The 81511-nt window shown below is 54.7% G+C and carries 61 protein-coding genes and 2 pseudogenes; 49 read left to right on the forward strand and 14 right to left on the reverse strand.

Annotated features, from left to right (window positions below; genetic code table 11):
* The first annotated feature begins 102 nt into the window (after positions 1-102).
* The 5 genes and pseudogenes from NKI68_RS22630 (at position 103) to NKI68_RS22645 (ending at position 5841) form a co-directional block, all read left to right on the forward strand.
* Positions 103-969: a ParA family protein gene (locus NKI68_RS22630; protein ID WP_254547358.1), complete on the forward strand. Its 867-nt coding sequence runs from the start codon at positions 103-105 to the stop codon at positions 967-969.
* A complete protein-coding gene (locus NKI68_RS22635; protein WP_254547359.1) occupies positions 962-1348 on the forward strand; it encodes a DUF8115 family protein in 387 nt (128 codons plus the stop codon). The genes NKI68_RS22630 and NKI68_RS22635 overlap by 8 nt, the downstream gene beginning before the upstream one ends.
* A 647-nt stretch (positions 1349-1995) precedes the next feature.
* Positions 1996-3693: a proline and serine-rich protein 1 family protein gene (locus NKI68_RS22640; protein ID WP_254547360.1), complete on the forward strand. Its 1698-nt coding sequence runs from the start codon at positions 1996-1998 to the stop codon at positions 3691-3693.
* A gap of 401 nt (positions 3694-4094) precedes the next feature.
* Positions 4095-4238: pseudogene (locus tag NKI68_RS23865) on the forward strand (transcription initiation factor IIB family protein); the annotation flags it as partial.
* A 115-nt stretch (positions 4239-4353) separates the two neighbouring features.
* The gene (locus NKI68_RS22645) at positions 4354-5841 is read left to right on the forward strand and encodes a hypothetical protein (protein WP_254547361.1); all 1488 of its coding nucleotides are present in this window, start codon (positions 4354-4356) and stop codon (positions 5839-5841) included.
* A 58-nt stretch (positions 5842-5899) separates the two neighbouring features.
* On the opposite strand, the gene NKI68_RS23870 is transcribed toward NKI68_RS22645, so the two are convergent.
* On the reverse strand, positions 5900-6280 hold the full coding sequence (locus NKI68_RS23870) for a DUF998 domain-containing protein (protein ID WP_368410991.1): 381 nt from the start codon (positions 6278-6280) through the stop codon (positions 5900-5902).
* 173 nt (positions 6281-6453) lie between these two features.
* On the opposite strand from NKI68_RS23870, the gene NKI68_RS22650 reads away from it, so the two are divergent.
* The 4 genes from NKI68_RS22650 to NKI68_RS22665 all read left to right on the forward strand — a co-directional run bounded on the left by NKI68_RS22650 (position 6454) and on the right by NKI68_RS22665 (position 9419).
* A complete protein-coding gene (locus NKI68_RS22650) occupies positions 6454-6990 on the forward strand; it encodes a DUF7437 domain-containing protein (RefSeq protein ID WP_254547362.1) in 537 nt (178 codons plus the stop codon).
* Entirely contained in the window at positions 6987-7514 is a 528-nt protein-coding gene (locus NKI68_RS22655) for a PIN domain-containing protein (RefSeq protein ID WP_254547363.1), read from the forward strand. The genes NKI68_RS22650 and NKI68_RS22655 overlap by 4 nt, the downstream gene beginning before the upstream one ends.
* 84 nt (positions 7515-7598) lie before the next feature.
* Positions 7599-8141: a DUF7342 family protein gene (locus NKI68_RS22660; RefSeq protein ID WP_254547364.1), complete on the forward strand. Its 543-nt coding sequence runs from the start codon at positions 7599-7601 to the stop codon at positions 8139-8141.
* A 3-nt stretch (positions 8142-8144) separates the two neighbouring features.
* Positions 8145-9419: a tyrosine-type recombinase/integrase gene (locus NKI68_RS22665; RefSeq protein ID WP_254547365.1), complete on the forward strand. Its 1275-nt coding sequence runs from the start codon at positions 8145-8147 to the stop codon at positions 9417-9419.
* 61 nt (positions 9420-9480) lie between these two features.
* Here the strand turns inward: NKI68_RS22665 and NKI68_RS22670 are convergent, their stop codons facing one another.
* From NKI68_RS22670 to NKI68_RS22685, 4 genes are read right to left on the reverse strand one after another with little or no spacing between them, the layout of a single operon-like run.
* A complete protein-coding gene (locus NKI68_RS22670; protein WP_254547366.1) occupies positions 9481-10137 on the reverse strand; it encodes a Cap15 family cyclic dinucleotide receptor domain-containing protein in 657 nt (218 codons plus the stop codon).
* A gap of 44 nt (positions 10138-10181) precedes the next feature.
* A complete protein-coding gene (locus tag NKI68_RS22675) occupies positions 10182-11090 on the reverse strand; it encodes a nucleotidyltransferase domain-containing protein (protein WP_254547367.1) in 909 nt (302 codons plus the stop codon).
* A 19-nt stretch (positions 11091-11109) separates the two neighbouring features.
* A complete protein-coding gene (locus NKI68_RS22680) occupies positions 11110-12423 on the reverse strand; it encodes a nucleotidyltransferase domain-containing protein (RefSeq protein WP_254547368.1) in 1314 nt (437 codons plus the stop codon).
* The gene (locus tag NKI68_RS22685; RefSeq protein ID WP_254547369.1) at positions 12416-13282 is read right to left on the reverse strand and encodes a hypothetical protein; all 867 of its coding nucleotides are present in this window, start codon (positions 13280-13282) and stop codon (positions 12416-12418) included. The genes NKI68_RS22680 and NKI68_RS22685 overlap by 8 nt, the downstream gene beginning before the upstream one ends.
* A gap of 191 nt (positions 13283-13473) precedes the next feature.
* On the opposite strand from NKI68_RS22685, the gene NKI68_RS22690 reads away from it, so the two are divergent.
* From NKI68_RS22690 to NKI68_RS22730, 9 genes are all read left to right on the forward strand, one after another.
* The gene (locus NKI68_RS22690; RefSeq protein ID WP_254547370.1) at positions 13474-14367 is read left to right on the forward strand and encodes an HFX_2341 family transcriptional regulator domain-containing protein; all 894 of its coding nucleotides are present in this window, start codon (positions 13474-13476) and stop codon (positions 14365-14367) included.
* A gap of 254 nt (positions 14368-14621) precedes the next feature.
* Positions 14622-16985: a GAF domain-containing protein gene (locus NKI68_RS22695; protein ID WP_254547371.1), complete on the forward strand. Its 2364-nt coding sequence runs from the start codon at positions 14622-14624 to the stop codon at positions 16983-16985.
* A gap of 90 nt (positions 16986-17075) precedes the next feature.
* Complete coding sequence (locus NKI68_RS22700) at positions 17076-17564, forward strand: hypothetical protein (protein ID WP_254547372.1); 489 nt, start codon at positions 17076-17078, stop codon at positions 17562-17564.
* A gap of 51 nt (positions 17565-17615) precedes the next feature.
* On the forward strand, positions 17616-19535 hold the full coding sequence (locus tag NKI68_RS22705) for a TrbL/VirB6 family protein (RefSeq protein ID WP_254547373.1): 1920 nt from the start codon (positions 17616-17618) through the stop codon (positions 19533-19535).
* Positions 19532-21094: an MFS transporter gene (locus NKI68_RS22710; RefSeq protein ID WP_254547374.1), complete on the forward strand. Its 1563-nt coding sequence runs from the start codon at positions 19532-19534 to the stop codon at positions 21092-21094. Before NKI68_RS22705 ends, NKI68_RS22710 begins: the two co-directional genes overlap by 4 nt.
* Positions 21087-22145 (forward strand): TraC-like domain-containing protein, encoded by a 1059-nt coding sequence (locus tag NKI68_RS22715; RefSeq protein ID WP_254547375.1) that lies wholly within the window; start codon positions 21087-21089, stop codon positions 22143-22145. Before NKI68_RS22710 ends, NKI68_RS22715 begins: the two co-directional genes overlap by 8 nt.
* Positions 22146-22147: 2 nt before the next feature.
* Positions 22148-24109, forward strand: coding sequence for a VirB4 family type IV secretion system protein (locus NKI68_RS22720; RefSeq protein ID WP_254547376.1), 1962 nt, complete (start codon positions 22148-22150; stop codon positions 24107-24109).
* Positions 24106-28503: a type IV secretory system conjugative DNA transfer family protein gene (locus NKI68_RS22725; protein ID WP_254547377.1), complete on the forward strand. Its 4398-nt coding sequence runs from the start codon at positions 24106-24108 to the stop codon at positions 28501-28503. Before NKI68_RS22720 ends, NKI68_RS22725 begins: the two co-directional genes overlap by 4 nt.
* 505 nt (positions 28504-29008) lie before the next feature.
* Positions 29009-30220, forward strand: coding sequence for a phage NrS-1 polymerase family protein (locus NKI68_RS22730; RefSeq protein WP_254547378.1), 1212 nt, complete (start codon positions 29009-29011; stop codon positions 30218-30220).
* Between the two features lie 109 nt (positions 30221-30329).
* Here NKI68_RS22730 and NKI68_RS22735 read toward each other — a convergent pair whose 3' ends face one another.
* Positions 30330-31523 (reverse strand): HNH endonuclease, encoded by a 1194-nt coding sequence (locus NKI68_RS22735; protein ID WP_254547379.1) that lies wholly within the window; start codon positions 31521-31523, stop codon positions 30330-30332.
* A 177-nt stretch (positions 31524-31700) separates the two neighbouring features.
* Here NKI68_RS22735 and NKI68_RS22740 point away from each other — a divergent pair, with 177 nt between their 5' ends.
* The 19 genes and pseudogenes from NKI68_RS22740 (at position 31701) to NKI68_RS22825 (ending at position 51337) form a co-directional block, all read left to right on the forward strand.
* Positions 31701-32900: a DUF6361 family protein gene (locus tag NKI68_RS22740; protein WP_254547380.1), complete on the forward strand. Its 1200-nt coding sequence runs from the start codon at positions 31701-31703 to the stop codon at positions 32898-32900.
* Entirely contained in the window at positions 32900-34768 is a 1869-nt protein-coding gene (locus NKI68_RS22745; protein WP_254547381.1) for a phospholipase D family protein, read from the forward strand. Before NKI68_RS22740 ends, NKI68_RS22745 begins: the two co-directional genes overlap by 1 nt.
* Positions 34765-37995 (forward strand): C-terminal helicase domain-containing protein, encoded by a 3231-nt coding sequence (locus NKI68_RS22750; RefSeq protein WP_254547382.1) that lies wholly within the window; start codon positions 34765-34767, stop codon positions 37993-37995. The genes NKI68_RS22745 and NKI68_RS22750 overlap by 4 nt, the downstream gene beginning before the upstream one ends.
* 371 nt (positions 37996-38366) lie before the next feature.
* Positions 38367-39635 (forward strand): hypothetical protein, encoded by a 1269-nt coding sequence (locus NKI68_RS22755; protein ID WP_254547383.1) that lies wholly within the window; start codon positions 38367-38369, stop codon positions 39633-39635.
* Entirely contained in the window at positions 39628-41055 is a 1428-nt protein-coding gene (locus NKI68_RS22760) for a hypothetical protein (RefSeq protein WP_254547384.1), read from the forward strand. Before NKI68_RS22755 ends, NKI68_RS22760 begins: the two co-directional genes overlap by 8 nt.
* Before the next feature lie 83 nt (positions 41056-41138).
* Positions 41139-41261, forward strand: a pseudogene (locus NKI68_RS24020) (transcription initiation factor IIB family protein); the annotation flags it as partial.
* Positions 41262-41823: 562 nt separating this feature from the next.
* Complete coding sequence (locus NKI68_RS22765; RefSeq protein WP_254547329.1) at positions 41824-42720, forward strand: DNA-binding protein; 897 nt, start codon at positions 41824-41826, stop codon at positions 42718-42720.
* 278 nt (positions 42721-42998) lie between these two features.
* Positions 42999-44060: a hypothetical protein gene (locus NKI68_RS22770; protein WP_254547330.1), complete on the forward strand. Its 1062-nt coding sequence runs from the start codon at positions 42999-43001 to the stop codon at positions 44058-44060.
* 206 nt (positions 44061-44266) lie between these two features.
* Positions 44267-45202, forward strand: a complete 936-nt coding sequence (locus tag NKI68_RS22775) for a transcription initiation factor IIB (RefSeq protein WP_254547331.1) — start codon at positions 44267-44269, stop codon at positions 45200-45202.
* A gap of 79 nt (positions 45203-45281) precedes the next feature.
* The gene (locus NKI68_RS22780; protein WP_254547385.1) at positions 45282-46166 is read left to right on the forward strand and encodes a biosurfactant protein 1; all 885 of its coding nucleotides are present in this window, start codon (positions 45282-45284) and stop codon (positions 46164-46166) included.
* A 565-nt stretch (positions 46167-46731) separates the two neighbouring features.
* Positions 46732-47679 (forward strand): hypothetical protein, encoded by a 948-nt coding sequence (locus NKI68_RS22785; protein WP_254547332.1) that lies wholly within the window; start codon positions 46732-46734, stop codon positions 47677-47679.
* Positions 47680-48073: 394 nt separating this feature from the next.
* Positions 48074-48496, forward strand: coding sequence for a DUF8025 family protein (locus NKI68_RS22790; RefSeq protein WP_254547333.1), 423 nt, complete (start codon positions 48074-48076; stop codon positions 48494-48496).
* 102 nt (positions 48497-48598) lie between these two features.
* Positions 48599-49090 (forward strand): DUF7995 family protein, encoded by a 492-nt coding sequence (locus NKI68_RS22795; protein ID WP_254547386.1) that lies wholly within the window; start codon positions 48599-48601, stop codon positions 49088-49090.
* Positions 49091-49093: 3 nt separating this feature from the next.
* Entirely contained in the window at positions 49094-49459 is a 366-nt protein-coding gene (locus NKI68_RS22800; RefSeq protein WP_254547334.1) for a DUF7568 family protein, read from the forward strand.
* A gap of 77 nt (positions 49460-49536) precedes the next feature.
* On the forward strand, positions 49537-49932 hold the full coding sequence (locus NKI68_RS22805; protein ID WP_254547335.1) for a DUF7567 family protein: 396 nt from the start codon (positions 49537-49539) through the stop codon (positions 49930-49932).
* Positions 49933-50010: 78 nt separating this feature from the next.
* A complete protein-coding gene (locus tag NKI68_RS22810; RefSeq protein ID WP_254547336.1) occupies positions 50011-50415 on the forward strand; it encodes a DUF6166 domain-containing protein in 405 nt (134 codons plus the stop codon).
* 17 nt (positions 50416-50432) lie between these two features.
* A complete protein-coding gene (locus NKI68_RS22815) occupies positions 50433-50711 on the forward strand; it encodes a DUF7389 domain-containing protein (RefSeq protein ID WP_254547337.1) in 279 nt (92 codons plus the stop codon).
* 50 nt (positions 50712-50761) lie between these two features.
* Positions 50762-50983 (forward strand): DUF8129 domain-containing protein, encoded by a 222-nt coding sequence (locus NKI68_RS22820; protein WP_254547338.1) that lies wholly within the window; start codon positions 50762-50764, stop codon positions 50981-50983.
* 54 nt (positions 50984-51037) lie between these two features.
* Positions 51038-51337 (forward strand): hypothetical protein, encoded by a 300-nt coding sequence (locus NKI68_RS22825; RefSeq protein WP_254547339.1) that lies wholly within the window; start codon positions 51038-51040, stop codon positions 51335-51337.
* A 255-nt stretch (positions 51338-51592) separates the two neighbouring features.
* Here the strand turns inward: NKI68_RS22825 and NKI68_RS22830 are convergent, their stop codons facing one another.
* Both NKI68_RS22830 and NKI68_RS22835 read right to left on the reverse strand, forming a co-directional pair.
* Complete coding sequence (locus tag NKI68_RS22830) at positions 51593-52189, reverse strand: transcriptional regulator (RefSeq protein WP_254547340.1); 597 nt, start codon at positions 52187-52189, stop codon at positions 51593-51595.
* Positions 52186-53556, reverse strand: coding sequence for a GIY-YIG nuclease family protein (locus NKI68_RS22835; protein ID WP_254547341.1), 1371 nt, complete (start codon positions 53554-53556; stop codon positions 52186-52188). The genes NKI68_RS22830 and NKI68_RS22835 overlap by 4 nt, the downstream gene beginning before the upstream one ends.
* A gap of 201 nt (positions 53557-53757) precedes the next feature.
* On the opposite strand from NKI68_RS22835, the gene NKI68_RS22840 reads away from it, so the two are divergent.
* The 8 genes from NKI68_RS22840 to pglX all read left to right on the forward strand — a co-directional run bounded on the left by NKI68_RS22840 (position 53758) and on the right by pglX (position 65276).
* The gene (locus NKI68_RS22840) at positions 53758-54105 is read left to right on the forward strand and encodes a DUF8013 domain-containing protein (protein WP_254547342.1); all 348 of its coding nucleotides are present in this window, start codon (positions 53758-53760) and stop codon (positions 54103-54105) included.
* 85 nt (positions 54106-54190) lie between these two features.
* On the forward strand, positions 54191-55117 hold the full coding sequence (locus NKI68_RS22845) for an ArdC-like ssDNA-binding domain-containing protein (protein ID WP_254547387.1): 927 nt from the start codon (positions 54191-54193) through the stop codon (positions 55115-55117).
* A 124-nt stretch (positions 55118-55241) separates the two neighbouring features.
* Positions 55242-55772: a hypothetical protein gene (locus tag NKI68_RS22850; protein ID WP_254547343.1), complete on the forward strand. Its 531-nt coding sequence runs from the start codon at positions 55242-55244 to the stop codon at positions 55770-55772.
* A 108-nt stretch (positions 55773-55880) separates the two neighbouring features.
* Positions 55881-56483 carry a BrxE family protein gene (locus tag NKI68_RS22855; protein ID WP_254547344.1) on the forward strand — a complete coding sequence of 201 codons (603 nt, stop codon included), beginning with the start codon at positions 55881-55883 and terminating at the stop codon, positions 56481-56483.
* The gene (locus NKI68_RS22860) at positions 56480-57277 is read left to right on the forward strand and encodes a BrxA family protein (protein WP_254547345.1); all 798 of its coding nucleotides are present in this window, start codon (positions 56480-56482) and stop codon (positions 57275-57277) included. The genes NKI68_RS22855 and NKI68_RS22860 overlap by 4 nt, the downstream gene beginning before the upstream one ends.
* A gap of 13 nt (positions 57278-57290) precedes the next feature.
* Positions 57291-57827, forward strand: a complete 537-nt coding sequence (locus NKI68_RS22865; RefSeq protein WP_254547346.1) for a BREX protein BrxB domain-containing protein — start codon at positions 57291-57293, stop codon at positions 57825-57827.
* On the forward strand, positions 57828-61448 hold the full coding sequence (gene brxC / locus NKI68_RS22870; protein WP_254547347.1) for a BREX system P-loop protein BrxC: 3621 nt from the start codon (positions 57828-57830) through the stop codon (positions 61446-61448). It abuts the gene before it with no gap.
* 138 nt (positions 61449-61586) lie between these two features.
* Complete coding sequence (gene pglX / locus NKI68_RS22875) at positions 61587-65276, forward strand: BREX-1 system adenine-specific DNA-methyltransferase PglX (protein ID WP_256562735.1); 3690 nt, start codon at positions 61587-61589, stop codon at positions 65274-65276.
* A gap of 30 nt (positions 65277-65306) precedes the next feature.
* Here pglX and NKI68_RS22880 read toward each other — a convergent pair whose 3' ends face one another.
* Complete coding sequence (locus NKI68_RS22880) at positions 65307-66191, reverse strand: IS1595 family transposase (RefSeq protein ID WP_254545389.1); 885 nt, start codon at positions 66189-66191, stop codon at positions 65307-65309.
* Positions 66192-66315: 124 nt separating this feature from the next.
* Positions 66316-66900 carry a TATA-box-binding protein gene (locus NKI68_RS22885; RefSeq protein ID WP_254547349.1) on the reverse strand — a complete coding sequence of 195 codons (585 nt, stop codon included), beginning with the start codon at positions 66898-66900 and terminating at the stop codon, positions 66316-66318.
* Positions 66901-67015: 115 nt separating this feature from the next.
* On the opposite strand from NKI68_RS22885, the gene NKI68_RS22890 reads away from it, so the two are divergent.
* Positions 67016-69448, forward strand: a complete 2433-nt coding sequence (locus tag NKI68_RS22890) for a PglZ domain-containing protein (RefSeq protein WP_254547350.1) — start codon at positions 67016-67018, stop codon at positions 69446-69448.
* A complete protein-coding gene (brxL, locus tag NKI68_RS22895) occupies positions 69448-71475 on the forward strand; it encodes a protease Lon-related BREX system protein BrxL (RefSeq protein ID WP_254547351.1) in 2028 nt (675 codons plus the stop codon). Before NKI68_RS22890 ends, brxL begins: the two co-directional genes overlap by 1 nt.
* A gap of 64 nt (positions 71476-71539) precedes the next feature.
* On the opposite strand, the gene NKI68_RS22900 is transcribed toward brxL, so the two are convergent.
* The 3 genes from NKI68_RS22900 to NKI68_RS22910 all read right to left on the reverse strand — a co-directional run bounded on the left by NKI68_RS22900 (position 71540) and on the right by NKI68_RS22910 (position 78658).
* Positions 71540-74401, reverse strand: coding sequence for a UvrD-helicase domain-containing protein (locus NKI68_RS22900; RefSeq protein ID WP_254547352.1), 2862 nt, complete (start codon positions 74399-74401; stop codon positions 71540-71542).
* A complete protein-coding gene (locus NKI68_RS22905) occupies positions 74398-76986 on the reverse strand; it encodes a PD-(D/E)XK nuclease family protein (RefSeq protein ID WP_254547353.1) in 2589 nt (862 codons plus the stop codon). The genes NKI68_RS22900 and NKI68_RS22905 overlap by 4 nt, the downstream gene beginning before the upstream one ends.
* A gap of 415 nt (positions 76987-77401) precedes the next feature.
* Positions 77402-78658, reverse strand: a complete 1257-nt coding sequence (locus NKI68_RS22910; RefSeq protein ID WP_254547354.1) for a Cdc6/Cdc18 family protein — start codon at positions 78656-78658, stop codon at positions 77402-77404.
* A 658-nt stretch (positions 78659-79316) separates the two neighbouring features.
* On the opposite strand from NKI68_RS22910, the gene NKI68_RS22915 reads away from it, so the two are divergent.
* The gene (locus NKI68_RS22915) at positions 79317-79835 is read left to right on the forward strand and encodes a DUF6788 family protein (RefSeq protein WP_254547355.1); all 519 of its coding nucleotides are present in this window, start codon (positions 79317-79319) and stop codon (positions 79833-79835) included.
* A gap of 171 nt (positions 79836-80006) precedes the next feature.
* On the opposite strand, the gene NKI68_RS22920 is transcribed toward NKI68_RS22915, so the two are convergent.
* The gene (locus NKI68_RS22920) at positions 80007-80495 is read right to left on the reverse strand and encodes a winged helix-turn-helix domain-containing protein (RefSeq protein ID WP_254547356.1); all 489 of its coding nucleotides are present in this window, start codon (positions 80493-80495) and stop codon (positions 80007-80009) included.
* A 115-nt stretch (positions 80496-80610) separates the two neighbouring features.
* Here NKI68_RS22920 and NKI68_RS22925 point away from each other — a divergent pair, with 115 nt between their 5' ends.
* Positions 80611-81411, forward strand: coding sequence for a DUF8170 family protein (locus NKI68_RS22925; RefSeq protein ID WP_254547357.1), 801 nt, complete (start codon positions 80611-80613; stop codon positions 81409-81411).
* Positions 81412-81511 lie beyond the last annotated feature (100 nt).

The raw sequence follows: 81511 nt of genomic DNA on the forward strand, positions 1-81511 counted from the left end.
TATGTTTTTCTATAGATATTCCTATATTTGAGATACTGCGTGTGTCTGACGTAGATTTAAGACTACAGCATCCACTATAGGAAACGCTATAGGTGACTTTCAGTGAGCGATACACTTCGCGCCGCCGCGTTTCTCGACAAAGGTGGCACAGGAAAAACCACGACTGTTGCGCATCTTGGCGTCGCGCTCAGTGAGCTAGAGCACCAGGTGCTCCTTCTCGATCTCGCGGGAAAGCAAGGTGATCTGGCAAAGCACTTCGGGGTCTGGTGTGAGTATCGAGAACGCATCGACACCGATGAGGCGTGGCCGAACATCAGCACGGTTTTTGACGACGCATGGGGGACCATCGCCGAGAAGCTTGGCGATGATGCTGTCGCAGATCTCGTCGTCGCGACCGACGAAGGCCCAGACCTCATTCCTGCCCATCCAGGTCTTGACACGCTAGACTCCGAACTCGGCAACATCGACGATGCACGCGAACGGTACAGTCGCTTGGAGCACTTCCTCGACGAGTACGTCGATCCACTCGGGTACGACGTCGTCCTCGTCGATCTCCCGGGAATGACGAATAATGTGTCGTATAACGGTCTCTGGGCCGCACGACACGTTATAACGCCTGTAGAAATGGGTCCGTTTGAAGCCGAGCAGGCCGATGCACTGCGCCGTGATTTAGGGAAGATTGCTGACAACTTCGCCGTCGACATCGACTTGGCACTGGTACTCCCGAACAAGGTTGACACCCGAACGAATCTCGCTGAAGAGTACCTTGCTGCATTCCAGTCTGAATACCCCGATGCGATTGCTCCAGACTACGTTCCATACTCGCAAGATATTCGCAACGCCGCTCAGCGCGGCATGACGGCATTCGCTCTCGAGGAGCCGTCGACGACTGCCCAGAGTGCGCGGGAGGCATATCTGGGCGCTGCGGAAACCCTTCTTGCTCGCTTAGGAGGCGGTGGCCATGTCTGAAGATGATGAACTTGCTGCCCTACGCGAACAGACGTCACATGGCGATCGCATCGATTCAGCGGCTGCCAAAGAAGAACAACGTGGACTCGTTGAGGATATCCTTGACGAACTGGAAGCCATTGAAGCCGGTGAACAGCAGAAAACAATTAGCGTCTGGGACGGTCACTTGGCCGCGTTTATCCGAGCGCTAGAAGCGAATCCAGACCGGATGGAGGACGTTGGCCACGCGCTTCAGCGCCAGCTTGATCTTGATGAGGGGGAAGTTGATCGGAGCGATATTTTGCGACTCGCGTTACGCCTTGGATTTCAGGAAGCAGCCCCGGATGAGTTCGAAGCGGTCAGAGAAGCCGCTCGGAAACAGGCGACAAAAGGACTCTAGATTAGCCTATAGGGTTCCCTATATGTAGTTTGTCCTCTCTTCACCCCGAAAATTAACGCTCTATTGGATATACTATAGCTCTTCCTATAGGACTTCACCTCCATCATGTAATGAGTGGTACTACTTTTTCGGAAAACTCTGGTCGCTGCATTCTTGCCAGCAACACGCTACTGTGTTTCACTCTCGTCTATAGCAATTTCTATAGAATTTCCTATTCAAATATCTATAGTCCAAATAGGCCGATGATTATCCTGCATATCGCTATGAGAATGAATCCCCGATGAACTCCGAATCGCTCTGACTGTCGGGCTCTCTTGTAGAGACAGATCTCGGATGAGCTGGATAGGAAGAACGAACCACGGGCTCTACGCTGTTTCGTGCTCTCAAGATAAATGCAAATAGAGGGACTCCGACTATCGACATTCCTATAGCATCACCTATTGTGATTTCTTTAGGTAATCCTATAGCTAGCCACTCTCTTAGCAACTACGCTACTAAGTCCCGTGAAAATGATGATGCGTACCTTTCATAACACGTTGGCTATGTGACGGCTGATCATCCCTTCTCACTGCTCCACCAAACATCGGTTAGCAATGACCCTGTTGTAGACAGATTAATACAGATGAATTGAATCTCTCAAACCGCGTATGCCCTGTTCCCAGTGCGGCCAGCTTCTCATCTTCGATTCCGATAACGGGAGACTCTATTGCGCTCGATGTGCTGGAGAGTTCGTCGAATGGGACAGCATTGTCGACGCGCAGGTATCGTATCTCTTGGAGGACCACTTCACCGATGAGGAACTCTACGATCTCGTTAGTGACTACAGTAAGCCGAATTTCTTGCTTACTCTAATGACTCGGCTGAACAGCATCGCCAACGTGTTCCAGAAAGAATCGTCGGACGGCTTCCCTGTGTCCGATATACAATACACAAGCTACCTGCTAAAGTCGTACTATACTCAGGAATTCGGCGGGGAGAAGCGCGTTAGCGACCCTGCTGATATTGATGGGGATTTGGGAGTACTTCTATCGGGATACGACACGGTGATTCATGAGTTAAAATGGCTTCGAGAGCAGCTCAAACTCGCTATACGAGAGGTTGACGCTCCAACCCTAGCGGAACAGTTCTTCAATACCCATCGCCTGGTAACCTCGGAATACGGGCTCTGCTTCAACCGCTGTTTTGAGAGCACGGTTGGAATGGTACCAGAGAGCTACGAGGATTTCTCTTTCGTCCAGGATAACCTGCGTGCGGGCCGAGACGCAGATATCGGCGACCCTGAGATATCCAAAGAGTTCGCTAAGAAGTGGTACCAGTTTATCATCCAGTTCCGACTCCTCGGATCACTAGACGAGTTCACTGATCGTACGTACAAGACGTTCCTTGACGACTCTGTAACGGTATTCCAGCTTGAGGAGTTCCTTGCTCGGCTGGATAGTCTGATACCACCGGAAGCACACGAGGGAATCAAAGAGACGGGGTATGTAGCGATGTTGGACCCTGCGCGGGTGAACCGAGCGGGGAAAGCCGCGTTCGGCTCTGTCTGGCCTGATGTTCGCGCGGACCTTGTTGTTCGGGAGGACGACGCAGAGGCCCACCCAATGTTGTTTGAACTCCGTGTGCTTCAGGAGGTGACACGGGACGGGTTCCGACGGTCTAGGGAACATCTCCTCCCGGCTATCTTCTACCCTCGCCTATACGCGCGACTTTTGAAATTTCAAATATTTCCCTTGCTGAAGAATGGAGAGGAGAAGGCGAGCCATCAACTCCTCGCTGAGGAGACGGCACGGCGGGGACCGATATACGAACGTAATTTCCATGAATACCTCTCAAAGTCTGATCTTCAGTGCTATCGGGGAGCGGAAATCACCCGCCGAGACAAGAACGAGATCGACCTAATCGTCGAGCGAGAGGGCGAACTCCTGTTCATCGAGATGAAATACATGATGCCCCCACCTGGAATGGGCCGTGCGAAGGGTATCCTAGAACTGGACGAGGAGTTCAATCGGCGCATCTTCAAAGAGGTCCCGGAGGGCTCCGCCCGAAAAGCGAGTGGCAAACCGTTCACCGAAAAGATAGCGGCATGGGAGGCTCTCGCATCCGGTTCGCGATTCACCTCTCTTGAACTAGAACATAATAAACGTGAAGAGCGCTATGTGCCGGAATCGTGGAACAGAATGGAGGTACGTCCCCTCGTTGTATCGAACGTCACCCCTACGTTCGTCGTGAAGGATGGCGTCCGTTTCCTGACTGATCTTGAGTTCTACCGATGGATCGAGCACGATAACGAGACGGGATTCTATCAGATCGAAGAGCCGGAGACGGAACGTTTCCTATCTGAGTAATCAGAGGGTGGCCACCCAAACAATTTCTATATCATTATGCAGTTTATAGTAGTCAATGTCAGGAGTACACGGCTCAAAACTAGTGAATTCAGCTGATACGCCCAGAATCAGTATTGCTCATGATTACACCAATAATCACGACCAATTTGAAGCACCCCGCCGCTGTCGGTCAAGCACAAACTCTGGCATCCCCTGATGACTTGCTTCTCGGTCGCTCCATTGAAGCCACCGCAGGGGTAACGTCTACACAGCCTGTCGATGCAACGGGCTCCCGCAGACGATCGGGGAGGTCATGACCGTTGCGTCAGTCGATGTCGACAGCGTCGAGAATGGTTACCCGGTACTCAATCGGGAGCTAGGGCTTCCAGCGAAGCCAATGCAGCCCAGCGCATTCGTGTCGGTTCGCGTCGACGCTAAACCTGCCAAAGGGGACTCGTCGCCGGACCCTTGAACTTGCCGAAGCCGGTGAGAACGTGGGCCTCTTGACGGGGATTCAACCTACCGGATTCGTAGCGGCTTGCATCTACCTGGCTGGCCAGGAGTGAGGGTATCCAGTCACGCAAGACCGAATCGCTGACGTCGTCGGGAATTCCACGGCGACCGTTCGGACCCATCGGGACGCTGTGGTCGAGGCGAATCTCGGACTGCATCGAATTTCCGATGTACCTTGGTCAGGCCGATGAAACGGTATTCCTAATTGACAGGCCTTTCAAACATGGTTCGAGCGATATGGCGCAGGTAATTCCCCCAGTTCTACAGGTCGTTATCGGGCTTTTTGGCCTGATCACGGCACTCATCGCGATCTATAAGTTCGTTATTCAGCGTCCGCGGGTCCTGCTCGAGGTCGAGGGTCGGGATAGCTTCCTCCGCGACGATGGGATACATAGCGGGCTGACGTTCAAGCTTGCCAACCGTGGCCTTCGCTACGCAGAGGACGTCTACATCGAGCTCAGGGCCGACGACTGGGGCTTCGGGGAGCAGCGTCGTCGACGGGAATGGACGGTTACCTCATCCGCCACTGATCCAGTAGATGAGGATGACACGGAATCCGCCGAAGGAGAGGGGTCAGATAACGAAGACAAGCCCGATGAAACGGATGAAGCCACGGATTCAGAACGGGCGGTCGACACAGTCCTGAACGTGCGCCACGACATCCAGACGTATTTCCTGGCGCCTGGGGAGATCGACCACATCTTCGTCGATGATCTGCTTTACAACGGCTCCGAATTTTCCATTTTTTACGGAGATGTTCACCTTGAGCAGTTCCGAACATACGAACTGGAATACGCCATCGGGTGTCGGACGTACGGGCCTCGACGGGGGAAGGTCGAGATCGAGGTCGGATATGACGATATCGAAATTCGCAACCGACGACCGCGCTTCTGGCGTTCGTGGGGGGCGACCGTTGCCAAGATCGGCGCCGGTTTGAAAACCGCCGGGATCGCCGTGCTCGACTCGACACTCGAGACCGACGTTCGCCGGTCCGAGGTCTCATTCCTCAGAACCGAGATCGAGACAACGTCTGACTCCCCAACGGAGATCCGGATGGCTCCCGTCGCGAATTTGTGCCTTCCCCCCCGACTCGACGGTCGGCGCTCGGTCGAGGCGAAGGCCACACTCTACGTCCAGTCGGAGTCGGCCGAGGAAATCATTGGGACCGTGACGTTCTCCGCGTTTTCCTTGCTACCCGGCGCACGCTGGGAGACGCGTCCGCCACGGCGCCAACACCGGACGAACCTGTTCGACTACAACATCGAGTACGGGGAAGGTTACTCCGCCCCGGCGCTCCCGGTGGTGCTGACGTGTTCCGAGGAGGTCGATGAACGACCCGAGCTTCGGGCCGAGTGGGAGGTCGATTCAAGGCCGCCACGAACGGGCGATCTACGGGGCTTGGAGGTCGCCGAATGCGAATACCGAGAGCGGGACCATGCTGCAGTCGGAGAGATTCGGAACGAGAACAGCGTCGACGTGACACTGTTTGCTATCGCGCACTTCTATACAGAGGACGACACGGTGCTGACGACACCGTACCAAGAGGTAACGATCGAGGCGGACGGCGAGGAAGGATTCCGTATCGGGACTGGACTGGTAGCTGAACAACGCGACCGGATCACGGATTGCACGGTCGTGCTGAGCAATGCACTGTGAAGTTTCTCACGAACGATATGACTTGCTGGAGTTCCCATGATGTGAGTGGCATCATCGATCAGTACAGGTGTGTCCCGCGAGCTAAGCCGAATATGAATGTAAGGACGCTCCAACTGAACACGACGAAGCTTGCCCTCTGAACGATAGCGTAGGGTGCATTGACGGCACCAATTCTGCTGATGTAGTCGGAGACGACGCTGTACCGCGGTGTGATCACTCTCAGTACGACCACCACAACCCAGAACAGTACCAATCCGCTGAGGTCTGCAAGCAATAGCAGTCGGAGTGTTGAATTATTCCTTATTGGAATGGGGACGCGCTGCCCAGCCTCCCCAGTTATTCTTTGACAGTACCAGTCTTGGTGTGAATGTCTGTCTGGATGTAATCGACGGGTAGGGTATCCAACGATGGTGTGTAACGGGTCAAGTTTTATCCACATGATACTATGTCCACGATTTCGCTAAAGGATTTACTATAGAATATTCTATAGACAGAGCGTAACTGGCAAATACCCCCTTTAGACTGGTTCTATGGCGCTTTCTTCCTGTTCGGGTGTTGGAAATGGCGGTCGGCGGAATTCTTATTACGAATTGTCCATAACTCATAATTGAGATGGCGCATTCACCACCACAACCGGGTCGGCCACCCATTCGGCAGCTCCAGACAGTCGTCGACCTCCTCGAGACGCCTGCACTTGCTCGGATTTATCTCTACACGTTCCAGAACGGCCCCGTGACTGTCGCCAATATCGTCGACGAGCTCGATATCCCTCAGGGTACTGCCTACGATTACGTCCAGAAGCTCGAAGCAGCTGGATTCGTCGAGAAAACCCGTGATCAACGTCCATTTGAGTATGATGCGGAGTCTATCTCGCTCACGCTCTCGACAAATGGAGAGACCCAGACGATTACGCCAGCACTTATCGCAGCCACTGCACGCCGTGGCGAAAACGAGGATATCGACGTTTACATCGAGCGCCACGGCCTTGATGGCCTTGCTGTAGCCCTCACGTATGCGTACGAGTACCTCGACGGCACGGTCAATAGCCGAATTGCGGCGCGTGAACTCGATCTCTCTCCGCTTGAAGCCGAAATCATCCTCCAAGCACTCGAACCAGTCGCCGAAGAATTCGCTGATACTGCTGCATGACGACCGTCTATGTCGCCGATACTGGCGTCTTCGTTCGGTGTGGTGGCCCGGACAAAGAGAAGTTTCAACGACTTCGTCGCGCACTCAAGCAAGCGGACGTCGCATTGCACATCCCACAGCGTGTCTACGAAGAACTCGGAGGCGATCCAGCTGCTGACGAGTACCCCTCCGGCAACATTCCCTATCCCGATGGGTTCGAGGAGGGGTGGATCGTCGTGGCCGAGGAACTCGACTACACCAATCCGCTCATTTCGACGGTGATGGACGAGGCCCGCCGATTTATCGCCAATGAAACCGACCGTAACGAGGATCTCATCGAGAAGGCGGACACGGCACTCGTTGGACTAGCTGCCCAGTTGATCGACACCGATCAAGCAGACTCGGTTGTTCTCCTAACGACTGACAAGCCAGCCGGGCGAGCTGCTGAAACACTCCTCCCAGAACATGGGTTCCGCGGCCGAATTGAATATCGATACGTTAGTGTGGACTATCTCAACGCGATTACTGCAGCAGAATTTCGATGACAGTATGTCTGGAGACGAAAAGAGGAATTCGAAATAGGACGAACTCCCTCAATCTATATTAAGACTCGATCTGGAGGACCATACATGAACAATCACGACGAAAAACCAGATACAAGACTCAAGGAGCGTCAGACAAGGGGTGAAGACCGCGTCCGGATGGTCGCCCGACAATTGTCCGAACCCCGTACCGCGAACTGGATCGCCTCGGAGGCGGGATGGTCACACGAACCAACCAAACGCGTCCTTGATCGCCTCGTCGACGATGCCATCCTCCGCCGAGTCGATAGCGGGCCCCACACTACGTACTATCCGGATTACCGCCAGCAAGCGATGCGAGAAGCGATACGTCTTCGTGACAGCAGTCGAACCGTCGAGGAGCTGACCGATCGACTTGTCGAGATGAACGCGCAGATTCGAGGTTGGAAAGACGAATTTGGAGTCGAGTCACCGAACCAGCTCCGTGCGACCCTTGCAGAGGAGGGTCTCGGTCCGGAGGAAGAGAATCGTCGACGTGAGGTTGCATGCGACTGGGAACATCTCCAGCGGCGCAGCCAGACCATCGGGTTTGCTATCCGCGAATGGGACTTCCTAGCACCTGAAACAGACCGCGCCGAGGCCAGTAACTGACCGATGTTCGATCCACATCCAGGTGGTAACCCGAACACCACACCTCGCGACCGTTCACTCGCCAGCTCATTCGATCGATACCTCCAAGATAAAGGGAAAGGCCGTGGCGGTGTGGGTGGTAACTACCGCCGGAACGCAGCTCGCGAACTCGAACGGTTCGCTGAGTGGGCCACCGGCGACCGCGGTCGAGACGACTGGACCGGCATCATCCCCAACGATGTCGACCGAGAGCCTGCCTTCGAGGACCTCGACGAGCAAGTGTTCCGTGAGTACGCTCGTTATCTCGCTGGCGATCGAGGACTCAAGCAGAACACCGTGCAAACTTACTACCGCTATATCTCTGCGTGGTGCGGGTGGTGCGTGAACGAGGGCTACTTGGACGCTCATTACGCCCAGCGGGCGAGCGCGACAGCGCCACTCCCCGAAGACGACGGTCGCAAGCCCGGCGATCAGCAGGCCTGGACGCCCGAGCAGCGTCACGCGCTGACGCGCTATGTCGACGAAGAAGCTCGTAACGCCATTGAGGCATTCACAACACTTCCCAATGATGCCGATCCACTTGATAGACAACGAGCGCGGTATACGGCCTTAAAAGCGGCACGAGACCGAGCGCTTGTATTCGTCCTTGCGTACACTGCTGTTCGAGTCGGGGAGCTTCTTCGGGATCCGAGCGACCCGCGTCGTCGTGGCGTCCGGTGGGAAGAGATTGACCTCGAGGACGGGAGTATGGATGTCTACCGGAAGAAACAGCAGTGGGACGCCGCGAGTCTTCCTGACCCGGTGATCTCACCATTACGCAGCTATTGGAAGCTCATGGACCCACCATTGGACCGATGGCCTGTGTTCCCAACGTTCGACCAGCGGACGCTCGCGACGCTTCTACGAGAGGAGCTAGCTGACAGGGGCCTTCGGCCGGATGCTATCGACGACCGCCGTGAGGAGTACGCTCGTGATCTTCTGCTGTTTCTTGAGGAGGACATTCGTCCGCCATCGCTAACGACTGATGGTGCGCGGTCCCTCCTACAGCGCCTCACAGCGGCTGCTGACATCGATATTGAGCATCCAAAGCACGACTACCTCGCACCGCACGGTGGGAGGCGTGGAATGGGTGAGGTCCTTGTTCGTGCATTCGGGTATACTGTCGCAGCTCGCTATCTCGACAATTCAGAAGAGATGGTCCGTGAACGATACTCGCATATCGAAGCCGGTGAACTGGGAGATGTCGCGACGGAGGCACTCGCAGAGGTTGATGGCGATTTCGATAATACTGGGCTTTGAGTATGCGTTATCGAAAAGTCGAGTACAGCTGAACCAACGAACAAGGTGTCATATTGTTTGTTCATTCAACTCGCTTAAACCACATCAGACCGTGATTATCGCGACCTGGACCAGTATAGTATATCCCCTCGAGGATATCCTTGTCTGGTGTCTCTTTTAGTTCGAGATCCGCTGTTCCGTGATGCATTTGCATTGTTTCGGGTGTATCTGGAGGAGGATTGTTTTCGTATTGATAATTCAAACTTGGCCACTTCCCCTCTGTTGTTAGAATCGTAGCTCCCTCACTATCCGACGACGATTGTTTAGTTTTGAGATGTATCCCGATTTTCCGCCATGTCTGTTCAACGGTGAGCGTCGCAGTCAATCGCGTGTACTCTTCCTCTGGATCATTTTCGGCGTGAACCGCATATTCTGGAATCTCTATGTCTCCGTCATAGAAGGTACCAATCCAACCTTCCCATTCACCGCTAAGATTCGGGGCTTTCACAAGACGGAGTCTACGTACAGGTGCTGTATCCCAAAGCCACGAATCGAAGAGTTTCAGCCCAATAGCGAACACGACACCCCATGAAGGCACACCGATCGCAACACCAATCGCGAGGTTTTGCGTCGCGAAAGAAACTGCAGCGCTCAGAAGACCGACGATGATGTAACAAATGACACCAATTCCACCAAGAATCTTCGGGCGAAGTTCGTTGTCAGTTGAGTACGTATGCATGTTTTCTTGTATAATATCTGATTATTTATCGGTATCCCTTTAGATTACCAATTTTCCCACAAATCGACAAGAGCGGCATAGAATTCAATGAATGCTTCTGGGGTCCATTGTGTCGTCTCAGTACCGAAGAGTGATTGAATTTCGTTTTGACACTGGTAATCGCTTAGCTCTAAATCGCTCTCAACAGGATAGAGTAGAATCGAAGTGAATCGATCTTGGAGATTGGCCGTGTATTCGCTGGCGGGAATATTGTAAAGCAAGCATTCGATGAAGTACGATGGAGCTGTACTCTTGTCTATTTCACCATCGTCAGCGAGTTTATTCCTCGCGTTCTTGAACATCCGAACAGTCGGCTTGAAACGGCCATCAGTTGAATCGTTCTTCGTCGCCCCATTGTCAATGTGCTGCTGAGGGAAATTGACGATCTCTGTACCATCTTGTGTCCAGAATACGATCCCCTCCTCATAGTCATCATCGCCGATATACTGATACCCTCTGTACTGCCGGTACTGCTGACAGACAACAACATCTGCTGGCAAGGGGAGTGACGAGGCTTCCACCTCCAAGCACTTCTCACCCTCTGTGATCGCGTTAGCTCCGTATTTTCCTTCAAGTACAGAAATCACGTCGCGACGGAACTCGCTCCAGCCGTACGAGGCAGAAGTCCGGTGCTCCAGATACCGCTCCCGCTCGGTCGTTTTGAGTCCTGAGAGGTCTCGTCGGTAGCTTTCGGTTAGCTTGACGAGGATGTCGACATCTCCGCTTCCATGTACGAGCGTTGTATTAGCATACGAACCTTGTAATTTCGTTATAAATTCACGATCATCCTGTTGGAGGATACAATCTGGGTCAGCGAGTGTTTCACGGATTTTCTCGTGAGTCTCTTTTGCAGATGTGATTGCGGCGCTTTCGTAGTTTGTCCACGTCTCAAGCTGGGATTCCGGAATCGGCATTATCGCGCTAAAAGCCTCCTTAGTAGTCGTACCAGTTCTGATACAGCCGGATCAGCTCGCGGATGAATCGCTTTGCCTTGCGCTCATCCCATTGCGTCGACTGTGAACCGAACAAGTCCTGCTGCCCGTTTTGGCAGGTAAACTGCTGCAGATTGATTTTGTTGTTATTGAGGTGATTCACAATGCTAACGTACCGCTCCTGGTGGTTCTCGGTGTAGGCTTTGTTCGGTACGTTGTAGAGCAAGCACTCAAGGAAGTATGACGGTACGTTATCCTTCGAGATCCGACCTTTCTTAATCAGGTACGTACGAGCGCGCTTGAACATCCGCACCGTCTCACGGTATCGACCATCCGTCTCGCGGTTTTTCTCGGCGCCGTTTCGATAATGGCGTTCAGGATAGTTTACGACTGCTCGGTTCGACGATGAGCGGAACCACATTGCCTCGGGGCCATTATCAGGCCGATAACGCTGGCTAACGACGATATCTGCATCAATACGCAGTGTCGAATCTCTGGCGTGTAGTTTGATTGCCTTGTCGTCAACTGTGACGGCATCGTGACCGTAGCGTTTTCGGAGGGCAGCAACCACGTCGGCCTTGAAGTCCTCAAATCCGTACTCGACCCGTGATCCATTCTTCGCAATGTTGTCGCCGTTTGCGAGCCAGCGGTCGCTATCAGCACGGTATGGCGACGTCAGCTGGATTACGATGTCGACGTCGCTGTCACCGTGGATGTTTGTGTGGTTCTTGTACGACCCTTGGAGGTATACGCGATATTCGACACCAGCGCGTTCAGTGAGCTCCTCGCTTGTGTTCAGAGTCCGACGAAGGCGGTCGCACGTTTCTTTCGGTGTACGCCTTGGTCCTGACTTTGACCACGACTTGAGTTTCGATCCTGGAATCCCTCGACCGGATGTATCGAGTGTGGTCTGGCCGCGAGCGAGTTCAAGTACACCCTCGATGACTGGACTGAGCAGCCCCGATTCGTTTTTGCCAGCATCGGGTAATTCCTCTTCCTCTGTGTTCTCATTAGCGTTCTCTTCATCCACCTCTTCTAAATGATCCTCTTCCACCTCGGTACCGCTTTCCTCAGTGTCAACATCTATGGAAGCGCCGTGGCCGACAGCGCCGGTCGGACTACCTCCACCACCGTGTTGATGATTTTGTCGTTCTGCCGGTGAGAATTCCTGATCGACGCCTCCTTCTTCCTCCTCTGGTGCTTCGACGTCGGTGATTTCCTGTTGATCATCATCGAGCAGCTCGTCCGGGAGACGGTGATCCGTCTCGTCTGTTTCGCTACCCGAGTCAAACGAGCTTCGATACGTGTTACCCATCTGCGTGCACCTCCGATGCTGTGAATTGTGACATAGTTTGCTGAGTATAGCCCGTCGAAAGCCGCTTCTGGACTCTATTTTGCAGTACTCGACAGCGACGACGTGTAGTAGTCAGCGAGGCGGTTCGAAACTCCGTTTTGCGCATCCAATACCGCTTTCCGATAGCTGCAATCACCGACCCCGGGAGAGCTGCGAGGTAGCGCGGTGAGAGAAGACCGATGAGGATGATACCCGATGGGTTGCAAATTGCATCAATTTGCCAAATCCATCGTTCCATTTCTTTGTGACGATTGCCGACATGGGGGCCAAAGAATTGCCCGACATATACCGCAATTACGCCATCACAGATGTGCTTTATTCCCTCGAAGGAATCTCGTATCTCTTCGGGATATACGGCCTTGAGTAACGGTACGATCGTCGTTCGTGTCCCTTTGAGTCGCTCGTAGAGGCATGAAACCCCCTTCCGATAGTTGTCGATGTTTTGTTCACGCTGTGCTGAGGCCATGTCCTCATCTCGGTACGTCGGTACGTCGAACGCGAAGTGCCAGTCGGGCTCGACAGTACGCACCGCATTCTCTTCCTGTGTCAGGTGAAGATCGTGCAGGAAGCTATCGTGAACGGTTGTCGTGGAAGCGAGAGGAATCTCCGGTGATAGGTACTCTTTGGCAGCAATCCCTGCGTCTGCCAATTTGAGTATGTCTGGAAAATCGAGCACAACTCCATTGGAAACAGATGGATCGCTGAAAATCTGTTCGTGTAAAGGGTCACGCTCAATGCGAGCGAGCATACCGGTTGGAACGGTTCTCTCACTCGCATGATGTCTGTACGTAGATCGGGAAGACTCGTCGGCCTCAGTCATGGTACACGTCGTCGGTGCTTGCGTTTTTCCGATGGCACCGGTTATGACTCTCTTTTGAGACTACATAAGCATTTCGCGCAAAACCACTCGTGATGCCCTCTACTAGCAATTTTCTTCACAAAGACGCTCTATTACTGAAATCAAATCAGCTATACTCTTCTATAACTAGTTCGATTCACAAGAGCAAATCCATGACAGACCACGTCCATTATATCCCGGTCGGGTTTGATTTCGAGCGGCTCATTCAACCCATCTCACAAGGAGCTGATCTCCCCGCTGATCGTGTTATTTTATTGCATTCTTCACCGAAGGATGACAACTCAGAGGCTGGTGAACTTGCGGAACGAATGGCAGCGCGTCTTGCTGAAGCATTCGATAAAATATTGGGTATTCCAACAACTCAAGAACAGGTTGATATTCAAGATATCTACGAATATGAGACGATGTTCGAATACGCCTATCTCTCGTTTTTAGAGGAGCTCGATGCGGGGAACCATGTTTATGTGAACATCTCATCGATGCCACGAACCGTTGCTTTTGCTTTCGCAACGGCTGCCAGTACGCTCGTTGCTGAGTCCTCTGAACTCCGGGAGCAACTCCATACGTACTACGTGGCGCCGCGACAGTACTTGGTGCTGGATCTTATTGAGGAACTTGAACGCGAGCATGATTTCTTGGAAGAGCGGCTGTCAGAACGTGGTGATTTAGAAATGGAAAAACGAGCTGAACGCCTTTCGGAACTTATGGACGAAGTTCGGAATTATGGCGTAACGCGAGGTGCGGAGCCGATGAATGGCAATCTTCACGTGGAATTTCCCGCACCACCTGTCGCTGATCTCCGTGAGTTCGAAGAACTAATTCTCGAGTTTCTGCATGCTCATGGTGCGACTGCGTCGACATCGAAGCTAGCGACGGAGTTAGCTTCGACTCTGGAGATCGAATATGACTCTTCGTTTCAAAGCCGAGTGCAGTACAATGTCCGGGAACTCGAATCAAAGGGCTACATCATTCGGACACCAGAAGGAAATCGGTATCGTACAGATCTTACGAAGATTGGAAAACTATGGGCTAACACTCATCTCTAACTCTCAGGCAAAACGAGATGGTTCATGAGCTCAGTCTTGTCCTTCTTTTCATAACTACTCTATTTGATCGTCGAGCATCTCTCTAGGATATGAGGGGGAACACGGCAGTCGACGATACTTTCTCTCTGGTCTTCGGGGCGTAGATTTATACATCAAGACGGGTGTATGTCACACAAACACACGGATGCAATGATTGTTCCGGAATTGACCACTTCGTAACACAATCTCGGCGCATTCAACCACTCCCTCAACACATGTCCCCGCCTGACGATCCCTCGTCGGAGCCTCACTACACGACGTCTGACCACCTCGAGACCCAAAATACCCTTCAGACGGCTTGGCAGACCCACCCCAACGGAAATACTAATACTGGCGGAGGTTCCAGCTTTTCGTTCCCCGAACAGGCAACTCCAATCCAAATCGCATACCTCGACGGCTCGGGATTCGCCGAGCAAATCGCGGCTACCCTCGACAACCAGGACGACCTCTCGGTGATGCTTCCCGCTCCCGACGAGCTCATCGACTCAACCACCGTCGCACACCTTGACTGTATCGTGAGTGAGTACGACCTCCCGAATACGGAGCTCACTGGTCTCGATATCCTCGAAGCGGTTCGACACGACTATCCCCATCTCCCGTTCTTGCTCTTCACTGGGTCGTCAGCGGCTCTCGCGGAACGCGCAATCGATGCAGACGTCACTGCATATCTCCGTAAGGATGGGCCCGACCAAACGAGACGTCTTGCACACCGTATCAAAACTGCTGTCAAAACTCGATATCAGGTACTCCAGCAGCAGCACAGTACATCGTTGACGTCTGTGTCCACGGACGGGGGGTCAGGGGCACCACAGCGTGAACAAGTGCTCGCCACGCTCCGCGAGACGACACACCAGCTCTTTGAGGTGACGACGAAATCCGAGATGAGTCACATCGCTGTCGACGCAGCTCGGGAGGTACTCGCCTTCCCTATCATGGGGATTCATCTCTACGAAGAGTCCTCCGGATCACTGCAGCCAGCGGCAGGCACAACCGAAGCGACCGAGCTGTTCGATGGGCTCCCATCGTTCTCCGAGACAGGCACACCCAGTATTGCGTGGCGTGTCTTCGCCGAGGGTGAGCCGGTCTACATGGGAGACGTCACGACACAAGACGATGTCTACAATACTGAAACACCGATTCGGAGTGAGATTCTCCTCCCGCTCGGCGACCACGGGGTAATGATCATCGGACTTCCAGAACAGGATGCCTTCACGGACGAGGATATCGAGTTCGCCGAACTGCTCGCCACGTACGTCGAATCAGCCTTCGATCGAATCGACCAAACACAGCAGCTCCAAGAACACCGACGTGAGGTCCAGCATCTGACGCGTCTCCAGACGGTTATGCGGGAGATCGAGCAGGCAATCCTCGAGGAACCCACGCGTAGTGGCGTCGAACAGGCTGTCTGTGATCGACTGACAGCAGTTGATCCCTACGCCTTTGCTTGGATTAGCGAACCCGCAATCGTCACCGAGACCGTCACACCCCGAACGTGGGCACACACGGGCGAGGAGGAGACCGCAAGCTATCTGACGAATCTCGACATTCGCGTTGCTGAAACCGTCTCAACTCATCCTGCGAGTACCGCTTTTCACACGGGAGAGGTTTATGCGCATCAGTGCCTTGCTGACCGCCCTGACAGTGACGACGAGTATCCAAACTGGTGTCAGGAACTACTCACCCGCGGCTATCAGGCAACGTGTGCGGTCCCGCTCACCTACAGTGGCACGACTCACGGTGTGTTGACGATCGATGCTGTTCAGCCGCATGCGTTCGACGACCAGGAGCAAGAAATCCTCGCCCAGCTCGGCGAGACGATTGGCTACGCGATGACGGCGATCAAGCGACGGGAGGCGCTCATCTCTGAAGGGATGACGGAGCTTGAATTCAATCTTACACCGACAACCACAGCCGAATCATCGTCCGATGCATCCACTTTTCCTCTGTTTTACCGGCTGGCTGCAAACACCGATAGTGACGTCACGCTCGACCGTGCGACGACCTGTGAGGACGGTGCGTACAGCGCTCTCTATTCGATTGGGGGGACGTCCCCCGAAGAGATCGAAACGTTTGTCTCCGATGTCTCTGCGGTTCTCGAGAGTCGGGTCCTGGCAGCCGATGAAACTCAACCTAGTTGCTTCATCGAACTCACGCTCTCGGAGGACTGGTTCGGGTCGCTCTTCTATGATCGCGGTGCTGTCGTTCGAGCCTCGACTGCAGATTGTCGTCCGGAAACGGAGCAGACGGGGAGGCTTATCGTCGAATTGCCGCCGGAGGGTGATGTTCGTCTTCTTGCGGAGGCCTTTGAGCAAGTGTGTCCAACAGCCGATCTGGTCGCTCGACGCGATGAGCGACAGTCAACACAGACTCTCGCGGAGTTAGAGGCTGCGCTCAAAATGACCGATCGCCAGCGCGAGGTGCTGGAAACAGCCTACTATTCAGGGTACTTCGAGACGCCGCGTGAGACGACGGGCGAAGAACTCGCTGATGGGCTCGATATCGCCCAGTCAACACTGAACAAACATCTTCGCGTCGCCGAGCGCAAGGCGCTGAGCCAGTTCTTTGAACGTGACAGCTAATCCGATACACGATATAATTCGTGTCAGAAAGCTGGGGGACGAACAATACCGCCACTACGCCTGTTACCGTCTCGCACGTTGTGTGGTGCGATGCCCTCGAACCCCACTGAGGCGTCGTCAACCAGTTGTATCGACACCTGCTGTGAGCAGATCACACTAACGCTCGGGGCCGTCGCTGTCGCCACCGATTCGCAGACGAGTCGAGTAGTGGGCTATGCACAGACGTCTCTCCTGACGGCCTTCGTAGTGTTTCTCGGGATGGTCGCCCCCGTCGCTGCGCAGTCGAGTGAACCAGTTGGGAGTGGTATCTGTGGAACACCGCTCGCAAATACGATCAACCAAGCTGCCCCGCTCGTCGTCGGGATTCTGATGATCGGCGGCGCAATTCTCTCGTACGTCCTGCACAACGCAGCGGGGTTCCCGAAAGACCCCCAGGCAGTACAAGCGATCAAAAACTGGCGTAATCGGGCGGCGTTTGCATCAGTCACGACGCCGCTATTCGCCCTGATCATGCAGATGTTCATTGGATTCACGGGTGTGGGGCTGGCCAACTGCGTGGACATTGTCCCGTTCTTCTAACCCTCGAAAACGGGCCACGTAACGATTGACCACCTCCCCACTCACCATACGATGAACAAGGCGCCACTCGTCGTCGGACTCGTGCTCGCACTTCTTCTCGGAGCCAGTGCTCTGCCCCTCGTTCAGGCAGCACCTGGCAACGAGACAACGACGGCGGGCGGGAACACCACAGGCAACACTACGACCACGAGTAGCGCCTCCGCGACGCTCGCCAACGCGAGTGAAGACGATGAGAATAGTACGACCAGCTCCAACGCGTCCGCCCCACCGAATGGCACGCGGAACGCGAGCGGTCCCTGCGCTGGGATGGGATCCGTTGAGGGCGCGGTCTGTACTGGCATCCACAAGGGATTCGGTACGGTCATCGGCGGGTTCATCAACGGGCTTGCCGATTCGGTGCTCACCAAGCTTCAGAACGGCGCTGAGACGTTCGTCGAGATACTGGTGAGTCGGCCCGTCCCGCTTCAGAATGGCGAGATGGAGCTCGTTCAGCGACCGACCAACCCGCCGATGGGCGCAGTGTACGACCTCTGGTTGACTGTCGGCTTGCCCGCGGGAATCGCAATCTGGGCGTTCATGATGCTCATCATGCGGCTCACTGCGTTCCTGCCGTCGCGAATGGCCCCGGTAATGCAGTCGCGGAAGAAGATGCTGGAGGGCTGGTTCACACTGTTCCGCATCCTGGCCTCCTGGATCTGGTGTGCGCTCATCCTTCATCTCACGTTGGGCATCGCCGTCACGTTCGCGCCGAGTGGCGAGCAGATCATCACGGGCTTCGAGTCACTCGCAGAGGCCGCCGTCGGCGCAGGTATCACCGCACTCGTGCTGTACCTCTCGTCGGGCGTTCTGTTCGTGCTCGTGTTGCTCGTGTTCGGCCTGTCGTTCCTCGCCCCGTTCGTGTTGATGCCAGCGTACCCGCTATTCATCGCGATCTCGATGCCCGACTTCTGGATCTTCAAGTGGTTTGCCCAGAAGGGCGAATTCCTGCGGTCGCTGTTCGCACCGGCAGCGTTCATGCCCGTTCCGACGGCGATCATCCTCGGAGCGGGTTACCCAGTGTTGAATGCGATTCGTGGCTCGCTGAGCGGACCGATCGCCTCGATCGCGGGCGTCCCGACGTACATCATCCTCTTGTTGGTGATGTGGTTCACGGCGCTCATCTCGCCCTTATTCTTATTCCTTGGGGCGCGGAAGATGCGACCATTAACCATGTTCGCGGCGGGCGCCCTCGGTGCGGCCACGGCGATGAACGTGTCCCGAGGAGCCAAGGGACTCCGTGGTCGCCTCCAGCGCCCGAGTCTTGGTGGGTCGTCATCGAGCGGTCCTACGCGGAATGCTGGCGTTGGCCGGACGGTCGACCCACTCGAGGGATCACCGTTCTCTCGTGACAACGGAGGTGGTTTCGGTGGGTCTCTCAACGGATCTGACGGGGCATCCATCGCCGGGTCGATTGGTACTGGAGGCTCGTCGAGTCCCGGTGGACGTAGTCCGCCAGCTCCGGCGTTCAACGGGGCCGGTGGTACCTATTCCGCTGGTGGGCAGTCTACCTCGACGAATTCGGCGTCAGCCAGCTCCACGAGTGGTTCTGGGAATTCGGCCGACTGGGAACGAGTCACTGACCGCTCAGCGCAAGCGTACGCTGAGAGTGTTCCGGCCGATGTCGAGTTCAAGCAGGCGACTGCTCGAACAGAGCTGGATCAAGACCGATACGATGCCGGATACTTCGATGGTCGAGGCGAATTCAGGACACTTAGCCAAGGTCCATCTAATTCTGGATGGTTGCTCGATGAAGGCGGATTCAACACGATTGCAGCGAAGAAGGCTGAAGAGCCGGTTCTCGCCTATGATGAGGCGAATGACGAGGCCTACGATGTACGGGATGTAGTACAGGATGGTGAGTACCGCCGAGCACGGTATGAACGGCAGCATCAGGACAGCATCAACACCGTCGAGAGTACCCGCAACCGATGACAGACGAACAGGACTATCAGGCGGCTCGCGATTCGGCGCTTCAGCGAGATCATCACATTTGTCAGCTCTGTGGAACCGTTGGATATCCAAAAACAGAGCACGGTCTTGCAGCCGTCCCTGTTCACTCGGACAACTATCGCGTCGAGAATCTTGTCACAGTTTGCCACGATTGTCTGCAAAAAGACGAAGAACAGCTTCAGAAAGAAGTCAATCAGGTATGGCACCGTCGCTGTTCCGAGGGAACGAGCGGAAATCGTAACTTAGCACAACAAGGTGCTCCCAACTCCATGTCCCTATCAGCCTCTTCGTCATCTGGACGTATTCGGACAGTATTTAAAAGATTAACAACCCGAATCAGGACTGATCTCCCTCTTCTTGACGAATCGAATTTAGGGAATGATGACCGGCTGGTCGACCGAGTAGGTCAGCGCGACAATTTCAATTGCCAAGTCTGTGGTGCAGTCACCCATCCCAGAGGGCGTGTTAATTACATGATGCACCCTCTGAAACCTGACCAGCGGGAAGAAGACCGCGTCGAGAACCACTTTACAGTCTGTTTCGACTGTTTAGAATGGGAAGACGAGCGGGTTGTTGAACGGAACGTCCGGCAGGCGAATCGCCTCAAGAATGAATCCAATGGATTGTTTCTCCTTTCTGGAAAAGCGACACTCCGAGATACCAAAGAAAGAATTCGGTTGTTCGCCCACACTGGGCGACTAATTGTTCTTCGACGAGCTGTTGTCGCTGCAATCCTGGTTGGAATATTAATCGCACTGGGTAGCACGTTCGCCGGACTCATTGGCACGTTATTCGTCTCACCCCAGGCCGGTCTATCGTGGACTCAGGCTACATTTGAATTGTACGAGTCTGCCACTGTGGTACTGTTTACTTTCCCAGGAATAGGTTTGGCCGCTCTCGGCATTGGCTATCTCGTTCACGTCTTCGAACAAGAGCGTGCGTACGAGCGGGAACTCTTTCGCGATCAGCGTCGACGAGGCGACACACCTGAAATCAGCTACGCCCGCCCACGCTGGCAGTTCGTCGCCGGTTTCGCCATTGGGGGCCTCTTCGGGGCCCTTGACTGGGTCCTAGTGAGGCACGACGTCTTCCCGTCGGGGATGCTGTTCGGTGCGCTCGTTCTCTGGCTGGTGGGCGCTGCCGGTGTCGCCTATTATCTTCGATACGCGCTTCGCGAGGACCGCGACGTCGATGGGCAGCCAGTGAATCCCGCTCCGTGGGTATTCGCTGCTCGCTACGCACTCTTCGTCGCTCTCGTCGGCGGAGCAGCCACGCTGCTCGATACGAGTGCAATTCTTTCGCCGATCATGCTTGATCTCGCTACCATCACGGCCCCCCTTGTTGGTCTCTTCTACGTTCTCCGTCGCTACGCAGAACGACGGACTTCGTGGGGTGCCCGCCTCATGCAGCACGTCAGAACCGGCATCGACCGCGTGTGGCCCTGGGACGACCAGTGGCCGCCAGAACCACAGCACCGCCAGCAAACCACCGCGACCGATTCCACATCACAACAACGCAACCAAGACGACAGCTATGAGTAACCGCAATCGCGACCCCAAACGACGCATCCTCGATGAGTTTGGCGCCGCCGACGAAATCGTCGGTGTCGATATCAACTACAGCCTGGAGGACCTCAAACTGTTCCTCCCAGCGATGATCATCGCACTGCTCATCGTCACCATGGCTTCCCGCCTCGGCGGGACGTTGGCGATGCTCGGCGGGGTGATCGGGGCAATCGGGGTCTTCCTCGTGACCGCCGCGATCATCTACATCACGCCGAACCACCTGACGCCACAGCGTTGGCTGCAGCGAATCGCTGCGTTCACCCGCCGTGAGAAAACGAAGACGGCAGTTGGCCCAACACCCCCGGCACAGACTGAGACCCTTACGCATGTCGCCCGATTCGTCCCGGAGTCAAATTCGCTGGAGCGGTTCGATGGACACCTCGTTGCCGGTGTACGCATTGAACCAGCGAACATGGCGCTCGCCACGCATGACGAGTGGAACGCAGCCGCCGACGCACTCGGGAGCGCCCTCAACACCCTGGAATTCCCGATCCAGATTCACAGTAGTGCTCGGTCAGTCGATCCCGAACAGATTACTGCAAGCTACCGCGACCGTCTCGATGATCCCGACGTCACTGCCAACGAGTCCCTGGAAGACATCATTGACGTCTACCAGACGAGACTTCCTGCCGAGTTCCAAGCGCGTGGAACCAGTGTCCGCGAGTACCATATCCTCGTTCCCGTCAGCGTTCGCGATGTCCAGCTCGCTGAGCGCGGGGCTGTTGCGAAGTTGGAATCACTTCCCTATGTGGGTGGTTTGCTCGCAATACTCGGTGCGGAGAGTGCTGGCCTGTCTGAGGTTGAGATTGAACAGCAGCAACGTGAGACGCTTGAGACGCGACTCAACGACGTCCGGAGTTCGATTCGAGGGTTGGATGAGTGCGACTGCGAAGTAGTCACAGCGGACCGTCTCGCGACGCTCATCGAAGAGTTTTGGACCGGTCGCCGAACCCAGTACCGTCGAACGAGCGACCGGGTACGCTCCGTGCCGATCGTAACTGCTGGCGACGCCAGCGGGAGGGCGTAACCATGCCGCTCGTAAAAACGCTCCTTGAGCGCTTCACCGATATCGAGGTCGACGACGAGACCGAGACGTTCGAAGACGGCACCGAGCACCACGCGCGAATGGTTGCCCCTTCGAGCGTGAAACTCGAATCGGATGCCGTCCAATCAAACGACCACTGGGTGAAGACGCTACTGATTACCGAATGGCCGGACACCGCCAATCCGGGGCATCTTGATGCAATCACCACGCATCCGAGCGCTGACGTCGGCCTCTCGATTCACGCGACGCCACGAAGCACCGATCAGGCAATCACCGAGGTCGAGAACGCGATTCGTGACCTCGAAACCGTTCGTCGCGGCAAACAGGATAACGGTGACCCCTCGATTGGTCTGACCGAACGTCGGATCCGGGAGCACGAGGAGGTACTCGATCAGCTCACGAATGGCTCGCAGACGATTTTCGATACTTCAGTTTACCTCCCGGTTCGGGGCGAGACGAAAGACCAGGTCGAGAAACGCTGCCAGCGTATTCGCACGGAACTCGAAAAGCAGCAGCTCACAGTCCGGTCTATTGACTACGACCAGTCCGATGGACTCGTGAGTGCGAGCCCGATCGCGAAGGATGCTGTCAGCGAGTGGTTGCCGAGTGCGACGACTCCGATGCTTGGCGATGCACTCGGGTCGCTTTTCCCCTTCTCGGCGTCCACCGTCATCGAAAAATCAGGCGTCCTCTACGGCTATCACGCGACGACGGATGCGCCAGTCATCGTCGACCGCTATCAGCGCCCGAACGGCTACAACATCCTTGCCGCTGCGAAAATCGGTTCCGGGAAGTCCGTCACGGCGAAGCTGTTGAATCTCCGTGAAGTGGCGAAGGACCCCGAGACGATCCTCATCATGGTCGATCCGCTGGAGGGCTTTCGAAGCCTCGCAGACGAACTCAACGCCGAGCACATCGTGATTGGGGGGCGACGGCAGCTCAACCCGCTCGAAATCGAACAGACGCCACAGCGCGTCCTCAACGCCACTCGCGACCTGGACCCGTACGGGCAGCGGACCTCCAGCGTGATGGGTTTCTTCGCGACGTATTTCGCCCACATCGACAGCACTGGTGAGGGTCTCAACAAGCAGGAACATGCCATTCTCAGTGACGCCGTTCACGAAGCCTATCGCCGCCAGGGCATCGACAAGGACCCCGCTACGCACAGCAACGAGAGTCCGACGATTCTCGACGTGTTCGCTATCCTCGGGGAGATGGCGGAGGACATGCCCACGTTCATCGACGACGCTGCCTCGGACCTCACGGACGTCACGTCGAAGGAGGCCGACCGCTGGGAGGGTCGAGCGGCAGACCTCCGAATCGCGATGCGGCCGTTTACGGGTGATGGTGAGTTCGCGAACCTCGCTGGCCAATCCGAGATTAGCCTAGAGGGCGAGAAGGTCACCTATCTCGATCTCCAGCAAGGCGAAGCTGACCGTGAGATTGCGTTGATGTTGCAACTGTTGTTCGATACAGTCTACGAGCGGGCCAAGCAGACGGACAAGCGGGTGATTCTGGCAATCGACGAGGCGCACTACCTCATGCAGAGTGAGGGCTCACTCGACTGGCTGGAACGAGCCTACCGTCACTCCCGGCATCACGATCTGAGCGTCCACCTCGTCACACAGGAGATGAGCGATTTCTTCGTCCACGAGAAGGCCGAAGTCCTCGCCAATGAGTCCTCGATCAAGATTCTCCAGCGGCTCCCAGGACTCTCAGAGGCCCATCGGAAGAAGCTGGGGTTGACCGCTCGTGAGGCGGAGTTCCTCCGGAGTGCGAAACCAGGGACGCGAGAGCGAGGCTACAGTCACGCACTGGTCTGTGTCGAGGACAAGGGGCGATACCCGGTAAAGGTGACCGCACTCCCCGAAGAGATGGAGATTGTCGATCCTCCCGAGGACGATTCGGAGCCTGACGGAGCACCTGATTCGGAGGTGTATGCATGAGTGAACCCCGCGACTATCTCCGCGTCCGACCGTCCTCACAGCCACTGCACGTGGGTGATATCGCACACGCACTCGCGAGTCTCCACAAACTCACGGTGGAATCGCAGCCGAGCGGGCTCGCACGATTCCTCCCGGGAACGAGTTCGTACCCGCCCCGATTCGAGTTCTTGGCTGTAAGCGAGGGCACGGATGCACCAGTCGAGTTCTACTACGGGACGGACGGCGATCTTGATGCGCTCGAAGATCGGCTCCGGTCGATTTACCCCACGACGTTCGACATCGACCGCACTGAACTGGACCTCGCGACGAAGCTCATTCCCCCAGTTGCGTATTCATGTGAGGAGTTCATCGACCGTCTCGCCGACGGACAGCTCCACTTTGAGCCAACCGAGGATGATTTACGCCCAGTCGAGAGCGAGCGTGCAGTTCTGGAGGATGGTGGTACGCAGACCACTTCTGACGCCACAGGTTCCAGTCACGCAACGATGGAGTACGGCGACGGAGTGCTGAGAGTCGACCGAGTTCGATCTGTCGACGACCCGATGGTGTTGACACAACCGACGCTGACCGATGACGGTCAAATCCTCGCTCGCCCTTCTGTAGAGGAGGTCGTCCCGATGGGTGTGCGCTGGCATGGTGTCGCTGAGCGCAAGCTCGATTGGATGACGACAATCACGCCCTTCACAGACCATGTTGACACCGCCGTCATCAGTGACGACACGGAGACACGGGTTCCGCTAGCTGCTGTGATCGACACGCTCGTCGAGGCTGACTCTCCGATGGCGTTTCAGGTCGTCTTCCAGCGCAAGCCCGACTGGTCAGCCGAGGCCTGGCAGCGCGAGCACGACATCAAACACGGATTGGATACACTGTACGGGAAAGCCCGTGATTTCTTTGACCCCGTTACGCCCGACGAACCCAACCTAAGTGGGCAGGACGAGGCTCGACTGGAGTGTGTGCAGGCGAAGAAACCAAAGCGAACGTTCACCGTCAACGTACGGGCAGTCGCATGTCCACGGGACGAGACCGCCGAAACGCAGCTTGACTCGCGACTTGATGCTCTCGCAACCGCTCTCGATACCCTCGATGGCCGGTTCTACGGCTTCGAGGGACACCGCCTCCAAGCCAGTGGCTTTCGCCAGACAGCGAGTGAACAGTACGCTCGCGCCGCTCTTGAGCGACTCTTGGATCGCGAACTCGTGACTGGGAGAGGAAAGACACGGTTTGACCTCGTACTGAACGCCGAAGAGTTGGCGAATCTCATTACCGTTCCATCGGGAGAGACGCTCTCGAGGGTGGGGGCACGTGGTACTCGAGCGAAGCAGCAGAGTCGGACGCCACCACCGGAACCGCCGGCTGAGCGACTGCAACAGTTCGATAGTGGGATAACTCTCGGTCCTGCGCTAGGGTCGAATGGGCAACCCCATTCTAAACCAGTCCAGCTTCCACCGAGTCTACAGAAACGGCATATCCTCCGGTGTGCCCCACCGGGTCATGGGAAAACGATCGGCCTCACTAACGATGCACTTTCTGCGTACGATGACACGAGTGGTCCGGTTATCATACTCGACTCGAAGGGTGGGGGGTTCGCTACGAACTACATGCGGGCTCATGCTGCCCGCTTTGGGTTCGACGACTTCCAGGAGAACGTCCTGTACTTCCCGGTCCACGAGGTGTTACCGGGCCTCGCGTTCTTCGATATTGCGCCAACGCTCGAGTACGATGATTTCGACCGCGTGACCGCGTCCCAGCACAAAGCCGACCACTACGAGGAAGTGCTCAAACTCGCGATGGGCACGGAGAAATACGAGCGAGCGAGCGTCGCACCGACCCTGATCAAGCACCTCGTGAAGACGATGTACGATGCCGAGCACGGCCTCGAGAATGGCCGGTATCGCGAGAGCGTCGATGCATTCAGCCATGCCCAACTGCGTCATGTCGTCCATCAGGTCTGGCAGGCCGGCCCGCCGAACCGAAATCCCGATCGCGTCCCGCAATCGAGTGACCCGGAAGCCCGCCAGACCTTCGACCACTTGCTCAATCGCGACGCTCAGACGTTCTCGACGATCATGGGTGGCCTCGATACCCGAATGGAGTACATCACCGAAGACGTCCGCCTCCGTCGGCTGTTCGACAACACGACCTCGAATTTCGACTTCCGAGACCGCATCCACGAGCAGCAGGTGATCATCTTCGACCTTGGGCGCCTTAGAGACGATCCGGCGACCGTCCTCACAGGGGCCCTTCTCACGAGCCTCTACGATGCTGTTCGAGAGTCGCATCGCGATGATTCGGCTGGCAAGCCCGACAACTACGTGATCAACGTCTTGATCGACGAGGCCGCCTCAGTCGTCGCAACGGACACGATCAGCGAATTGCTCTCCCGTGGCCGCGAGTTCGATGTCTCGCTCGAACTGGCGACACAGTTCCCGGAACAGATTCTCGAATCCGGCGACCGAGAGACGTACCTGAACACGCTTCGGAATACGGGGACGAAACTCATCGGAAACATCCACGTGGACGACGAACTCGCCGGGGCATTAGCCCACGAGGACATGGACCGTGTGGATTTCCGAAACCGGGTGAACTCGCTCGCGAACGACGAGTGGTTGGTCGACGTCCCCAGCCCCCAGTTCAGTGCACCTGACCCGAATCCGTTCTATGTCCAAGCCCCACCCGTTCCCGCCGGGCACCCCGCGAGTGACGCTCCGTTAAGCGATGCTGAAGATGCGCGATTTCAAGAGTCGCTTGAGGTGGTGCGGTCTCGAACTCGTGACGTGTACGGTGTCGAGGATGGGAACGCATCGCCAGCGGATGCTGTCCCGGAAGAACTTCGGAATCGACTTGGTGCCGCTGATGGCGATCTCGACGAAGCGCTTGCACATGTGATTCGGGCCCTCCAACTCCGCGAGGGCGTCCGCGAAGAGAACGACTGGGTACCTGTCGAGGCTGTAGATACTGAACTCCAACGAGTGTTTGCCGACGTTGCTGGTGAGGCAGGCATCGATGGAGGGGTACCGGACTACGAGACACTCGCCGACGTCCGCGAGCACTCGCAGTTGCTGACGGTGGATATCGACGCTGAGTCGAACACGTTGGTCGTTCGGTTGACTGAGGCGGGTGAGGAGGCCGTGACACCGGAGCTAGGTGATGTCCAAGCCGCCGGTGGGCAAGCCCATGACGATGGGATTCTCGAGATTGAGGAGGCACTCACGACGGCTGGGTTCACCGTCGAACTCATCACACAGGATGGGAGTGAGCAGCCCGATGCACGAGCGACTCACCCCGAGCTCGATAACGAGTTCGCCATCGAGGTCGAGACGACCACACCAGAGAACCCGATCAAGGTACTCACCAACCTGAAAAAAGCACAGGACGAGGACTCGATTCCGTTGTTTGTTGTTCGCCCTGGTGAGACGGAGACGTATTGGGCTGAACGCATTGAGGGAATCCTCCATCCCCCAGTCAAACAGCTCTCGAACGGGGAAACACAGCTCTACACATACGACGAACCGCTCCACGTTCGGCGGGTCTCGACAGGTGAACGATTCCCTGCCGTTCGCCCCGTTACTGGTGAAGGCGACTCTCGACGGACGATCTGGCGACGAGGAGAGGAGGATATCATCCTCGTCGATAGTGCAGGCATCGAGCAGGGACGAATCCTCGGAGAGGCATCGGCCACCGAACACAACGTGCCGGGAGTCTACACGTACGATGCAGAGGCCAACAAGTACGTCGTCACTGCCGATGGCACCCGACATACATACGACTCGAAAGCTGCCTTCGACGCCGAGTGGGTCACGATTAAGAAGCCGTTCATCCCCGAGAACGAACTCCCAGTGCCGGACTATGGGCGTGATACCTACCGCATCGTGATTCTTGCTTCCGACGGGGAAGCCGTGGTCTATGATTCGGCAGAGTCCACATCTCCCTTATCGACTCTCCTCATGGACTCTCCACTCCTCGCGACGTCTCGTGATGATCAGACTGAAGGCACGCCAGACCAGGCTGATTCAATTGAACGAGACGGCGCTGAGAGTATCGCAAGTGGCGATTCCAGTGAGAATACCTCCCCGAAGGTTGCCGACAGACCTACTGAAGGGGATTCTCCTCTTCAATTCGATCCTGAAGACCCCGAGGAGCTGCTGTCGGCCTTCGTCACTAGATACCTCCGTGAAGATCCTGATGCTGTCACACCGAAAGACCGGATCTACAAAGCGTTCACCATCTGGTCGATCCAGCATGGCGGGGACGTCCCTGAGAAGAGTTCGTTCTCGAAGCGCCTACGCGAACATGTCGATTGTGGTGACAAACGTGTCAGCAATAATGGGGAACGGACGTACTGTTACACCGACATTGAACTCTCTGAGTCTGGGTGTGAACTCCTCGAATGAACATGCATCAATATTTTGTTCAGTATCGGGTTGTAGACGAAATCGCCGGACGGAAGTGTCCGTCTAGGGGGACAGGCAGACTCTGGACACAGGCGTCTAAGGGAGGGTACTCTGAAGCGCGAATATCCCAGAAAAGTCGCAGACGGCGTAGCCCGTCTAGGGTGGACAGAACCTGTCTAGGGTTACTCACCCGACATCCTCACCAACGCAAGTCAGAAACACGTCCTTGGACGGGACGCCTCACTCCTACGCAGTCATGCGATTTTATCTTGAACCTGGATCAGGAGGTATGGGGATTCAGGCCGGAATCGCCGGACGGCAATACCCGTCTAGGGTATAACCGCATGACTGCGCCGCCGTCTATGAGGTCCGGTCGAGGAAAACCAACTAGTATAGAGTGGGGGGTGGCCGTTGGAGAAGAAGTTGCGACACAGCGCATCCCGCAGAGCGGGTTTATCAAAAGGCTGAAAGAGAGTGGACCAGGGGTCCGGGTAGGAGACAAGCCATGAATGAGAACATTGTCATCGACCAGACTGAGATACCAAAAACGCTCGTCGAGTACGACCAGTGGATCTGTTGGCGGGAGGTCGAGCGAGATGGGAAGCCGACGAAAGTTCCGATCACACCGAGGAGTGGCGAGTTCGCCTCGGCAACGGACGAAGGGACGTGGACGGAATTCGAGACAGCAACTGCATACACCGCGACTGCCGATGTTGATGGCCTCGGATTCGTGTTCACCAATGACGATCCAATCGTCGGGATTGACCTGGATGACTGTCGCGACCCAGGGACGAACACCGTCGACGACGACGCTCGAGACATCGTCACCCGACTTGATTCCTATACGGAGGTATCGCCGTCGGGGACTGGCTTCCATGTACTCATCAAGGGTGATCTCCCAGAGGGGCGAAATCGAAAGGGTAGCGTCGAGATGTACGACTCGGCGCGGTTCTTCACGGTCACGGGCGACCATGTCGACGTGACGCCGCGACGCGTCGCGACTCGGCAAGACGCCCTGACAGCGATCCATCGGGAGTACGTCCAGGAGTCGTCGCCAAAAGCACAGCAGACGGCAACACAGCCAACCAGGACAGGTGAGACACCGTCGACGGACGTCGACCTTGACGACACAGAGCTCCTTGCAAAGGCACGGAACGCCTCGAACGGGGAGAAGTTCGAACGGCTGTGGCGCGGCAACACGCACTCGTACGATAGTCACTCGGAGGCAGATATGGCGCTGTGCTTCCTGCTGGCGTTCTGGACTGGTGGCGACGTCGTCCGGATGGACCAGCTCTTCCGACAGTCAGGGTTGATGCGCGAGAAGTGGGATGAGGTTCACTACGCTGATGGGTCGACCTATGGCGAGAAGACAATCGAACGGGCGAGAGCGAACGCGACGGAGTTCTACGATCCAGAGTCCGGGGAGGAGTCAGCGCAGTCCTCGACAACTGCCGGTGGATCGTCTGCCGACGCTGGGAATGGCGGGTCTGAGCGTACTCAAGCATATGTGACTGAGAAGAACCGGTTGCTGACTGACCGTGTTGAAGAACTCGAAGCAACACTTGACAAGAAAGACGAGCAAATTGCCGCTCTTGAAGCAGAAGTCGAACGGCTTGAAGCCAAAGTTGCGGATCAGATCAGTTTGGATGATGAGGAAAACGAGTCAGTCTCTGTGTGGGAGCGGACGAAGCAGTTGTTTCAGCCTGAGTCTGAATAGCGTCGACGCCAGGTCGTTTGTAGGTAGTCATTCGATAGCTGTAGTCCCACCCCTACGACAGTTCAGCCATAATCTTCCTCAATCCGTTCTCGCTCACGACTACCCTGATCTATCCGGTCCATACGTGGTCTCGGTGAAATGTAAGGTAGTGCCGAGCTGGCCATTGGGAACGATCTGCTGGGAGATGTAGTTGTTCTCCTTCATAGGGAGCGATCGCCTCATACCCATCTAACGAGGGATCGTCTCTGACACAAATCGTGTAATCGTCGTCAATAGTGAACCAACCATGATCGAAGGCCCAGTGGTGCGTACGACAAAGCGCCAACCCGTTTTGAACTGCATCTGGTCCGCCTTCAAGAGAATCGTCATCGTCGACACCGGATACGGGATATATATGAGCAGCTTCAACCTCGAAATAGCCGCTCTCATCTTGCCATCGCTGGCCGCACACGGCACAAGCATGGTTATACGCTTCTCTCACTCGTTTGCTGAATGTCGAACTCCGACGTTGTACCGGTCGGAGGATTCTGGAGGAAGACCTCGACATCGGTTCTCCTCCCGTCCCAAGGTGATCCTGGAGCTTTGCTGACCGAGCGAGTGCTTCGTCAGTAACTCTTGACTCCATTGCTTCTTGGTAGTTGTCGCTAACGAGATCCGTAGAGAGACAGTAGGCGAATTGATCGTCAAGTAACACCGCCTCAATCTGTTCTCCGAGAGCACTATCTCGAACGGGACCAATATTGAGGGAATGCCCAATGAACGACTCGATGAGCCCGTTCCCACTCTGGGTTCGTCGAGAAACCGGGGCACTGAACGTTTCGCCAATTTCTGGCAGCCGATTGCGAAGCGAGAGTGAAACAAGTCCAGTCGCAACTAGTCTCGATGGCTCTACCCGTACTATTTTGACCGGAATGGTTTCTCCTGGACGAGTATCTTCTGGTATATTTTGGACTCGAACAGGGAAGCCTCGATACGTTGCAGGACCGTGGCCAGCTGAATTTCTCCCTTCAATTGTAGCCTCTACAGTGTCCCCAATACCAGGACACCCTTCTGGAGGGTTATCGACAAGCTGGCCAGTTTGGGCGCGCATTGTGTTATCGTAATATTCGGTTCGAGCCCCCGCTGTTAGACACAACGCATGATTTTCGTCGTAGACGACCGCGTCGACCGCCATACCAACAGCATCTGGATTGACTGGCCCGATCGTGATTTCACCAGAACCATAGTCAAGAATTCCGTTGCCACTGTTTGAGATCCGGGTGATTGTACCGTGGATTATATCTGAGGGCGTCAGTTCGTCCATGCCCTTGTGTTCCTAGGAAAGACAAATAAATCTCAGTCGTGGCCGACACTATTTTCTTCGAGTTACTTTCCTTGCGTGAAATCTATCCAGACATCACTGCAGAACAAATAGACGTGATCGGATGAATAACCCGATAGATTTAGTCAGTCCGACCACAATAGCTGGCCCACAGCACGAATGTCGTCTTTCTCCTGGCTTGCATACTCTGAATCCGAGCGTGAACGAACTCTCGACATCATCTCGCAATTCTCTGAGCGTGATACGCGTGATGAACTCGGTATCGGGCGTATCCGTGATGCATTTGCAGACCTTCTGTTCCCAGGAACGAGTACCATCCAAACCCGCGCTAAGTATTTCCTTTTCGTCCCCTGGATGTATCGTGAGCTTGAGCAACGACGGACACCTTCCGATACCATCGCGAAGAAAGCCCGGCGATATGAAATCCAACTCATTGACTCACTCCTTCAGAATGAGGACACGGACGGAATAATCGGTCAATACGCCAAGGGTGACCTTCAGCGGATTCCGAGTAACATTTACTGGAGTGGTCTCGGGGAATGGGATATCAGACACTACAACGGCTCCCAAAATCAGTATCATAACTCTCTCGATGTCTATTATGAAATTCTCCACCGCGACCAGCGGACAGAAACAGGAGACGTCGTCGACGAGGCACGCTCGAATTGGGACCCGAACCTCCCCTCTCAACCCTCTGATTTTCCGAAGACAGCTACCCTCGAACTCCGTCCCGTGGATGCTGAGTATCTTCAAGATAAGATCTTGCAATCGGTCTCCGATTCCATGCTTGCTGAGGTTCTCTATATCGGGCATCTCGATGCAGACCCTGAATTCCCATGGGAATACCCATACTTAGGTCAACTATCAGAGGACGTTCGAGAAATACTGGCGCATGCGCGAAACTTCTCTGAGGTAATGCACGGCGCGGCTCTGCTCTATAACCTGATGCTTGCGCAAAAATCCGACGATGAAGAGCTCGTCGACAAATACACCTCGCGACTCGAAGAATGGGCCCGGATAGTTGATAGTCGGCGCACAGCGTTCAATACCTGGGATATCGACCGGTTCTGGAACATCGTCTCTAGAGCCAGTGCCACTACACCACCGGGTATGAGACAATTCGTCGAGCGGTGGATCGATCTCGCCACCGAATCGCCGCATACCGTTTCCGCTGACGCGGACGCACGCCAACTCATTAGCGACCGTGAGCGTCGGCTGAAACGTGGGCGAGCACGGTTGCATGATGCCCGTGCGCTTGAGCAGTGGGGCGGTGAAGCGGGTGCACAGCAGCTGAATTATCGCTGGAGTTCCGCGAAAACCCACCTAACAGATATCTTTGCTGGGTTGGAGGCTGCGTAATGCTCGAGCCCCAGGATCGGTCACTGCTTCACGAGACGCTTCGGCCGCCTGCTGGTTACGATCTCGATTACGCGGTCGGGGCTACATACTCATTGGACCTCACCGCGTTACTCGCCGTCCCGCTGGCTTTCACGAGACACCAACAGGTAGGAACAGAGCCAGAGGATTTCGATCCAGTCGCGATTCTCGACGCACTTCGAAAGAACTCCGAGAACATGACGCTGTTTTGCCAGGCCGGAGGAATACACGTTCCCTCACAGCAGCATCCGCTCTATCAGCTTCTCGAGGATCTCGTTGTCGAGACGACGACGCCGAGTGGGAGTGGATCGTTTCACCCGAAGACGTGGGTCCTCCGGTATACAGCGCCGGACTCACCCGTTCACTATCGGTTTCTGTGTCTGAGTCGCAACCTCACCTACGCCCGTTCGTGGGATACTGTTCTCACGCTCGATGGCAAACTTACAGACCGCGAGTATGCCTACACACGGAACCATCCACTCGGCGATTTCATCGAGGCGCTTCCGAACATGGCAGTTCGAGAACTTGGAGACGAACGACAGGAACGGATCGCAACGATTCAAGACGAAATTCGCCGCGTCGATTTCGATCCTCCCGACCCGTTTGAAGAGATCGCCTTTCATCCATTTGGAATCGACAGCAGAGACCAGTGGCCGTTCCCAGATCGCTCGACTGATCTCGTCGTTGTATCGCCGTTTCTGTCGAGATCGCTGCTCAGCCAACTCAACCCCGAGTCACGACACGCAACACTAATCTCGCGGTGGGAAGAACTCGAAAGTCTCACAGAGACTGCATTAGAGCCGTGGGACGAGGTCTTCACCCTCAGTAGGGCTGCTGAATTAGACGAGCAGAGCGACGATCTCGAAATGCCATCCGAGGACGCCGATGAGTCCACCCTTGAAGATGACGAGGATGCTCTTCGAAGCCTCCATGCGAAACTCTTCCTCGTAGATGACGGTTGGGATGCCCGCGTGTATACGGGGTCAGCGAATGCAACTCGAGCCGCCTTTACTGACAATGTGGAGTTCCTTGTCGAGCTTCGTGGAAAGAAGAGCAAATGCGGTACCGGTGTTTTGCTTGGACAGAAGGACAGCGAGATGTCACTACGTGATCTGCTCGAACCATTCCAGTACGATGGGACGACGAGTCCCGATCCGATCGCAGAGAAGCTGGAGAAGGAACTTCGTGATATCAAGCAAGCCGTGGCATCAAGCCAGATCTCTGCATTCGTTGAGCAGAGTACAGAAGGAGAGGAATACGTTTTCACTCTCCGTACTGATGGGACATCTCTTTCGTTGCCACACAAAGCGTCGCTTACAGCACGTCCGATATCACTCCAAGACCGTGCCGCAACAGACGTCACACTTGATTCGCCCGAGTTGGCGACCTTCACACTCTCGTACGAGGCCATTACGAGCTTTATCGCGTTCGAGGCGACGGCTGAAGCAGCAAGCAAAACACAATCAGAGACCTTCGTCCTGAATATCCCACTCGAGAATGCACCTACGGACCGAAGGCAACGGCTGCTGCGAACGATTGTAAATGACCGCCGTCGATTCCTTCAATTCTTGGCCTTGCTCCTCGGCGATACCGATACGACGTTCGGATATCTCCTCTCTCAAACGAACTGGAAAGACTGGGATGGAACCTCTCGGAACGGTGAATTAGAGCAATTCCCATTACTGGAACAGCTTCTCCGCGTCCTGTACCAGAATCCAGAGCAGCTTGACCGAGTTCATGAGCTTATGACTGATCTGGAAGCTGTTTCAGATGAGGAAAGTGTCCTGCCTGATGGCTTTACTAGTGTGTTCGATCCGATCTGGGCAGTCAAATCAGGTGGTGAGCAATGACTGATGAAACACCGCCCGATATACCAGAGGTACTAGCACCGCTCAAGGAGTTTCAACAACAGACTGCAAAGTATGTGTTTAATCGATTATACACCGATGAGGACTACACACGCCGATTTCTCATTGCCGATGAGGTCGGATTGGGGAAAACGCTCGTCGCCCGAGCAGTGATTGCCCAGACGATTCAGCACTTGTGGGATGACCTCGACCGGGTCGATATCGTCTACGTCTGCTCAAACAGTAGTATCGCTCGGCAGAATCTTGATCGCCTCGTTCTCTCAGATGATCAAGAACACGCCTACTCTTCTCGGATTACCCTTCTTCCGAAGGAGACACACTCCTTCGAGGAGAACAAGGTGAACTACATTTCATTTACTCCCGGAACCTCGTTTGATCTGAAATCGAGCCTTGGTCGGATGGAAGAACGCGTCGTCCTCTACCATCTCCTTCGTGAACCGTGGGACTTGGAGGGTATGGCGCCACTGAACGTCCTCCAAGGCCGTGCAAGCCATCAGCGCTTCCGCTCACGAGTCGCTAATTTCGATGTGGATCTCGACGAGCAGCTCTCGCACTCGTTTATCGAAGCGCTTGAAGATCGCCCGGCGTTGAAAACGGAGTTCAAGGATCTCTGTGATCACTATGTGCAGTTCAACAGTCAAGTGTCCGAGTCCGTTCGTAAACGGCGTCGAGACCTAATCGGAGACATCCGGAACGTCCTCGCGTCCGTTTGTGTTGACGCACTCGAGCCAGACCTGATAATCCTCGACGAGTTTCAGCGCTTCAAACATCTTCTTGAAGGAGATACTGAAGAAGGAGACCTCGCCCAACGACTTTTCACATACTCTAATGCAGCTGCGGAGGCGCGTGTTCTGCTTCTCTCAGCAACCCCGTACAAGATGTACACGATGGCTCACGAGCGCGACGAGAACCATCTTGCAGATTTCGTTCGGACACTCGAATTCCTCGTTGGACCAGATGCAGCCAAGGAAATACAGGAGCTGCTCGATTCCTATCGCCGATCACTCTACCAGCAACACGATTCGATCGACGAGCAACTCCTAGAACTCAAAACAGCGATCGAGTCTCGGTTGAGTCAGGTGATGGTGCGAACTGAACGGCTTGCAGCCTCTCCAGACCGGAATGGGATGCTGACAGAGATACCCTCAAACGGGATGGGGCTCCAACCACCGGAGGTTCAAGCATATCTCGAACTTCGCAGTGTTAACGAACTGCTGGAGGGGCCGTCCATTATGAATTACTGGAAGTCCTCTCCCTATCTGCTGAACTTTATGAATGACTATTCGCTGAAGCGGAAGTTCAGACGAGCGCTTGATGATGGAGGCGTGTACCCGCAACTGGTCTCACAGCTCAGTGAGAGCCAGTATCTAAATCTCTCAGCGAGTGCTATCGAGTCGTACGAGCGTGTGGAACTACGGAACGCGACGCTCCGGTCACTTGTTGACGACATTATCGAAACCGGAGCCTGGCGTCTCCTGTGGCTTCCGCCCTCACTCCCGTATTATGAGCCGGGCGGTCCGTTTGGTGAGCCGGATATTTCGGGCCTGACGAAGCGCCTCGTCTTCTCCTCCTGGCAAGTCGTTCCAAAATCGATCGCAGCGATGGTGAGCTATGAAGCCGAGCGGCGAATCGTCTCCGAGTTCGACCCTGAAGCGTCCTATTCGACTGGCCGAAACACGCGGGGATACCTGCTTCGTATCGCAGAGAACGACGGACGGCTGACTGGGATGCCCCTCTTCTCACTGCTCTACCCGAGCGTCACGCTCGCAACCATCGGGGATCCTTCGATGATTACTCCCACTGAGGAGGGACGCGATCGTCCGAGCCAAGAGACGGTTCGTGCCACGATTGCTGATCGTATTGAATCACGACTGCAGCCGCTACTCGACCGAGTTCCTCACGATTCACTTGACACCGGAGGACCTCACTCTCACGATGAGGCGTGGTACTGGGCCGCACCACTTCTGCTTGATCTGGAGAATTATGAAACGGCGATCACTGCCTGGTTAGGCCGTTCTGATCTCGCCTCTCTCTGGCAAGGGGAGTTAGCAGACCGCGCTTCGTCGAGCGAGCACAAACACTGGGATGCACACATCGCACGCTTCCGGCAAATGGCAGCTGGCGAGATACCACTAGGTGCACCACCCGATGATCTGGTCGAGACGCTAACCGACATTGCGCTTGGCGGTCCTGCAACTTGCGCTCTCCGAGCTCTGACGCGAATCGTTGACACAGAGGATGAATCAAACCTCGAAGCGGCGATTACTGGTGCGGCGCAGGTTGGCTGGGGATTTCGATCTGTGTTCAATCTCCCCGAAACAACATCTCTCATTCGGAGTCTCCACCCCGCAGAGCCCTACTGGCGTCGAATCCCGGAGTACTGCCGCGACGGGAATTTCCAGGCCGTCCTCGACGAGTGGGTACATATGCTCAATGATTTCGGCTTAGCGGATGAACCGCCCGAGGTTGTTGCTACCACTGTCTCCGAGCGCATGGTCCAAGCACTCAGTCTTCGGACCGCGTCGGCAAAGCTCGACGACGTTCAAGTACACGACGGGGACATCGACCTACAGGAAAAGGGTATCCGGTGCCATTTCGGGCTGCAGTTTGGCGACGTCGAAGATTTCGATTCGTCGACGACCATTCGAACCGATCAGGTTCGACGTGCCTTCAACTCCCCATTTTGGCCCTTTGTTCTGGCAACGACGTCGGTCGGGCAGGAAGGACTTGATTTTCATCCATACTGCCACGCAGTTGTGCATTGGAATCTTCCGTCGAATCCGGTCGATCTTGAACAGCGTGAGGGGCGGGTTCACCGATACAAGGGACATGCGGTTCGAAAGAACGTGGCACGGGCCTATCAGTCGCAGGTCCTCCCAACACGCAACGGCGTCGATGTTTGGTCGGAACTGTTTGAGCACGCCTCACGGTCCGCTGAAGCAACTGATACAGACCTCGTTCCCTATTGGGTGTTCACGAACAGCAACGGAGAGAGCGCCCGTATCGAGCGCCATGCGCCGGTGCTTCCAGTGAGCCGTGAGGAACAGCGACTAACTGAACTTAAGCAATCGCTTGCAGTCTATCGGATGGCGTTTGGGCAGCCACGTCAGGACGACCTCGTTGAGTATCTCCTGCAACATCTCTCTGAAGACGAGCTCGGTGAGCAGTTCGACGACCTTAGAATCGATTTGTCACCGCCGCAATTGTAGGTCTGCGATCGAATGGTGCGCTGTGATCGCGTTCTTCTGTCTCTATAGAAAGCCCTCGGCCGCTCGGCATCCCGCGCCCCCGGGAAGACGGTCCTGCTCACTCCATTGCGCGGGCTGCGACTTCCCTGCCTTCGTTCGCTGCACTCACGAGGACGCCGCTGCGCTCCTCGTGCCTGCGGTGCTTGCGGGGTCGGGGGACGACCGAGACGGCCTCGCCCTTTCTGAGTCCGCCAAGATGCCGGCTGAGTGTGCAGCCGACAAAATCGTTCAGTACTGGCCCCACCCTAAGGGGAGTGTATCCTGTGTCGATTTACTCACACCGTTCTGGAAGATATACTTATAAAATCCGATAGCGTTGTTATGACTCACTTGTGACAGTAGAACCGCTGGATCCGGATCCTGAGTTGGTCTCCGAGCTTGAGTCCCGCCCAAAGTGGTTTCTGGAGCGGCTCTATGAAGTGTTCGCTGATGACGTGCTGGATACCAAGGCGCCGACACTGCGAGAAGTACTAGCTGATAGGCATACAGATCAGGTGAGACAGTTCCTCGAGGACTACGAGATACTGAGCGAGAGAAACGTCAATCGCCGCTATGCCGAGGAATACCTCAACAAATCACTCGGGATTAGTCGTGAAGACTTGGATGTGAGGGATCGGTATGAGCTTCTACTGGTCGTGTATGAGAACGGTTGTCGGGACAAGCTCCGGTCAATGATCATCAGGTCTGAGCTTTTCGCCGTCAAGAACGAGCGAGAGTTCCAGCTAGATCAAGAGCTCAACCTCGATGGTGTAGAGAATCGGGTTACTGCCTTCCTCCGAAAAGCGAACGTGGAGGAACAACATCTTGATCCGATCCAAACCACCGTCGATGAAAACGAGTCGTCGGTGGCACTGGATATCCGACAGGAGTATGGAAGGAAATATCGTAACGTCTTCGCGTTCAGGCAGTCACCAGGGCAAGAAAATGTGCCCGTGAACCCGTCGGTCGAAGGAACGTCATTCTATCCCCTTCGAAATATGAGTATTGGCGTTGAACCCAAAGATGGTGAAACCGTAATCACGTTCTCGAAATCAACAGATAACTGGGAAGGGACCCTCACTGAGCTGTTCTCCGATGTTTTTGGTGTCGGTAATCTATTCCAGAAGCTGGAAGAGAAGAGTTCGCCTGGCGTTCAAGAGATCCAGCAGGACACGATTGCGGCCGTAGAGGACGAGTCGACCGATACAGCCGATACCGTACGTGAGGCGGTCCAGCAGCGCACCGAGACAGCAGCGGAGCAGATTGACCAGTCTGACGAGCCTGAGGAGACGAAGGAGGACCTCAAGCAACGCGTTGAGACTTTCCGGCTCGTCGGGTACTCGATATCTAATGACCAGGCCACCAGCACCGACGAATTCACTATAATTGCGGACGACCTGAACCATGTTTTCGGTACTATTGAGGGGATTGAGCTTAGTTTCGAGGATTACCTAGAGAAGGCAGAGAAGGATAATATCCAGTTGATTTTCAAGATCCAGAACGAGCATGTGAAGCTGAGTGCCGGCGACTGGGAGCCGCTTCGAGGTCCTCGTATCACTGCCGGGAACAAGGAAGCGCTTGAAATCCTTCTGAGTGAGATGGATGAACCGGACTGTGATTGACCCAATTCGCTCGTTTATCGGACATGGAAAGCCAGTCCCATTAGATGATGTACCGGAGGCACTAAGGGACACTCAGTACGTCGAAGAACGGTTGATCGAGCCGTCTGAATGCCCTACCTGTGGTGACGGGGTTATCATCGTCGATGAGACCGATGACGCGTATGAGGTTCGATGCCATTCAAACCACTTTCGCACCGTCGCTAAATCCGAACGGATACGGTACGTACCATCATTCGACCGGTTACTTCGGGACATCGCGGCAGAACTTGATATCGAGGTCACATCGATCAACGACGATAATCTCCCGCGATACGTGATCGGGAAGACCTCCCGTGCTTTCACCCTGTATCTGGTGTATGCGCCGCGGCACTACGAGGATACGATCAAAGAGATCTATGAAGACGCTATTGAGCTGGGACAACCATCAATTCTCATCACACCGAGAAATACGATTTCTGAGATTGTTGAACTCCAGTTCTTGTTTTCTGTTGGCCATCTCGTCCAGGCAGTCCCGTTTCAGAAGATTGGCGAAAGCGAACTACTCACTGACTACCTAGATACTGCCGAACAGATTGAGCGGCTTGACGAGGACGTGATGGCCAAGCGCTTCGGGGACGACATCGACGAACTCAGGAAACGAGTGAAAGCTAACCCGAAGTACATCCTCTCGATTCTCTCTAATATCCGTATGCTCCGGGAAAATGGTGAGATCGGTCCGGGTAGTGGGGAACTCCTCGAAAACACTGCCGAGGCGGTGTTCATGCACCTCTTCCCGACACAGCCAGCGCGGGGTGGGGAAGCCGATTCAGGCGAGAATCTTCCGGATAACGTGTTCTACATCTGGGAGGAGGGCAACTATGACTTCATAGATTTCGAGCCGATTCTAGGGCTTGTCGACACCAAATCGGGGAAGGATGCGAATTTCGCGAAGGAGCCGGTCAGCGGGAAACACGATGACTACGTAAAGTCCGCAAGAAAACTATCGTTCAAGCACGGCTCTGTCGCTCATATCTTCGTTGTCCTAGATATCGATGGACAACAGGAGATCAAGTTTCACGACCGGATGAAACCCTCGTATGAAGAGAATATGTATCTGATTGTGCTGACTTTAGATGCACTGGTCACAATATTCGCTGCGTATCTTTCCAGCGTGGTCTCTAATGAGTTGAAACTCAATATGGCGAACTTCTCCAGAGCGGTTTATCCGCTGTTCCATCGGGACACATTCAATTCTGAAGAGTTTCAGCACCTCCGCCGAATATTTAGAGAGGTAGGACAGGAGCCTGAGGTATACCAAATGAAACTGCTGGAGCGACCGGACCTCATGGTCATCAATGACAAGGTGGTCATGGAACACCTCCGCACCCTCATTGAAGGGCCTGCGGAGGTAGAAGAAATTCTCAGCCAATATTTCCAGTAAGTACTGCTTGGCCTGTTATCAAGCCATTATCACGCACAACGTGGCGTCTCAGAGAATTGCACATCCCGCAAATCACCTTCGAACTCGATTGTCCCGACAAAATCCGACGATCAGCTTGAACACTTGCTAAAGAGGCTGAGGTCGTCGGCGTGACGAGGGGCGTCCATCCCGCAGGCTTCGCCGTGATCTGCCTGTACAAAGCCGGGTGAGAAACGGGTCGCTAGTTGATTCAGTCCGACGCTACCGGATGAACGGGTGGTTCGTCACGGCTCGCCCCGTTCGCCGCATGCCGCCCTCCGCGTCGCTCGCGACCGACCATTCCGGGCTGTCGCGGTCTCGTTCCTACGTCACTCGACCGCGTTCCGGGCTAAAATGAATGTGCCCTCGACGCCAGCATTAAGCGCGTTTTCGGTTGCGCCCCTCGCGGGCTTTCGCGTTCCAGCGCTTTGGGCCGTTCCGCGCGGCGAGTCACACCACGACTCGCCGTGCTTACGACCGTCGCCCTGGACACGAACCCGCAGTCCGGGCCGGACACGAGAAACGGCTTAACGCTGGCCGCTCGCTCCGGGCGGGTCGGCGCGCGGTGCTGGTTGGGTAGCCTCCCTGAGGCGCGCTCTCGCTCGCGCCCCAGGGGGCGCTCGCGAAGGCGCGAGCGAGAGCGCGCAGATGATTCTGTCGGTCGTTGTCGTCGGAAAACCGCGATGTCAGAGCATCGCGGTGTCGGGCGCGTGAGCGCCTTCGTCGGAAATCACCCTGTAAGTGATTCCAATGTCAAGTAAGAACGTTCCCAGTGAAGTAGTTTCGGTCGATGAACAGGCGTTCGAAAACGCGGACGAAGCGGAAGTCGACGAGGACGGCTTTGAGGTCGTCGATGAGACGCCTGAGTTCCAGGCGACGGTGCAGATGGAGGTGCAGGCAAAGGTCGATGCGAACCACCCGGACGGGATGGTCGACACCAGTGACGAGCGGATCTACGGTGCGACCCTCGAACAGGAAGAGCGCATTCGTGCGCGGGAAGCTGAACTGGAGCGCATCAGTGCCCAGGCAGAGCTGGGGACGCAAGACGGTCGCGAAAAGCGGACGCGAGATATCGCGGCGAAACGGAGCGCTGAGCGGCGTGCAGAGTTCCAGAAGCGGGCGGCGAGCGTGAACCCGATGGCTGACCCGGAACGAGGTGATCCTCGTGCAGAACTTACGCAGGAGCAGTTGGCGGCGGTGAACAAGCAGTCGGTGCGGCTGGCGAAGAAACTGGATGGCTGGTCGCGAGCAGCGATTGGTCGGCGGCTGGGTGAAGCCGTGGTCGGTGGGAAAGACCTGATGAGCGCGGTCGTCGGGGTGTTCGAAGAGTTGCAGACGGCTCCGGGGACGGTGATTCCCATCGGGACGCTCGAGGACGTCAATCGCAAAGAGGTGAGCATCGAAGGTCGCGTGACGGTGCTTTGGGAGCCGTCGAGTCCAGCCATTTCCCAAGTTGGTCTCATCGAAGACGACAGTGGGAAAACGAAGTTCACCAGCTGGAAAGCATCAGATGCCCCCTGGATCGAAGAGGGCGAGCGCGTTCGGATGCACGGGGCGGCGAAGAACTGGTACAATGGGCGCGTCTCCGTAGCCCTCACTGGCTGGTCGACCCTGCATTTCCCTGAGCGCGGTCGCTGGTGGGAATAGCCGGTCGTCGCATCCTCCTTTTTTGCTACGTGCCGGACCGACCCAGGCCCCACCGCCCCACCCTCCGCTCCGTGCTCGCTTCGCTGCGCGCGCAGCCACAACCTTGAGTCTTCAAGTAGGCGGTGGGAACAAGTAGACACACACTATTGTGCATCGAGTGATGAGAACATACTTGGTCGTACGGTGGTCCAATAGTCTATTACGGATGATTTGCTGAGGGTTGGCGTTTTGAATAACACATCAACATATTTCACCCCTTGTAGTCGAATCAATTCATAATGCCCATCTCGAATGATGAGTTGCGAGAGCACTACGATGCTTTTGTGGAGCAAGCAGGTAGCGAGTTCTCCGATGAGCGTATCGAAAAGAAGCAGGAATTCCCTGAGCTTGTCTCAGAGGAGACTCTCGCGAATCTCGAAGAGGGAGATATTCGTGAATTAGTTCGGAATCTCTGGGCATTCCGAGGCTGGACGAATAAAGACTATCTTGTTGACCAGATACTCGAAGACGGAATAGAAAGCGTCCGAGAACAGTTCCAGGAAGCACTCTATGAAACGGATGACGTTGCAGTCAAGTTCGACATCTTGAACGAGAATGTCAATATGCTTGGACCTGCGAGCATCACAGAGATCTTCACCTTTGTATACCCGAACGAGTGTGCGATTTACAACCGGCGGGCACGAGAGGCACTCCAGTATCTAGGATACGATGTTCCTGCTCGTCTTACTAGTGGGGAACAATACGTAGCGTTTCTGGAGACGGTGAACGAACTCAAGCAGCGGCTCGATAACATAGAAGACGAAATTCATTCAGCTATAATTGAGGATCTTGTTGACGTCGACTATTTCCTGTTCCACATCTCCGAATTAGATACCACCCAAGAATTAGAAGGCGAAATTACAGGTGAAAACGAACCGATCGAGGATTTCGACCACGAGGAATTCAAGCAAAAACTCGTTGAGATCGGAGATGGCTTGGGATTCGACGTAAGCGATGAATATGATGCTGGCCCCGGCGCACGATTAGACGTTCGGTGGAGTACTCGAGTAGCCAACCTTGGGATGATAGCGTACGCATTTGAGGTCCACCGCAACGGGAGCCGTGATTCGGCCCTTCTTAACCTGATGAAGGCACAGAATGCGGATCCAACACTTCAAAAGCTCGTAATTGTATCAACGCAAGAACAAATAGAACGATTCCAAGACGAGGCAGAGGCAATTTCCGCAGACCTCGCGAAGTCACTCGCCTACTTTGAGGTAGGGCAAGTGCAAAAAGCTGAGAACCATCTCGAGGAGCTCAAAGATATTCTCCAGACTGCCGAGCTGATGGTCGAGTCCTAATTGTCGGTGCCCGATCCAACCGCTCAAACATAAGCCAGTGAGACTGTGATGAATTGGCTGACCACTTCTCGTGCCGGAAGAATGCTCAGGTGAGTCGTCGAACCTTCCTCAGATGCCTAGCAAACATCCTCACGACATCGCACCTACAATTGTTTATTGCCCCTGAAGGGGTGCGGGGTGCAGACAAGACATCTCGCAAACTACCGATGGCGACGAGACATATCTACGAAACTGGCTTCGACGAAGACGCATCGACCGGCAACACACCGTGTCCTGAATGCGGCGGCCAAGTAAGAACGAACAGGGTCGAGACGGTTTGTGAGGATTGTGGCCTCGTTATTGACGAACAGACCATCGACTATGGGCCGGAATGGCGGTCGTTCGAAGACGACGAAGAAACTCCGAATCGATCAGGTGCACCACTCACCGTCGCACGTCATGACCGAGGGCTGTCAACCGAGATCGGTCGCAGGAAAGATGCGAACGGGAACAAGCTCTCTGGGCAAAAACGCCAGCGGCTATCCCGAATGCGGCGTGAGCAGATTCTTGGTCGGTTCCAGTCGAAAGCTGAGCGAAACCTCGCACACGGCCTAGGTGAAGTTCGAAGAATCGCGAGCGTCCTCGAGCTCACAGATTCGGTTCGTGATCAAGCGTGTCAACTGTTCCGGAGCGCTCAAACCGAAGACCTGCTCCGAGGTCGATCAATCGAGGCGATAGCTGCAGCAAGCATCTACGGAGCCACTCGTTGTAACGGCCTCCCACGAACACTCGACGACATCGTCGACGCGGCACAGGTCAAGCAGTCAAGAGTCAAGAGTGCCTACAAAACGCTAAATACCGATCTTGGCCTCCCGACCCAGCCTGTTCGTCCGAGCGAATTCATTCCCCGCCTTGCGTCTGAACTCGATGTTCCGGACTCCATTCGACAGCGAGCTCGAAGGTTGGCCGAACAAGCTGAATCAACGAGTGCGACAACGGGTGTCCGGCCAGCAGGCTTTGCAGCGGCCTGTCTCTACACAGCTGGACGTGAAGATGGTCGGTGGCTGACGCAGTCGGAAGTTGCAGAAGCTGCGAACGTCACTCCACCAACCATCCGGTCGCATCAAGATGCACTGGCTGAACTGGTCCTCTGTGGCCTCTGACTCGGAACGTTCAGTCTGTACTGGGCGTGGGGCTGATGTTTAAAAGCGAAGACGAGGGAACGTGCTGGTAGACGTCCCCATGACTGATCGTTACGCTGATTTCGAGGAACTCCGACCGCGTGGCGAGGCGACACAGATTCCCGACGGTGAACTCACCAGAGACGGTCGTCGCGAGTCATCCAGAGGCCGACCCGGGGAGCTACTCGTGGGCTATCCAGATGACGCAGGCCCAACAGCGAGCGAGTGTGCTTCCTGTAGCGCGTCAATTCCTACCAGCCAGACCAAGTGCCGGTTCTGCCTCACGAATCATCTCGGAGCGTACACCGATGAACAGCAGCCCGCAGACACCGAGTGGACACTGCTTCACGTCGTCCAGCTGCTCGTCGAGGCCTCGACCGTCTATCACGCCGTCGCGAAGGGCGCTGCGGCAGCCACCCTCCTCGCGAAGCCCGACAGGGATCCAGCTGTCGACGACTGCCAGCTGATCTACGATTTCGACGACGAGCCTACTGTGCTGCTGACCGACGAGTGGCCCTTCCTTCCAGATGCCGTACGGGCTACCTCTGAGCGTGGTGACCGATTGCTTGCGGCAGCTCGTGAACGGACGAACTGGACCGAGCTGACCGAGGTGCCACGTGGAGAAGCGCACACGACGTTTCTGTACGACGAGGGGGGACAAGGCATTCGCGATAAGGATCGGCTTACAGGCCTCCTTGAGTGCGCCGAGAACGGCGTCTGGTTGGTGCCAGCGATTGCACTCCAGCGTTCCGTCGACGACGTGCAGTCCGAGAATCGTCAACCTAGCGTTCCCTCGAAAACGCGGCTTGACTGTCGCAGCTGCGACCGAACGACTGTGCATCAGTTCCAGGAGTTCGAGTCTGTCCCCGCTGCAAACTGGACTGGACAGCCGATGTGGGAGTGTCAGGTGTGTCAGTTACCTCGTCACGGGCCAGACCCCTGCTAAGATACTCGGCAGAACAACACCTTAACCAATAGAGAATGTAAACGCCCGAAGTTGTTGGTTAAGACCGTAGCAGGACCTGGCGAGTGACATTAACGGATTCACTCATTTTTCTGGGATAGGAGTGGGCAGGGCTATACATTGTGGGGCCACGAGACACATGGAGACCGACTACATCGCGCTCGCAGCAACCTCGATATTGATAGAGTACTAGGCGGCGGTACCTCGGCGTCCAGTCCTTCCACACCACGTCGACAGAGGAACCGGAAGCCACGGACACGGGGAACTCACCAGAGACTTCGGCTAAACGTTTCTGCTGACGATCACCAGCCTGGTGATGATCCTCGCATTCGACCCCCTGGTGGCTCACACTGAGCGGCGGCGAGAGTCTGCTGGCGTTCTGGGGAATGGTGTGACCGCAACCAACCGGTTTCGACTCGAACGGGTCACAATTCGTCGTCCACGTTACTTGCGGTGTCATTTCATCGATTCATATTTGGTCAACACTGGAATTATCACTGGTCGAATAGGTTATATATCAACAAGCACGTAGTGTTTCTGATTATATATGTTACCACTGGTACCGGTAGCCGCCATCGCAGCCACAGCCCTCGGCGCAGGGGCTGTCGGCCACCACGTTTCAAAACGTCGCAATGCCTCCGATTCCCAGACCGGTCAGGAGGGCGAGTCCGAGGTCGAGTTCAAGATTGACTCCAACATCGCCTACTTCTTCGACGACGATCTATACGTCCCGAATGACGTGCTCGAAGACGCCGCCGAGGAACTCGGTGTCGATCCCAAGCTCGTCAAGAACGGAAAGCGAGCTGCTGTCAGTGTGCCCGTCGCGAAACAACTCGCATCGATGGTCGCTGACGTCGGCACAGATAATCACGTGCAGGCGGGCGTCGCCGAACGAATTCACGCGAAAGAACTCGCTCGGATGCTCGGAGGCGAAGCGGTCTTCGATAGTTCCAGCGTTTACGCTCCAGACGAAGGGGTCGACGCCGTGATCAAGACCGCGGACGCCGAGTTCAAACTTCAGGTCAAACATCTCGCCGAGCAGGTGGGTGACGCGACGGCCAAGGAGTACGCTGACATCGTCGATTACCTCGCATCGACCAACGGATTCAAGGAGAGTGTTGATCCCGCGGCTCACGGGCTTCAGGGTTTCTCGAAGGCAGACTGGTCGTGGCGAGGACGAACCGAACTTCGTGGCCACCAGTTCATCAACGGGCTTCGAGAACTCTACGCCACAGCCCTCAGCGGGTTGGGCTGGCTAAATCGGCACGCAAGAACCTTCGCAAGGGCGGCTCGCCGCTTCCTGAGCTCCATGATGAAATCTGTCGTAGGTAAGGCCACCGCGGCTACCTCGTGGTTCCTCGCTCTCTCTCTCGGCCAGCAACTCGCCATCATTGCCGCTCTCATCGCCCTCGTCGCCGCTGGTTACTTCGTCTATAAGTGGTATCAGAATCGGAACCCTCACACATCGGCTGGGTCTGGGACCCCAAGCGTCTAACTCTCCAGCCCGCCAGAATTCGCGACCCAGCTTTTTCGATCGTCACGTGAGAACTTATCCTGAAACCGCAGCTCCCAATCGAAGTGAAACTAGGACGAAACTGCCACCCCCACCATCCCCACCCACTTCGGAGGTGAAAGGTGCTACCCACCGGAAAACCACCGACCACGTCCGCCTTCAGCAAGCACTTCACGACTCTCATATAGCCCGATGACTCCGTGGAAATCGCCGCAATCACGCCAAGGACGAGGCCGTGCTGGAAGCTCCCTCAGTGGCCAAACTATATCACAGTCAAAACGTCCAGACAATTTCAACAGATCCAAACAGCTCTGCTTCGAGGCGCTGCTGTTTTTCGAGGGCTGGAAGAACTGAGCCCTCGTGGGCTCATGATTCCATGACTGAGGAACTAGCCGACGATCCGTTCCACGACTGCGAGTTAGACCCCGACGCGGTTCTTGGGACACAGACCTTCGAAGACGTCCTGTTCACCGACGACACAGAGACGCCAGTGAACGTGCTGACTGGCGAGACACCAGCGCATTCGCAAGCGACCGTCGAGGAGGCGAAGGCGTTCGCAGCAGACATCGACACCGACACGCCACAGATCGCGCTCCCTACCTCGGTCGAGACACAGATCGAAACCCAAAGCAAGCCCTACACCACAGCCGCGTTCTTCCACTTCAAGGCCACTGGCTCGCTCACGCTCCATCGAGCCTACCACGCCGCCTCCGAATCGGACGCGTTTACCGTCGACTTCGAGGCCGACTACGATTCGGGGGATTTGACGATCACCGTCGAGCAAGTGGAGAACTCCTGAAATAGGGAGTATCGAGTTCGTTTTTGTGCGCCGGCGATGGGTGACGGCGCAGGCCGGAGCGCGAGAGAACGCCCGGAACGCCGGTGCAGCGAGGTATTTGAGATGCACATGCTTATTTACGCACTGGTAGAAGCATCGACACATGACAACGCGTTGGCCATCGGAAAGACGGTGTTTGACCGTCTGGTCGGCGCGGACCCGCATTCCTCCACCGTGTTCGATTACTACGTCTGCTTCGACGAGGAGAACACGAAGGTCGCGGGTAAGGCGCGGTGGGGTGACCTCCCGACCGCAGCCCCCATCGGCACCGACAACGGACAGGACTTACTCGACCAAGGATGGGAAGCGACGAAAGAAGAATTCGAGCGCAATCTCGAACGGGTGAAGGAATCCATCGGCGAACTCTCCGACGAGGAGATCATGCGCGATGAGAATCTCGCTCGGCACGCGTTCCACCAGGTCGGCGCGTACGACGGTCCATCGGTGTTCCTGTATACCCAGCATGCGAGCGGCATCCGGCATCGCGAGCAACTGGATCGACTCCTCGAAGAGAGTGAGGACCTCTGGATCGTCCCCGCCGACGTCCATTTCTAACCGATGCCCCGACTCACCAACTGGACGCGAGAACGTCGTACACCGTCGCTCGCGTATCGAAACACCGAGACTGAAGCCCGAGCCGTTCTCCATCGCGCCCCGGACTCATACCGGTACAAGTGGCGTGGCGCAATCCTCGTCGACGGCTACCCGGTCTGGTCGCGAGGGTATGAGACGAAGGACGCGACTGCGTTTCGGAACGCGCTCCGTGACAGACCAGCGCCCGAATTGAGTTGTCCGGAGTGTCTAAACGGCGATGTGGTCGTCGGAGGGAAAACGGCTGACCGCGCGAAAGTTCAGCGCTGGTTCGAGTGTCGGAACTGTGGGTACGAAGCACCCTCAGAGATCGTATACGGCGCCGAACGCTAATCGGTCGAGAACGCGTTGGGAGCTGTTTATCGTCCGGGCAGGAGAGGATGCCCCGGTTTGACCGGGGCGGTTCAACGATGAGCCTCGAAGTATTCAACCGTCACAGTGAGGCACTGTTCGAGTTCCTCTGGTGTCCGGTCTGCGGGCACGAGGTGTTCAGTCATATCCCCTTCGAGGGCGTGTTCTGTAAGAACTGCAACACACAGGTGGAACTCCAAGAATCACATGAGGATCGTGGCTACGAGGAAGCCGTCCTCGCCTGCTTCGATACCGCCACGACCTGGAACCTCCACGTCGACGAAAAACTTCGTCGCGACCTGCCTGACGAGTCGGCGAGGATGAAGATCCTCGGCGCACCGGACGCCTACGAGGTCGACTGGTGGAGTCCCGAACCCGGCAACGACTGGGAGCCGGTCGAGCGCGGTGAATTCGCTGACATCGAAGAACCTGCCGACGTGTCTCACTTGGCGTAAGGAGAGGCGTTCGTTGGGGAGTTTTTCCACCCCCTGAAGGGTGCGGGGGTGCTCGAACGAGCCCCCTCGAACAGAACTATGAGTGGAATCAGTGATCCACACTCGCACGAACAGTCATGGGCTTCGGATGATTCCGACGTCGTCTACGTCGGTTACCGTCGTCGTGGCCGGGCCATCGTCGAGATACACCCCGATCAAGAACAGCTCACGCCGGATAGGAGTCTTGAACTAGCGAGTCACAGTCATTCGGGCTTCGAGTGGGGATATGGTGGCAGCGGGCCGGCCCAACTCGCACTCGCCCTTCTGCTCGATTACACCGACGACGAGGAGGTGGCACTCGCGGAGTACATGTCCTTCAAGACCGAGGTCGTGAGCCAGCTGGAGTGTACAGCACCCGACGGCTGCTGGCGACTCACCGGGCGCGAGATCGACGCAGCTCTTCGCAAGACATCGGATGATCCAGTCGCACCGTCCGTCAACTAACGACCAGAGAACAATCCATGTCAGAACACACGCAGCAGTCTCGTACGGACGCCGAATCGATGGAGAATAGTGATCGACAACCGCCAGTAGAGTACGTCGAGCGGAGCGACGTCGGTGTCTCGCTCACCGTGAAGCTCAAGCGGGGAACTGGGACGAGGGATGAGGACCAGATCACGGCCAAGGTGAAAGCGAAAACGCTCGAAGATGCCCGTGAGGACATGGAGACGCTTCGAGCATACATCCACAATCTCGCCGAGGATACTCGCCAGATTCAACCTGAGGAAGACGGCGGGTAGCGACACGGTGCGGTTTATCGACGCCTCATGAGGGACTGAGGCGACAACCAATGAGTGATACTTCAGAGCAGTCCACCGACGCAAGCGGTCTCTCACCGAAACAACGCCTCGAGCCACCGAATACCCGGTTACTCGACGCCGGCATCGCGACGATCCACGATATGAATACGCTGCGAGCGTGCGTTGCTTACGAGAACGCCCACCAGCAGCGCATACTGATCCTCCGCCGACTCGAACAACGGGCGGAAGAGATCCGTTCACAGGACGACTGAATCGACGCTTGTGGGCAGTTTTTCGAGCCACTAGTGGATGGAGGCTCGATCCAGATGAGCGACCGACCAACAATCCAGATTCAGCGACAGACCGCGTTCGGTGACGATGGCCAACTCGAAGTTACAGAGACGAGCGTCGAAACCTCACTCGAGGACTTCGGCGCAGAGGTGGATCACCGCGACCGAGACTCGCGACTCGACCAGCCAGAAGCGAGTAAGTTCGGCGTCGACGACCGGCCAGAAGTAGAACGATCGTCTGAGAGCGACCAGTCATCTCTCTTCGCCACGACTGACGAAGACCAGCAGACCTTGACTGGCGATAAAGCGGTCGCTCGTTGTCTATTTGAGGATTAACCAACACGCGTTGGTCTTTTCGCCGGTAATGCGACACCGAGACTGCTACTGAAGCGGCTGTCACCTGCCTCCAGTAGCTTTTGAACCGGCCGTCGCGTTGTAGCCTGAAAAGACCAACGATGGATCCACTCGGTTCCGTTGGTTAATTCATAGATGACGTTATCTCACCGATACCCACTGTAGACTCGCAGGACAACCAATCTCGACGAGCGTTCAAGATCAAAGCCCCGTCTTAGGAACGAGATCAGCGTTCTATCACCCTGTGAGTTCCCAAGCAATGGCTGCACCTTGTTGATGTACTGGATGGCGCAGCCCCGTGAACTCAGCGATAGTCTGGGTTTTGAGTGTCAAATTGTACCAGTACTCAACATCTCTCACAACCTTCTCGGCCAGCTTCGTGGCATCCATCAGCGGAAACGCTCCATCAGCTGGTTCGTAGTAGAGCCCAAGCAGCCCACCCTCTGTTTCGAATTCGCTATCGGCGAGTTTCTTTGCGTCGGCGACAAGCGAGTTCGAGAATGGACTGTAGACCGTAGTATAGGCCGCCGGTTCAATATCACCGTTGTCGCGGTAGAATCGAAGCAGCTTCGCTTCAACCGGGATCTGAGACCCCTCGCTCTCGAGGAGGATGTCACATCGCTGCTCGCTATTTGGGTACGGGACTTCAGTCTCCGTGACTTCGTAGCAGGTAGACTGTTGTCCAAGTCGTTCCACGAGTCGTCGTACTTGCTCTTCTTCGTCGAACGCACCGATACCAGGCTGCCACCGCTGGTGTTCGGCTGTAGCGTCGATCTGGGGGACGACATCGGAAACATCGCGTGCAAACTGGTCAAGAACTGCAGTCGTAATCATCGAATACCCTCGAACGAAAAGTCGGTGGTCTTAATCGGTGCGTCATCAGGGACGTCACTCTTGTTCAACAACCGATCAGGGAACGCAGCCTGCGCAACGCCGATCAGCTGTGGCTCGACCTCGGCAAGATACGCGTCGTAGCCGTACGGCCCCGTGTGCAGTTCCTGGTTCCATGCCTTCACCCAGAGGTACACCTGCTCTTTGAGGCGATGCGTTCCCTGTTCAAACAGCTCGCTCGCCCACGGGACCTTCCGTGTATCATCCTCGAACAGGGCCATCGAGAGCTCACCAACGTGCCAGTAGTCCCCATCACCCCACCGAGCAAAGCTCCTCGTACTCGACCGCTCAGTAGCAATTTCTGTGAAATTCGCACTCAACTCGTTCTTCTTGCCGTACGCTTCCGCCTTCCCAACGTATCGCGGAATGACCGTCAGTCGATCACTTCTGTCGGCGTCGGCGAGCTGGTACATGAGATAGATCAATCCCTCGTATCCGTCGTCCCTCACCCCGCCCGAGTGGACGCATTTTCGTCCCTCGGTGCGGATTCGCTCATCGATGGCATCCGAGCGCTTGAGGCGACCAGAGTTGGTGAGCTTGACCTGCAGCCGGTCATCCGTGTCGAATAGCGGAATTGGGTCAGCTGTCGATTCGTCAGCAACGTCCGGATAGACGTACCTCTCGAGCCAGTGAGCCCACAGATCGGCTTTCGAGTGGTGTTCCGTGGAGAGGTCGTACCGAGGAGGCGCGTCTGCCGTTTCTGGCCTTGTAGACTCGGTCGAGAGCCAAGTGTGGCCAGCGAGTCCGATTTCGTGTAGAACTCGGTTTGGGACGAACTCGCGATTGGTCATGGTCCGCCGATACTCTGGGTGTGCGTAGATGAGTCCAATTAGCTTGGCTTCCAGTTCCTGCCGGTAGGTCGCCACACCGTAGGGACACACATCAAGGGTTTCGACGTCCAGAATCCAGACGTATAGTTGTGAGTCAGCTGCCTCTCGAACCGCCGCGATGTGGTCGTATTTCGAGAAGCTCCCCCACGAGCCGTCGTCCTCCCAGTCGTCGATCGGGATGGCTTCATCGATTTTCTTGTAGTGCTGGTAAATTCGAGACCCGATATTTCGGGATTCGCCGACATACACCGGGGTGATGTCTGCGGCGGTATTGATCGGCTCGTCTGCAAGGTAGATGAGATACAAGTATTCGCCATCGTTCTTCCCATACCGATAGCGGTCGAGTGCGTCGGTCGTGGTAAGTTCACCATCGACCGTCGTCAAGAACGGCACTGGATCTAACCGATCGGGTGCATGGATATCTTGGAGGAGAGTTCGTTCAATCCATGTGGCCCACAAATCAGCCTTCGAGGCGGTCATCTGATACATACTCATCGATTTCTTGACTTACCAGTTTCGTCACTCATTGGCAAGAGCAGCCGTGATATGCCACGGTCTTACACGCAGAGGGACGTTCTTGATGAGTAGGGCGTCCGCTGTCCGTCCGCGTTGGACAGTGAGCAATTTTTCGCGCCCTGAGGGGGCGAGGGCTCGATATAGGTCTTCACATAGGAGGGTTCCATGAATCAACAACAGAATTCGAGAGATATCTCGATCGATGAGATTCCAGTCGATATCGCAAGCACACAATCCGCCGAGGTAGACCCAGCTGACGTCCCCGAGGAGATTCAATCGATCACTTGTGGGCTCGCGAGTGAACAGCCACCGACGAACCCATTGATCGTCCTGAAAGCCGCGCGGTGGTGGTACCTCCATGGAGAAGGTGGAACCGATCCCGTCTTTCGATGGGCACTCGACTGGGCGTTGAACCTCGCGACCGACACGCCGAGTGACGTCGAACGATTCGAGGAGTTCCTCGAATACCTCGTTGCGGTCGGCTTCGCTAACGAAAAAGAAACCCTCCGATAGCGACCGCGAGTCGTTTTTCTGCCCCCGAAGGGTGCGGGGCGTCCTGAACTGACACCAGTGGCGTCAACCGAATTTGGTGACCAACATGGCTACAAGCAGTGACTCATCGGTCTCCTTCGACCAGACCGACACGCGATACGACGAGATGCACAGCACGATTGAACGGTGGGTCGACGACCTCGTCGAGCGTGTCGACGACGCACAGACGAGCGCGGAGTTCCAGGAATGGCTCGACTTCCAGAGTCGCTTCCACGACTACTCCTACCGGAATACGCTGCTCATCAAACAGCAGTGTCCCGAGGCGACGCGGGTTGCTGGGTATCGGACGTGGCAGGACGAGTTCGACCGGCACGTCCAGGAAGGCGAGCAGGCCATTTGGATCTGGGCACCGATCATCGCGAAACAGTGCCCCGAATGCGAGAATTCGCCGGGCTATCACGAGCGGAGCGACTGTGAGTACGACGAGACGCCACCTGAGGGATGGTCAAAAGGGCTCGTTGGGTTCAAGCCCGCGCCAGTGTTCGACATCTCCCAGACGGATGGCGAGCCGCTTCCCGATCTCGACACGGCCGCCACCGGCGATGCCGGTGACCTCGTCTCACGACTTACCAGCGTCGGTGATGACGTTGGTGTGACCGTCCGAATCGTCCCAGACGAAGAGTGGTCACACGGCAGCGCGAATGGTGTCTGTGAGCGGGTGAGCCTCATGGACGTCCAGCCACTCGTCGAAGTTCGCGATCGGTCGAATCAAGCGGACCTCGCACGGACGTTGGTCCACGAGTACGCTCACGCATTGCTCCACGCCACTCTCGACGATACTACTGAGCGGTCGAAGCGCGAAGTCGAAGCAGAGGCCGTTGCGTACATCGTCGGCCGATATTGTGGTCTCGACACCAGTGGCTCAGCGTTCTATCTCGCGGCATGGGAATCCGACGATCCAGAGGTAATTCGCGACCGGCTGGGTCGTATCAGCCGAACAGCAGAGGAACTCATCGAGGTGCTCGTGGACTGACCTGACGCCAACCCCCTCCCCCAGATTCCAATCGTACACCTGAACAGACCTCCCGTGATGGATACGGTCGATTTTCTCGCGCCCATGATGGGCGGAGGCGCGCACGTCGCTCTTCCATCGAACAATGACCGACCACTATCTTCCCATAGTTCTCGAGGAGGCGCATCAGCTAGCTAACCATCAACCAGAGCTGGCCCAATCAACCGAGCAGCCAGCGCACGAGTATCTGCGGTATGCGGTCCTGCAACTGCTAGAAGCCGATGCCGACGACACGTACACGGACGTCGACCCCGTTCACGATGTGACAGTTGGCTACGGAATGGATCAAGCGATGTTCGACCACTGGGCGTCTGAGGTCGACTGGTGGGAGAGTATTCCGCCACAGGAGAACTGCACGCGATTTCGGATTTTCTACTCCAACGAGCAGGACGCAGTTCCTCGAACAGTCGTTGATGTGATGGCAGCACTAGGTGCATGGCACGTCTGGACCGGAGAAGCCTCAGAACACGGCTCATACGACCACTGTGATCGACACGAAGTCCACTACCTCTGGCCGAAGCATCATCCAATCGAGGAATTGCTGACTTCTCGACTTCAAAGCACGCAGTCAATCGTTGAATCGTCGGGCGTTCACAGCAGGAACAGTACCCGGTAGACGGGTTTTCAGGATGTTGGAACGTGTGGAGCCTTGTTGACCGATGTTGTGGATAAGTAGGTTGCTGAAGCAGGAGAATTATAGCCAATGTATACATTGGCTCCGCTAATGACTACTGATCTCAAGAACGCATTGACGGCCACTCAAGAGAATCTCGGAGAGATTGGCGTCGAGGACGCGTTAGTCCGCGAAGTTCTATCTTATCGGCTGTTAATTGAGCGACTCGGCGAAAGTGACAATAACGACTGGTGGGAGTCAATGATCCTGACTGAATTAGGCCGAGACCGCCTTGATGAGGTGACCCCGAAAACAGCAGCAAAAGCAAGAATCGATCTTGCACAGCGCGTCGGTCGAAAAGTCGAGCAAGACCGCACCGAGAAGAACACGATTTCTCTGTTCTACCTCGGGCCGACCGTAGAGGCACAAATCAGTGCTGAATTAGAAGACATTTCAGAGAGTACTCAATTCGAGATGCTTGAGTCCCTCACCGAAACTACTGGCACGACTGATTGGACAGCTGATCTGGTAGACAATGTTGATCTCGAGTTCTCTGAGGAAGGCGAGGTGCTCCGTCTTGGCCCCGATACTCTCGAGGAGGCCCAATTGAAATCCAGGACAACGATGCGACGTGTCGCGAGAGAATGCTTCGCGGGGTACGGGCAATCAGCCGAAGGATCACTGCAAGTGCCATATTATAAAGTAGAGCTATGACCACGGACGCCACTGAGCCCGAGGAAGAGGAATTTGACTCCTGGATAGCGCACAATACCACGTATATCGAGGAAACTAAGCAGTTACTTGCGGAATACGTCGAACATCAGTCATTTGAGAAGCTCAAAGAACAAGTTCAGGAAGAGAATATCCTTAATAAGCAGACCAGCAAGTACCGGCGAGACGTCCTTCGTGAGGTGGCTCGGTTATACATACCCTCCAAGGTAGAGTTCATTGAGACTCCGCTAATGCGTGCAGTGACATCTGACGTTGATGATGCCGTCAAAGACTGGCTCATCTATTACGAATTTTCGCAGAACCATCTTCTGTACACGCTAACTACCGAACTACTCTATCCGGAGTACACGGCTGGGACGATGTACGTCGAAGCCAGTGATATACAAGGGTTCATTCGACAGCTGGAAGACGATCATCCGGAGATAAGTGAGTGGTCTCAGAGTACCGTCGAAGAAGCGAGTACAAAATATCTGAGTGCATTGAAGAATTTCGGACTCTTGAAAGGTGTACAACGAAAAGAGTTTGCAGTATTCTACGTACCCGACGAAGTCATTGCGTACGTGTTCTATCAAATTGCCGGAGATCAGCAGCCAACTGTCGAAGAGATTGTAGAACACCCAGATTGGCAGTTGTTCCTCTTTGATACGAACGAAGTGAGACGGCGTCTCGAAGGGATCAGTCCGAGATATATTCGATATGAACGACGTGGCAGTACCGAGCGTATCGAGCCAGAGTTCGATAACATTTGGGAGGTAATCGATGAGTTCCAGTACTAACCTGCAATCACGCATGGAAGAGCTTGAGGAGCTGACTATTGACGACCGAGATCAGATTGGACGACGGACTGGTGTCCCATTTGTCGTCTTCACATACGATCCCGATGATGAGCTCTCGATGGAGAGTACGATTGACGGATACATAGAGAAGCTAAGAGCACGGGGGCAGACGGTGGAAATTATTGATATCCGAGATTTAGTATTCAGCATTCTTGAGGATCAACGGATTCTCGATCAAGTCATCGAGAAAGAAAAAGCAGCACCAGAGGAGCTTGCTGAAGGGCTCTCTACAGCACTGTTGGGTGGTCGGACTGATTCCCTCGGGAAAATAGCGTCCACGATCATTGATCGGGTCGAAGATGTCGATACGGCGGTGATGTACCGGACCGGGATTCTATACCCCTTCGCGGGTGTGTCGTCCATCCTCATGCAGCTGGAGAACGAAATCGATACACCACTCGTCGTATTTTACCCTGCAATCCGAGAAGGCAAGAGTTTAAGATTTCTCAAAGAAACAGAAGGAACATACTACCGAGCGAGGGTGATTTAGATGTCTACGGAATCCATCTCCAAGATCGAGGACGTCTTCTATCGACCGATCAATCGGCACATCAATCGTGTCGTCAAGGTCGAACAGGATGATCGGGAAACAATCCAACAGGAACTCGACGAGTACGTGCTCACCGGGTCTCTGGAAAAGCATTACCTCGACATCTTCGAGGGCGTCTTAGATACCGAGCACGCCGCCACGGACGAGACCGGAATCTGGATCTCGGGGTTCTTCGGCTCAGGGAAGAGCCATTTCATGAAAATTTTGGGATATGTCTTGGAAAATCGTACTCTTCCCGACGGTCGATCAGCAGCAGAAGCGTTCAAACCCCGTGCACACGACGAAACGCTGAAAGCGACCGTTGATTCCGTAAGTCGAAAATTCGATTCTGAGGTGCTGATGTTCCAAATCGGCTCTCGGACGAGCCGAGCCGGTGAAGACTCAATCACGGACGTCGTAAATCGGGAGTTCAACCGACAGCAGGGATATGCTGAGATTCCGTGGGTTGCACGACTTGAAGAGGATCTGGAAAAGGAAGGACGCTACGAGCGTTTCAAGGAATCAATCGAGACGAATGAGGACCGGTCGTGGGAAGACGTTCAACAGAATGCGGCCTTCATCGAACCGATCATTGAAGATGCTCTCATCGAATCTGTCCCTTCGTTCGACGAGCGTGATGCGAAAAATGCGATTCAGAACGTCAAGGACGAACCCGAAATCACTCCGGCCTCCTTAGCGGAAAAACTGCTCGATTACGTCGAGAACAAAGAGACAGACGGAAGCAGCCAGGCCCGTTATTTCGTCTTCCTCGACGAGATCTCACAGTTCATTGGCGATAATGAGCAGATGCTGCTAGAACTCCAAAGCATCGCAGAAGAATTCGGTCGGCAGGGTATGGGAAAGCTCTGGCTCGGCGTCACCTCACAAGAGAAGTTAGAGGAACTAGTGCCGGGGGTTCTGGCCCAGAACCTCGAAGAGTCGAAGGTCGGTGACCGATTCCCACATCGATACGACCTCATCTCAGACAATTTGGACACGGTCGTGAGAGATCGGATTCTGAAAAAGAAAGGCGAGGCAACGCCAGCACTAACCGACCTCTACACCGATAACGAGGGACTCCTGAGTGCACGGTACAAACTGAACTCCTCGCGTCAGATGGAATCGATCGACAGAGACTCTTTCGTGGACTGCTATCCGTTCCTTCCCTACCAACTGGAGATTTTACCGCGGATGTTCGCCGCTCTCCGGGGCCGTGGGTCAGATGACCGACTAACCGGCCGTGAGCGGACACTCATCGACGTCACGCAGAGCGTCTTCAATGAACCGCATAATCTCAGAGACAAACCGTTAGGGACCCTCGCAACGCTTGATCTCGTCTTCGATGAAATCGTCGAGGACATCGACGATGACGACCAGCGCACAATCGCTGAGGCAGAGCCTCACGATGTCGATGCCGACCTTGCTCGTCGTGCCCTAAAATCGCTGTACCTGCTCCAGCGACTAGATTGGATTCCCAATACGGCAGCCAACATAGCGACGACTCTCTACGGTGAAATCGGGAACCTGAGCTCTCTCGAATCCGAAGTCGAAGAAGTACTTGAACAACTCGTCGACGAGGGGTACGTTGGACGTGGGGAAGATGGATACCGCTTCCTCCAAGAATCTGAACGTAAACTAGAGCAAGAGATCGACTCGGTCAAAGTCAACATTGGAGAGATTCGCCGACGGTCTAAAGAATTCGTCCGAGAGGCCTTAAGCGGGACTGAAACGGTTGGCTATGAGGGTCAGACGTTCAGCGTGTCTATTGAGGCGGACGGGGAAACAATCTCTGACAAGGGCTCCATTCACCTGTATGCGTATTCACCGGTCCATCAACTCAAAGAGGAAGTCGACCCCCGGACGCTGAAAACGCAGAGTTTCGATAAGGGCGACACCATCTATTGGATTGCGAACGACGAGGATGCCCGAGAACTGGAAAACCAAATCGAGCGCATCAAACAAATCGAGCAAATCGTTCAAGAGAAACGTGGTCAGCAGCTCAGTTCCGAAGAACAGGAAGCCCTCGATCGGAAGAAGGAAGACCTCTCCCGTCTCCAACGGAACGTCGAAAAAAGCATCAAACGATCCTTCCAGACTGGAATCCAAATCTACAACGGGACCGAGACGCAGTTGGAAGAATCTGGAACTCGTCTTGAACGCATCGTTCAGGAACCTGCACGAGAAGCTGTCGAGCGTGTCTTCACCAAGCTTGAGGACGGGCTGGCAAACGTCAGCAACCGCAATATCGAACAAATCTTCGGGGACCTAGAGGGCCGGTCAAACCCAACAGTCTTCGACGACCTGGATGTCGTTTCCGATGGTGAGCTGAACACCAAAGCTCGTATCGCCGATGAATTTATTGGCGAGGTCAAGTCGCGGGAGGAAGCTGGAAATATCCCCACAGGTGAAGCGCTTATCGAGCACTTCTCAAAGCCACCCTACGGTTGGAGTCGCGATGTCGTACGGCTCGCTGGAGCAGTTCTGTTCCGGAACGGGTCGATTATGACGACGTACAAAGAGCGTGCGTACGACAGCTATCTCGATGACGGGGCGCAGGAAGTCTTCACACAAATCTCGAAGTTCCGTGATGCGTCATTTAAAGAACGGGAAACCGTCGATATATCGACTCGCAATGATGCAAAGCAGCTACTCGATATCCTCTTCGACAAGAAGGTCAAACAGACCGACCAAGAGGTCGCTCGAGGTATTACTGACGCAGCTGGTGAGTGGATTGAGAAGTGCAAAGAGAGACAGACAAAGCTTGAACGATCCCAATTCCCGCTCCGAGACGACGTCTCTCGACTTCAAACGATTCTGACCGAGATCCGTGATAAGGCAACCTCAGCCAGCCGCATCAACGCGTTCCTCGACCATGAAGATGAACTCCGTGACCTCGTCGACACTGTCAAAGACGTCGTCGAATTCGATGAAGCGGGGCGTCTCGACGACTACCAGGTGTTCCAGAACTTCCTCGGCAGCGAATGGCAGGAGTTCGAACGACTCGCTGACTCGTCTGATTACGTCGAAATCAGCGACAGTGTACGTGACGCCGCAGCACGGCTCGAGAGTGAGCTCAACTCCGAGGGAATCATCGACAATTGGTCTGACGTGGAGACGGATTACACCACCGTCGCCGACGCCTACGCTCGAACCTACGAAACGCTGTACGAGAACCGGCACGAGGAATATGCAGCGGCCGCAGATGCAGTCCGTGAGTATGGGAGCGAGTTAGAGGAGAATAACCTCCAGAAGGCGCTCCGACCGCTCACTAGTAAGAGTGGAGACGGTTCGATCTCAGTCACAGTCAGTGGGAGATCCCACCTCAACCTCGACCCAAGTATGGAGATGCTGATTACCCATATGGAAGCGGTTGAGGTGTACAAAGACCAGGCAATGAGCAGGGTCGACGATCTTCGTCCTGACGACGACGAAGTCACCCACCACCGCATCGACCTCGACGAGTACTTCGGAACGGTCGTCGTCACCTCCCAGGATGACCTGGAAGCCCCAATTGACCGTCTGCGCACCGAAGTGCTGGATCTCCTCGACGACGACGGAGACGTCGAAATCCGATTCGATTAATCACAGTCTGGGCCGGCGCCCCCTCAGGGCCTGACCCATAAATTGATACTCGTCGTGAGTATTTCCCGAAGTATACCGCGTAACCGGGGTCCGGTTGGACCACGCGAGGACGCCCGGCACCACAATTCGATCTAATCCATGTCCACGAAATCTCGACAAAACGGCCTCAGTTCAGATGACCGATCACAGATTCGGAGTGCAATTCTCAGCTCCCGCGAGATGCTGGAGTTGGAATTCGAGCGTCAGCTCGAACGGTACGGCGTCTACGACGACGACCGTGTGCCCCTAAGCAAACTTGGACACCTTTCACTTCAAGACCGTGAGACGCGCCGGGAGATCGACGCAGCGCTCGAACGTGAACTAGAGGCGACCGAAGACTACCAACGAGCGTACCGCAACTACATTCGTGAGGCGACGAAGGAGTACCTCAACCGCTACGTCGGTCTGAAAACCATCGAAGCGCGCGGGCTGGTCACAGAAACACTCACTACCAAAGCTGAGTACGGTAATCGATCCTATCTCCACTACACCGTCGGCGAAATCGCTGGCGAGTTAACCGACACGTCCGACGACGGTCTCGGTGTCGCGCTCGATCTCGCATTCCGGGAGATCGGTGCTGAGATTCGAATTCTATTCGAGGATACCGATTATACGGCGATAGAACCAGAGTTCACAGTGCGTCGTGACGTGTTCGAGGAACTCGGTGAACTCGATGACGAGGCCTGGGCGGCTGATGAAGCGATCGGCTGGGTCTACCAGTACTTCGGTGAAAAGGAGCGTGAAGAGATCGACAAGCGAATCAAAGACGAGAACTACAAAGTACAAGATACCGACGTAGCGACGAAGACCCAACTGTTCACTCCACGGTATATTGTGGAATATCTTGTGGACAACTCTCTCGGGCGAACATGGCTTGAGATGCACGGTGATGAGACCTCTATTGACGCTGAAGACAATTGCTTCTATCTAACCCCAGTTGAGGAGTCATTGACCAACCGTAAGCCAAAAGACCCACAGGAAATCACAGTTCTCGATCCTGCCTGTGGTGGTGGCCACTTCCTATTCTATGCTTTCGATATACTGTATGAGATGTACAAAGAGAGGGCCGAAGTTGTTGAGTCGGAAATTCCCAGAGAAATACTAAGAAATAATCTTTATGGGATTGACATTGATCCAGGTGCTGTTCAACTTGCTGCGCTAGCCCTTTATCTCAAGGCAAAGTCTATTGAGCCAGATGTGGAAATAGACCGGATTAATATAGTTTCTGCAGACGCAATTCTTGTAAACGGGTCAAAAAAGCAAGAGGCAATAGATCAGCTTGATACTGAATTTGAACGAAAAATTCTCGAAACAATTTGGGAGGGTCTTGAGAATATCCGAGAATGGGGTAGTTTAGTTCGGATTGAAAAACAGGTTGAACAGATTTTGGAAGAAAAAAGAGAAGCAATTCAAAAATCTGGTCAGACACAATTCTCTGAGGAAGGTCTAATAACACAGTCCTCGTTTGTCACAGGTAGCGGGGAAAGGTCATGGGAAGAAATGAAAGAGCAACTGCTATCTGATGCCCAGGACCTCGCAAGTGAGGCACTAACACAGAATAATCCAGTTGATGAAATGTTCGCTGGTGAAGTTGTGAAGGGGGTGGAATTACTAGATGTTTTGATGGGTGAGTATGACGTTGTTGTAGCAAACCCTCCATATCTCGGTAGTAGAAAAATGGGTGATAAACTAAAGAATTTCACAAAAAGCGCATATGAAACATATCGAGATCTCTACGCCCCCTTCATCCAGAGGAATATCGAATTGTCAAAGGTAGAAGGATATGTAGCAATGGTTACGCCGGAGAGCTTTATGACTCAGTCTTCATATCAGGATATCCGTGAGTATATCATAAATAAAACGCAAGTTATAGACGGAGCACATTTATCCGGACATAGTTTTTCTATGAAAGACCGTCCGTTTACGATCCCCTTTGTTCTTCGAAACTCCAATCCAGCTAATTTCGAATCTTCCAGATTTTATCGAATGACGCATGAACAAGATAATTATAATTCTTACGAGAAGAAAATAGATGGTTTAAAACGAATCACCAAGACGCTCCGTCAAAATGAAATTGATGATGACGTATTTATTGTTGACCAGTCTGCCTTCACAAAGATAGGAAAGAAGCCGATGGTCTATTGGTTTGGTGATGAGATTCTTAAACTATTCACCAATCATCAGAATGTGGGTGACTTTGCTGAAGTTGTTGTCGGACTACAAACTGGGGATGATGACCGGTTCATGCGATGTTGGTGGGAGGTAGAATCAGTTGAAGAAGATGATAGATATCAATGGATAATAAACGGGGAAAACGATGATGAATACTACGAATCTCCTAGTAAGGTTGTCCTGTGGGAAAATGAAGGAGAACAGATAAAAGATTACGGTGGAAGTAGACCTCAGAATGAGGAATATTATGGTAAGTCTGGCATAATATATAGGAAGTTCAGCAAGCTATTCACTACAAAAATACATCCAAAAAACCATATATTTAGCCAAACTACAAGATTCATTTATACTGGCGATGAAAGAAAAGACATTCTACTGACAGGATATATGTCTTCTTCACTTGTAAGATTTCTTGTACAGGGTCTAAATCCGAGTGTTCACTTTAACCAAGGCGATGCAGAAAGAATACCTATTGACATCGATCAATTCGGTCCAAAGGTTGAAGAACTTACACAAAAGGGAATAGATATCCAGAAGGATCTCAATTCGTATGTTGAAACTCAGAGAGAATTTGATCCATCAAACGTTACAAAGAGCCCTCGTGAGATACTACGAGAAATCGAATTACGAAAAGCGGCGGTTCAAGTAATTCATGGTAAAGTTGATAACATTATCCATCAAACTTATGATCTATCTGACCAGGCGTTAGATCGGATATACAGGAATTTACCATCGAATTTGGCTGAATATCCATACTTAGTATCTGAGAGCCAATCAACGAACAGTGACATAGATGCGCCAATAGAAAGTGTCAGGATCGGGAAGGAAGAATATGAAGAGGTGGCAGACCAAATTAAGAAGAATTCAAACGATGATCTGAGAGAAATTTCTGAATCTCTTGAGATATCACCGCTCACTATTGCAGAGTGTAAATATACATATGACCTATACACGAAACAAGAACGTCAAGACACTGCAGGAAAGCTGGTTTCCTATCTTTTAGGAGAAGCATTGGGTCATTGGTCGTCGCTCCCTGATACAGGGCTGGACAATCAGGGAATACTTGTTTTCGATGAGAACTTTGACAATAATGTGGAAGCTGAGATAGAAAATAATCTAAAAGAGATATTTGAGGAGCCGAGACGAGCAAGAGAACAAATAGAAGACATGCTAAATAAGGATATTTCTAGCTGGCTCCGAGAAAATTACTTCAGATATTATCATTGTAAAGAATACCGGCGCCGAGGTCAGAGGAACCCCATTTATTGGCATCTTGAGAGTGATGATGGCAACTTCAGTTGCTTCATCCATTATAGGGCCTTGTCGGCAGACACTTTGCCAAAGCTCAGAGGCCAATATGTCGATAACAAAATCCAACGACTCCAGAACCGAATCCGAAATTTGGAATCTGAGTTAGAAGCGGATGAATCAAACCGAAAAGTTAGATCAGAAATCGAAGAACTGGAAATAGCTCTAGATGATGTGGAAGAATTTGGTCACCGAATAGACCAACTGATAGACTCTAAATTCACCCCTGACTTTGAGGCAGGCATCTATGAAAACTTACAGAGAATAGATGAATTTGATCTCCTGCAAACTGATGTAGACAAGTTATAACATACGCTCATCCGTAGCACATTGTTGATTTCACAGCGTCGCTCGAACAGCGTGTTTGAGAGCGTCTCGACCGGGTTTCCGAAACAGTTCCCGACGTAGTTGGAACGCTCTGAGATACTGCGTCAACTTGTCTTTCGAGACGCCTCGATGGGGCGAGAGCCACCGTCGCGTCAGCGACGCGTGGCTCTCGCAGGTGTTGACGTGAACTTCCTCATCGGCGTATTCGCCGTCGCCGTGGACGACGTATTCGCGGTCGAATGCGTCGTCGTCTTCGAGCGGTTCGTACGCTCGAAAGCCGTCGGTATAGACCGTGAGCGACTCCTCTTTGCGGTCAGCAAGGAGGAGTCGAATCGTCGATTCGTCGGCGGCTTTCGCTGGAATCACGTACCGCTGTCCGGTCCCGCGATCAGCGATTATGAACACGGGTGGCTTGTCGCCATCGTACGAACCTCGCCCGCGCGTGGACAGGCCACGCGAGCGCGACTCCTGGTCGCGCTCGCGGCCTTTCTTCCCCGCGTTGACGTACACTTCGTCGATTTCAACCGGACCAACGAGATCGAGGGAAGGCGCATCGAGCGCTCTGGCGAAGCGCTCGATGCGCCGGTGCATCGTCTTGTGTGTTACCTCGATTTCGCACTGTAGTTGGCGGAGACTGGTGTTAAACCGGAGAAACGCGTAGATCGAGAACAACCACCGGCGGAGCGCGATCTTCGAGTGAGCAAAGATTGTGCCCGTCTTGTCGTTGAACGTGCGGTCACAATTCTTACAGAGATACCGCTGAAACTCTCTGTAGCTGCCGTTTCTGACCGTTCGGTCAGAACGGCAGCGAGGACAGGTAACACCGTCACGCCAGCGAACCTGCGCCAACAGGTCCGCTGCGACCGATTCCGACCCAAACACATCTAGCGGAATCATTCGTGTCGGGCACCGCTGACGCGGTGCCCTTGTCCTCTTCGACTCCGCAGCGACCGCTCTGCAGTATCAACAATCTCCTACGCAAGAGCGTATAACATATATTCGAATATGCTTTGCATACAAATCAAATTGTATTAAGGTTTTTTTGAAGTTCCTCTATAAGTTTCTCCGCACCCTTTTCGCCAAGAGGGGTATTTATAACACATTTGCCAGATGAGGACACAGTAGCGGTGGATGAAACCTCTGATGGGTAGTACATAAGTAGAGAGCACTGTTCTGGTTCGTACTCCCCCTCAGAACCTAATACAATATCTAGACTGTTTAGGTCAATATTTTGATTGAGATCGATTGCATAGACGTAGTTCGACTTTTCGAATGTTACTGAGGAGACATCACTGAGTATATCATACTCATTAAAAACACGCAGAAGTGCATCTTTGAGAGAATTTAGTCCGTTTTCTGATTTACTGCCCATTAAAGTGTAGCTTCCCGACCGGTATATCATCGCTTTGCCAGGTATGCTTTTAAAACTGACAACCAAACCACTAGTAGACCTCTTTACTGACTCGATTTGACTCTCCCTGGTAAGCGTCTCAAGAAGTGCACCTAACTCCAATTCACGATGGATAGATCCACTCCCGACGATATTGACCAGCCGCAGATTATTATCAGGAGTCATCTCACTTGTAAGTGGCACATTTTCATCCACTTCCCGACAATTACTGGTGAACGCTTTAACACTGTGTGTCTAAGCTGGGCATGAGACAACAAAGCTTCAACGTAAGCGATAAGCATCAAGTCCCCGCCGAGATTCGTAACAACCAATGACTAATACGACCGCGGAAATCATCGCCGATCTCGAGGAGAGATTCGATCGGTACCCGGTCTGGGTGTGGTACGACTCCCACGAGAAGTACTCCAATATCATCGACGACATCGAGACGGAGATGGAAGACCGTGGCGTGAACGTGGCGCGGTATGATGGGAGCTTCTTCGAGCTGAAACGCCGTCTCTGGGAGGAAGACAACGATATCGAAGAGCAGTGGCTGTTCTATATTCCTCTCTGGCGGGACGAGGCAGACTGGTTCATGGACATCCACCGTCTGGGACATCAGTATCTCCCGGGAGCGGACATCGGCGAGAGTGCAGCACACAAGTACCTCGTCGGAAAGGAAGACCGCATTCCTGATGGCTACGAGAATTGGGGACAGAACCGAGAGCAACTCACCCGGGCGTTCTTTTGTGTCCTATTCGGTACGCACAGCCATTCTCCCAGAGACTACGTCGTCGAGTATCTAGCCAACCCCGACGAGTACCGTGAGACGATCGAGGAGTTCAATCAGAGCGCAGAGTGGGGAACCACCCTCAAATCGGACTACGGTATCGATGCAGGTCTTGACGCTGAAGAGATCGCGACCCAGATTCTCTTCGGGGAAGTCCAGCATCGTTCACCAGCCGAGCGCTTCGACAAGCTTGCTGCGGATGACACTCGTGGAGCAGCCCGCCTTTGTTCGTACTGGCAACGTCACGACACGAGAACGTACCTCGACTTTGCCGGGCGAATTGCTGAAGACCGTAACATCGCGGGTGCTGTCGTCGATTCCGATTCTCTCGACTGGCACGGAGAGGCATTTCGCCAGATCGACGATGGCCTCTTTCAGCTCATGCTCGATCGACTTTCAGAGGTCGAGTTTGGGCAGATGCCGGAAGAAGCGGAGTCGATTGCAAAGGCGGTTGAGCGACGGCGAGACGGGTTCTGGTATGAAGAGGGGTTTGTCGGCTATTGGGATATCCTCACCCACGGAACAACCGTCGTTCAATCGGCGTCGACCGCCATTAACGAGCTCGAATCCGAGAACCACACGTCCCAAAGTCTTGCCGAGGGTTACACCGATGGATGGTGGGAAATCGATGCCGAGTATCGGCGGTACGTTCAAAGCGCGATGGACTTTCGCCAGTACGTCGATGGGCTCGATGAAGTTCGGGACCGGATAACGAATTACTACACGCGCTTCGTTAAGGCGCTGAACCGCCCGCTTGCTGACGCACTGGCGGACGAACCGGAACTCGGCACGTTGCAGACCCAGTTCTTCGACGAGTATGTGGCGAACGACAAGGGGACCGCGGTGATAATCTGTGACGGGTTACGGTACGAACTCGCCAAGGAACTAGAAGGTGAAATCGAGAAGGGTGATAGCGAAATCGATCTATCATTGGGGCACGTTTCTGCGGCCCTTCCGTCGATCACGGAGGTGGGGATGGCCGCTCATCTTCCGGGTGAGTTGTCCCTGAGCCTGCAGAATGGTGACCTCGACGTCCAGGTGGCCGGGCAAGAGATAAGGCGAAAAGCTGATCGAGTCGACCGGCTCGAGGCGGCCGGGTTTACAGTCAGTAACCTCAGCGATATACTCGGAACCAGAAAAAGTGATCTCAAAGAAGAGGGCCAACCACCTCGTGTCGTCTACTCCGGGACGATTGACAAACTCGGTGAGACCCTCGATGACGATGACGCTCTCGTGAAATCCGCTGAGCACGTCCGCGACGTCGATGATGTGGTTCAGCGCCTCCGAGCTGTCGGATACACCCGGTTCGTCGTCACTGCAGACCACGGATTCCTCTATACTGAACGCTTGCCAGACGATCTAAAAATTGAGGCGCTTGACGGTGCGAAGATGACAAAGCGCCGTTTCGCACTTGCGGAGAGTGATGATGTCGTTACTGCAGGCGGAGAGGTTGTCGAATTCGAGGCGAACCACTTCGATGCACTCGGAATCGATGCTCCGAATCTGCGAGTCTACTTCCCCAGAAGTGTGGCTTGTTTCAAACAGGCTGGTGGAAACATGCAATACTTCCACGGCGGCATCTCTATGCAGGAACTCGCTGTTCCGTGCCTCACAATCGCTACAGAAGAGTTCGAAGAAGAGGCCCCTGTTGAGTACGAGGTGACGTTCCCCGAGAAGGTAACGAACACCATCATCGATATCGAGATCAATGCGCGAAGTAATCAGATCTCGTTCGAGCGCACGCCAACGCTCCGGTTAACGGCTTCCGTCGACGGACGAGAAGTGGCAGAGCCGAAGGTCATCGAAATCAACCAGGGGGGGAATGAAGAGACACTACGATTGAAGAGCGGGGAACTCGAGGAGGATAGTACCGTCATCTTCGAGGCGATCGATGAGGAGACTCGTGAAACGGTCGCCCGACAGGAGGCAGAGATTGATATGCTAATACGGGACGACTTTGGGTTTGATGTCTAATGGCTCGGCGTGATCTCGATCAGAAGGCGCTTGAACACTTCTCGGGGCGAGTGGTCCGGAAGGACATCGTTCAGGATATAAAATCCGGAGCGAACGTCCCGACGTACGTCCTTGAGTATCTAGTCGGACAGTACTGTGCGACCGACAGTGACGCAGCAATTGAGGAAGGCGTCGAGACTGTCAAAAACATTCTCAAGAAACACTATGTGAGACCTGACGAAGCAGAATTCGTCAAGTCAGAGGTTCGGGAGCGGGGACGATATCGGGTCATCGACAAGGTTTCTGTTCGACTAGACGAGAAGCAGGACGCTTACGTTGGGTCGTTCGTCAACCTGAATCTCAACGATGTAGAGATCAACGAGCACCTCGTTAGCAAGCATCCGAAGTTACTGGGTGGCGGCGTTTGGGCGATCATCGACTTAGAGTACATTCCAGAGAACGCCGGTTCCAGCAAGAGCCTGTTCGGCATTGAGACCTTCAAGCCGATTCAGGTATCGCAGTTGAACCTCGAGGAGATCAAAGAAGGACGTCGTCAGTTTACACGCGACGAATGGCGTGACCTACTGCTACACAGCGTCGGCTACGATCCATCCTCATTCAACGAACGCGAGAAGATGTTGTTCCTACTGCGGTGTCTACCTCTTTGCGAAAACAACTACAACTACGTCGAACTTGGACCGAGGGGAACCGGGAAAAGCTATCTTTACCGAGAGATCAGTCCACACTCAATCCTTATCTCCGGTGGAAAAACAACGGTCGCTAAACTCTTCTTGAACTTGAATACAGGCCAGATTGGCTTGGTCGGTCGGTGGGACGTCGTTGCATTCGACGAGGTCGGCGGCCTCCGGTTTACCGATGCAGAAGCAGTTCAGATGCTCAAGGACTACATGGAATCGGGGAGCTTCTCACGCGGGACTGAAGAGTTGACCGCCCAGGCGTCGATGGTCTACATTGGCAACATAGACCTCGATATCGAAGGTGTCCTCAAGAGCTCACACCTGTTCAAACCGTTCCCGGACGAAATGCAGGATCTTGCCCTCATCGACCGTTTCCATTACTACCTTCCAGGGTGGGAAGTGCCCAAGATGCGATCCGAATTCTTCGACGATCAGTTCGGCTTTATCGTCGACTACTTCTCCGAATTCATGCGCGAGCTTCGGAAGGATTCGTATTCTGATGCAATCAACCAGCATTTCGCTCTCGGAGATCATCTCAATCAACGCGATGAGAAAGCGGTACGCAAGACGGTCTCTGGGTTCCTGAAAATGCTTCACCCCCACGGGGAATACACCAAGGAAGAACTGCGTGAGTATCTTGAATTCGCGATAGAAGGCCGCCGTCGTGTCAAAGAGCAACTGAAGCGAATCGGGGGAATGGAATATCGTGCGGTCAATTTCTCCTACATCGATTTAGAGACTCGCGAAGAGGTATTCGTCACTGTCCCAGAAGAAGCGGAAGAGACACTCATTCCCCAGGGAACCCAACAGCCCGGCACGATCTATACAATCGGAGAATCCGAATCACGGAATGCCGTCTTCCGAATCGAGACACAAACTCTCCCAGGGAAGGGCAAAAAGAGCATCTCCGGAACCCCTGGGTCGGAGATGAAAGAAGAGTTCCAGACGGCGTACGACTACCTTCAAGCCAATATGCGGCAGTTGTCTAAAGATGAATCACTGGACGACCATGACGTGAAAATCCAAGTGATAAACCCCTCAGATGCCACTCAGGGAGCCGAAACGAGTGTTGGGTTCCTAGTTGGAACAATTTCCAGCATTCTCGAACGACCAGTTCGACCAGGACTTGTTGTTCTCGGAAGTATGAGTCTCATGGGAGGACTGGTGAACGTTGGATCGCTGGTAGACAAGTTGCAGCTGGCGGTCGACTCCGGTGCCTCAACAGTACTGCTGCCTGCAAAGAACAAAGGGGACTTCGCGAAGATTCCCGACGAGATCCTCGACGAACTTGAATTAGTGTTCTACACTGATCCGATCGAAGCAGCTAGCAAAGCGATGCAGCTGGAGTGAGGTAGTAATATGATATGGTTCCGATAATTCCGATGCCGTCGAGACGCGCCGAGGCTATTATTGCTCAGCTCACAGTCGAACTTGGGTCATTCATCACCTCTTTCGTTAGATCGACTAAGTCTGCTTTCGACATCGGGTCAATGTCTACGCGGTTGCCTTCGGCAGTATAGAAGATCCCGGCAGTCACGTCTCGATCAGAGAACCACTCACGTAAGACGTGATAGTATACGCTGAGTTGCTTCCGATACTCATCCTCGGCGTGCCGCCCGAGGTCGGTCTTGAAGTCGATGATCTCGACGGTATCGGGGCGAATGTGAACGAGGTCAACGATACCAGAGATGGTAACCTGCTCGCCGTCGACAGTGAGCGGCAGATACGCATCCTCCTCGATTCGCAACTCACCATCGAGCGAGTCCAGGAATGTCTTGATGTGACGCTCGTCGTCGTTCGCAGGTTCGACATTCCCCTCCAGCACGTACCGCTCAGCGAACTCGTGGGTTTGCGTTCCGAACGCGATCCCTCTCCCATCGTCGACGTCCTCGAACACATCGTCGCGCATGAGCGTGTGTGGTGAGTGTCCGACTGGGCCGTCCGGCGTCGGCACAGCAATCTGCAAGTGCGCCTGCGTCGTTTCGCTGACGTCGTCCTCCTGAACGTCAGGCTCCAGTTCTTCGAGGTCGACCGGGAGCTCTTCGACGAACGTGTTCGGGCTCTCGCCTGCAGCGAACACGAGGTGGCTCTCAGCCCGCGTCATTGCGACGTAGAGCAAGCGTCGTTCCTCATCGTAGCCACGCGGCAGGCACTTCCGAAGGACGTCGGTCTGCCAGTTGTCGTGAATGTGGGGATACCCGTGGTCGTCGGCGTAGAGCTTCCGTTGGCATAGCCCGATCGGATCGTCGAACGTGATCGCGTTACTGTTCCCGCCCGACGGTGGGAAGCGATGGGAGTTCATGTTCGCGAGCACAACAATAGGGTGTTCGAGACCCTTTGCCGCGTGAATAGTCTGGACCGTTACCGAGTTCATGCCGGCGCTCGCGTGAACCTCGTGAGTGCTCCCGTCCTCGATGCCGCGCTCGATGAATCGGATGAGGTCACCTCGTGTCAACGTCGTCGCGCTGTGGACAGACTGTATCGTCGTCAGCAGCACGTCGGCATACGCCCCGTCGTAGTCGTACTGGGAGAACACTCGCTGGGCGACCCCACCGACCGTCTCCAGTGACGCGAGCTCCGACTTGAACGCCTGCATATTGTCGGGGTACTCTGCGCTATCGAGGACGTGTTTGACCTCGTCGAGCGTGTAGCCAGCTTCCTCGAGGACGACGGCCCACCCTCGCTCTGCGTCGGATTCGAGAATTCGCAGCCACGCCAGCAGAAGCTTCGCCGGGTCAGACCGGAATAACTCGATGCCGCCCTCGTACGCCATCGGCAACCCGTACTCCTCGGCAACAGAGAGGAGTTCTCGGCCGAAATCACGAGTCCGTGTAAGGACGGCGATATCACCGTACTCCGGGAGACGAAGTTCATCGTCCTCTTCGACCTGGTACGCTTCGTTCCCGACGATCTCCTGAATCTTGGTCAGAACGGCTTCGTGTTCGTCTTCGTGTCGAATCGCCTCGATATGAGAGTTCTCGTGCGCGGCGTTCGATGAGAGCGACACAATTCTATCTCGGACGGCCGCCGCGTCGACGTTGTCCTTGCTCGCAGCTGGTGTCACCAAGCTGTGCTCGGAGAAGTCGAGAATGGCCTGCGTCGACCGGTAGTTCTCGACGAGTTCGATATCGATGATCGGGCGTGTCGCCCACGACACTCGCTCGTGGTCTTCGTTCAATTCCTCCACAAACCGATTCAGTCGGGACTCGAACTCGGTGATGTTCTCGACGGCGGCGTACTGGAACGAGTAGATGCTCTGTTTCCAGTCGCCAACGACACAGACGTTGTTCGTGTCCGCGAGCAGGAGGGCGAGTTTGAACTGTATCTCACTGGAGTCCTGAAACTCGTCGATCATCACGTACTCGAACGTGACGTCGTCGCGGAGTCGGTGGTCGTCACAAAGCAGGACGAACGCGAACAGCTGGAGAAAGCCGAAGTTGAGATAGTTCCGACTGAGCGCGAACTCCAGATACTCGTGGTAGACGTCGTGGGCGAAATTCTTGAGGTCCTCTCGCTGTTCGTCAAACACTAGTCGTGCGACGCCAGCGGGAACCTGCTTCTCCCCCCATCCGCCACGAATTTCGTCTTCCTCGGGTGCGTCTGGGAGATAGCACTTGTCGTTCCCGTAACCCCCGAGTTTCGAGCGAAGTTTGGACTGCTTGTTCCCGTTGTTTCGGGGCTGATTCAGCTCATTGAAGATTTCACGGAACGCCTCGAAGTCACCGTCCAGATACCGCTCGCCGTTCCGGTACCAGCCATCAGCTGTCGGGAAGACACCCTTCGCCGCAAGCTGATTGATCAAGCCGAGGAGTTCGACTGGTTCCTCGACGGCGCGGAAGAAGTCGTCGTACTCGGGGTGGTCGTCGCTGAATCGACGGATGAACTCGTGGAACTGCGCCTTCTCGACGTTCTCGTCTTCGAGAATGCGTGTCGACCCAGTAATGCGGTCGTCGATGCCGAGGAGCGTCGGTGCCTCGAAGCCATGTTCCATGAGGATATCATGACAGAGGCTGTGGAATGTCTGAATCGGTGCATCCGAGAGTTCACGCATCCCGTAGTCACAGTGGGCGACGATTCGATCCTTCATCTCCGTCGCCGCGTTGTTGGTGAACGTCACGAGGAGGACGTCCTCCGGCTCAATGTCGTCTTGGTCGACGATCGCTGCATATCGACGAGTGACAGTGAACGTCTTTCCAGTCCCCGCACCAGCGTCAACGACGTGAATGCCGTCGGTGCTGTCGATGAGATCCTGTTGCTGGTCGTTGGGCGACGTCATCGGGTTTCACCCTCTAGGATGCAATCGCGGTTATTGACGTAGCGATAATTCGGGTCACCACCGAGTCCCTGGACCGGGAAGCGTTCCTCACCAGCACGGCGGGCATTCAATTCGTCGAGTCGCTCCCGAATGAACTGCTCAAAAGCGTCCACATCGTCGGAGAAGTAGTTCTGGTTTCGGATCCGAAGCAAGTGCCTGAGTGCCTGCTTACAGCCCTTTGTGACGTATTTGTAGTTCCCGACCTCGGCCTTCATTCGCTCGGTCAGGCACTGACCGAATTCAGAGTCGATGAGCTCGTCGCTGTCACGCGTCGACGGGAACTCGTACGCATCGAAGACTACTCGATATACCTCATACTCCGTCTTTGAGAACGTCTTGTTACAGTCGTTTGCGGCCTCCTCCTGCAGTTCAGTGAAAACGGCTGGTCTCGCGATGTACTCCTCATAGGTGAGTGGATAGTATGTCACCGTTGTGAGACAGTCGTCGAGCGAACCCTCACCAGTCACAACGTCATCAATCGTTTCGAGGAAGTGGAAGAACGCAAATCGCAGCTCCTCATTCGGCTGCTCGGTACGCTGGTGAGCGAGATATAGCAGTGCCTGGAAGTTTGGCTTGTCACTCGGCGGATCAAGCGCGGAGTGCTTGACAATCGAGTAAGCCGATTTCTTCGTCCCACTTTTGTAATCGAGGAGGTGTGTCGGGTCATGAACGAGGTCAATCTTCCCTTTCAGGCCGAGATCAGTGTTCTCGAACCAGCGTTCCGTGTGTGAAGCGTCTATGGGGTGGTCGTAGTACGCAGCGAAGAAATTCTGACCCCAGCCACCACTCGTCGCCAGCAACTCATCACCGCGAGGGGGGTTGGTATCTAAAAATTCGACGATCGTCTGCAGACCGATACGGTACTTGGTATGTCGAACCTCGCGGTCGACGTTCCGAAGGAACGGATCAACCTCGTCGAGAATCACCGTCGCAATCTCATCGAGTGCTTCGTCCTCGATAACGTCTGGATGGGCCACGTAGAACTCCGCGAAATCGTGGAACAAATTGCCTTCTCTGAAGTAGTCCTTGTCCGGATTATCAACGAGGCGACTGAAGAAGTGATCTCGAGGTGAGTTGACGTACGTATTCAGACTTGACTGACTGAGCGCAGCGACTTCCTCGGGAGTAATGTCGAGTGATTCCTTCTCGAAACCGTCCTGTGTCGGTCGGAACGTTCGGGAGTGGTGTATTGAGTCGAGCTCGCTGAAGTGCTCAAACTCCTCATCAAACAGCTCCTCGAAGTAGAGACACGGTGTGACAGGCGTCCCACCGGCAGTATTCTGTACGAGGTAATACTGGTCGACACCACTCTGAAGCATGAGCTGGAACTGGCGGATGTTGCGTTCGAATTCCTGATCCTGGTCAACCCACGGTCTACGTGGCGATGAGTGCGTCCACCCTTCATCGAGACCGAGATAAAACACGACGGGGCGGTCGACGTGCGCAGCTGACTTCGCGTCTGCTAATAGGACACCTTCGTTTTCGCGATCAATTGGAACTTCGTACGACTGCAGATAGAACTCGAGACGATCAACCGCGACTTCAGAGACTACGTCGTTTAGGATGCCAAGCGTTTCGAGTTCGTCTCGGAGGGCGTCGAGAGCGGAATCCGTGACTGCTTCGTAGGCCTCGATAGCACCCGCAAAAGTGTCATCGCTGACCTCCTCACGGAATTCGAGGAGCCAATCGACTTCTGGTCGATCAAGGTCGTAGAGACGCTTCTCATCGTGCTCGATGTTGATAGACATCCCCAGTTGGGTGAGCAGAGGTCGGACATCCCCAACGCGCGTGTCCTGTCCAGCGTGGACGCTCCGAAGGAGTTGCAGAAACGCACGGTGGTGAGTATCGTCGTTGAATCCTGGACCACCGTAGTATGGAATATCGGCTGCTTCGAGTGCCGATTCGATAAGTGAGGAATATTGGCTGGCGCCATCGAGAACGACACCGACATCATCGGCGTTTTCCTGTGTGACCGTATCGAGTACGACGTCGACGATCGCAGCAGGTGAATCTAGAATTCGGAACGGTGAATGATCAAACGGTTCGTCTGTGAACGGATCGATTGTCTCGTACTCAGATGGAAGGACCGAACGTTCGAGGGCGGTGAATTGCTTGATACCGACGACTGCAACTGATGTGCCGTCGTCGACGGAATACTCGGTGAGACGGCGAGACGTCGTGTCCATCTCAGCGACGCAGTCAACGGCAGTGTGCGTCGCGTCGGTCGCGAACCGTTCGTACTCAAGGATGGCGTCGGCAGTCGCCTGGTACTCCCAGCACTGGAGGAGATTCCCAACCGCGTAAGCGGCTTCCTTCCAGGCGAGGTCCGTTGTCTGGATTAGCTCGAGAAATGCGAGTCGGTCTTCTGCTTGCTCTCGGCGTCGAGCAGCGAGACGCCGAGGAGTGATCGCGAATGGCCCGAAATGTGGTTTGTCGAGACGTTGATTTAGTGCACTCGCCATCGGCGCATCGGGCACGAGCACAAGGTCGAAATCCTTGCATTCCTGATAAAGAGAGTCAATTGATTTCGCTCGTGTAATCGGCACGGACTATCGCACTCAGGAGAGTTTCAAAAATGTGTCGCTGGAATGAACGCAATCTCGAATTTGATAAAGTGGTGAAACGGCAGTTAGAGTAAAGAGATTGGGTGAATACGAAGACGACACTGATTGTTGCTATGGCTTCCCAACTGCTAATATTCAGACGAATGGCATGCCCTCGCAACAAAGGAATCTTACCAAACAGCCGGTCCACATCAATCGCTAATGTTTGGTAAGAGCCACCAGTCACACCTTCACTGAACGTCAAACCGATATCATAGAGGAATGTCTAGAGCAACCCCTCCACCATTTCCTAAGCTCTCGGTTTTCGTTGAGACCCCCTCCGGCGTTTCCGGAGCTTTACGCTACACCAGAGACTACTCTAACTGCGGTTATAAAGCAACTTCGCTAGAAACGCTGTTCAATAGTCGGAGATATCGGATTGGAGCAGATTATTGTCATCTGCGGTTGATTGGATGATGTTCGCGACATCTTCGAAGCGATGTGTGGAGAGGAGGACATCAAGAACAGCTTTCAGCGGAACGTCCAACTCGTACTCGTGGTAGCGGCCAGCCGAGAGTCCCTCGTTGCGTTCATAGACGCTGATGAGACCGAGCATATTCATATCGGAGAGATGGTCACGGACACGGCGTTCACTCACGCTATCGGCATCGAGCCGGTCACAGATTTTCACATAGCGTTGGTAGAGATCACGGGATCGAACGGGAACCTCGTCGAGTGCCTGGTGGTAGGCGAGCGCACAGAGCACGGCGTGTCCCTGCGTCGTGAGTTCCTGCATCCCTTCGTAGAGCTGGTTTTTTTCGAGTTCCTCCTGCGCATCACGGACGTGATCCTCAGTCACGGTGTCGGCGTCTTCTGCTTGAGCGAGTTCGCCGGCCTCTCGAAGCAACCGAATCGCCTGTCGAGCTGATCCCGTATCTTGGGCGGCGAATGCGGCACACAACGGTACCACATCGTCGTTGAGAACGTCGTCGTAGAACGCCTTCCCGGCACGTGGCCGCAGAATCGATCGGAGCTGATTTGCGTCGTATGGCGGGTAGAGAATCTCCTTCTCAGCTAGCGTGTCTTTGACTTTCGGCGAGAGGTTATCCCTGAACTGGAAGTCGTTGCTGATGCCAATAATAACCGGTCGGGCGTCCTCGACGTAGCCGTTCGAACGCGCTCGTGGGAGTCCGTATAGGATTTCGTCCGAATGACCGATATTGTCGATCTCGTCGAGGACAACAATCACAGTTCCCCCCAGTGCATCGAGTTCCTCATACAGCAAATCGAATACTCGTTGCTGTGAGTAGCCTGTCGTACTGATTCGGTCTTTGTCCTGATTCACGCGGAGTTCGTTAACGAGCGCGACAGCAACCTGGTAGGAGGACGAGAGATTCTCGCAGCTGACCCAGACCGTCGAGAGCTGAACATCGTCGTATTCAGCGGCGTCGTTCTCCAGATGCGACAGCATAAACTTCGTCGCGACGGTCTTCCCCGTCCCTGTTTTCCCGTACAGGAAGATGTTCGACGTCGGTCGGTTATCGATGACCGGCTGTAACGCACGCTGGTACTTCTCGAGTTCCTCGTCTCGTTCGCGTATATCCTCGGGTTCATACGAGTCGTCAAGCGGTTCGGCGTCCGCGAACACCTGACGGTCCCGTTGAAACATCCCCATGAGAGACGACCTCACGCCACGTTATCATAAAACCACCGCTTCCTAAGTTTCCCGAGCGTCCGAAGCTTCGAGTTTTATAAATAGAATAGCCACCACCGTTTCCGAAGCACTGATTCTTTATATAACCCTCTCACTCCACTGTTTCCGAAGCTACTCCTCAAACACCTCCCCCACTCTCCAAAAAGGAGTCTAGACTAAACAAAAGAATTAAGACAGCTACACAGTAACCATAACCGCAATAGCGCAGAAACAATATGTTGGATAGGAATTAAGTCTAGGTTAGAAGGGCAAAATAGACGAGGTTTATCTCGATCCCCGGAAAATCACGCCTGTTCTCTCATACCCTCTCTCCTTCGCGAGGGAAAAGCTTCGGAAATGGTGGAGTGAGGGTCTCCGTGATCTCTACCCAACGATAGCTCCGGAAACGGTGGAGGGTCGACCTTTGGTTTATCGTCTTCTTTGTCCGTGACGCACATCGTACGTGTCACACCATCTTCGTGCTCTATACCGGCTTATCTGGAGACCCGGCCAGTTCTCTTCCGACCATATCAATTTGCCTTTCGGGGAAGCTTCGGAACTAGTGGAGTGGTATTCGACCTCCTGTTGAGAGCTTCGGAAACAGTGGGGTGTCTTTTTGGCGTGAGAACCGCAAATTCCGATGCAGTCCTATTCCCGTGTATTCGGCGTCTATGAGCGTTCAAGCCTGCGTTTGCTTCGGAAACGGTGGAGGGGGTTACCAGTCTCGACAGATCCGTTGTGGATTCACTCGTCGATTGGTCTGCTCACCGTGTCTTACCAAACATTTAATCTTGCTACCGCCTATCTGTTTGGTAAGACGATGGCGACTCGACCACCTGCCCCCAATTCGCTCCCTCAGTATCTTGCCGACGGTGTGCCAAAACAAAACGACGAGAACCTACGCGTGCTGCAGGAATGGATCGACGACTTACTTGCGTATCGTCAGGACGTCGCTGCTGAGGACATCGACGTCGACGACGGTGAGTCTATTCAGGCCGTAGAGGAATCGAGCGATGGAACTGTCGTGATCAAGAAGGTCAGCTGTGGGAAGGACAACTGTAAATGCCAGAGTGGTCAGCTGCATGGGCCCTACAAGTACGTTGTTCGGCGGAAGGGAGATAGCTTGAATTGGGATTATCGCGGTCCAGTTACCAAATAAGCTCCTGATTTCTACGTCAATCCGTTCCCTATATACATTCTATTAGAATTTCCTATAGGGAATCCTATTGAGAGATCACAGACCCAGCGTTAACCGTAACGCAATCGCGCGACACTTGGATGACTCTCTCCCTCAAGTTCAGCCATCGGCTCACTTCTGTGACAGCCACAACTATTGATCACCACTCTGGTTGACCGACTCAAGATTAGGTTCATCGAATGTGAGCGCGTCTTTTACCGCTGCTGGGAGATCAGGACGCGGCGCTGCTTCATGACGCTCGATTTTCTCCGTCTTGCGCGTGTTCTCGTACAGCGCGCGGGCAATCGGGAGACCACGCAGGTACTTGTAGTCGTAGAGGATTTCAACTCCGTGTTCAGTAAAACCGTAGAATTGTGAGGGAAGGTCCCGTTTCTCTTTGCTTGGTTCGTACGTATACTGCGCCAGGAGTCCTGCCTCAATTAGCGTCTCTAGCTGATCTTTGATCGCCGCCTGACTCTTGCCGACCATGTACTCGAGTTCGGCAAGAGACATGAGGTGGGCAGGATGTCCAAGCAATTCTTGAATGATGAGATGGCGGGTGTCCTGCGAGAGGAGTTTGAAGAGCCGTTGCTGCTCTGCAAATGGCCCTGTATCGGCAGCCCCAGTATTGCTCTCGCTCATATGTACTGCTACGGTAAGCGTTGCTATAACGGTTAGGGTTGTCCGAGTTGGTTTTTCACCTAAAGACCAAATTGGTCCAGAAGGAATATGGTGTAGTGGTTAGAACAAGGAGCCGATGAGTGGTCCCAGCCCACCGCCTGACGCGGCGGCCATCATGGAGCTCGTTCACGAGGCTGTTGGCGGCCTTGAACTTGAGCCCGCAGAGAAACGGGATATCTGGCGATTCGCCCAGCGTGAGCTCCCATATCTCTGGAGTCAGCGCACTTCCTACTTCATTCTCGGCAGCTACCGTGACCCATACATCCGTCGCCTTCGTGCAGTGCAGAATGAACTCACGAAGCAGCTTGGTGCTTATCCCTTCATCATGGGCGATCTCGTGGAGCTCCCAACCGACCGGCTCAACACGTTCGACATCATGTTCTCCTTGCTCGCGACCTATACCGATTACATCGTCGGTGTGTTCGAGAAAGAGAGTGGTGGCGAGGCACCAGAACTAGGCGAGATCGACGACGCGCCCTACTTCGAGAAGTCATACGTGTTCCCGCGCGATTACACCTGGGTCTCCGAGTCGAATCTCGCGTCGAAACAGCACGTCATCCAGGCTGCCGTCGAGATCGCGTTCACCGATGAGTTGACCGACGATGAGAGACAGACGGAAATTACGTCTCTCGTCGAGCGTGCGCGAAGTACTGATATCGACATTACCGAACAGGAGGTCTGGGATGTGGTCGACGAGCGAGAGAGCGAGGGCAACGCGCCAGCGACGTACAGCTGGGTCCATCTCAACAAGTTCCGAAAATTCGAACTGCACGGTCAATGCTTCCCCTGGACGACGGAAGAAGAGCTCCGAACCGTAGTCTCGGAGCTTCCCTCACCAACACCACGTCCCGCATGGGAAGAGAGCGAAGAGCCTTGACGAACGATGGGAAGCAATGCAAAGCTCTGCGTGGAATCTCTCCTCAGTGTGGGTAACTCGCGACATGAATCACGTTGAGAGCTGGTGAAGAGTAGTGCTG

This window comes from Halomarina pelagica (genome assembly GCF_024228315.1).
Lineage (GTDB): Archaea > Halobacteriota > Halobacteria > Halobacteriales > Haloarculaceae > Halomarina > Halomarina pelagica.

Bases quoted from the DNA above. Each gene is read 5' to 3' on its own strand.
- NKI68_RS22635 (WP_254547359.1), top strand. From the start codon at position 962: ATGTCTGAAGATGATGAACTTGCTGCCCTACGCGAACAGACGTCACAT.
- NKI68_RS22640 (WP_254547360.1), top strand. From the start codon at position 1,996: ATGCCCTGTTCCCAGTGCGGCCAGCTTCTCATCTTCGATTCCGATAAC.
- NKI68_RS22645 (WP_254547361.1), top strand. From the start codon at position 4,354: ATGTACCTTGGTCAGGCCGATGAAACGGTATTCCTAATTGACAGGCCT.
- NKI68_RS23870 (WP_368410991.1), bottom strand. From the start codon at position 6,280: ATGTGGATAAAACTTGACCCGTTACACACCATCGTTGGATACCCTACC.
- NKI68_RS22650 (WP_254547362.1), top strand. From the start codon at position 6,454: ATGGCGCATTCACCACCACAACCGGGTCGGCCACCCATTCGGCAGCTC.
- NKI68_RS22655 (WP_254547363.1), top strand. From the start codon at position 6,987: ATGACGACCGTCTATGTCGCCGATACTGGCGTCTTCGTTCGGTGTGGT.
- NKI68_RS22660 (WP_254547364.1), top strand. From the start codon at position 7,599: ATGAACAATCACGACGAAAAACCAGATACAAGACTCAAGGAGCGTCAG.
- NKI68_RS22665 (WP_254547365.1), top strand. From the start codon at position 8,145: ATGTTCGATCCACATCCAGGTGGTAACCCGAACACCACACCTCGCGAC.
- NKI68_RS22670 (WP_254547366.1), bottom strand. From the start codon at position 10,137: ATGCATACGTACTCAACTGACAACGAACTTCGCCCGAAGATTCTTGGT.
- NKI68_RS22675 (WP_254547367.1), bottom strand. From the start codon at position 11,090: ATGCCGATTCCGGAATCCCAGCTTGAGACGTGGACAAACTACGAAAGC.
- NKI68_RS22680 (WP_254547368.1), bottom strand. From the start codon at position 12,423: ATGGGTAACACGTATCGAAGCTCGTTTGACTCGGGTAGCGAAACAGAC.
- NKI68_RS22685 (WP_254547369.1), bottom strand. From the start codon at position 13,282: ATGACTGAGGCCGACGAGTCTTCCCGATCTACGTACAGACATCATGCG.
- NKI68_RS22690 (WP_254547370.1), top strand. From the start codon at position 13,474: ATGACAGACCACGTCCATTATATCCCGGTCGGGTTTGATTTCGAGCGG.
- NKI68_RS22695 (WP_254547371.1), top strand. From the start codon at position 14,622: ATGTCCCCGCCTGACGATCCCTCGTCGGAGCCTCACTACACGACGTCT.
- NKI68_RS22700 (WP_254547372.1), top strand. From the start codon at position 17,076: ATGCCCTCGAACCCCACTGAGGCGTCGTCAACCAGTTGTATCGACACC.
- NKI68_RS22705 (WP_254547373.1), top strand. From the start codon at position 17,616: ATGAACAAGGCGCCACTCGTCGTCGGACTCGTGCTCGCACTTCTTCTC.
- NKI68_RS22710 (WP_254547374.1), top strand. From the start codon at position 19,532: ATGACAGACGAACAGGACTATCAGGCGGCTCGCGATTCGGCGCTTCAG.
- NKI68_RS22715 (WP_254547375.1), top strand. From the start codon at position 21,087: ATGAGTAACCGCAATCGCGACCCCAAACGACGCATCCTCGATGAGTTT.
- NKI68_RS22720 (WP_254547376.1), top strand. From the start codon at position 22,148: ATGCCGCTCGTAAAAACGCTCCTTGAGCGCTTCACCGATATCGAGGTC.
- NKI68_RS22725 (WP_254547377.1), top strand. From the start codon at position 24,106: ATGAGTGAACCCCGCGACTATCTCCGCGTCCGACCGTCCTCACAGCCA.
- NKI68_RS22730 (WP_254547378.1), top strand. From the start codon at position 29,009: ATGAATGAGAACATTGTCATCGACCAGACTGAGATACCAAAAACGCTC.
- NKI68_RS22735 (WP_254547379.1), bottom strand. From the start codon at position 31,523: ATGGACGAACTGACGCCCTCAGATATAATCCACGGTACAATCACCCGG.
- NKI68_RS22740 (WP_254547380.1), top strand. From the start codon at position 31,701: ATGTCGTCTTTCTCCTGGCTTGCATACTCTGAATCCGAGCGTGAACGA.
- NKI68_RS22745 (WP_254547381.1), top strand. From the start codon at position 32,900: ATGCTCGAGCCCCAGGATCGGTCACTGCTTCACGAGACGCTTCGGCCG.
- NKI68_RS22750 (WP_254547382.1), top strand. From the start codon at position 34,765: ATGACTGATGAAACACCGCCCGATATACCAGAGGTACTAGCACCGCTC.
- NKI68_RS22765 (WP_254547329.1), top strand. From the start codon at position 41,824: ATGTCAAGTAAGAACGTTCCCAGTGAAGTAGTTTCGGTCGATGAACAG.
- NKI68_RS22770 (WP_254547330.1), top strand. From the start codon at position 42,999: ATGCCCATCTCGAATGATGAGTTGCGAGAGCACTACGATGCTTTTGTG.
- NKI68_RS22775 (WP_254547331.1), top strand. From the start codon at position 44,267: ATGGCGACGAGACATATCTACGAAACTGGCTTCGACGAAGACGCATCG.
- NKI68_RS22780 (WP_254547385.1), top strand. From the start codon at position 45,282: ATGACTGATCGTTACGCTGATTTCGAGGAACTCCGACCGCGTGGCGAG.
- NKI68_RS22785 (WP_254547332.1), top strand. From the start codon at position 46,732: ATGTTACCACTGGTACCGGTAGCCGCCATCGCAGCCACAGCCCTCGGC.
- NKI68_RS22790 (WP_254547333.1), top strand. From the start codon at position 48,074: ATGACTGAGGAACTAGCCGACGATCCGTTCCACGACTGCGAGTTAGAC.
- NKI68_RS22795 (WP_254547386.1), top strand. From the start codon at position 48,599: ATGCACATGCTTATTTACGCACTGGTAGAAGCATCGACACATGACAAC.
- NKI68_RS22800 (WP_254547334.1), top strand. From the start codon at position 49,094: ATGCCCCGACTCACCAACTGGACGCGAGAACGTCGTACACCGTCGCTC.
- NKI68_RS22805 (WP_254547335.1), top strand. From the start codon at position 49,537: ATGAGCCTCGAAGTATTCAACCGTCACAGTGAGGCACTGTTCGAGTTC.
- NKI68_RS22810 (WP_254547336.1), top strand. From the start codon at position 50,011: ATGAGTGGAATCAGTGATCCACACTCGCACGAACAGTCATGGGCTTCG.
- NKI68_RS22815 (WP_254547337.1), top strand. From the start codon at position 50,433: ATGTCAGAACACACGCAGCAGTCTCGTACGGACGCCGAATCGATGGAG.
- NKI68_RS22820 (WP_254547338.1), top strand. From the start codon at position 50,762: ATGAGTGATACTTCAGAGCAGTCCACCGACGCAAGCGGTCTCTCACCG.
- NKI68_RS22825 (WP_254547339.1), top strand. From the start codon at position 51,038: ATGAGCGACCGACCAACAATCCAGATTCAGCGACAGACCGCGTTCGGT.
- NKI68_RS22830 (WP_254547340.1), bottom strand. From the start codon at position 52,189: ATGATTACGACTGCAGTTCTTGACCAGTTTGCACGCGATGTTTCCGAT.
- NKI68_RS22835 (WP_254547341.1), bottom strand. From the start codon at position 53,556: ATGACCGCCTCGAAGGCTGATTTGTGGGCCACATGGATTGAACGAACT.
- NKI68_RS22840 (WP_254547342.1), top strand. From the start codon at position 53,758: ATGAATCAACAACAGAATTCGAGAGATATCTCGATCGATGAGATTCCA.
- NKI68_RS22845 (WP_254547387.1), top strand. From the start codon at position 54,191: ATGGCTACAAGCAGTGACTCATCGGTCTCCTTCGACCAGACCGACACG.
- NKI68_RS22850 (WP_254547343.1), top strand. From the start codon at position 55,242: ATGACCGACCACTATCTTCCCATAGTTCTCGAGGAGGCGCATCAGCTA.
- NKI68_RS22855 (WP_254547344.1), top strand. From the start codon at position 55,881: ATGACTACTGATCTCAAGAACGCATTGACGGCCACTCAAGAGAATCTC.
- NKI68_RS22860 (WP_254547345.1), top strand. From the start codon at position 56,480: ATGACCACGGACGCCACTGAGCCCGAGGAAGAGGAATTTGACTCCTGG.
- NKI68_RS22865 (WP_254547346.1), top strand. From the start codon at position 57,291: ATGGAAGAGCTTGAGGAGCTGACTATTGACGACCGAGATCAGATTGGA.
- brxC (WP_254547347.1), top strand. From the start codon at position 57,828: ATGTCTACGGAATCCATCTCCAAGATCGAGGACGTCTTCTATCGACCG.
- pglX (WP_256562735.1), top strand. From the start codon at position 61,587: ATGTCCACGAAATCTCGACAAAACGGCCTCAGTTCAGATGACCGATCA.
- NKI68_RS22880 (WP_254545389.1), bottom strand. From the start codon at position 66,191: ATGATTCCGCTAGATGTGTTTGGGTCGGAATCGGTCGCAGCGGACCTG.
- NKI68_RS22890 (WP_254547350.1), top strand. From the start codon at position 67,016: ATGACTAATACGACCGCGGAAATCATCGCCGATCTCGAGGAGAGATTC.
- brxL (WP_254547351.1), top strand. From the start codon at position 69,448: ATGGCTCGGCGTGATCTCGATCAGAAGGCGCTTGAACACTTCTCGGGG.
- NKI68_RS22900 (WP_254547352.1), bottom strand. From the start codon at position 74,401: ATGACGTCGCCCAACGACCAGCAACAGGATCTCATCGACAGCACCGAC.
- NKI68_RS22910 (WP_254547354.1), bottom strand. From the start codon at position 78,658: ATGGGGATGTTTCAACGGGACCGTCAGGTGTTCGCGGACGCCGAACCG.
- NKI68_RS22915 (WP_254547355.1), top strand. From the start codon at position 79,317: ATGCAGTCCTATTCCCGTGTATTCGGCGTCTATGAGCGTTCAAGCCTG.
- NKI68_RS22920 (WP_254547356.1), bottom strand. From the start codon at position 80,495: ATGAGCGAGAGCAATACTGGGGCTGCCGATACAGGGCCATTTGCAGAG.
- NKI68_RS22925 (WP_254547357.1), top strand. From the start codon at position 80,611: ATGAGTGGTCCCAGCCCACCGCCTGACGCGGCGGCCATCATGGAGCTC.